The organism is Streptomyces sp. NBC_00286 (genome assembly GCF_036173125.1).
In the GTDB taxonomy this organism is placed as follows: Bacteria; Actinomycetota; Actinomycetes; order Streptomycetales; family Streptomycetaceae; genus Streptomyces.
This window is the reverse complement of sequence record NZ_CP108054.1, coordinates 7,230,488-7,345,830: the sequence shown is the minus strand read 5'-3', so window position 1 is coordinate 7,345,830 and position 115,343 is coordinate 7,230,488. Positions and strand designations below refer to the sequence as shown.

General features: G+C 68.9%; 89 protein-coding genes and 3 pseudogenes (1 of these 92 cut by a window edge). 51 read left to right on the top strand and 41 right to left on the bottom strand.

Annotated elements, in window-relative coordinates; translation table 11 throughout:
• Positions 1-112 carry the final stretch of a TerD family protein gene (locus OHT21_RS33285; RefSeq protein ID WP_328771965.1) on the top strand. Its footprint begins 719 nt before the window's first position, so the window shows 112 of its 831 coding nt (coding positions 720-831); its start codon lies off the left edge, out of view; it ends in the stop codon at positions 110-112.
• 43 nt (positions 113-155) lie between these two features.
• Here OHT21_RS33285 and OHT21_RS33280 read toward each other — a convergent pair whose 3' ends face one another.
• The 6 genes from OHT21_RS33280 to OHT21_RS33255 form a co-directional block, all read right to left on the bottom strand.
• The gene (locus tag OHT21_RS33280) at positions 156-896 is read right to left on the bottom strand and encodes a TerD family protein (protein ID WP_328771964.1); all 741 of its coding nucleotides are present in this window, start codon (positions 894-896) and stop codon (positions 156-158) included.
• Between the two features lie 126 nt (positions 897-1,022).
• On the bottom strand, positions 1,023-2,168 hold the full coding sequence (locus OHT21_RS33275) for a DUF475 domain-containing protein (RefSeq protein WP_328771963.1): 1,146 nt from the start codon (positions 2,166-2,168) through the stop codon (positions 1,023-1,025).
• A 49-nt stretch (positions 2,169-2,217) separates the two neighbouring features.
• Positions 2,218-2,793 carry a TerD family protein gene (locus tag OHT21_RS33270; RefSeq protein WP_328771962.1) on the bottom strand — a complete coding sequence of 192 codons (576 nt, stop codon included), beginning with the start codon at positions 2,791-2,793 and terminating at the stop codon, positions 2,218-2,220.
• A 125-nt stretch (positions 2,794-2,918) separates the two neighbouring features.
• Entirely contained in the window at positions 2,919-3,494 is a 576-nt protein-coding gene (locus tag OHT21_RS33265; RefSeq protein WP_033320773.1) for a TerD family protein, read from the bottom strand.
• Between the two features lie 113 nt (positions 3,495-3,607).
• Entirely contained in the window at positions 3,608-4,066 is a 459-nt protein-coding gene (locus OHT21_RS33260) for a peroxiredoxin (protein ID WP_328771961.1), read from the bottom strand.
• A 322-nt stretch (positions 4,067-4,388) separates the two neighbouring features.
• Positions 4,389-4,826 carry a DUF3052 domain-containing protein gene (locus tag OHT21_RS33255; RefSeq protein ID WP_328771960.1) on the bottom strand — a complete coding sequence of 146 codons (438 nt, stop codon included), beginning with the start codon at positions 4,824-4,826 and terminating at the stop codon, positions 4,389-4,391.
• Positions 4,827-5,305: 479 nt separating this feature from the next.
• On the opposite strand from OHT21_RS33255, the gene aceE reads away from it, so the two are divergent.
• Both aceE and OHT21_RS33245 read left to right on the top strand, forming a co-directional pair.
• Positions 5,306-8,053: a pyruvate dehydrogenase (acetyl-transferring), homodimeric type gene (gene aceE / locus OHT21_RS33250; protein ID WP_328771959.1), complete on the top strand. Its 2,748-nt coding sequence runs from the start codon at positions 5,306-5,308 to the stop codon at positions 8,051-8,053.
• A gap of 158 nt (positions 8,054-8,211) precedes the next feature.
• Positions 8,212-8,979, top strand: coding sequence for a potassium channel family protein (locus tag OHT21_RS33245; protein ID WP_328771958.1), 768 nt, complete (start codon positions 8,212-8,214; stop codon positions 8,977-8,979).
• Positions 8,980-9,100: 121 nt separating this feature from the next.
• On the opposite strand, the gene OHT21_RS33240 is transcribed toward OHT21_RS33245, so the two are convergent.
• Together OHT21_RS33240 and OHT21_RS33235 are read right to left on the bottom strand one after the other, a co-directional pair.
• The gene (locus tag OHT21_RS33240) at positions 9,101-9,409 is read right to left on the bottom strand and encodes a small hydrophobic protein (RefSeq protein WP_328771957.1); all 309 of its coding nucleotides are present in this window, start codon (positions 9,407-9,409) and stop codon (positions 9,101-9,103) included.
• A 280-nt stretch (positions 9,410-9,689) separates the two neighbouring features.
• Complete coding sequence (locus OHT21_RS33235) at positions 9,690-11,312, bottom strand: MFS transporter (protein ID WP_328771956.1); 1,623 nt, start codon at positions 11,310-11,312, stop codon at positions 9,690-9,692.
• A gap of 223 nt (positions 11,313-11,535) precedes the next feature.
• Between OHT21_RS33235 and OHT21_RS33230 the strand changes: the two genes are divergently transcribed.
• From OHT21_RS33230 to OHT21_RS33205, 6 genes are all read left to right on the top strand, one after another.
• The gene (locus OHT21_RS33230) at positions 11,536-12,201 is read left to right on the top strand and encodes a TetR family transcriptional regulator (RefSeq protein WP_328771955.1); all 666 of its coding nucleotides are present in this window, start codon (positions 11,536-11,538) and stop codon (positions 12,199-12,201) included.
• 159 nt (positions 12,202-12,360) lie between these two features.
• Complete coding sequence (locus OHT21_RS33225; RefSeq protein WP_328771954.1) at positions 12,361-13,581, top strand: alpha/beta hydrolase; 1,221 nt, start codon at positions 12,361-12,363, stop codon at positions 13,579-13,581.
• A gap of 67 nt (positions 13,582-13,648) precedes the next feature.
• Positions 13,649-14,512, top strand: coding sequence for a DUF4429 domain-containing protein (locus tag OHT21_RS33220; RefSeq protein WP_328771953.1), 864 nt, complete (start codon positions 13,649-13,651; stop codon positions 14,510-14,512).
• A gap of 58 nt (positions 14,513-14,570) precedes the next feature.
• Positions 14,571-14,783, top strand: a complete 213-nt coding sequence (locus OHT21_RS33215; protein ID WP_328771952.1) for a hypothetical protein — start codon at positions 14,571-14,573, stop codon at positions 14,781-14,783.
• Between the two features lie 95 nt (positions 14,784-14,878).
• The gene (locus tag OHT21_RS33210) at positions 14,879-16,363 is read left to right on the top strand and encodes a sensor histidine kinase (RefSeq protein ID WP_328771951.1); all 1,485 of its coding nucleotides are present in this window, start codon (positions 14,879-14,881) and stop codon (positions 16,361-16,363) included.
• Positions 16,360-17,070, top strand: a complete 711-nt coding sequence (locus tag OHT21_RS33205; protein WP_328771950.1) for a response regulator transcription factor — start codon at positions 16,360-16,362, stop codon at positions 17,068-17,070. The genes OHT21_RS33210 and OHT21_RS33205 overlap by 4 nt, the downstream gene beginning before the upstream one ends.
• A gap of 163 nt (positions 17,071-17,233) precedes the next feature.
• Here the strand turns inward: OHT21_RS33205 and OHT21_RS33200 are convergent, their stop codons facing one another.
• Positions 17,234-18,250, bottom strand: a complete 1,017-nt coding sequence (locus tag OHT21_RS33200) for an aldo/keto reductase (RefSeq protein WP_328771949.1) — start codon at positions 18,248-18,250, stop codon at positions 17,234-17,236.
• A complete protein-coding gene (locus OHT21_RS33195; RefSeq protein ID WP_328771948.1) occupies positions 18,247-18,723 on the bottom strand; it encodes a MerR family transcriptional regulator in 477 nt (158 codons plus the stop codon). The genes OHT21_RS33200 and OHT21_RS33195 overlap by 4 nt, the downstream gene beginning before the upstream one ends.
• Before the next feature lie 306 nt (positions 18,724-19,029).
• Here OHT21_RS33195 and OHT21_RS33190 point away from each other — a divergent pair, with 306 nt between their 5' ends.
• Together OHT21_RS33190 and OHT21_RS33185 are read left to right on the top strand one after the other, a co-directional pair.
• Positions 19,030-19,500, top strand: a complete 471-nt coding sequence (locus OHT21_RS33190) for a GNAT family N-acetyltransferase (protein ID WP_328771947.1) — start codon at positions 19,030-19,032, stop codon at positions 19,498-19,500.
• 19 nt (positions 19,501-19,519) lie between these two features.
• On the top strand, positions 19,520-20,335 hold the full coding sequence (locus OHT21_RS33185; RefSeq protein WP_328771946.1) for a serine hydrolase domain-containing protein: 816 nt from the start codon (positions 19,520-19,522) through the stop codon (positions 20,333-20,335).
• On the opposite strand, the gene OHT21_RS33180 is transcribed toward OHT21_RS33185, so the two are convergent.
• Together OHT21_RS33180 and OHT21_RS33175 are read right to left on the bottom strand one after the other, a co-directional pair.
• A complete protein-coding gene (locus OHT21_RS33180) occupies positions 20,307-22,574 on the bottom strand; it encodes an MMPL family transporter (protein WP_328771945.1) in 2,268 nt (755 codons plus the stop codon). The two genes, OHT21_RS33185 and OHT21_RS33180, sit on opposite strands and share 29 nt — an antisense overlap.
• 94 nt (positions 22,575-22,668) lie before the next feature.
• The gene (locus OHT21_RS33175; protein ID WP_328774313.1) at positions 22,669-23,322 is read right to left on the bottom strand and encodes a pirin family protein; all 654 of its coding nucleotides are present in this window, start codon (positions 23,320-23,322) and stop codon (positions 22,669-22,671) included.
• An 85-nt stretch (positions 23,323-23,407) separates the two neighbouring features.
• Between OHT21_RS33175 and fasR the strand changes: the two genes are divergently transcribed.
• From fasR to OHT21_RS33150, 5 genes are all read left to right on the top strand, one after another.
• A complete protein-coding gene (fasR, locus tag OHT21_RS33170) occupies positions 23,408-24,613 on the top strand; it encodes a fatty acid biosynthesis transcriptional regulator FasR (RefSeq protein WP_328771944.1) in 1,206 nt (401 codons plus the stop codon).
• An 89-nt stretch (positions 24,614-24,702) separates the two neighbouring features.
• Entirely contained in the window at positions 24,703-25,617 is a 915-nt protein-coding gene (locus OHT21_RS33165; RefSeq protein ID WP_328771943.1) for an ACP S-malonyltransferase, read from the top strand.
• A gap of 16 nt (positions 25,618-25,633) precedes the next feature.
• On the top strand, positions 25,634-26,665 hold the full coding sequence (locus tag OHT21_RS33160; RefSeq protein WP_328771942.1) for a ketoacyl-ACP synthase III: 1,032 nt from the start codon (positions 25,634-25,636) through the stop codon (positions 26,663-26,665).
• A 77-nt stretch (positions 26,666-26,742) separates the two neighbouring features.
• A complete protein-coding gene (locus OHT21_RS33155) occupies positions 26,743-26,991 on the top strand; it encodes an acyl carrier protein (protein ID WP_152775753.1) in 249 nt (82 codons plus the stop codon).
• 111 nt (positions 26,992-27,102) lie between these two features.
• Positions 27,103-28,374: a beta-ketoacyl-[acyl-carrier-protein] synthase family protein gene (locus tag OHT21_RS33150; protein WP_328771941.1), complete on the top strand. Its 1,272-nt coding sequence runs from the start codon at positions 27,103-27,105 to the stop codon at positions 28,372-28,374.
• A gap of 124 nt (positions 28,375-28,498) precedes the next feature.
• Here the strand turns inward: OHT21_RS33150 and OHT21_RS33145 are convergent, their stop codons facing one another.
• Positions 28,499-28,993, bottom strand: coding sequence for a DUF3145 domain-containing protein (locus OHT21_RS33145; protein ID WP_328771940.1), 495 nt, complete (start codon positions 28,991-28,993; stop codon positions 28,499-28,501).
• A gap of 199 nt (positions 28,994-29,192) precedes the next feature.
• Between OHT21_RS33145 and OHT21_RS33140 the strand changes: the two genes are divergently transcribed.
• Entirely contained in the window at positions 29,193-30,116 is a 924-nt protein-coding gene (locus OHT21_RS33140; RefSeq protein ID WP_328771939.1) for an SGNH/GDSL hydrolase family protein, read from the top strand.
• A gap of 42 nt (positions 30,117-30,158) precedes the next feature.
• Here OHT21_RS33140 and OHT21_RS33135 read toward each other — a convergent pair whose 3' ends face one another.
• A complete protein-coding gene (locus OHT21_RS33135; RefSeq protein ID WP_328771938.1) occupies positions 30,159-32,714 on the bottom strand; it encodes a glycoside hydrolase family 3 protein in 2,556 nt (851 codons plus the stop codon).
• Positions 32,715-32,821: 107 nt separating this feature from the next.
• Here OHT21_RS33135 and OHT21_RS33130 point away from each other — a divergent pair, with 107 nt between their 5' ends.
• Both OHT21_RS33130 and OHT21_RS33125 read left to right on the top strand, forming a co-directional pair.
• Entirely contained in the window at positions 32,822-33,409 is a 588-nt protein-coding gene (locus tag OHT21_RS33130; RefSeq protein ID WP_443050464.1) for a TetR/AcrR family transcriptional regulator, read from the top strand.
• A gap of 158 nt (positions 33,410-33,567) precedes the next feature.
• Positions 33,568-34,830 carry a pyroglutamyl peptidase gene (locus OHT21_RS33125; RefSeq protein ID WP_328771936.1) on the top strand — a complete coding sequence of 421 codons (1,263 nt, stop codon included), beginning with the start codon at positions 33,568-33,570 and terminating at the stop codon, positions 34,828-34,830.
• Positions 34,831-34,872: 42 nt separating this feature from the next.
• Here the strand turns inward: OHT21_RS33125 and OHT21_RS33120 are convergent, their stop codons facing one another.
• The 6 genes from OHT21_RS33120 to OHT21_RS33095 form a co-directional block, all read right to left on the bottom strand.
• Positions 34,873-35,706, bottom strand: coding sequence for an EI24 domain-containing protein (locus tag OHT21_RS33120; RefSeq protein ID WP_328771935.1), 834 nt, complete (start codon positions 35,704-35,706; stop codon positions 34,873-34,875).
• Positions 35,707-35,907: 201 nt separating this feature from the next.
• Entirely contained in the window at positions 35,908-36,444 is a 537-nt protein-coding gene (locus OHT21_RS33115) for a hypothetical protein (protein WP_328771934.1), read from the bottom strand.
• Between the two features lie 535 nt (positions 36,445-36,979).
• A complete protein-coding gene (locus tag OHT21_RS33110) occupies positions 36,980-37,150 on the bottom strand; it encodes a hypothetical protein (protein WP_328771933.1) in 171 nt (56 codons plus the stop codon).
• Between the two features lie 417 nt (positions 37,151-37,567).
• A complete protein-coding gene (locus tag OHT21_RS33105) occupies positions 37,568-40,993 on the bottom strand; it encodes an RHS repeat-associated core domain-containing protein (RefSeq protein ID WP_328771932.1) in 3,426 nt (1,141 codons plus the stop codon).
• Between the two features lie 644 nt (positions 40,994-41,637).
• A complete protein-coding gene (locus tag OHT21_RS33100) occupies positions 41,638-41,838 on the bottom strand; it encodes a hypothetical protein (RefSeq protein ID WP_328771931.1) in 201 nt (66 codons plus the stop codon).
• Positions 41,835-42,806 carry a helix-turn-helix domain-containing protein gene (locus OHT21_RS33095; protein ID WP_328771930.1) on the bottom strand — a complete coding sequence of 324 codons (972 nt, stop codon included), beginning with the start codon at positions 42,804-42,806 and terminating at the stop codon, positions 41,835-41,837. The genes OHT21_RS33100 and OHT21_RS33095 overlap by 4 nt, the downstream gene beginning before the upstream one ends.
• 152 nt (positions 42,807-42,958) lie before the next feature.
• Here OHT21_RS33095 and OHT21_RS33090 point away from each other — a divergent pair, with 152 nt between their 5' ends.
• Together OHT21_RS33090 and OHT21_RS33085 are read left to right on the top strand one after the other, a co-directional pair.
• On the top strand, positions 42,959-43,195 hold the full coding sequence (locus OHT21_RS33090) for a hypothetical protein (protein WP_328771929.1): 237 nt from the start codon (positions 42,959-42,961) through the stop codon (positions 43,193-43,195).
• The gene (locus OHT21_RS33085; RefSeq protein WP_328771928.1) at positions 43,192-43,407 is read left to right on the top strand and encodes a hypothetical protein; all 216 of its coding nucleotides are present in this window, start codon (positions 43,192-43,194) and stop codon (positions 43,405-43,407) included. Before OHT21_RS33090 ends, OHT21_RS33085 begins: the two co-directional genes overlap by 4 nt.
• A gap of 20 nt (positions 43,408-43,427) precedes the next feature.
• Here the strand turns inward: OHT21_RS33085 and OHT21_RS33080 are convergent, their stop codons facing one another.
• Entirely contained in the window at positions 43,428-44,291 is an 864-nt protein-coding gene (locus OHT21_RS33080; protein WP_328771927.1) for a hypothetical protein, read from the bottom strand.
• 208 nt (positions 44,292-44,499) lie between these two features.
• Here OHT21_RS33080 and OHT21_RS33075 point away from each other — a divergent pair, with 208 nt between their 5' ends.
• From OHT21_RS33075 to OHT21_RS33060, 4 genes are all read left to right on the top strand, one after another.
• A complete protein-coding gene (locus OHT21_RS33075) occupies positions 44,500-47,025 on the top strand; it encodes a M14 family zinc carboxypeptidase (RefSeq protein WP_328774312.1) in 2,526 nt (841 codons plus the stop codon).
• 49 nt (positions 47,026-47,074) lie between these two features.
• Positions 47,075-48,223: a serine hydrolase domain-containing protein gene (locus OHT21_RS33070; protein ID WP_328771926.1), complete on the top strand. Its 1,149-nt coding sequence runs from the start codon at positions 47,075-47,077 to the stop codon at positions 48,221-48,223.
• Positions 48,224-48,461: 238 nt separating this feature from the next.
• Complete coding sequence (locus tag OHT21_RS33065) at positions 48,462-53,651, top strand: family 43 glycosylhydrolase (RefSeq protein ID WP_328771925.1); 5,190 nt, start codon at positions 48,462-48,464, stop codon at positions 53,649-53,651.
• A gap of 204 nt (positions 53,652-53,855) precedes the next feature.
• Complete coding sequence (locus OHT21_RS33060) at positions 53,856-56,267, top strand: SpoIIE family protein phosphatase (protein WP_328771924.1); 2,412 nt, start codon at positions 53,856-53,858, stop codon at positions 56,265-56,267.
• 81 nt (positions 56,268-56,348) lie between these two features.
• On the opposite strand, the gene yjfF is transcribed toward OHT21_RS33060, so the two are convergent.
• The 6 genes from yjfF to OHT21_RS33030 form a co-directional block, all read right to left on the bottom strand.
• The gene (gene yjfF, locus OHT21_RS33055) at positions 56,349-57,377 is read right to left on the bottom strand and encodes a galactofuranose ABC transporter, permease protein YjfF (protein ID WP_328771923.1); all 1,029 of its coding nucleotides are present in this window, start codon (positions 57,375-57,377) and stop codon (positions 56,349-56,351) included.
• Entirely contained in the window at positions 57,377-58,489 is a 1,113-nt protein-coding gene (locus tag OHT21_RS33050) for an ABC transporter permease (RefSeq protein ID WP_328771922.1), read from the bottom strand. Before OHT21_RS33050 ends, yjfF begins: the two co-directional genes overlap by 1 nt.
• Positions 58,486-60,024 (bottom strand): sugar ABC transporter ATP-binding protein, encoded by a 1,539-nt coding sequence (locus tag OHT21_RS33045; protein WP_328771921.1) that lies wholly within the window; start codon positions 60,022-60,024, stop codon positions 58,486-58,488. The genes OHT21_RS33050 and OHT21_RS33045 overlap by 4 nt, the downstream gene beginning before the upstream one ends.
• Positions 60,025-60,128: 104 nt before the next feature.
• Positions 60,129-61,139, bottom strand: coding sequence for an ABC transporter substrate-binding protein (locus OHT21_RS33040; protein WP_328771920.1), 1,011 nt, complete (start codon positions 61,137-61,139; stop codon positions 60,129-60,131).
• Between the two features lie 137 nt (positions 61,140-61,276).
• A complete protein-coding gene (locus OHT21_RS33035) occupies positions 61,277-62,326 on the bottom strand; it encodes a LacI family DNA-binding transcriptional regulator (protein ID WP_328771919.1) in 1,050 nt (349 codons plus the stop codon).
• Between the two features lie 385 nt (positions 62,327-62,711).
• Positions 62,712-63,710, bottom strand: coding sequence for an NADP-dependent oxidoreductase (locus OHT21_RS33030; RefSeq protein WP_328771918.1), 999 nt, complete (start codon positions 63,708-63,710; stop codon positions 62,712-62,714).
• Positions 63,711-63,798: 88 nt separating this feature from the next.
• On the opposite strand from OHT21_RS33030, the gene OHT21_RS33025 reads away from it, so the two are divergent.
• The 3 genes from OHT21_RS33025 (at position 63,799) to katG (ending at position 67,175) form a co-directional block, all read left to right on the top strand.
• On the top strand, positions 63,799-64,242 hold the full coding sequence (locus OHT21_RS33025) for a MarR family winged helix-turn-helix transcriptional regulator (protein ID WP_328771917.1): 444 nt from the start codon (positions 63,799-63,801) through the stop codon (positions 64,240-64,242).
• 237 nt (positions 64,243-64,479) lie between these two features.
• Positions 64,480-64,917, top strand: a complete 438-nt coding sequence (locus tag OHT21_RS33020) for a Fur family transcriptional regulator (protein WP_328771916.1) — start codon at positions 64,480-64,482, stop codon at positions 64,915-64,917.
• A gap of 41 nt (positions 64,918-64,958) precedes the next feature.
• Positions 64,959-67,175 carry a catalase/peroxidase HPI gene (gene katG, locus OHT21_RS33015; protein ID WP_328771915.1) on the top strand — a complete coding sequence of 739 codons (2,217 nt, stop codon included), beginning with the start codon at positions 64,959-64,961 and terminating at the stop codon, positions 67,173-67,175.
• 114 nt (positions 67,176-67,289) lie between these two features.
• Here the strand turns inward: katG and OHT21_RS33010 are convergent, their stop codons facing one another.
• Entirely contained in the window at positions 67,290-68,006 is a 717-nt protein-coding gene (locus tag OHT21_RS33010) for an SCO2400 family protein (protein WP_328771914.1), read from the bottom strand.
• Positions 68,007-68,290: 284 nt separating this feature from the next.
• On the opposite strand from OHT21_RS33010, the gene OHT21_RS33005 reads away from it, so the two are divergent.
• The 8 genes and pseudogenes from OHT21_RS33005 to OHT21_RS32970 all read left to right on the top strand — a co-directional run bounded on the left by OHT21_RS33005 (position 68,291) and on the right by OHT21_RS32970 (position 78,650).
• Positions 68,291-69,448: a mandelate racemase/muconate lactonizing enzyme family protein gene (locus OHT21_RS33005; protein ID WP_328771913.1), complete on the top strand. Its 1,158-nt coding sequence runs from the start codon at positions 68,291-68,293 to the stop codon at positions 69,446-69,448.
• Positions 69,445-70,449, top strand: coding sequence for a zinc-dependent alcohol dehydrogenase (locus tag OHT21_RS33000; RefSeq protein WP_328771912.1), 1,005 nt, complete (start codon positions 69,445-69,447; stop codon positions 70,447-70,449). Before OHT21_RS33005 ends, OHT21_RS33000 begins: the two co-directional genes overlap by 4 nt.
• Positions 70,450-70,571: 122 nt before the next feature.
• A complete protein-coding gene (locus tag OHT21_RS32995; protein WP_328771911.1) occupies positions 70,572-71,540 on the top strand; it encodes a hypothetical protein in 969 nt (322 codons plus the stop codon).
• Between the two features lie 98 nt (positions 71,541-71,638).
• On the top strand, positions 71,639-72,751 hold the full coding sequence (gene chvE / locus OHT21_RS32990; RefSeq protein WP_328771910.1) for a multiple monosaccharide ABC transporter substrate-binding protein: 1,113 nt from the start codon (positions 71,639-71,641) through the stop codon (positions 72,749-72,751).
• A gap of 36 nt (positions 72,752-72,787) precedes the next feature.
• The gene (mmsA, locus tag OHT21_RS32985) at positions 72,788-74,338 is read left to right on the top strand and encodes a multiple monosaccharide ABC transporter ATP-binding protein (protein WP_328771909.1); all 1,551 of its coding nucleotides are present in this window, start codon (positions 72,788-72,790) and stop codon (positions 74,336-74,338) included.
• A complete protein-coding gene (gene mmsB, locus OHT21_RS32980; protein WP_328771908.1) occupies positions 74,335-75,573 on the top strand; it encodes a multiple monosaccharide ABC transporter permease in 1,239 nt (412 codons plus the stop codon). The genes mmsA and mmsB overlap by 4 nt, the downstream gene beginning before the upstream one ends.
• Positions 75,574-75,630: 57 nt before the next feature.
• Positions 75,631-76,698 (top strand): annotated as a pseudogene (locus OHT21_RS32975) (aldose epimerase family protein); the annotation flags it as partial.
• Between the two features lie 122 nt (positions 76,699-76,820).
• Entirely contained in the window at positions 76,821-78,650 is a 1,830-nt protein-coding gene (locus OHT21_RS32970) for a pyridoxal phosphate-dependent aminotransferase (RefSeq protein ID WP_328771906.1), read from the top strand.
• A gap of 427 nt (positions 78,651-79,077) precedes the next feature.
• On the opposite strand, the pseudogene OHT21_RS32965 reads toward OHT21_RS32970, so the two are convergent.
• The 3 genes and pseudogenes from OHT21_RS32965 to OHT21_RS32955 form a co-directional block, all read right to left on the bottom strand.
• Positions 79,078-79,477 (bottom strand): annotated as a pseudogene (locus tag OHT21_RS32965) (class I SAM-dependent methyltransferase); the annotation flags it as partial.
• Positions 79,478-79,845: 368 nt separating this feature from the next.
• Positions 79,846-80,817, bottom strand: coding sequence for a succinylglutamate desuccinylase/aspartoacylase family protein (locus OHT21_RS32960; protein WP_328771905.1), 972 nt, complete (start codon positions 80,815-80,817; stop codon positions 79,846-79,848).
• A gap of 211 nt (positions 80,818-81,028) precedes the next feature.
• A complete protein-coding gene (locus OHT21_RS32955) occupies positions 81,029-84,055 on the bottom strand; it encodes an aminotransferase class III-fold pyridoxal phosphate-dependent enzyme (protein WP_328771904.1) in 3,027 nt (1,008 codons plus the stop codon).
• A gap of 348 nt (positions 84,056-84,403) precedes the next feature.
• On the opposite strand from OHT21_RS32955, the gene OHT21_RS32950 reads away from it, so the two are divergent.
• The 3 genes from OHT21_RS32950 (at position 84,404) to OHT21_RS32940 (ending at position 88,168) form a co-directional block, all read left to right on the top strand.
• The gene (locus OHT21_RS32950) at positions 84,404-85,621 is read left to right on the top strand and encodes a PucR family transcriptional regulator (RefSeq protein ID WP_328771903.1); all 1,218 of its coding nucleotides are present in this window, start codon (positions 84,404-84,406) and stop codon (positions 85,619-85,621) included.
• Positions 85,622-86,159: 538 nt separating this feature from the next.
• On the top strand, positions 86,160-86,828 hold the full coding sequence (locus tag OHT21_RS32945) for a haloacid dehalogenase type II (RefSeq protein ID WP_328771902.1): 669 nt from the start codon (positions 86,160-86,162) through the stop codon (positions 86,826-86,828).
• A gap of 56 nt (positions 86,829-86,884) precedes the next feature.
• The gene (locus OHT21_RS32940; RefSeq protein ID WP_328771901.1) at positions 86,885-88,168 is read left to right on the top strand and encodes an NAD(P)/FAD-dependent oxidoreductase; all 1,284 of its coding nucleotides are present in this window, start codon (positions 86,885-86,887) and stop codon (positions 88,166-88,168) included.
• Positions 88,169-88,548: 380 nt separating this feature from the next.
• Here the strand turns inward: OHT21_RS32940 and OHT21_RS32935 are convergent, their stop codons facing one another.
• The 3 genes from OHT21_RS32935 to OHT21_RS32925 all read right to left on the bottom strand — a co-directional run bounded on the left by OHT21_RS32935 (position 88,549) and on the right by OHT21_RS32925 (position 91,688).
• On the bottom strand, positions 88,549-89,478 hold the full coding sequence (locus OHT21_RS32935) for an aminoglycoside phosphotransferase family protein (protein WP_328771900.1): 930 nt from the start codon (positions 89,476-89,478) through the stop codon (positions 88,549-88,551).
• Positions 89,479-89,672: 194 nt separating this feature from the next.
• Positions 89,673-90,443 carry a carbonic anhydrase gene (locus OHT21_RS32930; protein WP_443050463.1) on the bottom strand — a complete coding sequence of 257 codons (771 nt, stop codon included), beginning with the start codon at positions 90,441-90,443 and terminating at the stop codon, positions 89,673-89,675.
• A gap of 330 nt (positions 90,444-90,773) precedes the next feature.
• Positions 90,774-91,688 carry a sulfite exporter TauE/SafE family protein gene (locus tag OHT21_RS32925; protein WP_165345628.1) on the bottom strand — a complete coding sequence of 305 codons (915 nt, stop codon included), beginning with the start codon at positions 91,686-91,688 and terminating at the stop codon, positions 90,774-90,776.
• 526 nt (positions 91,689-92,214) lie between these two features.
• Here OHT21_RS32925 and OHT21_RS32920 point away from each other — a divergent pair.
• A complete protein-coding gene (locus OHT21_RS32920; protein WP_443050462.1) occupies positions 92,215-93,423 on the top strand; it encodes an MFS transporter in 1,209 nt (402 codons plus the stop codon).
• A 3-nt stretch (positions 93,424-93,426) separates the two neighbouring features.
• Here OHT21_RS32920 and OHT21_RS32915 read toward each other — a convergent pair whose 3' ends face one another.
• Positions 93,427-94,179: a TetR/AcrR family transcriptional regulator gene (locus OHT21_RS32915; protein ID WP_328771898.1), complete on the bottom strand. Its 753-nt coding sequence runs from the start codon at positions 94,177-94,179 to the stop codon at positions 93,427-93,429.
• A gap of 132 nt (positions 94,180-94,311) precedes the next feature.
• On the opposite strand from OHT21_RS32915, the gene OHT21_RS32910 reads away from it, so the two are divergent.
• Both OHT21_RS32910 and OHT21_RS32905 read left to right on the top strand, forming a co-directional pair.
• Positions 94,312-95,280, top strand: coding sequence for an ABC transporter ATP-binding protein (locus tag OHT21_RS32910; protein ID WP_328771897.1), 969 nt, complete (start codon positions 94,312-94,314; stop codon positions 95,278-95,280).
• Entirely contained in the window at positions 95,273-96,016 is a 744-nt protein-coding gene (locus OHT21_RS32905) for an ABC transporter permease (protein ID WP_328771896.1), read from the top strand. The genes OHT21_RS32910 and OHT21_RS32905 overlap by 8 nt, the downstream gene beginning before the upstream one ends.
• Positions 96,017-96,328: 312 nt before the next feature.
• On the opposite strand, the gene OHT21_RS32900 is transcribed toward OHT21_RS32905, so the two are convergent.
• Positions 96,329-97,000 carry a formylglycine-generating enzyme family protein gene (locus tag OHT21_RS32900; protein ID WP_328771895.1) on the bottom strand — a complete coding sequence of 224 codons (672 nt, stop codon included), beginning with the start codon at positions 96,998-97,000 and terminating at the stop codon, positions 96,329-96,331.
• Between the two features lie 78 nt (positions 97,001-97,078).
• Between OHT21_RS32900 and OHT21_RS32895 the strand changes: the two genes are divergently transcribed.
• The gene (locus OHT21_RS32895) at positions 97,079-97,441 is read left to right on the top strand and encodes a GNAT family N-acetyltransferase (RefSeq protein ID WP_328771894.1); all 363 of its coding nucleotides are present in this window, start codon (positions 97,079-97,081) and stop codon (positions 97,439-97,441) included.
• Between the two features lie 388 nt (positions 97,442-97,829).
• Positions 97,830-98,516, top strand: a complete 687-nt coding sequence (locus OHT21_RS32890; protein WP_328771893.1) for an alpha/beta fold hydrolase — start codon at positions 97,830-97,832, stop codon at positions 98,514-98,516.
• Between the two features lie 216 nt (positions 98,517-98,732).
• Here the strand turns inward: OHT21_RS32890 and arfA are convergent, their stop codons facing one another.
• The 5 genes from arfA to OHT21_RS32865 form a co-directional block, all read right to left on the bottom strand.
• The gene (gene arfA / locus OHT21_RS32885; protein ID WP_328771892.1) at positions 98,733-100,247 is read right to left on the bottom strand and encodes an arabinosylfuranosidase ArfA; all 1,515 of its coding nucleotides are present in this window, start codon (positions 100,245-100,247) and stop codon (positions 98,733-98,735) included.
• Between the two features lie 578 nt (positions 100,248-100,825).
• Positions 100,826-101,695 (bottom strand): SMP-30/gluconolactonase/LRE family protein, encoded by an 870-nt coding sequence (locus tag OHT21_RS32880; RefSeq protein ID WP_328771891.1) that lies wholly within the window; start codon positions 101,693-101,695, stop codon positions 100,826-100,828.
• On the bottom strand, positions 101,692-102,465 hold the full coding sequence (locus OHT21_RS32875) for an IclR family transcriptional regulator (protein WP_328771890.1): 774 nt from the start codon (positions 102,463-102,465) through the stop codon (positions 101,692-101,694). The genes OHT21_RS32880 and OHT21_RS32875 overlap by 4 nt, the downstream gene beginning before the upstream one ends.
• A 375-nt stretch (positions 102,466-102,840) precedes the next feature.
• On the bottom strand, positions 102,841-104,094 hold the full coding sequence (locus tag OHT21_RS32870) for a PucR family transcriptional regulator (RefSeq protein ID WP_328771889.1): 1,254 nt from the start codon (positions 104,092-104,094) through the stop codon (positions 102,841-102,843).
• 2 nt (positions 104,095-104,096) lie between these two features.
• Positions 104,097-104,249 carry a hypothetical protein gene (locus OHT21_RS32865; RefSeq protein WP_165341586.1) on the bottom strand — a complete coding sequence of 51 codons (153 nt, stop codon included), beginning with the start codon at positions 104,247-104,249 and terminating at the stop codon, positions 104,097-104,099.
• A gap of 266 nt (positions 104,250-104,515) precedes the next feature.
• Between OHT21_RS32865 and OHT21_RS32860 the strand changes: the two genes are divergently transcribed.
• The 7 genes and pseudogenes from OHT21_RS32860 to OHT21_RS32830 form a co-directional block, all read left to right on the top strand.
• Positions 104,516-105,493 carry a DUF3068 domain-containing protein gene (locus tag OHT21_RS32860; protein ID WP_328771888.1) on the top strand — a complete coding sequence of 326 codons (978 nt, stop codon included), beginning with the start codon at positions 104,516-104,518 and terminating at the stop codon, positions 105,491-105,493.
• Between the two features lie 225 nt (positions 105,494-105,718).
• Positions 105,719-106,870, top strand: a complete 1,152-nt coding sequence (locus OHT21_RS32855; RefSeq protein ID WP_328771887.1) for a glycosyltransferase family 4 protein — start codon at positions 105,719-105,721, stop codon at positions 106,868-106,870.
• A gap of 68 nt (positions 106,871-106,938) precedes the next feature.
• Positions 106,939-107,661, top strand: a complete 723-nt coding sequence (locus tag OHT21_RS32850; protein ID WP_328774310.1) for a class I SAM-dependent methyltransferase — start codon at positions 106,939-106,941, stop codon at positions 107,659-107,661.
• Positions 107,658-112,292 (top strand): alpha-(1->3)-arabinofuranosyltransferase, encoded by a 4,635-nt coding sequence (locus OHT21_RS32845; protein WP_328771886.1) that lies wholly within the window; start codon positions 107,658-107,660, stop codon positions 112,290-112,292. The genes OHT21_RS32850 and OHT21_RS32845 overlap by 4 nt, the downstream gene beginning before the upstream one ends.
• Positions 112,289-113,662, top strand: coding sequence for a condensation protein (locus OHT21_RS32840; protein ID WP_328771885.1), 1,374 nt, complete (start codon positions 112,289-112,291; stop codon positions 113,660-113,662). Before OHT21_RS32845 ends, OHT21_RS32840 begins: the two co-directional genes overlap by 4 nt.
• Positions 113,659-114,402, top strand: coding sequence for a class I SAM-dependent methyltransferase (locus OHT21_RS32835; RefSeq protein WP_328771884.1), 744 nt, complete (start codon positions 113,659-113,661; stop codon positions 114,400-114,402). Before OHT21_RS32840 ends, OHT21_RS32835 begins: the two co-directional genes overlap by 4 nt.
• 3 nt (positions 114,403-114,405) lie before the next feature.
• Positions 114,406-115,296: pseudogene (locus OHT21_RS32830) on the top strand (hypothetical protein); the annotation flags it as partial.
• Positions 115,297-115,343 lie beyond the last annotated feature (47 nt).

The following is a 115,343-nucleotide window of genomic DNA, read 5'->3' as shown; positions in this document are numbered from 1 at the left end:
GCCCGCCGCGGCGACGGCCCAGCCCGCGTACGGCTATCCGCACCCGGTCCCGGCCCTCCCCGACCCGGAGTTCAAACTGCCGCCGCAGGGACCGCAGTTCGTCGGGCGGTGAGCACCACTCCGCGGCCGGGGCACCCACTTCAGGCGTACGGGGCTCAACGGTCGGCCTTCGCCTTGTAGCCGCGCCCCCACTGCAGCCCCCAGCCGTACAGCCGGTCCAGCTCCGCCTGGAACCCGTACACGAACTTCACCTCGCGTCGCACGAGCAGCTCGTTCTTGACGTTCTCGATCATGACCACCGCGCAGGAACGGGCCTGTGGGTGGCGCTCGTCGAGGCCGACCTCGATCCGCGGGCCGTTGCTGGGATAGAGGGTCACGATGGCGTGCGTACGGTCGAAGGCCGGGGTCTGGTCGTAGATGTAGACGAAGACCAGGAGCCGCTTGATCTGCTCCCGGTGGTCGAGGTTGATGAAGATCGTCTCGCCCGAGCCCGAGCCGAAGCGGTCGTCACCGCTGAGTTTCACGTACGGCGGTCCGTTGAGCTCTCCGTAGAAGCTCCCCAGCGGCTGTACGACGCCCTTGGTGCCGTCCGTCAGCTCGTACAGGCAGCCCAGATCGAGGTCGACGTTGACCATGCTCTCGGTGTGCGCCTGCACCACTTCGGGCTTGAACGCCTGGAAGGGGTGGCGCAGCAGGCTGCCGCGCCGGCCGCCGCCTATGTCGGACGTGCGCATCCGCCAGGACAGGTTGATCCGCAGATTGCCGTTGGCCGCGCCCTGTTTGGTGAGCGAGACCGACTGGTTCCGCTTGGTGAGCGTGATGGCGTTGGTCGCCGCGCTCCCCGAATCGAACTGAGTCGATCGCCCGCCACGCCACAGACCGTCCCAGAAGCTCATTCCACCCCCACGGTTAGCTGTTCAGCTCGGCGAACACCAACGAATACAACAGATACGACGACGGGGCGGCCACAAGGACTTCCTCGTGGCCGCCCCGCCTCAGAGCGTTCCTCAACGGGAGGGGTGTCACACCCCGGACGAGACTTCTGGCTTGTCGCCCGAGGCGTCAGCTTTTCCCTCGGCGGCCGCCAGTTCGCGGTTGCGGCGGACCGAGGACCAGAAGGACCAGCCGATCAGGACGACGCCGATGAGACCGGTGATGATCTCGTTGATCTCGTACTGGATGGTGATCAGCAGGATCGTGGCGAGCGCGCCGATCGCGTAGTGCGCGCCGTGCTCCAGGTAGACGTAGTCGTCGAGCGTGCCCTCGCGGACGAGGTAGACGGTGAGGGACCGGACGTACATGGCGCCGATACCGAGGCCGAGGGCCATCAGCACGATGTCGTTGGTGATGGCGAAGGCGCCGATGACACCGTCGAAGGAGAACGAGGCGTCCAGAACCTCCAGGTAGAGGAACATGAAGAAGGCCGCCTTGCCGGCCAGCGCCACCGCGGAGACCGGCTTCCCGGCCTTCTTGGCCTCCTCCTCGGCCTCGTGCTCCTTCTCCTCCGTTTCCTCGATCCGGTGCTCGAAGAAGCCGGAGAGACCGCCCACCACCAGGTACGTGACAAGGCCCGCGACGCCGGAGAGCAGTACTGTCTCCGCCTTGTTGGCGGACCCGGAGTGCAGATGGGCGTTCTGGGCGAAGGTCAGCGCGACGCCCAGCAGGACGATCAGCGCGATGCAGGCCGAGAGCATGTCGACCTTGCCGAGCTTGGCCAGCGGACGCTCGATCTTGCCCAGCCACTTGATCTCACGGTCCTCGAAGACGAAGTCGAGGAAGATCATCAGGAGGAACATACCGCCGAAGGCCGCGATCGACGGGTGGGCGTCGGTCACCAACTCCTCGTAGCGGTCCGGGTTGTTCAACGCCAGGTCGACGGCCTCGATGGGGCCGAGGGAGGCACTGACCGCCACGATCACCACGGGGAAGACGAGCCGCATTCCGAAGACGGCGATCAGGATGCCGATGGTAAGGAAGATCTTCTGCCAGAAGGCATTCATCTTCTTCAGGATTCCGGCGTTGACCACCGCGTTGTCGAAGGACAGCGAGATCTCAAGGATGGACAGGATCAGGACGATCCCGAACGCGCCCCATCCTCCGAACAGCACCGCTGCGACCAGGCCGAGCGCGGTGACCGCGAACGACCAGCCGAAGGTTTTCAGAACCACTGGCTACCCAATCATCTGTGTACGGGTCTCCCCCGCGCCGCGCGCGGCTTTACGAAACATTGACTCCGAAGTCTAGAGCGATGCCCCGCAGCCCCGACGCGTACCCCTGTCCAACGGCTCGGAACTTCCATTCCGTGCCGTATCGGTAGACCTCGCCGAAGATCATCGCGGTCTCCGTGGAGGCGTCCTCGGAGAGGTCATAGCGGGCGAGCTCCTGGCCGTCGGCCTGGTTGACGACGCGGATGAACGCGTTGCTGACCTGGCCGAAGGTCTGGCCGCGGTTGTCGGCGTCATGAATCGACACCGGAAAGATGATCTTGTCGACGTTGGCCGGCACCTTGGAGAGGTCGATCAGGATCGACTCGTCGTCGCCGTCGCCCTCGCCGGTGAGGTTGTCGCCCGTGTGCTCGACCGAGCCGTCCGGGCTCTTGAGCTGGTTGTAGAAGATGAACCACTCGTCACCGAGCACCCGCCCGGAGTTGCACAGCAGTGCGCTGGCATCGAGGTCGAACGGGGCTCCGGTGGTGGAGCGCGCATCCCAGCCGAGCCCGATCAACACCTGTGTGAGGTTCGGTGCGGCCTTGGAGAGGGAGACATTGCCCCCCTTGGCGAGCGTGACGCCCATGTTTCTGTTCCTCCCCGGTCAAGCCTTCAGTTGTCGAGCGCGTCCGGCGCCGCACTAGTGGTGTGCGACGCCGGACGGAGGTGAAGCGGCAGGTCCTGTCCTCTGCGAACAGGAACCGAAAAGGCTCAGACGTTGACGCCGAAGTCCTGCGCGATGCCGCGCAGGCCCGAGGCGTAGCCCTGGCCGATGGCGCGGAACTTCCACTCCGCGCCGTGACGGTACAGCTCGCCGAAGACCATGGCGGTCTCCGTCGAGGCGTCCTCGGAGAGGTCGTACCGCGCGATCTCCGCGCCGCCCGCCTGGTTCACGACGCGGATGAACGCGTTGCGGACCTGGCCGAACGACTGCTGGCGGTTCTCGGCGTCGTAGATCGAGACCGGGAACACGATCTTCTCCACGTCCGCCGGAACGCCGGCGAGATTGACCTTGATCTGCTCGTCGTCGCCCTCACCCTCACCGGTGAGGTTGTCACCGGTGTGCTCGACCGAGCCGTCCTGGCTCTTCAGGTTGTTGAAGAACACGAAGTTGGCGTCGCTGCTGACCTTCCCCTCGGCGTTGGTCAGGATGGCGCTGGCGTCGAGGTCGAAGTCGGTGCCGGTGGTGGTGCGGACGTCCCACCCCAGACCGACGATGACCGCGGTAAGGCCCGGCGCCTCCTTCGAAAGCGATACGTTGCCGCCCTTGCTGAGGCTGACTCCCACGAGTCCTCCCATTGGTGTCCAGGGGCGGGGAGCCCCGTAGTGCGTTGGTATCGGATCAACGTGTCGATCCTAGTGAGGGGTTCCCTATTGACGCAGGCCCTGCGGGCGAAGAATCACAGAGTGTCCAGCGCTTTCACGTACTCGTTCAGGTCACGCGCGTCCGGAAGCCCGTTCACGACGGTCCAGCGGACGACTCCGTCCTTGTCGATGACGAAGGTGCCGCGCACCGCGCAGCCCTTGTCCTCGTCGAAGACGCCGTATGCCCGTGAGACCTCGCCGTGCGGCCAGAAGTCGGAGAGCAGCGGGTACTCCAGGGCCTCCTGCTCGCCGAAGACGCGCAGCGTGTGGATGGAGTCGTTGGAGACGGCGAGCAGCTGGGTCTCGCGGTCGGTGAACTTCGGCAGGTTGTCGCGGAGGGCGCAGAGTTCTCCGGTGCACACGCCGGTGAAGGCGAACGGATAGAAGAGCAGAACTACGTTCTTGGCTCCGCGGAAGTCGGAGAGCTTCACGGTGGCGCCGTGGTTGTCCTTGAGCGCAAAGTCCGGCGCCTTGTCGCCGACCTCGATCGCCATGGTCCTGCCATCCCTTCCTGGGGGGTAGTCGGGCATGCCCCACCCTACGATCACCGGGGGTTTCTTTCCCCAGCCCCGCCCCTTCCCGAAACCGGGGGCTGCGCCCCCAGGCCCCCCGCCTCCGGCGGGTGGGTGGGGCGCCTACCGGGCGGGGGGTGACACGCTGTGTCGCGGGTGCGGGTGCGTCGTGGCTGGTCGCGCAGTTCCCCGCGCCCCTTAAAAACCTGCGACTGCCCGCCTCCCCCACACACCCGCACCCAAAACGAGCCCGCAAAGCCCGGAGGGGCCCGCAAAAGCGAGCCCCTCCGGTACGACGAGAACGTCACCTCTTGGACTTGGCCGCCTTCGGCGTAGCCAGGCGGCTGCCGCTCCAGTCCTTGCCCACGCTGATGCTCTTGGTCTGGGACAGCCCCGCGGTCGTCGCGGCTTCGGCGATATCGCTCGGCTCCACATAGCCGTCACGGCCGGTCTTCGGCGTCAGCAGCAGAATGCCGCCGCCCTCTTCGACGTACGTGGTGGCATCCACCAGCGCATCCGTCAGGTCGCCGTCGTCGTCACGGAACCAGAGCACCACGGCGTCGGCGACGTCGTCGTACTCCTCGTCCACGAGCTCGCTGCCGATCACTTCCTCAATGGCCTCGCGGAGCTCCTGGTCGACGTCGTCGTCGAAGCCGATCTCCTGGACCACCTGCTCGGGCTGGAATCCCAGCCTGGCGGCCAGGCTCGTCCGCTCCTCCGCGTGGTCCGCGGTCGCGCTCACGGGTTGCCTCCTGATCATGTTTGGTAAAGGTTCAAGCCACGCGCGTGCGCGAAGCATTGGCCGTAGTCCACACGGGCGGGACGGATCGCGCAAGTACCCGGCCGTTGAGACCGCCGAAACGGTGACGATCCCGGCGGTGTCGCCGCAACTCCAGACAGCCAATCACGGCTCCAGGTGACACACACCACAGCGATCTGCCCGCTTTGTGAATTTCGGAACCCTTCGAGGGTACGGGACTCGAATGACTTTGCGGACCGCGTCACGGGTCGGGCGTATCGTTGCGATTTGCCGGGCCCGTCCCCGGGGAACCGTGTGAACGTCCTGGTTACCCCTCGGTAGAGGTGACGTTTCCGTTCCCGAGGTACACGATGGGGATCGGTGTGAACCCCGAGCGCAGCGGCGAGAACACCGAGCAACGACCCAGCAGAGCCGAGAAGAAGAACCGAGAAGAACGGCCTCCCTGAAAGCGAAGGAACAGCGTGGCTTCCGGACCCGATCGCAACCCGATCATCATTGGCGGCCTTCCGAGTCAGGTACCTGACTTCGATCCCGAAGAGACCCAGGAGTGGCTCGATTCCCTCGATGCCGCCGTCGACCAGCGCGGCCGGGAGCGAGCCCGGTATCTGATGTTGCGCCTGATCGAGCGGGCCCGCGAGAAGCGCGTGGCCGTGCCCGAGATGCGCAGCACGGATTACGTCAACACCATCGCCACCAAGGACGAGCCGTTCTTCCCGGGCAACGAGGAGATCGAGCGCAAGATCCTCAACGCGACCCGCTGGAACGCCGCGGTCATGGTCTCGCGGGCCCAGCGCCCAGGCATCGGCGTCGGCGGCCATATCGCCACCTTCGCCTCCTCCGCCTCCCTCTACGACGTGGGCTTCAACCACTTCTTCCGCGGCAAGGACGAGGGCGACGGCGGCGACCAGGTCTTCTTCCAGGGCCATGCCTCGCCGGGCATCTACGCACGCGCCTTCATGCTGGACCGCCTCTCCGAGGGGCAGCTCGACGGCTTCCGCCAGGAGAAGTCGAAGTACCCGGACGGACTGTCCAGCTACCCGCACCCCCGCTCGATGCCCGACTTCTGGGAGTTCCCGACCGTCTCCATGGGCCTCGGCCCGCTGGGCGCGATCTTCCAGGCGCGGATGAACCGCTACATGGAGGCCCGCGGCATCGCGGACACCTCCAAGTCCCATGTGTGGGCCTTCCTCGGCGACGGCGAGATGGACGAGCCGGAGTCGCTCGGCCAGCTGTCCATCGCCGCGCGCGAGGGCCTGGACAACCTGACCTTCGTCGTCAACTGCAACCTCCAGCGGCTCGACGGTCCCGTACGCGGCAACGGCAAGATCATCCAGGAGCTGGAGTCCCAGTTCCGGGGCGCCGGCTGGAATGTGATCAAGCTGGTCTGGGACCGCACCTGGGACCCGCTGCTCGCCCAGGACCGCGACGGTGTGCTGGTCAACAAGATGAACACCACGCCGGACGGCCAGTTCCAGACGTACGCCACCGAGACCGGCGCGTACATCCGCGACCACTTCTTCGGCGACGACCAGCGGCTGCGGACGATGGTCGAGAACATGACCGACGACCAGATCCTGCACCTCGGTCGCGGCGGCCACGACCACCGGAAGATCTACGCGGCGTTCTCGGCGGCCAAGGCGCACAAGGGCCAGCCCACGGTGATCCTCGCCAAGACGATCAAGGGCTGGACGCTCGGCCCGAACTTCGAGGGCCGTAACGCCACGCACCAGATGAAGAAGCTGACGGTCGCCGACCTCAAGGGCTTCCGCGACCGCCTGCACCTGCCGATCTCCGACAAGGAACTGGAGGAGGGCCCGCCGCCGTACTACCACCCGGGCCCGAACTCCGAGGAGATCCAGTACATGCACGACCGCCGCAAAGGCCTGGGCGGTTACGTCCCGACCCGCGTCGTGCGCTCGAAGCCGCTCGCGCTGCCCGAGGACAAGACGTACGCGAGTGTGAAGAAGGGGTCCGGTCAGCAGTCGATCGCCACGACCATGGCGTTCGTACGGCTGCTGAAGGACCTCATGCGGGACAAGGAGATCGGCAAGCGGTTCGTGCTGATCGCGCCCGACGAGTACCGCACCTTCGGCATGGACTCGTTCTTCCCGAGCGCGAAGATCTACAACCCGCTCGGCCAGCAGTACGAGGCGGTCGACCGTGATCTGCTGCTCGCGTACAAGGAGTCGCCGACCGGGCAGATGCTGCACGACGGCATCTCCGAGGCGGGCTGCACGGCGTCGCTGATCGCGGCCGGTTCGGCGTACGCGACGCACGGCGAGCCGCTCATCCCGGTGTACGTCTTCTACTCGATGTTCGGATTCCAGCGCACCGGTGACCAGTTCTGGCAGATGGCCGACCAGTTGGCGCGCGGTTTTGTACTGGGCGCGACCGCGGGCCGTACGACGCTGACCGGTGAGGGTCTGCAACACGCGGACGGACACTCGCAGTTGCTGGCCTCGACGAACCCGGGCTGTGTCGCGTACGACCCGGCGTACGGTTTCGAGATCGCGCACATCGTGAAGGACGGGCTTCGCCGGATGTACGGCTCCTCCGAGGAGCACCCGCACGGCGAGGACGTCTTCTACTACCTCACCGTCTACAACGAGCCGATCCAGCACCCGTCCGAACCGGAGAACGTGGACGTCGAGGGCATCCTCAAGGGCATCCACCGCTTCTCGGCAGGCACTTCGGGCTCCATTCCCGCGCAGATCATGGCGTCCGGTGTCGCCGTTCCGTGGGCCGTCGAGGCGCAGAAGATCCTCGCCGAGGAGTGGAACGTCAAGGCGGACGTCTGGTCGGCGACCTCCTGGAACGAGCTGCGACGCGAGGCCGTGGAAGTGGAGCAGCACAATCTCCTTCACCCCGAGGAAGAGCAGCGAGTTCCGTATGTGACGCGGAAGTTGTCGGACGCCGAGGGTCCGTTCGTGGCGGTCTCCGACTGGATGCGATCGGTTCCGGATCAGATCTCGCGCTGGGTACCCGGCACGTACCAGTCCCTGGGGGCGGACGGTTTCGGTTTCGCGGACACCCGCGGGGCGGCTCGCCGCTTCTTCCACATCGACGCGCAGTCGATCGTGGTCGCGGTCCTGACGGAGCTCGCCCGCGAGGGGAAGGTCGATCGCTCGGCCTTGAAGCAGGCCGTTGATCGGTATCAGTTGCTGGATGTTTCGGCGGCGGATCCGGGTGCCGCGGGAGGCGACGCGTAAGCGCTCCGCTTAAGAGGGCGGTTCCAAGGTCCGTTCCTTGACTGCAGGTCCGTTGTGGCTGGTCGCGCAGTTCCCCGCGCCCCTGAAGGGCGCTTCCGGAACCGCCAGCCACAACGGAGCCGTCATCTGCCCGCGGCCCCGCCCCTGATAATGCGGGTATGAACGAGGGATCGGCGCAGCTTCGTTGGGAGCGGCGTACTCAGCAGCCGTTGATGGGGATGGCGGTGGTGTTCGCCGCCGCCTACGCGGTGCCGATCGTCTGGCCCGACGCCAGTCGCGCCGTGATGGACGCATGTGCCGTCGTGGAGTGGGTGGTGTGGGGAGCCTTCTCCTTCGACTACCTGGTACGGCTCGTACTGGCCGACCGGCGCGGGGAGTTCGTACGTACGCACTGGCTCGACCTGTGCGCCGTACTGCTGCCGCTGATCCGGCCGCTGCAACTGCTCAGAGTCGTGGCCACCGTGTTGCTCGTCGGACAGCGGGCCAGGATGGCCACGCAGATCCGGCTCACGACGTACGTCGTGGGCGCCGTGGTGGCGCTGATGATGTTCGGCTCGCTCGCCGTGCTGTCCGTGGAACGGGAGTCGCCGGGCGGCAACATCAAGACGATGGGTGACGCGGTGTGGTGGTCGTTCACCACCATGACGACCGTCGGCTACGGCGACCACGCACCGACGACCGGGCTCGGCCGCATGATCGCCGTCGGGCTGATGCTCTCCGGGATCGCCCTGCTCGGTGTCGTCACCGCCAACATCGCGGCCTGGTTCATCGCCCGCTTCGAGTCGGACGACGTGGAGGAGCGCCGGCAGACGGCCGCGATCGAGGCTCTGTCAGAGGAAGTTCGGGCGCTGCGCGCCCAGGTAGCCGCGCTGTCCGAATCCCCGGGAACGCTTCCCGGGAAGGGACGTACGCACGACCACGTATAGGCCCGTGTCCAGGGCCGTACGCACGACCGTGAACAGGGCCGTTGCACAGCGCCCTACGCACGTGACCGCCCCGCGCCCCTGACGGAGCGCGGGGCTCCCCTCACGTCCCGCAGACCGCGGATCAGAACATTCCGGCCGCGGGAGTTCCTGCCCCGGCGAGCCAGACGATCGCCAGGATCGTGTCGATCGTGCCCAGCACTACGGCGATCACTGCCGGTACCGGGCGGGCGCCGCTCCAGCTGCGTCCCATGGCGAGCCAGCCGCAGGCGATCGCCACCGGGCCGAGAACGATGCCCAGTGCGAAGAAGCCGGCGACCGCGCAGATGGCTCCGATGATTCCGAGCGTCGCGCGATCCGGCCCACTCCGTGACCACGTCCGGCTACGTGAGCGGGGGTGCTTGCGCGTGGTGTGTCCGAAGCCCGCCATCATCAACTCCCTGGGGTTTTGCTGCCGGTTCGGGCTCGATGCGGCGGGTACCCCGGTTCGTCATCCCTAGACACGCTCTCTGGGACCGCGAGTTGAATCCGCGGCGCGCCATCCCCCTCCGGCGGCGCGCCGCGGCCTGGCCCGACTGCCGTGGCGTACGGATCAGTTGAACCACTCTGGCCCCCGGCAAGGGCCGTACGAAAGTCCTATGGACACCAGTCACCCTGATAGGCGAACCCCGTCGGGCGGACCCGACGGGGTGTCAGGCGGGATGGGCGGCCGATTAGATGTGCCCCGCCCCCGGCCCGGCGGCGTCCGCGTTGGCACCGCGCTTGGTGAGGAAGGCGACGAGGACCGCGACGGCTGCGACCCCGGCGGCGACCAGGCTGGCCAGGCTCATGCCGGAGATGAACGTGTCGTGGGCGACGTCCGTGATCTTCTCGGCGATCGGGGCCGGAGTGTCCGGCGGCACCGGCGCGGCGCCGACCTGGACCGCCTCGGAGGCCTGGTGGAGCTGGGCCTCGGAGAGCGGCGGAAGCTTGGCCTCCGCCCAGTTGCCCGCGAGGTCGTTGTCGACCTTGGAGGCCATCACAGCGCCGAGCACCGCCGTACCGAGGCTGCCGCCGATCTGCATCGCGGCCTGCTGGAGACCGCCGGCGACACCGGAGAGCTCCATCGGCGCGTTGCCCACGATGACTTCGGTCGCGCCGACCATGACGGGCGCGAGTCCGAGGCCGAGGAGGGCGAACCAGATCGACATGACGCCGCTGCCGGTGCCCTTCTCCAGCGTCGACATGCCGTACATGGCGATGGCCGTGCACGCCATGCCGCCCGCGAGCGGGATGCGCGGCCCCACCTTGGTGATCATGGCGCCCGCGAGGGGCGAGCCCACGATCATCATGCCGGTGAGCGGCAGCAGGTGCAGGCCGGCGTCGATGGGGCTCATGCCGTGCACGTTCTGCAAGTAGAAGGTGACGAAGAAGAGGCCGCCCATGAAGGCGATGGCCATCAGGATCATCAGGACCACACCCGCCGACAGCGGTATGGAACGGAACAGGCCCAGCGGAATCAGCGGTTCCTTGACCCTGGTCTCCCAGAGGGCGAACAGGGCGAAGCCGAGCACGGAGATGCCCAGGAACGTCCAGGTCATACCGTCGCCCCAGCCCCACTCGGGGGCCTTGATGAGCGCCCAGACCAGGCAGAACATGGCGCCGGACAGCAGCCCGATGCCGAGCAGGTCGAAGGAGCGCGGCGCGTTCTCGGCGCGGTGGTCGGTAAGGATCCATACGCCGAGGACGACGGCCAGGATGCCGACGGGGACGTTGATGAAGAAGACGGACTGCCAGTTGACGTGCTCCACCAGCACGCCGCCGAGGATAGGGCCGCCTGCGGTGGAGGCGCCGATCACCATGCCCCAGATGCCGATGGCCATGTTCAGCTTCTCGGCGGGGAAGGTGGCCCGCAGCAGTCCGAGCGCGGCCGGCATCAGCAGCGCGCCGAACAGGCCTTGGAAGACGCGGAACGTGATCACCATGCCGATGGAGCTGGACAGGCCGATCACGCCCGAGGCCGCCGCGAAGCCCACGACGCCTATGAGGAAGGTCTGCCGGTGCCCGAACCGGTCGCCGAGCTTGCCCGCCGTGATCAGCGTGACGGCGAGTGCCAGGAAGTACGAGTTGGTGATCCACTGGACGTCGGCGAAAGTGGCGCCCAGGTCCGTGGCGATGGCCGGGTTGGCGATGGCCACGATGGTGCCGTCGAGGGCCACCATCATGACGCCCACGGCCACGGTGATGAGGGTCAACCAGGGGTGGCCGCGAAGCCCCCGGTCCGTTGTCCGGTCCGACGGGACGACTGGCGTCTTGTCCCCCGAGCCCGTCTTGTCGACAGTGGTCTGACTAGTCATGCGTTCGAGGCTAATGGCAGCCACTGACACTTGACGAACCGATTCACAAGTCGGTAACTGTCACGTCACGCACGGATAGGGTGAGCGGGACAAAAAGGCTGGGACGGGCCTTGGGCGCGGCCTGAGTAAGGCTTGGGAGCGAACAAGGCTTGGCGCGAACAGTCCAGACAGTCCGGACAGTCCGGACAGTTGTGCATTTCAGGCAGCTCGGAAGGGAGGGCCTATGGATACGCTGCCCCGCCCCGGGTTGCGCGAGCGCAAGAAGCAGCGGACCCGGGACGCGCTCGTACGGGCCGCTCTGGAGCTGTTCACGAGCAAGGGCTACGAGGGGACGACAGTCGACGAGATCGCCGAAGCCGTCGATGTGTCACAGCGCACGTTCTTCCGTTATTTCGCGGGCAAGGAGGAGGCCGCGTTCGCCGTACTGGAGATGACGGAGGCGCATTTCCTCGACCTGGTGCGCGAACGGCCGCCCCCCGAGAGCCCGTTGGAGGCGCTACGCCGTGCCGTCCTGGAGAACTGGGACACCCTGCACGAGACGATCGAGAGCGTCATCCCGGTCGAACTCCACATGCGCACCTTCCAGCTGATCGAGTCGACACCCGCCCTGCTCGCCGCCCATCTGCGCCGCACCGCGGCGCTGGAGGAGAAGCTCGCGCATCTGATCGCCGAGCGTGAGGGCCTGGACGTGGACGCCGATCCGCGGCCGCGGGTGGCGGTGGCCGTGTTCAGTGGCGTGATGCGGGTGACCGGGCAGCGATGGAGCACGGGTGACGACATCAGCGTCGAGGCGATTCGCGCGCTGACCACCGCTTATCTCGACCAGGTGGGACCCGCGTTGGCCAAGGACTGGAACGTACAAGGCAAAACGGACGGCGACAGGGCGTGACGATTCAACTCCCATACGGGGCGTGACGCTTCAATCACCTACACAGCGTGAGGCTTTAACTCCCACTGAGCCCGGATTGCCCCAATTACCCACTGAGAAACGTGATCCCCCTCACTCGGTTAACGCGAGACACTCTTGTTCTCTTAGTGTGTCCTCCCAGTGACTTCCTTCGACTCCCCTCCCCAACTCAACGTCTGGCGCGCTCTCCTCGCTCTGGCCGTCGTCTTCGTCATGCTGGCGACCACCGGCTGGACCGTCGTACGCAACCACAGAGCCGCCCCGACGCCGCTCGAAGCCTCCCTCTCCGCCTGGGAGCGCGGCAGCATCGGCGGACGCTCGCTGCCGGATCCGGATGCCGCTCCGGCCCGTCTCACCCGCTTCTTCGCGTCGCTCGACGTCCAGCAGCGGCACCGGCTCGCCGCCCGCTATCCGCTCGCGGTCGGCAATATGAACGGGGCGCCGGTGAAACTCCGCTACCGCGCCAACCGCATCGCGATCGACGAGGCACGCAAGACCGAGCGAGAACGCATGCACGACGAACGGCTCTCGCCCGCCGGTCAGCACGAGGCGGGCCGCCGTATGCATCGTTACGAGGACCTGCTGGCCGAGGGCCGTCAGCTACTTGCCTTCGACCCGCTGGGCGCGGGCCGGATCGCCGAGGTCTTCGGTGACCTGGGCAAGGCGCAGCGCGTCTCGGTCGTCGTGCCGGGCGTCGACACCGACGTACTGAACTTCCAGCGCACCGACCGCGAGTTCGCCGCGCCCGTCGGCATGGCGAGGTCCCTGTACCTGGAGGAGCGCGCGGCGAGCCCGAGTACGCGTACGGCCGTGATCGCCTGGGCCGACTACACGGCGCCCAGCGGGCTCGGTATGGACGCGGCCACGGGCGTACGCGCCGAGGAGGGCGCCGTGCGGCTCAACACGCTCGTACGGACGCTGCCCGGCCGCTCGCCCATCGCGCTGTACTGCCACAGTTACGGCTCCGTGGTCTGCGGTGTCGCTGCGCACGCGCTGCCGTCCCGGGTCTCCGACATAGCGGTCGCGGGCAGCCCCGGGATGCGGGTGGCGAACGCCGCGCAGCTGGGCACCTCGGCGCGGGTGTGGGCCACGCGGGACTCCGACGACTGGATCCAGGACGTGCCGTACATGGCGGTCGGCTGGCTCGGTCACGGGGCCGATCCGGTGTCCTCGGGATTCGGGGCGCGGGTGCTGTCCGCGTGGGGCGCGAAGGGCCACGCGGGCTATTTCGAGCCGGGTACGGAGAGCCTGCGCAACTTCGCCGAGATCGGCGTTGGCGCGTACCGGGCGGTGAGCTGCGCACACGAGGATGACGTGTGCCAGAAGGGTTTGTCCGACATGGCTGAAGCCGGACGCGCGTAGAGGGCGAAGAAACAGCGGTTCGCACGGGGAGGGGACGAGGAAGCGCATGGCGCATACGATGGCCCGCATGGGTGACGTACTGGCCGGATTTCATGCCGCCTGGGAGTTCGACTCCGACTCCGTGCTCATCCGCTTCGAACGGGGGATCCGTACGCCGAAGCTCTTCCAGGCGCTCGGTGAGCGCCGTATCCCGATCGAGGCGATCGCAGCGGTGACGCTGACCCCGGGCAAGCGCGGGACGGTCGTCTTGCGTGCCGAGCCGAGACCGGGCGCGGACCCCCTGATGGAGGCGGCGGCGGGACAGCTGAAGGAAGCGTGCGATCCCTACCGTCTGGTGCTGCCCGGCGACCGCGAGACGCTCGCCGAGTACTACGCCGACGAGCTGCGGGCTCAGCTCATTCCCGACGACGCGGCCGAGGCAGAGCGGTATCTGGTGGAACCGCCCGAGACGCCGCTGCAGTTCAAGGCGTACGACGGGAAGGCGTCCTTCGACGGCAAGTCGGTGTCCTTCCGCTGGTTCTGGACGGGCGCCTCGTCCGCCAAGTGGAAGGCGGGCGATCAGAGTTTCGCGGTCTCGGAGCTGAGCGGCGTCGAGTGGCGGTCGCCCGAGGTCTTCGAGGGCCATCTGCGGCTGTTGCACCGCGACCCGGCCTACACCCAGCCCGCGCAGGCCGACCAGGATCCGGCGGCGGTCGTCTTCGGCCTCGGTTACGGGCCTGTGCACGAGTCGCTGCCGTTCGCGGCCTCGGTCCTCGCGGCCGTACGCGCCGCCGGTCCTCCGGCGAAGAGTGACGGCGCCCCGGCTGCACGGCACCGTGATCCCGCGGACATCGCGGAGCGGATCCGGCATCTGGGGGAGCTGCACCAGGCGGGGCTGGTGACGGACGAGGAATTCACGTCTAAGAAGGCGGAGTTGCTGGCGGAGTTGTGACGGTCGTCGTGCGGTGACCTGTTGTGCCGCGAGTTGGCGTGCAGTGGCCGGACGTTCTGTGACCGGCCGTTCTGTGACCGGCCGGTCCGCGATCGGCCGGTCCGCGATCGGCCGGTCCGCGATCGGCCGGTCCGCGATCGGCCGGTCCGCGATCGGCCGGTCCGCGATCGGCCGGTCCGCGATCGGCCGGTCCGCGATCGGCCGGTCCGCGATCGGCCGGTCCGCGATCGGGCGGTCCGCGATCGGGCGGTCCGCGATCGGGCGTGCGTGACTCGTCGTCATACCGCTCGTACCTGGGTATGACGTGCGGATGGGCTCTCAGGTAGGACGCGGTGGTGGGATCTTCGCGCCTACGCTGATCAGGCCATGAGCAATGCAGCGACTCCTCCCCGTCAGGAGCCCCGCGCACCGGCCGAAGAGCGGTCCGGGCACGGGGTGCGGCACCGTGCGCTCGCCGCGCTGCGTGAGGCCGCGACGGCCTTCGTGCCGCCGAGCGGTGCGGCCGAGCCCCTCTTCGCCCACGCGCCCAAGCGGTGGATGCGGCGGCTGCCGTATGTGATCGTGCTGGGCTTCGCCGCCGTCCTGGTGCCGGTCACGGCCCAGGTGCTGGGGACCGACTACGGGGTGAACGACGGTTTCTCCGGGGCGCTCGGCTTCGCCCAGGCCGCACCTCTGCTGCTGGCCGTTAGCCGACCGCTGGCCGCGTGGTGGATCGTCTTCGTGGCAGATGTCATCGGGGCGATCGTGCTGTTGGGCCACGACGACGGCCAGCCCTCTCCCTTCACCGCCATGGTCATCGTGGGCTATGTGGTGCTGTGCCTGGCGCTCTCCCTGCGCGAGCCGCGCCGCACCGTGATCGGCGTCTGGGGGGCCACCGTGGCCGCGAGCCTCGTGCTGGGCGCGCCCCACGCCCCTGAGAGCCAGGACACCAGCGTGCTGATGATCGTCCTCAGCGGTGCCGCACTGCTGCTGGGCACCCTGATACGCGAGCGCGGCGAGACCCGGCGGCGGCTCGTCGAGCAGGAGACCATCAGCGAGACCGAGCGCGCCCGGCGCACGCTTCTGGAGGAACGGGCCCGTATCGCAAGGGAGTTGCACGACGTGGTGGCCCATCACATGACGGTGATATCGGTCCAGGCGGACTCCGCTCCGTACCGGCTCAGTGGCGTCTCCGACGACATACGCAGGGAGTTCGAGTCGATAGCCGTCGGGGCCCGTGACTCGCTGGGCGAGATGCGGCGGCTCCTCGAGGTGCTGCGCAGTGAGGACGCGCGGGACGAACGGGCGCCGCAGCCGGGCCTGGACAAGCTGCGCCAGCTCGTCGAGGCCACCAGACGCGGAGGTGTCCCGGTCGAACTGTCGCTTCCGAAGCCGGTTCTCGAAAAGGACGAGGAGGGGTGGCCGAAGGTGTCACCGGCCGTGGACCTGTCCGCGTACCGCATCGTGCAGGAGGCCCTGTCCAACGTGGTGCGGCACGCCCCCGGCGCCCCCACCCAGGTGTCGCTGTCCACCGACGGCCGGCATCTGACGGTGCTCGTCGTCAACGGGCCCGCGGAGAAGCCGGTTTCGGGCCTGGAGTCGAGCGGCACCGGGCACGGTTTGGTCGGCATGGGCGAGCGCGTACGGCTGGTCGGCGGCACGCTGGATGTCGGACCGCTGCCAGGTGGTGGGTTCCGGGTGGCGGCGCGGTTGCCGGTGGCCGAGCCCTCGTCGTCCGCGGAGGAGCCGGCATCGTCTGCGGTTGAGCCCGCATGGTTTACGGCCGATCCCGCATCGTCCGCGGAGAGACCCGTGGCGCCCATGGCGACCGCGGATCCTGCGGATCCCGCAAAGGAGCCGGGCGCTTCATGACCATCCGCGTGATCATCGTCGACGACCAGGCCATGGTTCGCGCCGGTTTCGCGGCCCTGTTGGCGGCGCAGAGCGATATCGACGTGGTGGGCGAGGCGGCGGACGGCAGAAAGGGTGTCGAGCTGGCCCGTGGCACGCGGCCCGACGTCGTGCTCATGGACGTACGGATGCCGGAGATGGACGGACTGGCCGCGGCGCGCATACTGCTGGACCCACAGGAGGAAGACAAGGACCACGAGACCTACGACGACGGGGCCGCCGTCAGCCGGCCGAAGGTGCTGATGCTCACCACCTTCGACGCGGACGACTACGTGTACGAGGCGTTGCGTGCCGGAGCCTCCGGGTTCCTGCTCAAGGACGCGCCGCCCGCGGACCTGATCGCGGCGGTGCGGGTGGTGGCCGCGGGGGACGCGTTGCTCGCCCCGAAGGTGACGCGCCGTCTGATCGCGGACTTCGCGCAGCAGCGGCCCGCGCAGCGCAGAAGACCCGCCGTTCAGCTGGACGGCCTGACACCGCGTGAGACGGAGGTCGTTGAGCTGGTCGCCCGCGGGTTGTCCAACCAGGAGATAGCGAACCATCTGGTGCTGGCCGAGCAGACGGTGAAGACCCACATAGGCCGCGTACTGGCGAAGCTGGACCTGCGCGATCGCGCGCAGGCGGTGATCTTCGCGTACGAGTCGGGGCTGGTCACGCCCGGCGACCGGTGAGCCGCCGGGCCGGACGGCTCCGCGCTGCTCCCGGCGGGGAGGCGGTCGCGGGGATGTGACACTTGCCCGCGCGACTGTCACATTTCCGCGACCGACCACCTGACCGGGGAGGTATCGCCAGCACCTCATGGACGCCGGGCGGGAACCGACCCCGCAGCGGGACCTACTCTCGGCCCGCCGACGTGAACGTCATGTCGGCGTACCGGTTTCCGGCCACCTTGGAGGCGATCGGCTCCAGGAGGGCCAGGTCCTCCTCGTCGAGGACGATGCGGGTGGCGGCCACGTTCTCCTCGATGCGGCTGCGCTTGCGGGTGCCGGGGATGGGGACGACCGGCAGGTTGTGTGTCGTCGCCTGCTGCTGGACCCACGCCAGCGCGATCTGTCCGAGCGAGGCGCTGTGGGAGTCGGCGACCGCGCGTATCGGCTCGAGGAGGTCCACGTTCGCGGCCGCGTTCTCGCCCGTGAAGCGGGGCTGCATACGGCGGAAGTCGTCGGCGGTCAGGTCCCTCTCGGCGTTGGCGAAGGAACCTGTGAGGAAGCCGCGGCCGAGCGGCGAGTACGGCACCAGGGCAACGCCCAGTTCGCGCGCGGCCGGTACGACACCGACCTCGATGTCGCGGCTGAACAGCGACCACTCCGACTGCACGGCCGCGATCGGATGCACGGCCTGGGCCGCACGCAGTTCGCCGCCGGTGACCTCGCTCAGCCCGAGGTGCTTGACCTTGCCCTCGCGGACCAGCTCGGCCATGGTGCCGACGGTTTCCTCGATGGGGACGTTCGGGTCGCGGCGGTGCATGTAGTAGAGGTCGATCACGTCGACGTCCAGGCGCTTCAGGCTCGCCTCCACGGCCTGGCGGATGTACGGCGCGTCATTGCGGATGATGCGCTTCGTCGGCTCGTCCGGCGGGATCGACAGGGCGAACTTCGTCGCGATGACGACCTCGTCGCGGTAGGCCTTGAAGAACGGGGAGAGGAACTTCTCGTTCTCGCCCTGGCCGTAGGCATCGGCGGTGTCGTAGAACGTGACGCCGAGTTCCAGCGCCCGCTCCAGGGTGGCCCGTGCCTCGTCGGCGTCCGTGGGGCCGTACGCGAAGCTCATCCCCATGCAGCCGAGGCCCTGTACGCCGACCTCGGGGCCGCCCGTGCCGAGTTCCACCTTCGCGATCTTGCTGTCCGTCATCGGGACCTCTCCGACGCCAGGGCCTGCCCGGCGTCCGCGTAGAAATTGATCTTCCGGTCGAGCACGGCGAGCGTGTCCTGGAGTTCGGCGATCCGAGCCAGTACGTCCTCCCGCGTCGTCTGCAGCAGCTCGAAGCGCTCGCCGTAGGTGTGGTCGCCTTCGCGCACCAGTTCCGCGTACCGCACCATGTCCGCGACCGGCATGCCGGTCAGACGCAGCTTGCCGACGAGGTCGAGCCAGTCGAGGTCGCGGTTGCTGTAGCGGCGTTGCCCGGTGTGGGAGCGGTCGACGTGTGGCATCAGTCCGATGCGCTCGTACCAGCGCAGGGTGTGCGCCGTGAGGCCGGTGAAGGCGACGACCTCGCTGATCGTGTAGTGGTCCTGTCCGTCCGGACGCCGGTTCGCGGTGCTGAACGGGGCGGTGCAGCTGTCGGTCTTGGTCCTACTGGTGCTCGTGGTCTCCGTCACCGTCATGGCCTCAACGCTAGGACGTTGGAGTGCACTCCAAGCAAGCGGATTCCGGCGAAATCCACGGGACTGTCCGCGGCCGAGGCCGCTAAGCGGCCTCGGTAAAGTCCGGGGCGCGTACCGCGCCCGTAAGGGGCGCGGGGCTGTGACATGTGCGGCTCCGCCGCGATGGGGGTCCCCCCGCTCATGGGGGTCCCCCCGCTCGAGCGGAGTCGAGAGTGGGGGAGCAGCCGAGAGTGGGGGAGCGACCAGCCCCCACCGGACCCGCTGGCTCATTGCCGTTCCTCCGGCGAAGCGCCTAGCGTGCGGCGCATGAGTCTCGTACGCCGTGCCACCCCCGAGGACGCGGAGGAAGTGCTCCGGCTGCGTCAGGTGATGATCGACTCGGTCCATGCGACCGATTCCTCCACGGAGTGGCAGGCCGAGTCCCTGCCGACGCTGCGCGCCCGGCTCGCGGACGCCGAGGGCGAGTTCGCCGCCTTTGTGGTCGACCACCCTTCGCGGCTCGGCGCGCTGGCGGCGCTCGCGGTCGGGACGATCGAGTACCGGATCGGTCGGGCGGGGAACCCGCACGGGGCCGTCGGGTACGTGTTCAGCGTCGCCACCGACCCGGACGCGCGGCGCCGCGGTTACGCCCGCGCCTGTATGGAGACCCTCCTGGACTGGTTCCGAGAGAAGGGCGCCGCCCAGGTCGATCTGAACGCTTCCGCCGAAGCCGAGCCGCTGTACGCGTCGCTGGGCTTCGTACGCAAGCCGGACCCCTCGATGCGGCTGACGTTCTGAGCCGCATAACCTCGTACGCATGTCCCTCAAGAGCCTGGCGTTGATCGAGAACTGGCCGGTGCCCACCGCCGCCGCGGCCGTCGTGCGTGCGGACGGTGCGGTCCTCGGGTCGTACGGCCCGACCGGGCACCGTTTCCCGTTGGCCTCGGTCAGCAAGCCGCTCGCCGCGTACGCCGTGCTGGTCGCGTACGAGGAGGGGGCGATCGAGCTGGACGAACCGGCGGGTCCGCCTGGCTCCACGGTTCGCCATCTCCTCGCGCACACCTCCGGACTGGCCTTCGACGAGCACCGGGTGACGTCGGCGCCCGGGGAGCGGCGGCTGTACTCCAACGCCGGGTTCGAGGTGCTCGGGGACCATGTCGCGAAGGCGACGGACTTCGCGTTCGCGGATTATGCGCGGCAGGCGGTGCTGGAGCCGTTGGGCATGGCGTCGACTGCGCTCGACGGCTCGCCCGCCAAGGACGGTGTCTCTACCGTCGACGATCTCGTTCGCTTCGCGGCCGAGGTGCAGGCGCCGCGGCTGCTCGACCCGCGGACGGTCGCCTCGGCGATGACGGTCCAGTACGCCGGTACGAAGGGTGTCCTTCCGGGGTACGGCCACCAGAACCCCAACGACTGGGGGCTGGGCTTCGAAATCCGGGACTCCAAGTCGCCCCACTGGACGGGGAGTTCGTCCTCCCCGCGAACCTTCGGCCACTTTGGCCAGTCCGGTACGTTCCTTTGGATCGACCCGGACGCGGGGGTCGCCTGCGCGGCTCTCACGGACCGGGCGTTCGGGCCGTGGGCGATCGAGGCCTGGACGCCGTTCACGGACGCGGTACTGGCCGAGCTGTAGCGCGGTCGGCCGCGGGGGTCTCGCCCTCTCCCTCCGTGTCGATGTGCGGCAGGACCTTGTCCAGCCACCGGGGCGTCCACCACGCGTGCCGGCCCAGCAGGGTCAGTACCGCGGGCACCATGAGCAGGCGGACCACCGTGGCGTCGATGAGCACGCTGACGGCGAGGCCCAGGCCGAGCATCTTGACCACGATGTTGTCGCTGACGATAAAGGCCGCGAAGACGCTCGCCATGATCAGTGCCGCGCAGGTGATCACGCGCGCGGTGATCTCCAGCGCATGGGCAACCGAGGCCTTGGCATCCCCCGTGCGCAGCCAGGCCTCGTGCACGCGGGACAGCAGGAAGATCTCGTAATCCATGCTCAGTCCGAAGATGATGGCGAACATCATCATCGGCACATAACTCTCGATGGGCACCTTGCCGTTGACGCCCATCGCGGGCCCGCCCCAGCCCCACTGGAAGACGGCGACGACGACGCCGTACGAGGCCGCGATCGACAGGACGTTGAGGACGGCCGCCTTGAGGGCCACGAGCAGGCCGCGGAAGACCGCGAGGACGATCAGGAATGCCAGGGCGACCACCACGCCGATGATCAGCGGCAGCCGGCTCGCGACGATGTCGCGGAAGTCGACCTGCGCGGCCGTCGTCCCGGTGACATAGCCCTTGGCGTCGGTGCCGGAGACCGCCGCGGGCAGGGTGTCGTCGACGAGCCGGTTCACGAGGTCCGTGGTGTCCGCGTTCTGCGGGGACTCGGCCGAGTAGACGGTGCCGAGCAGGACGTCTCCGTCCTTCGTCGGCGTCAGCGGCGTGACGAAGGAGGTTCCGGACACGCCGTTCAAAGTCTGCTGGGCGTGCGAGGCGAGATCCGAGCGCTGTGAGTCCGGTACGGAGGTTTGGTCGATGACGACGGTGAGGGGCCCGTTGGAGCCGGGGCCGAACGCGTCGGTCATCAGGTCGTAGGCCCGCCGGTCGGTGAAGGACGTGGGGTCGGCGCCGTCGCCGATGTGGCCGAGCTGGATGGCGAACACGGGGATGGCCAGCACCGCGATGGTGGCGAGGCCCGCCGCCAGGAACCGCAGGGGTCTGCGCTCCACGCGCTGGGCGTAGCGGTGCCAGGTGCCATGGGCCTCGGTACCGTCCTCGGCACCGGATTCGGCACCGGATTCGGCGACCGGGCGGCGCACCGTGTAGCGGTCGATGCGGCGGCCGATCAGGCCGAGCAGGGCCGGGACCAGGGTGAGTGCGCCGAGGACGGCCGAGACCACCGTGACCGCCGCGGCGACGCCGAGTTTGCCGATGAAGCTCACGCCGGACACCCACAGCCCCATAAGGGCGACGATCACCGTCGTACCGGACACGAGCACCGCACGTCCGCTGGTGGCGTTGGCGTGGCCGGCGGCGCGCACCGGGTCGGCGCCGTCCATGAGGTTCTGCCGGTGACGGGTGATCAGGAAGAGCGCGTAGTCGATGCCGACGCCGAGGCCGATCATCGTGGCGAGGGTGGGTGACACCGTGGCGAACGTGAACGCGATGGCGAGCAGCCCGAGGCAGGCGAGTCCGCCGACCACGCCGATCAGCGCGGTGATCAAGGGCAGTCCGGCGGCGATCACACTGCCGAAGCCGATGAGCAGGACGACGACGGCGACCGCGAAGCCGATCAGCTCGCTCACCCGGTCGTCGGCGTCGGGTCGCGCCAGCTCGCCCAGCGATCCGCCGTACTCGACCTCGGCGCCGGCGTCCCTGAGCGGCTCGACGGCGTCGTCGACTCCGTCGAGGTAGCCGTCGCCGAGGAGGGACGGCTGCTCGTCGAAGCGGATGGTGACGTAGGCGGTCCTCCCGTCGGAGGACACCGGGCCGACCTTTGAGGAGGTGGCGTCGAGTGGGTTCTGCACGGACAGGACGTGCGGCAGTTTCTGCAGGTCGGCGATGGTGGTCGACATCTGCGAGCCGAGCGAGGTCAGGGCCTTGTCGTCGTGCAGGACGATCTGGCTGCTGTAGCCGCCGGCCTGCGGATCGTGCTCCTTCAGGACGTCCAGGCCTTCCTCGGACTGCACGTCGGACAGGGCGAAGTCGTCGGAGTACGTCCCGCCGTGGAGGTGGTTCAGCGCCTGCAGCCCGCCGAGGGCCACCAGCCAGGCGACGATCACGATCACGAAGTGGCGGGCGCACCACTCCCCCAGACGTCGCAGACCCCCTCTCGGTGGTTTGCCCCGCCCCCCTGTGCCTTCGCGGTTGGCCATGGCCCCGGTTTCTGCCGAGCGAGTGTCCGACCCGTCCATTGGACGCCTCTTGGATCACTCCCGCATCTCGGGCCCCACGCCTGTCCAACAGCCGCTAGCCGGCCATCTCCCAGATCAGCAGCTCCGCCGCGCTCACGCCCACCGCTTCCAGGTCTTTCGCATCAGTGAGCCGCGCCGAGTCGCCCGGGCCCAACTCCGTGCCGTCGAGCAGTACTTCGCCCCGTACAGCATGGACGTAGACGTACGCCCCGTCCGGCACAGCCGTCCGCTCCCCTGCCCCGAGCCGCCGCACATGCAGCATCGCCCCCGCCTCCGGCACCGCGTACGGCGTGGAGTCCGCGATTCCGTGGACGATCTCGTACGCGGGATCGCCGCCCGGCGACAACGGAGCGAGCCACATCTGGACGAAGACCAGCGGCTCAGACCCGTCGTTGCGTTCGACGTGCCGTACGCCTCCCGCCGAGCTGAGCCGCTGCACGTCCCCGGGCCGGACCACCGACTCGTGGCCCGCCGAATCCCGGTGCGTCAGTTCTCCCGAGACGACCCAGGTCACGATCTCCGTGTGGCTGTGCGGGTGTTCGTCGAAGCCCGCGCCGGGGGCGAGCCGTTCCTCGTTGCAGGCGATGATCGCGGCGAAGCGGAGGTTGTCGGGGTCGTAGAAGGGGCCGAAGGAGAAGGCGTGCAGGGACTCGATCCCGGCCGCCGGGTCGCCTCCGCGGTAGCGCTCGCCGGAGCGCCGTACGTCCATCACGCAGCCCACCGTAGACCCGCGGCGGCCCGTCTTCTGAGACCCGCCGCCGCACACTCCCGTCCGGATAAGGCAGTCTTGTCCCGTGCCCGAACCCGAATCCCACGCCACCAAAGCCGCTGCGCACGCCGCTCACGCGCACTCCGCGACCCTGAAGCGGCTGGAGAAGTCGTCCGGCAGTCTCGCCGCGCAGGCCATCGCGCGCATGGACGAGACGCTGCCGTGGTACCGGGCGATGCCTCCGGAGAACCGGTCGTGGATCGGGCTCGTCGCCCAGGCCGGTATCGCCGCCTTCACCGAGTGGTTCCGGCATCCGGACGCCCCGCAGGCCATCTCCACCGACGTCTTCGGCACCGCCCCCCGCGAGCTGACCAGGGCGATCACGCTGCGCCAGACCGTGGAGATGGTGCGTACGACCATCGAGGTCATGGAGTCCGCGATCGAGGAGGTCGCGGCCCCCGGCGACGAGTCCCTCCTGCGCGAGGCCCTCCTCGTGTACGCCCGCGAGATCGCCTTCGCCACCGCCCAGGTGTACGCACAGGCCGCCGAGGCACGCGGTGCCTGGGACGCCCGGCTGGAGTCGCTGGTAGTCAACGCCGTCCTGTCCGGCGAGGCCGACGAGGGTGCCGTCAGCCGGGCGGCGGCGCTCGGCTGGAACTCGCCCGAGCATGTGTGCGTGGTGCTGGGCACGGCCCCCGACGGTGACAGCGAGCTGACCGTGGAGGCGATCCGGCGGGCCGCCCGGCACGCCAAGCTCCAGGTCCTCACCGGAGTCCTCGGCGACCGGCTCGTCGTCATCGCCGGTGGCAGTGACGATCCGCTGGGAGTCGCCAAGTCGCTGATCGGGCCGTATGCGGCGGGACCGGTCGTGGCGGGGCCCGTCGTGCCCGATCTGCTCGCCGCGACCCGGTCCGCGCAGGCCGCCGCCGCCGGACTCAAGGCGTGTTTTGCCTGGCAGGACGCCCCGCGGCCGGTGCTGGCCGACGATCTGCTGCCGGAGCGCGCGATCGCCGGCGACCCCGCGGCGCGCGAGCAGTTGGTGGAGGAGATCTACAGACCGCTGGAGGAGGCCGGGTCCGCTCTCCTGGAGACTCTGAGCGTGTATCTGGAGCAGGCGAGCAGTCTGGAGGGCGCCGCGCGGATGCTCTTCGTTCACCCGAACACCGTGCGCTACCGGCTTCGACGTGTGACTGACGTCACCGGTTGGTCACCCTCCGATGTACGATCCGCCTTCACACTCCGCATCGCCCTGATCCTGGGGCGTCTGGCCGATGGAGATCCCCAGCTCTAGGCTTTTGTCGGGGCCCCACAAAACCCCCTGCTGTTCTTCGTCCCTGTCCCCACGGGCGGCGTCGGCCGTCCACAAGAGAGAGTGTGAGAGTGCTCGTACTCGTCGCTCCCGGCCAGGGCGCCCAGACGCCCGGCTTCCTGACCCCCTGGCTCGAACTCCCCGGCGCCGCCGACCGTCTCGGCGCGTGGTCGGACGCCATCGGCCTCGACCTCGCCCACTACGGCACGCAGGCCGACGCGGACGCGATCCGTGACACGGCGGTGGCGCAGCCGCTCCTCGTCGCGGCCGGACTCCTGTCGGCGTCCGCGCTCGGCGAGGTGGCACCGAGTGCCGTCGCGGGCCACAGCGTCGGCGAGATCACGGCCGCCGCCTTCGCGGGCGTACTGGACGACGCAGCCGCCCTGGGACTCGTACGCAAGCGTGGTCTTGCCATGGCCGAGGCCGCCGCGATCACCGAGACCGGCATGTCGGCGCTGCTCGGCGGTGACCCCGAGACGACGATCCCGCATCTGGAGAAGCTCGGCCTCACCCCGGCGAATGTGAACGGCGCGGGTCAGATCGTCGCCGCCGGCACCATGGAGGAGCTGGCCGCTCTCGAGGCCGACAAGCCCGAGGGCGTACGACGCGTCGTGGCCCTCAAGGTCGCGGGCGCCTTCCACACGCACCACATGGCCCCCGCGGTCGCGAGCCTGGAGCAGGCCGCGGCGGAACTGACCCCGGCCGACCCGAAGATCACGTACGTCTCGAACAAGGACGGCCAGGCTGTCGCCACCGGCGCCGAGGTGCTGTCCCGCCTGGTCGGCCAGGTCGCCAACCCCGTTCGCTGGGACCTGTGCATGGAGACCTTCAAGGAGCTGGGCGTGACCGCGCTGGTCGAGGTGTGCCCGGGCGGCACGCTGACCGGTCTCGCCAAGCGCGCCCTGCCCGGTGTGAAGACGCTGGCGCTCAAGACCCCTGACGACCTCGACGCTGCTCGCGAGCTCATCGCCGAGCACGCTGCCTGAGAAGGAGCCCGAGAGCATGTCGAAGATCAGGCCCAGCAAGGGCGCCCCGTACGCCCGGATCATGGGCGTGGGCGGCTACCGTCCCACCCGGGTCGTGCCGAACGAGGTGATCCTCGAGACGATCGACTCCTCCGACGAGTGGATCCGCTCGCGCTCCGGCATCGAGACCCGTCACTGGGCCTCCGCCGAGGAGACCGTCGCCGCGATGTCCATCGAGGCCTCCGGCAAGGCGATCGCCGACTCCGGGATCACGGCCGAGCAGATCGGCGCGGTGGTCGTCTCGACCGTCTCGCACTTCAGCCAGACCCCGGCCGTCGCCACCGAGATCGCCGACAAGCTCGGCACGAACAAGGCCGCCGCCTTCGACATCTCGGCGGGCTGCGCGGGCTTCGGCTACGGCCTCACGCTCGCCAAGGGCATGGTCGTCGAGGGCTCGGCGGAGTACGTACTCGTCATCGGCGTCGAGCGGCTTTCCGACCTCACCGACCTGGAGGACCGGGCAACGGCCTTCCTGTTCGGTGACGGTGCGGGTGCGGTCGTCGTCGGCCCATCGCAGGAGCCGCACATCGGCCCGACGGTCTGGGGCTCCGAGGGCGACAAGTCCGACACGATCAAGCAGACCGTGCCGTGGGACAAGTACCGGATCGGCGACGTGTCCCAACTGCCCCTGGACTCCAAGGGCGAGATCAAGTTCCCTGCGATCACGCAGGAGGGCCAGGCGGTGTTCCGCTGGGCCGTGTTCGAGATGGCGAAGGTCGCTCAGCAGGCGCTGGACGCGGCCGGAATCACCGCGAACGACCTGGACGTCTTCATTCCCCACCAGGCCAACGAGCGGATCATCGACTCGATGGTGAAGACACTCAAACTGCCGGAGCATGTCACGGTCGCGCGTGATGTGCGCACCACCGGCAACACCTCGGCCGCCTCGATCCCGCTCGCTATGGAGCGGCTCCTGGCGACCGGCGAGGCGAAGAGCGGCGACACCGCGCTCGTCATCGGCTTCGGGGCGGGTCTCGTGTACGCCGCGACGGTCGTTACCCTCCCCTAGGCACCCCGTGCCAGGTCCGTCTCGGACCCGGTCGGGAACCGCCACACCCTCTGGATATCTACGAAGGAGCGCCTCACATGGCCGCCACTCAGGAAGAGATCGTCGCCGGTCTCGCCGACATCGTGAACGAGATCGCCGGGATCCCGGTTGAGGACGTCCAGTTGGACAAGTCCTTCACCGACGACCTGGACGTCGACTCGCTGTCCATGGTCGAGGTCGTCGTCGCCGCCGAAGAGCGCTTCGACGTCAAGATCCCGGACGACGACGTCAAGAACCTCAAGACGGTCGGCGACGCCACCGAGTACATCCTCAAGCACCAGGGCTGAGCAGGCCGCTGAGCCCAGGGCGCTGGGGGTCCTTTCACCAAGGGCCCCCGAAGGCCCCGCCACCCGGCGGTGGCGCCGCTGATCCTCGTAAACGTTGGAGAAAGAATTCCCGTGAGCCCGACCAATCGCACCGTGGTCGTCACCGGTATCGGCGCAACCACACCGCTGGGTGGCGACGCAGCCTCGACCTGGGAGGGTCTGGTCGCCGGTCGTTCCGGTGTCAAGCCCCTGGAGCAGGAGTGGGCCGCCGAGCAGGCGGTCCGTATCGCGGCCCCGGTCGCCGTGGAGCCGACCGAGGTCATCCCCCGGCCGCAGGCCCGCCGCCTCGACCGCTCGGCGCAGTTCGCGCTGATCGCGGCCAAGGAGGCCTGGGCGGACGCCGGTTACACCGACAAGGCCGGCGAGGGCGCTGACGTCGACCCGAACCGCCTCGGCGCGGTCATCGCCTCCGGCATCGGAGGCGTCACCACGCTCCTCGACCAGTACGACGTACTGAAGGAGAAGGGCGTACGCCGCGTCTCCCCGCACACCGTTCCGATGCTGATGCCGAACGGCCCGTCCGCCAACGTGGGTCTCCTCGTGGGTGCCCGCGCCGGCGTGCACACCCCGGTGTCCGCCTGCGCTTCGGGCGCCGAGGCCATCGGCTACGCGATCGAGATGATCCGCACCGGCCGCGCCGACGTGGTCGTCGCCGGTGGCACGGAGGCGGCGATCCACCCGCTGCCCATCGCCGCGTTCGGCAACATGATGGCGATGTCCAAGAACAACGACGACCCGCAGGGTGCCTCGCGCCCCTACGACATGGCGCGCGACGGCTTCGTCCTCGGTGAAGGCGCGGGCGTCATCGTCCTCGAGTCGGCCGAGCACGCCGCCAAGCGCGGTGCCCGCGTCTACGCGGAGGCGGTGGGCCAGGGCATCTCGGCCGACGGCCACGACATCGTGCAGCCGGAGCCCGAGGGCCTCGGCATCTCGCACGCCCTGCAGAACCTGCTCGACAACACGGACCTCAACCCGGCCGAGATCGTGCATGTGAACGCGCACGCCACCTCGACCCCGGCCGGCGACGTCGCCGAACTGAAGGCGCTGCGCAAGGTCTTCGGTGACGACACCGACCACTTCGCGGTCTCCGGCACCAAGTCGATGACGGGTCACCTCCTCGGTGGCGCGGGCGGCGTGGAGTCGGTGGCGACGGTGCTCGCCCTGTACCACCGGGTGGCCCCGCCGACCATCAACATCGAGAACCTCGACCCGGAGGCCGAGGCCAACGCCGATGTCGTCCGCGGCGAGGCTCGCAAGCTCCCCGTCGAGGGCCGCATCGCCGCGCTGAACGACTCGTTCGGCTTCGGCGGACACAACGTGGTGCTGGCGTTCCGAACCGTCTAGTACTTCTGTCCGGCTGTTTCCGGCCGCCGGAGATCGATTTCCGGTCGTACGTCGTGTGATGTGCGTCTACGTGACGAAGGGCCCCACCGTCTGGTGGGGCCCTTCGCGCGTGTTCGAGTCGGCGTCAGACGACCTGGTGGAGCCAGCGAACCGGCGCCCCTTCGCCCGCGTACCGGAAGGGCTCCAGCTCGTCGTCCCAGGGTTTGCCGAGGAGCTTGGTGAGTTCGGACTCCAGTTCCGTCTCGCCGCTCTGGGCGCGGACGAGGGCCGCGCGCAGCCGGTCCTCGGGGATCAGGATGTCGCCGTGGATACCGGTGACGGCGTGGAAGATGCCCAGGTCAGGGGTGCAGCTATAGCGCTCGCCCTCCGCGGCGGCGGATGGCTCGGCGGTGACTTCGAAGCGCAGCATCTGCCAGCCGCGCAGTGCCGAGGCCAGTTTGGAGGCGGTGCCGGACTCGCCCTGCCAGGAGAACTCGGATCTCCAGGTGCCCGGCGCCGCGGGCTGCCGGATCCAGTCGAGGTTGACGCGTGTGCCGAGCACGCCCGCGACTGCCCATTCGACGTGCGGGCACAGCGCGCGCGGCGCGGAGTGCACGTAGAGAACTCCACGTGTCGTCACTGGGACCTCCGGGCAGAGCATTGCATCTTGTAACTTGGCGGAACCTCGGTGGCGGGGCAGCCACGTGGCGAGGCTACCGTGCGAGGGCGCAAGGAGGGTGACGTACCGTCGGTCCCAGCGCCCCGAAAACACTGAGGTTCACTCGGGGGGACGCCCGTATTACGGGTTACCGTTGCACGATTAGCGAGGAGATCCGGGGATGCGGAAACGTGGTTACCGATCACGTGCAGTTGCCGCCGCAGCGGCGGCGGCGCTTCTCGGCATCGTGGGGACAGCCGGCTGCGACGCGGTCGGCGGCAACGCGGCAGCCCCCACCAGCACCTCGCGGTCGAAGCCGGAGCCCCCTGCCTGGAACCTTGCCCCGAAGTCGATCGCCGCGGTCGGCGACTCCATCACGCGCGCCTTCGACGCCTGCGAGGTGCTGACCGACTGCCCCGCGGTCTCGTGGGCGACCGGCACCGACGCGAAGGTCAACAGCCTCGCGGTGCGGCTGCTCGGGAAGACCGGGGCCGCCGAGCGGAGCTGGAACTACGCGAAGACCGGCGCCCAGATGGCCGACGTGGACGACCAACTGGCTCAGGCGGCGACGAAGAAGCCGGACCTGGTGACGGTGCTGGCCGGCGCCAATGACGCCTGCCAGCCGACGGTGGACGCGATGACTTCGGTGAAGGACTTCCGCGCCCAGTTCGTGGACGCGATGACCACGCTGCGTGAGACGTCGCCGAAGACCCAGGTGTTCGTGGCGAGCGTGCCCGATCTGAAGCGGCTGTGGTCGATCGGCCGGACCAGCGAGCTCAGCAAGCGGATGTGGAAGCTGGGCATCTGCTCCTCGATGCTGGCGGACCCGGATGACCTGGGCACGGCGGCGACCTCGCGGCGCGACAAGGTGCAGGACCGGGTCAAGGAGTACAACGCCGTTCTGAAAGACGTGTGCGAGAAGGACGAGCGGTGCCGCTTCGACGGCGGAGCCGTCTACAAGTACCGGTTCGAGACTCCACAGTTGAGCACCTGGGACTGGTTCCACCCGAGTACGAGCGGCCAGAAGCTGCTGGCGGAGATGGCGTATCGCGTGGTGACGGCGCCGAAGCCGGACGAGTTGAAGCTGCCGACCGGCTCCGGCTGACGGACGAGGCGCGCGCAGGGGCCCGTAAGGGCCCCGCTGCCGTCACACGTCGATCGTCGTCGTGACCCGTAGGTCCGCGATCGACCGGCCCGCCTCCACCTCGTACGAACCCTTCACGAACGCCCACGCGTCAGCGGTCTCCTCCCAGATCTCGAAGGCGCGGCGCGGAAGTTCGACGCTGACCTCGACGGTCTCACCGGGCGCGGCCTCGACACCCGCGAAACCGGCGAGCCACCGCACCGGCCGCTCGGAGTCGGTCTCCGTCGGCGCGAGATAGACCTGGACGACCTCGCGGCCCGTGCGCGTACCGGAGTTGGTGACGCGAACCGTGACGGTGCTGCCCTCGACCTTGACCGACTCGTACGTCCAGTCGGTGTAGCCGAGGCCATGACCGAAGGCGTACGAGGGAGTCCTGCCCTCCTTCTGCCAGGCGCGGTAGCCGATGAACACGCCCTCGCTGTACGGGAGTTCGCCGTCGACCGGGGTGACCTGGGTGACCGGGGCGTCCGTCAGGGAGCCCCAGGTGGTGGGGAGTCGGCCGCCCGGTTCGTACGCGCCGGTCAGCACGTCGGCCAGTGCGGCGCCGCCTTCCTGGCCGGGGAACCAGTCGAGGAGGACGGCGGCGACCTCGTCGCGCCAGGGAAGTTCCACCGGGGAGCCGGAGTTGACGACGACCACGGTGTTCGGGTTGGCGGCGGCGACCGCGCGGACGAGGTCGTCCTGGCGGCCGGGGAGGCGCAGGTCCTTCCGGTCGAAGCCCTCGGACTCGACGAGTTCGGTGGTGGCGACCACGACAACGGCGGTGTCGGCGGCGCGGGCGGCTTCGACCGCCTCGGCGATCAGTTCGTCGGGGTCTCGCTGCGGCTCCCGGTGGGCGAGCGTGAAGGTGACGACCGGCATCGGGATGCCTTCGGGGAGGGCGAGGACGTAGGTGAGGGTGACGTCGACGGGCTCGCCCGCGATCAGTTCTGCCTGCGCGCGGGGCGTCGGGGCCCGGAGGAACGACTCGAAGCGGTCGTCCGACTCCGGGCGCTGGACGTCGTCGAAGTACGTGGTGCCGTCGATGGTGAGCGTGAACGCCCCCAGGCCCTTGATGCCGAAGGTGTGCGCGCCGCTCTCGCGCGGGGTGAAGGTGCCGGTCAGCTCGACGGTGTGGAGGGCGGCGTGGGTGACGCCGTCGGGGAGGTCCGAACCCATCCACTGGATATGACCGTTGGGCGCGGAGCCGGTGCCGATGACGTTGCCGTCGGCGTCCCGGCAGACGGCGCGCAGCTCGAACCCCTGGTCGGCCGGAGTGAGTTCCTGATTCGGGTCGGCGCCGACCGCGTACGTGAGGGTGCCCTCGGGCAGGGCGGCGGTGAGTCCGTCGAGCGGGGAGACGATCCGGGCGGGGAAGACGGTGGCGGAGCCGCCGCCGAGGACGCGGGCGTCGCGGGCGGCGGCGCCGATCAGGGCGACTCGGTGTCCTTCGGGGAGGGGAAGGGCGCCTTCATTGCGTACGAGCACGAAGGAGCGGCGGGCGATCTCGCGGGCCAGGGCCTCGCCGTCGACGGGTCCGGGCAGCTCGGTTACGGCGGGCTCGGCGCCCTCAAGGATGCCGGTGCGGGCGGCGAGGCGCAGCACGTTCCGTACCGCCGCGTCGATGGTGGCCTCCTCGACCCGCCCGTCCCGTACGGCCTGCGCGAGCGCGTCGCCGTACACGGTCTGCGGGCCGGGCATCGCGATGTCGAGGCCGCTCTCGATGGCGGGGACGGTGGACCGGGCGGCCGTCCAGTCGGAGACGTTGATGCCGTCGAAGCCCCATTCGCCGCGCAGGACTTCGTCGACGAGCCGGCGGTGTTCGGTCATCGTCGTGCCGTTGACCGAGTTGTAGGCGGTCATGATGCCCCAGGGTCGGGCGCCTGCGACGATCACTTCGAAGGGGGCCAAGTAGAGCTCGCGCAGGGCGCGTTCGGAGACCAGGTTGTTCACCGTGAAGCGTTCGGTCTCGGCGTCGTTCGCGACGAAGTGCTTGACGGTGGTGCCGACGCCGCCCGCCTGCACACCGCGGACGTACTCGGTGCCGATCCGCCCCGTCAGATACGGGTCCTCGCTGTACGCCTCGAAGTGGCGCCCGCCGAGCGGCGAGCGGTGCAGGTTGACGGTGGGCGCGAGCAGGACGTGCACGCCCTTGCGGCGGGCCTCCTGGGCGAGCAACACGCCTGCCCTGCGGGCGAGTCCGGGGTCCCAGGTGGCGGCGAGGGCGGTCGGGGACGGCAGCGCGACGGACGGGTCGTCGGCGGTCCAGCGCACGCCTCGTACGCCGATCGGGCCGTCGGACATGACCAGGGACTCGAGGCCGATCTCGGGCAACGCGGGCAGGGACCACATGTCCTGACCGGCGAGCAACCGCGCCTTCGCGTCGAGGTCGAGCCTGCCGAGCGCGGCTTCGACCACGGCCTCGCGTGCCTGGTCGGCCGGGCGGGTGGGCTCGTCGGCCGGCGGGTTGCCTTGGTGCGCCTGGGCGTTGCCCTGGTTCGGCTGGGCGTTGCCCTGGTTCGCCTGGGAACTGCCGTGATGCGACCCGGAGTTGCCCTGATTACCCTGCGTTCCCGCCATGCCGGTGCCTCCTCATTGACGACGTCCGTGCCGTCCGTCCATCGTGCACGTGTTACCTGTAGATAGGTAGGTTCCGTAATCTGGCCGTTATGTGAATCTTCATGTGCATGATTTACGGTGGAGATATGTCGACGACCAGGGCCATCAGGGGTGCCGAGCGGCGCGCGGAGATCCTCCGGGCTGCCCTGGAGGTGATCGCCGAGCGTGGCTACCGGGGGGCGAGTCTCGGTGCGGTCGCGGAGCGGGTGGGACTCACCCAGCAGGGCCTGCTGCACTACTTCCCGACGAAGGAGGCCATGCTCGTCGCCGTCCTGGAGGAGCGCGACCAGTGGGACGCGCTGCCGGACTCCCACTGGCGGCTCGACCTGCTCGCCTCGCTCGTCGACTACAACTCGATGCGGGCGGGCATCGTGCAGACCTTCTCGGCCCTGCTCGGCGAAAGCGTCACGGAAGAGCATCCGGCCCGCGAGTTCTTCACCGGACGGTACGAGAATGTGCGCGCAAACATGGCGGGGATTCTGCGCTCCGAATACGGCGAGCGGCTGCCGAGCGGACTCACTCCGGAGCGGGCGGCCCCGCTGCTCGTCGCGGTGATGGACGGGCTTCAGTACCAGTGGCTGCTGGCTCCGGAGAAGGTGGACATGGCGGGTGCGTTCCGGGACTTCCTCACGTTGCTTGGCGAGAAGGGGAGTTAAGGGATTTGAGGGCCTGACGGCTTCCGGGGGATGACGGCTTCCGGGGGCTGATGGTTTCGGCGCTGTTTCGGCGACCGTGGCCCCGTGGCGTACGCCCCATCCGTCACGCGATACTTCCGCCACCCGGCGTTTCGCGTGACGGAAGGACTTGAACTCCCTTGAGTTATATACGTGTTCGGCTTGGCGCCCTCGGACTGGCGGCCGTTCTCGCGGGCCTCGCGACTCCGCCTGCCTTGGCTGTCGAGGAACCCAAGGCCGCGCCCACCGTGGAGGAACTGCGACTCGACCGAGCGGCGCCCCAGGAGATCCTGCGGCGTTCCGGATTCGACGCGGTGGCACCGGAGTTGGCGCGGGCGCTGGGGAAGGTGCGGTCGTATGCGGAGGCCGAGCGGGTGGTCGTACGGCAGGGTTCGCGGCTGTGGAGGCGGGCCGTGGACCGGGCGCAGGGGCGGGGTCCGGCGGGTGGCGATCTTTCGCGGGACGACGACCGGCCGCTGTACTGGGCGCGGCTCGGGATGACGCGGGAAGTACGCCAGTGGGAGCCGGAGTTCGGCCTTTCCGAGGCCCAACGCGCTGGGTTGCTGGCCTCGCTTGAGCGGACCTCGCGTGGTCAGGACACCATCCGCTATCCGCACGGCAGCAAGGGCGGTAAGGGTGTCAAGCGGATCCTGGTGACCGGCTTCGACCCGTTCACGCTGGACCGGGACGTGCGGATCTCCAACCCGTCGGGAGCTACGGCCCTCGCCCTCGACGGCACGGTGATCAAGACGGCCGACGGTCCGGCCCGTATCGAGACGGCGCTCTTCCCGGTCCGCTGGCAGGACTTCACCGAGGGAACGGTGGAGCGGACGCTGCGTCCGTACCTCCCCCGGGTCGACCTGTTCACCACGGTCAGCCAGGGCCGGGTGGGCCGTTTCGACGTCGAGCGCACCAATGGCGCCTGGCGGGGCGGTTTCCCGGACAACGAGAACCTGTCGCGCACGGAGACCATCCCGGTGAACGACCCGGCCTCGCAGCCGCAGTGGACGTCAACGACCTTGCCGTACAAGGAGATTGTGGCCGCGAGCACGGGGCGCTTCCCCGTGTACGACAACACGGAGGTGACCGAGATTCCGGCGGGCGGTACGGATCCGGTCGTACGTCCCGGGGGTCCGACGCCGGGCTCGACGGCGCGGGCCGGAGGCGGCGGGGACTACCTCTCCAACGAGATCGCGTACCGGGCGACGCTGTTGCGCGACCACCTCGGCCTGCGCGGCTCGCTGCCCGGCGGGCATGTGCACACGCCGGTGCTGCAGTTCGGCACGGGCAACACGGATCCGGCGACGGGTACGGTCACGGATCCGCAGTTCGTCCAGAACCGGCTGGACATCATCGGGCAGATCCGCGAGATCGTGAGGGTGGCGGCGGAGGGGTCCAGGTAATTCAGGACGCGTCCTGGCAGGTCGGTTCGGTGCCCTGGTAGGTCACCAGGTGACGGAGCCGCCCCGGACCTGACCTGGCTCCTGGCCCTGGCTCTCGCCCTCGTCTTCTCCTTCTCCTTCTCCGTCTTCCGTCTGCTCGCCCAGCAGGTCGCGGGCCATCAGTGTGGCGCCCGCGACCGCGCCGGGCATCAGGAACACGGCGACGAACGGTACGACGAAGGCGAGGGCGAGGGGGGTGCCGAAGCCCCACACCAGGGCCTTGCGGGCGCGCAACAGGCGGAGGCGGTCGCGGAGTTCGACGCGACGGCGCTGCATCGCGACGCTCGTCAGCTCCTCGGTCAGGAAGAACCCGGTGACGAAGAACCCGATCACCGGCACGACGGTCTGCCCGACGAACGGGATGAACCCGAGCGCGAAGAGCAACACGCCCCATGCCGCCGCCCGGACGACGATCCGGAGACTGTCCCGCCCCGAGATCACCAACTCCCGCCACAACGAGAGCCCCGACTCGGGCGCCGTCCCGTCCGGCGAGACGTCCCGGTCCACGGACTCGGAGAGCTTCTCGTAGAAGGGCTGCCCGATGAGCAGGGTCACGGCGGTGAAGGTGACGACGGAGAGGAGGAGCGCGAGCGCGAAAAGGACTGCCGTCAGGAACCCTCGGAAGAGGCCCAGCCAGGGGCTCGCCCAGTCATCGGCGAACGGGGTGGCCCAGGCCACGAAGTCCGTACCCCACACGGCCAGGCCGACGAGCGCGGCCGCATACAGCACAAGCGTGATGAGCCCCGGGATCAGCCCGAACCCGAACTGCTTCCCATGCCGGGCAACCCAACGCTGCCCCTGCCCCAAGTAGCCGAACCCCACGCGCAGATCATGCATGGGGGCACCTTATCGGGGTCTTCGTTCCCGGCTACCCGGAGGCGGGGCTCCTGCCGCCGGGTACGCCTCGGTCAGGGGCCGTGCGGCTGGCCCGCGTACGTCGGCACGGTGGAGACATGCACCCACCGGCTGCCGCATTCCGCAGTACTCCGGCGGCGAGACACACGCCGCGGGGCGCGAGCTCGGAACTGCCCTGTCGCGTCATGCGCCGAGTGCGGACACGAAGTGTGCTGTCGCCGTCCTGCGTCGTTCCGCTACACCGAACGCCGTTCCTGTGCCTTGACTCGTGACGGTCAGGAGCCGTCCGTCCACTCGCAGCTCGGCAGAACTCTCGCTCCGGTCGGCCACCAACAAGACACCGGTCGGGATATCGAGAAGCTTGTTGTACGTGAACACCAGGACCCTGCGTTCGGTGAGGACGACGAAGCAGCCACGGACCGTGCGCCATGGTGCCGCGGTGTGAGGACGACGGGCCGGGAACACCACGACCGGGGACTCGCCCTCGTCAAGGAGCTCCTGTACCCGGCTGCTCTCCTTCCACGACTGTCCGCTGTGGTAGATGAGGGAGCATGTGCCTAACAAGAGGGCGAAGAAGACGGGGTCCGATCTGAGCCCGAGGGTTTTGTTCAGGACAACCATCAGTACAGGCATGATGGCCCACAGCCAGACGATCAGGATGAGACGGGCACGCATTCCGCGCCTCGCCGCCCGTTTGACGCGTATGTCCATGTCACCCACGGGTACTCCTTTGGGAACCTGGGGGCCGGTGCGCGGTGATCGATGCGCACCGGCCCCCAGGGATGGTCAACGGCGTCCGACGCTCGCCCAACTGGCGAACATAGCGATTCCGAACTCATCTTTCTTTTCACGTACTTCTCTGGCAGGAACGCACGGACGGCGATGGCCAGAGCTGCGGTGGAGAACACCACCTGTCCGACCACGCTGGGGACGGTGAGCCTCGACCGTGCCGAGTGCGTCGGTGAGGTAGTAATTACGTCTCCCCTCCTGTGCGGAAGGAGTTGAAGCCTCCGGACGGTTCGCGGATGAAGTTCATGTCCACGGTCGCTCTTGGCCATTTCCCGAGCCGTCGGAGCTGTCTGAGCCGTCTGGTCAGCCGGCGAGCCTCAGCTCCCGCGTGATCAGCACCCGTTGGACCTCGCTGGTTGGTGAGCGTTGGGGCCCGCGCCCCTCCCCTCCCCCCGGGGGGTCCCTCAGCTGCCCGTGGTGGCGAGCTTTGTCGCGAAGCCCAGGAACAGGGCGCCTGCGCCGCTTGTCAGGCCAGCCGAGATGCGGCGTCGGGGCGGCACTGAGTCGAGAGGTAAGTGCTGCTGACGATGAGCAGAGCTACGTAACTGACGCTGATCGCCTGGTAGATCAGGGCGAACAACAGGGCCGGTTGCGGGTAGGACGGGTCCACGAACTGGACGAAACGATAAGGCACCACAGGGTCAGGGAGCGGTTGTACCGCTCCCTGACCCTGGGGTGCCACGTACATTGCTCACCGGAGGGTTGCTAACCGCCCTTGTACCCCATGGAGTTCAGGGGTCTCCGAACAGCTTCTGCTGGCGCTTTCTTTCCAGGAGGCAGGAGCCGCCAAAGACCGCGCCCATGAGGCCCCCCCCTAGGAGAGAGAACAGAATACTGTGGATGACTCCATTCCCCGCACCAAGGTATACGAGAAGCCAGACGGCAAACATGACCACCCCTACGAGCACCCCAATGAGCGTGGGATGCCTCGCAGAGAATCTTTGACTTCTGGTGGGCGGGTGGCTAAAGCGTTTCTCGAAGCGCCAGTAGGCATCAGCGATCCGAGCCATCAGGCCTCTTGAGTTCGGAGATCTCATCAGACCGTTCTACTCCCTCAGAGGGGAAGGTTCCGGTCGGCCCTCCACCGGTTTACCGTAGGGCCGAGCTTCCCCGCGAAGCTACCGGCAAGCCCCCATGCCATTGGCTGCCAGGTCGCCGACCAATACCCGCCTACGGTCTGGTTCTTCCCCGAGGCATGGTGGGCTACCGCGCCAGCCACACCCGATCCAATGATGACGCAAGCGGCTGTTGCGGTCATGCCGCTGGCGAAGCTGCACCCGGCTGCGACACCAATTCCGATGATAGCGCCGCTGTGCTTCTTCCAGGTGTTCTTTGCCCATTTGGGTATGCCCCATGTGCCGTTGGGGTCCATGAGGTTGGCGGGGTCCCCGGAGGCGTAGAGGTACGGGTTGGCTTCGAGGCCCGCAGGGTCGGGCTGGGTGAAGCGGCCGACGTTCGGGTCGTAGTAGCGGGCCTCGTTGTGGTAGAGGCCGGTCGGGTCCTGGTAGCCACCCGCGTAACGGTAGGGCTGGGATACCCGTTCGGTGGCGCTGGTGATGCCGTTCGGGCTGTAGTAGTACCAGTTCACCTTCTCGCCCTGGGAGTCGACCACCGCTTCGACGGTGCCGAGTCCGTCGGTGAGGTAGTAGTACGTCCCCTCACTACCGGGCTTGTTGGTGCGGAAGGAGTGGAGGTTCCCCGACGGCTCGCGGGTGAAGTTCATGTCCACCCCGCCGCTGGTCTGTGCCGACATTCCGACCGGGCCGTTGTGGAAGAGTATTCCGCCGAACTGGGTACGTTCGGACTGGTCGGTTGAGGCGTAGCGGCCCTTGTAGTCCTGGCCGCCCTGGGTGATGTCGGTGAGCTGGGAGAGGTCGTTCCACGTACTGGTGCGCGCGGTTTCTCCTGTGGGGCGGGCGGCGGTCTCGTTGCCCGTCTTGTCGTACGACCAGCCGCTGGTGTCACCGTTTACGGCGGTGAGTTGGGAGGCGTCGTTGTAGGTGTAGGCACTGCCTCCGGGGCAGGTGTCCTCGGCCCGGGCCTTCCGGGCGGCCGGGAGGTTGCCGTTCTGGGAGGTGAGGTTGCCTGCCTTGTCGTAGCAGTACAACCAGCTGTTGTTGAGCGTCGAGCCTTCGGTTTCCTTGGCGTACTTGAGGCGTCCGGCGGAGTCGTAGTCGTAGGTCCGCTTCAGGCCGTCCACCGCGTCGGTGCGGGTGCGGATCTGCGTGCCGTCCACGGTTTCGCCGCCGCTGGTGTAGGCGTAGCTGTAGGCGAGGTCGATCATGGTGCCCTCCGCCTCGGAGGTCGCCGTGATCCGTGTCGCCCGGTTGGACTTGTCCCGCGTGATCGTCTCCGTGATGCCCGCGGGGAGGCTGGTCTTGGTGCGGGCGTCGTTGGCGTTGTAGTCGTACGTCGTTTTCTTGCCCTGCGGGTCGGTGAGGGACAGCAGGTTGTGGGTTTTGCTGTACGTGTACTCCACGGTGCCCGATGGGTCGGTGTAGGACTCGACGTTGCCCTCGGGGGTGTATTCGAGGACGGTCTGGGAGCCGTCCTGCAGGGTACGGATCGTTTCCCGGTTGAGGGGGTCGAAGTCGTACTTGGTGATGCCGGTGGCGTCCGAGCGCTGCTTGAGGTTGCCGTCGCCGTCCCATGCGTAGGTGACGGTCAAGTTCGTACTGGACACCTTGGTGATCCGGTCACGGTTGTCGTACACGTACACCGTCTTGGTGCCCCGGCCGTCGGTGACGGTCTCCGGCCGGCCCGCGCTGTCGTACGTGTACGTGGTCTCGCCCAGCGGACCGGGCGGGGTGACCTTGGTCAGATTGCCCTTGGCGTCGTAGTGGAACTTGGTCGCTTTGCCGTTGGCGTCCTTCACCTCGCATCGCTGGCCCTCGAAGCCGCCGCAGTTGGGGTCGGCGGGGTTGTAGGTGAAGGTGCGGGTGCCGCCGTCCGCTCCGGCCACGGTCTCTTTGGTGGTGTTGCCCGCGGAGTCGTAGCTGTAGCTGACCTCCACCCCGTCCGCGCTCTTGATCTTCCCGGGGACGTCCGCCCCGGCGATCGTCCGGTAGCCGGTCAGCGAGGCGGTGGCGCCGGTGGGCAGTTTCAGGCTGCTGGGGTTGGAGCGGGTGTCCCAGCCGTAGGCAATGACGTTGGCCGGGTCGGAGCCGGCGCCCATGGCGTCCGTCGCCGTCTCCAGGTTCAGGTTGGCGTCGTAGGTGCGTTCCCGGTTCCGGCCGAGAGCGTCGGTGACCTTGGTGACCGAACCGTCCGCGGTGTGGGTGTACTTTGTTTGGTTCCCGGCCGGGTCGGTGACCGTGGTGACCCCGGCCTTGCCCGGCGCGTCGGCGGTGTAGGCGTAGGTGTACGTGGGGCCGGTCTCGCCGGAGTCGTTGAAGCCGGTGGCGCGCTTCATGGAGGTGACGCGGTTGTTGCTGTCGTAGGTGAAGACCGTGACCCGGCCCTCCGGGGTGGTGATCTTCGTCAGGCGGCGGTCGGCGTCGTAGCCGAAGGAGGTGGCCTTGCCCTCGGCGTCGGTGGTCTTGGCCAGGTCCCCGGCCGGATTCAAGTCGTAGACCACGGTGCGGCCGGTGTTGTCCTTGGCCTGCCACTGCGACGCGTCGGTCTTGACCATGTCGATACTGCGGCCGGAGCGGGACTCGGTGAGCTTGAAGCCCTTGTGCTCGGTGCCCTCGTCGTGCTGGTCGATGAGGATGTGGCCGCCGTTGCGGTCACTCACCTTCACCAGCGTGCCGGAGGCGCTGTAGGTGTCCTTCATGCCCGAGCCGCGCTCGGTCACCGTGTACTCGCCGCCGGACGTCTTCTCCAGATCCAGACGGTAACCCTTCGGGGTCGCGTACGTACCGTCCGCCTTCTTCGTGAAGGACACCGATCCGCCGGTGGCGTCGTACAGCACCACCCGATCGCCCTCGATCTGCAGATACCGCTCGTAGTTGGCCCACCAGCGCTGCGAAACCTTCCCCCACGGGGCGTCGAGCGAGTTGTACGTCCTCGTCAGTTGCAGCGACTTGTCGACCCCGGCGACCTGGAAGTCCGTCGCGGCGAGCATCAGGTTGCCGTTGGAGTAGTTCACCCGCGCCACGAGCGAGTCCGTGACCCGCACATCGGAGATCTGATGGAACGGGACCTGCCCCCGGCCCTCGGGCACGACCGCCTCGATCGCCGCCCTGGCGCTGCGCGGCACCTCGCCGGTGCGAGCGCGGTCCTCCTGCGCTGCCCGCCACCGCGTCAGCTGCTCCGGCACCTTCTCCTTGACCGTCTTCGGCGCCTTGGTCGTGCCGACCTTCACCGGTGGCATCTTCGCTTTTTCGCCGTCCTTGCCCCACACGGAGACCGGCCTGTCGGGTTCGTCCGGCGCGGCGATCGCCGGCATCGCCGAAACGGTGAGCGCGAGGACAGCCGATGAGGCGATCACGATGCGTCTGGTACGTCTGCGCGGCGTGCTCTTGGTGCGTGAGTACATGTTGCCGTGACTCCCTACCTGGATCGGAGAAGGGTGCGGTACATGTGCGGGGCAGAAGGGGAGCGGCCGGACCCATCACAAAGGGGGCCGCGTGGTGTCACGGCGTCCGCAGGGGGTGGCGGACGCAATCGAGAGGCGCACACGGGGACTTGCCGGTCGCCCGCCCTTCTACCGGATCAACACCGCCCGCGGGATATGAGGCACGAGTCGGTGTGGTGTCCCGTGGCATGCGCACCAGCACACCGTCCCCCCTTGTCTCCCGCGCCCACGGCATGTGCCGTGGGTGTGGACCTGCGGACGCGACGGCCACGTTAGGCACACTCGTTCGGGCGCGGCCAGGGGATCTCGCCCCGCCAACTGGCCCTGGCTGAAACCCTGTTACGAAGTGGAAGGAGTGGCGGGTGCGACGAATGAGATGGGCGGCCTGCAACCCTCCTGTGTTGCATCTGTGAAAGGGAAGTGTGAAGGGGGCATTCCACCGTGAAGTAGAGGGGCTGATTCCGCCCCCATCACTTCGTCTCCGCACTCGTCGCTTCCCGCCTCAAGACCCTGCTGGACACCACCGCCCGTACCGCACGACCGACGTCGAAAAGTGAGTGTTTCGTGGAATCGGCGGATCCTGGAACGGATCCCTGCGCTGACGGTCAGAACGGCACGCCAGCTCGCTTGGCAAGGCGGGTCAGCCTCGGGTTGCTGCGGCGGTGCAGTGAGGTCAGCACTCGCATCAGTTCCTGGCTCGTTGGGTGGACGCGGGCCATCTCGGGGGCGACGTCCCATGCTTCTTCGAGCGACTCGAGGGCGGAGTCACGGTCACCGAGGGCCAGTTGAGATCGGCCGACGTTCATGTACAAGGGGCCAATCCGGGTGGGGGCAGCGACGTGCCGCCCCGGAAGAGGTCATCGGCGGTGCCCAGGGCGGTGCGGTGCTGGTCCATGTCCGAGTACGTCGAGATCACATGGGTGGCCGTCTGGTCCGGCCCGAAGTGGATACCGTGCTCGTCGAGGTCCTCGCCGTACCCCTCGGCCGTCCGCCAGGCCGCTCCGATGTGCTGATCGGCGGTGGCCTTGTCCTTGAGCCGCCCGGCCAGCGTCAGCCCGCGCAGGTGCAGGATGCCCAGACCGAATGCACGGTCACGCCCACGCAGCGTCGTCTCCGCCTCGACGACCGCCCGGTCAATGATGCCCAAACCACCTGCGAAATCACCGGAGTTGAGGAAGGTCCCCGCCTCGTCGCGAGCAGCCACCGTGGCGGAGATCGGGTTTGCTCGCTCGGCGGCCACCCGCTGCTTCATGACGGCCAACTCTGCGAGATGCATCCAGCGGTGCCGGGCGGCCAGCCAGTAGACGACGCTGTAAGTATCCGCGACACGCGTCCAGGCATCCGGCGACTGCGTGGCGTGGGCGAAGTTGGTCACCCTGGTCAGCGCCCCTGGCACTTTCCGCAGCACGGCCGACAGCTCTGTCTTGTAGCGGTGCTCGTTCAGCGCGGCCAGCTCGCGGGGCAGGTCCTCGGGGTGGGGCGGAGGAGCATCCGCGATGTCGAATCGCCGGATGGCGTAGTTCAAGGCGGTAAGGCTGGTCTCGTCCGTCTTGGCGACCGGTGCCGTACCGAGCAGTTCGTCGAGAGTCAGCCCCATGGCCTGTGCCAGCGCTGCGGCGATGCCCTGCGTCAGCGCGCGGTCGCCTACCTCGATCTTGCTGAGCAGGGAGACCGATACGCCTGCTCGCCGGGCAAGCGCCACCTGGCTGAGGCCACGTTCCTTGCGGCAGACGGCCACGTTCGTACCGGGTCCGGGAATCTTGGTCGCGCTCATACTGTGCGTCTTTCCCGCTCGACTTCCGTTCCGTACATCGTCTCACCGACGACAGCCATGCACCCGGCGTTGTGCAAGGGGTGTGCAAGTCCGCTTCACCCGGCGGCAGTTGTCTTGCGTGAGAGACGTATGTGCAGGTGAGACGAGGGATCATGGCACAGACAGACAAGCCACCGACGATGCTGAGCCACGGCGAGCTGCCTTACCCGGCGGGCACGCTCGTGATGGACACGATCTCGGAGCGCAAAGGCGAACTCGTCGGCGTAATCGAGGAGCGCGTCAAGCAGACCGGACGGGTCGTCAGCCAGATGGCACACATGCGGCCGAGAGGTGGTGGCATCGAGTGGGACGCCCCTTTGGAACGCATCCAGCCCGTCGAGAACGCGTGAGTGTTCCCACCAAGCGGGCGGCCCTCATCACCCCGGGCGACGTGATCGGCTACGAGGGCAAGTGGCGCACGGTCAAGGAGGCGACGACCGACATGGGCCCGATGGGCGGTTTGGCCGTGGTCGTGGCGTGGGCGGAGGGCGGTACAGCTCGGTTCCCGGCCGGAGATGAGCTGTTCCTCGGGGAACCACCCCCACACGACGCCTCAAACTGACCGCGCCTCCGTCGGTGCAACTACACCGGCTGCACCGCCACCACCACCCCCGAGTCCGCCGCAGGCGACACCGCCGCAGACACCCGGATCGCCGCCGCCCGGGCCACCCGACCCGCCCGCGAGGCGGACGCCAGGAGCAGGGGCTGGACGTGTTCCAGGCCTGAGACCAGGAGCTCTTCGCCGGCGACCAGGAGCGGGCGGCCCGCCTTGAGAGCGGCGGCTGCGGCCTCCGCGAGGTCGGCCACGGGCGGGAGGGTTGCGCGTGCGATGCCCGCGCCTGCGGCGGCGGTTCGTTCTGCCAGGGCGAGCTGCAAGGGGAGTAGCGGAGCCAGCGCTGCCGTCAACGCGTCGGCTATGCGGCGGAGTTCGGGGGACGAATCCTGTAGGACATCCGCTGCGGCTCGTAGCAGAGGGGTCAGGGCGAGGAGTGTGCCCGCTGCCAGGCCGGCCGCTGCGGGGAGCAGGGGGGACGTTGCCTCCACCAGTTCGCCCAGTGCCTCTGCCGTCTCCTCCAGCGCCGGGCCGACCGCGTCGAGGACCGGGAGCAGGCTGTCGCCGAGTGCCGTGAGTAGTGCCTGGGCGGGTTCGCTGACGGGGTGAGTGGCTAGCGGTGCTCCGCTCGTGCCTAGCCGCGTCAGGGTGTCCACGATGCGGTAGAAGGCTTCCTGGGCCTGGGGGGACGCGCTCGCCTCGGCCAGTTCGGCCGTGGTTTCGCGTAGTACGCGCAACGCCTCCGCTCCCGAACCGTCCCGCGGGTCGAAGGTGTTGATGGCGATACGGGTGATGTTGCCCGCGGTGTCCAGAAGTTGGCCGGTGATGTCGGTGGTGTTCCGTGCGATACGTGCCACGTCATCCCTGCTGGGGAGCGACGGAATCGTTGCCATGGACTACTCCTCGCCTCACGCCCTGCGCGCCGGCGTCTGGCCCCCGTCGCGCCGACGCCCACCCACAGCATGCCCGCTCGCCCACGCCAACGCCCTCTTGTTGCGGGTGAATTGAACCGGTACACCTCCCGGTACCGATTAACAGGAGGTACGCGTGCGTCTGCCGAGACCCGCCCTGATCGCCACCGCCACAGCCACCGCGGCGGCAATGCTCCTGCTCAGCCCACACGGCGCCGTAGCCGACCCGGTGCCCCAGCCCCCGACCCGCGAGAGCGAGACCGAAGCCGCCACCGGATCAGCATCCAGAGCGGCCGAGAGCACCGCCGACCGCGCTCTCACCTCCCCCGCCCCGGACCTCGCCACCGACTCCCGCGGTTATCCCCGCGAGCAGACCCTCACCCCGGACCCGCAGAACCCCGCGGACAAGTCCCTCAAGCTCGGCCTCACCCCGTACCACGCCATCGCCCCGAAGCTGAACGCCCTGCAACGGCTCGGCGACCGCGTCAGCGTGGAGATCGCGGGCCGTTCGGCGAGCGGTCGCCGGCTGTACCTGGTCACCGTCACCGCCCCGGAGTCGGCGAAGCAGGCCCGCGCTCAGGAACGTATGCGCGAACTCATCGAGAACGCTCCCCAGGCCGCCGCCAAGGATCCCGCCCTCAAAGCCGCGTACAAAACACCCGTCTTAGTGAATAACAACATCCACGGCAACGAATGGGAGGGCACCGACGCCGCCCTCAAGCTCATCGAACGGCTCGCGAAGGCCAAGGACAAGGACACCACCGGCCTCCTCGCCCGCAACCGCCTCTACTTCAACATCACCGCCAACCCCGACGGCCGCGTCGCCGGCACCCGCGCCAACGCCAACGGCTTCGACATGAACCGGGACTTCATCACCGCCTCGCAGCCCGAAGTCCGGGCGATGCGGCAGATCGAGATCGACAAGCAGCCGGCCGTCATGCTTGACCTGCACGGCTACGTCAACGGCACCCTCATCGAGCCGACCACTCCCCCACACGGCGAGAATTACGAGTACGACCTCTTCCTCAAGAACACCTACGCCAACGCCCTCGGCATGGAGTCCGCCGTCAACGGCCTCGGCTACACACCCGAGAAGGACGGCGTGAACCCCGCCCAGATCCCCTTCCGCGACCAGGAGGAGGGCTGGGACGACTGGCCGCCGATCTTCACCCCGCAGTACGCGGCCTTCCACGGCACGGTCGCCGCGCACACGGTCGAGATCCCCCTCAGGGTGAACAACGACGCGTACGACGAGCTGCCGGTCGCCGAGCTGCGCCGCCGCGCGGCGATCAACGTGGACGTGGCGGGCGCGGCGATGGACGCGACCCTCAACTTCGCCCAGAAGCATCGCACTTCACTCATCGCCGACCAGATCGAGGTCTTCCGGCGGGGAGCGACCGGTGCCGCGCAGACGCCTGTCTCGCCGGAGACGGTGCCGGGTGTTCCGGGCATCGGTCCGGAGGACGTCTACACGACCGACTTCCCGCGTGCGTACGTCATTCCGTCCGGTCGCGGTCTGGGGGTCCCCCCGCTCGAGCGAAGCCGTGAGTGGGGGAAGTCCGCCACCGCAGCGGCCCGTCTCGTCGACCATCTGCTCGCCAACGACGTCCAAGTCCGGCGGGCCACAAAGGACTTCAGGCTTGGCGGCAAGTCGTATACGCGGGGCTCGTACGTCATCGACATGCACCAGCCCAAGCGCGGTCTCGCCAATGTGATGCTGGCGGACGGGCGGGACATCAGCGACAAGGTGTCGACGATGTACGACATCTCCGGTTGGAGCCTGGGCCTCCTGTGGGGCGCGACGGTCACGGACGTACGGAGCGGGGGCAGATTCCATGTCCCGTCCCGCACCGTCCACGAGGCCGCTCGCGTCGGATACGTGCCTCCATACGGCAACCTCCGTCTGCGCCTGGACGACGCCCGCGAGATCGCGGCCCTCAACTCCCTTCTGGCGGACGGAGTTTCAGTACACCATTCGGCCGATGGCGGCAGCGCGATCATCCCCGCGTCGGCCCGGACGAAGGCGGCAGCGCTCGCCAAGAAGTACGACGTCGCCTTCGACGCGACGAAGGCCGGCGGCGGCACTCCGCTCCACCGCGTACGCGTCGCCGCGGCCGTCACCCCGGGTGAGCTCTTCGCCCTCCGCGAGATGAACTTCGACGTCACCCCGGTGTCCACGGCGATTCTCAACGCGGGCTTTGACTGGTCGAAGGCGGACGTCCTGTTCGCGTCGGCCGGGCTCGACCATGAGGAGCTCAACGCCGAGGCTCGTACCGCCTTGAACCGCTTCCTCGCCCGTGAGGGCCTCGTCGGCCGCGGGGCCACCGGAGCCGCGCTCAACGCCGCCGCGGACCTGCTCGCCGTGAAGCCGGTCGAGGGCAACGCGGACGCCAACGGCGTTGTACGCGTGGCCAATTCACGCGGCGGCGTCACACACGGCGCTCCGGAGCACAGCTTCGTCTACACCCCCATGTGGTTCACGGACCTGGGTTCCGGAGTCCGTGTGGAGCAGTCGTACTCGACCGGGAATCCCCTGGTGTCCGGTCACTGGCGACCGTTGGATAACGGCACCGGCGGACCCGCGCAGGCAGCGGGCCAGGCCTCGGTCGTCAGCGGGCCGCACGCCGTACTGTTCGGCACGGAGCCACTCTTCCGCGCGCATCCGAAGGGGGAGTTCGCGCAGGTGGCGCGGGCCTTGTTGACGGTGTCCCGTTGAAAACCTGAGGCACGACAGGCAGTCAGGCACGACGACTCGAGGAGAAGGCATGACCCCGGAGATCCACGGCACCGTCGCCGACGGCTACGAGGCGGTACGCGAGGAGTTCGCGGCCTTCGTGACCGCCGAACGGCCGGACTACGCGGGCCAGTTGAGCGCGTACGTCCACGGGCGGCGGGTCGTCGATCTCTGGGCCGGAGCGGAGACGGACGGCGAGACGCTGTTCGGCGTCTTCTCGTCCACGAAGGGGGCGGCCCATCTGGTGGTCGCCCTCCTCGTGCAGGAGGGAACGCTGGAGCTGGACCGTGAAGTGGCGTACTACTGGCCCCAGTTCGCGGTCGAGGGCAAGTCGGCGATCACCTTGCGCGAGTTGCTCGCGCATCGCTCCGGCGTGGTCGGCTCCGACGCGGGCTTCACGGACGACGAGCTCGCCGACGACCGCGCGGTCGCCGAACGGCTCGCGGGCCAGCACCCGTTCTGGCGGCCGGGCACCACCTTCGGCTATCACGCGCTCGTGATCGGCGCCCTGACGGGCGAGGTCGTACGGAGGACCACGGGCCGTACGCTCCAGGAGGTGTACGAGGAGCGGATCCGTGCCCCGTACGGGCTGGACTTCTTCCTGGGGCTGCCCGAGGCGGAAGAGCCCCGCTTCCGTTCCGTACAGCCGATGGCGCCGACGGCCGCCGAGCAGGCCGTACTGGACGCGGCGCCCCGCGGCCCGCACACGCTCACGTCGATCGCGTTCAACGAGCAGGTGCCGGAGCCCGGAACGCTGGAGGGCTTCGCCAACTCCCGTACCGTGCGCGCCAAGGGCCAGGCGTCGGCGGGCGGCGTGGCCTCCGCGCGCGGGCTCGCCGGTATGTACGCGGCGGCGATCAGCCGGGTGGGCGGCCGGGCGCCGCTGCTGAAGCCGGACACGATCGCGGAGGTCGGGCAGGTCCACTCGATCGGCTTCGACCTGGTGATGCGCGCCCACAAGGCGTACGGGCTCGGCTTCCAGGCCACGGCGGAGAACTGGTACCCGTTCCTCGGCGCCGGAGCCTTCGGCCACAGCGGAGCGGGCGGCAGCCAGGCCTTCGCCGACCCGCGCAGCGGTCTGGCCTACGGCTACACGCGGCGCCGGATGTCGTTTCCGGGCGGGGCGGCACCGGAGAACGAGCGGCTGGTACGGGCGGTGCACACGGCCGCGCTTGCCTGAGCGGAATCGGTAGCGGAATCGGTAGCGGAATCGGCAGTGGAGCGGTGACTTGGGAACAATCTGTCCGACCAGTCGGACATTGTTCGGAAACTCTTGACGGTCCCCCATACCCCGGCTGACACTCTCGCAACGCGACGTCACACAGACGAAACAGCGGGGTCTCGGGGGTCAGGGCCCGCCGCCACGCGCCTCACTGCGTTCCTTCAGCGATGAACGACGTCTCAACGAGGAGACTGAAATGCCGCAGACCGACCGGCCTCGCAGACGCGCGAGACGCCTGGTGGGCCATCTCGCCGGGCTGACCACCGCGTCACTGTTCCTGGGTCTCGCCGGGCCCGTCTCCCCCGTACAGGCGGCGGAGATCACCGATGGCCTGGCCCTCTGGTACAAGCTCGACGCCGGCTCGGGAAGCGTGGCGACCGATGCCTCGGGGAACGGGCGGGACGGCACCGTCAGCGGCACCGCCGACTGGTCCGGCAGCGGCGAGGGACTCGCCTTCAATGGCTCCGACACCTACATCAAGGTGCCGGACAACATTATGAGCGGCATGGAGTCGATCAGCGTCTCGATGGACGTGAAGATCGATGCCACGCAGGCCACCCCGTACTTCCTCTACGGCTTCGGCAACACCAGCGGCACCGCCGGCAACGGCTATCTCTTCACCACCGGCGACGGCTTTCGGACCTCCATAGCCACCGGCAACTGGTCGACGGAGCAGACGACCCGGCCGTCCGGGTCCGGCAACTTGACCCGCTCCGTGTGGAAACACGTCACGTACACGCAGACCGGCAACACGGGTGTGCTGTATGAGGACGGTGTGGAGGTGGCTCGCAATACGTCGGTCAGCATCACCCCGGGCGCCATAGGCTCCGGCGACACGACCGCCAACTACATCGGCAAGTCCGTGTATCCGGGCGACAAGCTCTTCAAGGGCCAGATCCGCGACTTCCGCGTATACAACCGGGCACTCGGCGGCTCCGAGGTCGAGGAACTCTCGCTCCCCGTCGCGACCCAGGGCGTCGCCGACGACAAGGCCGCGCTCAGTCTCGGTGACACCGACGCCGTCGTCTCCGACCTGAAGCTGCCCGCGACGGGCACCGCCGGCGGGTCGAAGATCAGCTGGGCCACGGACAACGCCGACGTGGTCTCCGCCGACGGCAAGGTCACCCGCCCCCCGGCCGGTGAGCCGGACGGCCGCGCCACGCTCACGGCGACCCTGAAGAAGGGACCCGTGACCGACACCAAGAGCTTCGAGATCACGGTCCCCGCCGCCGCCGACGACGCCACGGCCACCCAGCAGGCCGCCGAAGCGCTGACCGTTCACAACCTCGACGACGTACGCGGCAATCTCACCCTCCCCGCGACCGGCGACTACGGCACGAAGGTCGCCTGGTCCTCCGCGAAGCCGGACGTCATCGACGCCGACGGCCTGGTGAAGCGCCCCGCGAACGGCGACGGCGACACCACCGTGGAGCTGACCGCGACCGTCACCAAGGGCGACGCGAAGGCGACTCGGACCTTCATCGCCAAGGTGCCGGAGCTGCCGAAGAAGGAAGCCCTCAAGGGCTATATGTTCAGCTACTTCACCGGCGAGGGCACCTCGGACGGCGAGCAGCTCTACGCCGCCCTCAGCAAGGGCAACGACCCGCTGAACTGGCGGGAGTTGAACGAGGGCAAGCCCGTCCTGACCTCCACGCTCGGTGAGAAGGGTCTGCGCGACCCGTTCATCATCCGCTCGCCGGAGGGCGACAAGTTCTACCAGATCGCCACCGACCTGCGGATCTACGGCAACGGCAACTGGGACGCCGCCCAGCGCACCGGCAGCAAGTCCATCATGGTCTGGGAGTCCACCGACCTGGTGAACTGGACGAACCAGCGCCTGGTCAAGGTGTCCCCGGACTCGGCGGGCAACACCTGGGCCCCGGAGGCGTATTACGACGAGAAGCTCGGCGAGTACGTCGTCTTCTGGGCGTCGAAGCTGTACGACAACGAGGCGCACACCGGCGACACGTACAACCGCATGATGTACGCCACCACCCGCGACTTCCACACCTTCAGCGAGCCCAAGGTCTGGATCGACCGCGGCTACTCGGTCATCGACTCCACGATGATCGAGCACGACGGCACGTACCACCGTCTGTCCAAGGACGAGCGGAACAACACCTCCTCCACCCCGAACAGCAAGTTCATCTTCCACGAGAAGAGCGACTCGATCCTCGACACCTCGTACGACTTCGTCGCCGAGGGCATCGGCAAGGGGGAGATGAGCGCCGCCGAGGGACCGCTGGTCTTCAAGTCCAACACCGAGGAGAAGTGGTACGCGTTCCTCGACGAGTTCGGCGGCCGCGGCTACATCCCGTTCGAGACGACGGACCTCGCCTCCGGCGACTGGACCCCGTCGACGGGATACGACCTGCCGTCAAAGCCCCGCCACGGCACGGTACTTCCGGTCACGCAGGCCGAGTACGACCGGCTGCTGAAGGCCTATCAGTCGGACGAGCTCGTCAAGTCGGTCGAGGACGTGAAGGTGACGACGGGCATCGGTGAGGCACCGGTCCTGCCGGGCACCGTGATCGCCGAGTACGCGGACGGCGCCAAGCGGCCCGTCGCCGTCACCTGGGACGACGTCCCGGCTTCGGCGTACGCGCAGGCCGGCACCTTCACGGTGGAGGGCAGCCTGCCCGACGGCGCCGGGCTCAAGGCCAAGGCCGAGGTCACGGTCTCTTCGGAGGGCGCCGACGTGCCCGCCGATCTGCTGCTCCGCTACGACTTCGACGAGACCGGCGGCAACATCGCCCGTGACTCCAGCGGGCACGGCTACCACGGCACGTACGTCCGTACGCCCGACTTCGGAACGGGGGTCAAGGACGGCTCCTTCAAGATGTCAGGCGGTGCCGGCTCCTCCACGACCTCCCCGTACGTCAGCATCCCGAACGGCGTTCTGAAGGGCGCTGACAGCGTCACCGTCTCCACCCACGTGAAGTGGAAGGGCGGGGACAACTTCCAGTGGCTCTTCGGCCTGGGCCCGGACAGCGACAAGTACCTCTTCGCCACCCCGTCCAACGGTGCCGGCAAGGTCTTCTCCGCGATCACCAAGGCCACTTGGTCGGGCGAGACGCAGATGATCGGCGGCTCGAAGCTCACCCCGGACAAATGGAAGCACGTCACCGTCACGGTGAACGGCGCGACCGAGACGGCGGTCCTCTACGTCGACGGCGCCGAGGCGGCCCGGGCGAGCGGGGTCACCATCAAGCCGTCCGAGATGTACGACGCGTCGAAGGGCTACTCCGGCTACATCGGCCGGTCCATGTACGCCCCCGACCCGTACTTCGGCGGCGAGGTCGACGACTTCCGGATCTACAACCGGGCGCTGTCGCCCGCCGAGATCCTGGAGCTCAGCGGGAACACCACGGGTATCGCCTCGGCGACCCACCCCGCGCTGAAGACCGACGCGATCATCGACGACGCGGACAGCAGGATCACGCTCCCACTGACCGCGGGCAGTGATGTGACCGCCCTGGCACCGGAGTTCGGCCTCGCCAACGGCGCGACGATCAGCCCCGCGTCCGGCACCCTGCGCGACTTCACCGAGCCGGTGACGTACGAGGTGACCGGCTCGGACGGCGAGAAGCGCACCTGGACGGTCCGGGCCCTGGAGATGAAGAGCCCGGTCGTGCCGGGGCTGAACGCCGACCCGAACATCGTCAGGTTCGGCGACACCTTCTACATCTATCCGACGACCGACGGCTTCCCGGGCTGGAGCGGCACGCAGTTCAAGGCGTACTCCTCCAAGGACCTGGTCAACTGGGAGGACCACGGCGTCATCCTCGACCTGGGGCCGGACGTCAGCTGGGCCGACAGCCGGGCCTGGGCCCCGACGATGGGCGAGAAGGACGGGAAGTACTACTTCTACTACTCGGCCGACACGAACATCGGCGTCGCGGTCTCCGATTCGCCCACCGGCCCGTTCAAGGACCCCCTGGGCAAGCCGCTGGTCCCGCGTGGCGCCTACCCGGGCCAGATGATCGACCCGGCGGTCTTCACGGACGACGACGGCCAGTCGTATCTGTACTGGGGCAACGGCAGGGCGTATGTCGTGCCGCTGAATGACGACATGGTCTCCTTCGACGCCTCGAAGGTCACCGACATCACCCCGAGCGGCTACAACGAGGGCACCTTCGTCATCAAGCGCAAGGGCACCTACTACTTCATGTGGTCGGAGAACGACACGCGGGACGAGGACTACCGCGTCGCCTACGCCACCGGGTCCTCCCCGACCGGTCCCTGGACCAAGCGGGGCGTGATCCTGGAGAAGGACCTCTCGCTCGGTATCAAGGGACCCGGCCACCACTCGGTGGTGAAGGTGCCGAACTCCGACGACTGGTACATCGCCTACCACCGTTTCGCCATCCCGGGCGGTGACGGCACCCACCGTGAAACCACCCTCGACAAGCTGGAGTTCGACTCCGACGGCCTGATCAAGAAGGTCGTCCCGACCCTGGAGAGCATCGACCCGGTCACCGTCGTCCGCGCCGGCCCGGACGCCTCCGGCACCGAGGGCAGCGCGATCTCCCTCACCGGCACCATCTCCGGAGCCGGTGACCCGAAGTGGACGGTGAAGGATGGAGCGCCCTGCACCTTCTCCGACCCCGACGCCATCCTCACCGCGATCACCTGCGACGACGACGGCACGTACGAGGTCACGCTGGCCGGTGGCCGCAGCAGCGACACGCTCACCGTGACCGTGGACAACGCGGCCCCGGTGATCACGGCCGGTACGGGCCCGTCGTCGCCGGTGTCGGTGGGCAAGAGCGCGGTCGTCACGGCCGACTTCACCGATGTCGGCTCCGGCGACACCCAGACCTGCCGGGTCGACTGGAAGGACGGCACCGAGCCCACCGCCGGCAAGGTCACCGCCGCCGGCTGCGAGGCCGCGCACACCTACACCAAGGCGGGCATCTACCGTCCGGAGATCACCGTCAAGGACGACGACGGCGGCTCGGACAGCAGGACGCTGGCCGAACTGGTCGTGTACGACCGGGCGGCCGGTCCTGTGGCGGGTGCGGGCATCATCGGCTCCCCGGTCGGCGCCTACCCCGCCAAGCCTTCCCTGAAGGGTCCGGCGGCCTTCTCCTTCGGCGCCAAGTACAAGAGGGGCGCCACCGTTCCGAGCGGCAACGCCACCTTCGACTACGCGGCCGCCAAGCTGAAGTTCCGGTCCACTTCCTCCGACTGGCTGGTGGTCACGGATTCCGAAGCGCAGTACCAGGGCTCCGGCACGGTCAACGGCAGCGGCGGCTACGGCTTCCGTATCACCGTCACCGACTCCCCTGACACGTACCGCATCAAGATCTGGAAGAAGTCCACCGGCGACGTCGTCTACGACAACCGCACCGGCAGCAAGGCCTTCGGCATCATCTTCAGCTGACGGACCGGCTCGCCACGATGGAGCGGCGTCCGGGGCATGTGCCCCGGGCGCCGCTTCGTGTGTGACGGGGGCCGCAAACTCGGCAGTACGGCTGCCGCGATCGCAGCCCGCGCTTTAGTCTTCAAATAGAAATCATGTTCACTGAGGGCTCTTGCGTTTCACAGCTCAAGATCTCGGGCCGGGAGAAACGAGGCTCGTATAAGGATGAGCCGGCACAAGGACACAGCGGGACAAGGACCGAAGGACCCATTCGACGACGCCGGATCGGCACAGGCGGTCATCGACAGCACCGGCGCCGTCGTCGAATGGGGCGAGGGCGCCGAGCGGCTGCTCGGGCATGCAGCGCCGGACGTCGTGGGCCGGCCCGCGGAGCGGTTGCTGGCCCCGGACAGCAAGGTCGTCCTTCCGGAGGCGACAGCCGACCGTTGGAGCGGATGCGTCACCCTGCGCCATCGCGACGGCCATGAGGTGTCCGTGTGGCTGCTCGCCCATCGCAGTCGGCCGGAATCCGGCGAGCGCGGCGAGTGGCGGGTGATCTGCCCGCTGGAGGACAGCGGTCCGCTGCCGTCCGACGACCCTTTGTCGGCAGCGCTGTTGGAGCAGTCCCCGTGTCCCATGGCGATCTACGACGACCGGTTACGGCTGCACAGGATCAACGAGGCGATGGAACGCGTCATCGGCCTGCCAGAGGAACGCATCCGCGGCCTGCGGCTCACGGAGATCGGCGGCAAGCGGCAGAGCGAGGAACTCGAGCGGCATCTGCGCCGGGCCTTCCGCACTGGTCAACAGCAGGACGTGGACATCTACTTACGCACGGGCGGGGAGCAGCACGCACACCCGTGGTCGGCGAAGTTCGCGCCGCTGACCGACGCCGACGGTGTGGTGCGCGGGGTCTGTCTGACCGCGCACGACATCACGGAGCAGGATCTGGCCCGCCAGCGGCTGCAGTTGGTCAACGAGGCGAGCATCCGCATCGGCACCACGCTCGACGTCACGCGCACCGCCCAGGAACTGGCCGATGTGTGCGTCCCCGGTCTCGCCGACTTCGTGAGCGTCGACCTCATGGATCCGCCGGACGACAGCGGCGACTCCCCGGCGAGCATCCCCTCCGCCCCCGTGGTCCTGCGCCGCGCCGCCCATCGGTCCATCACGCCGGGCTGTCCCGAGGCCGTCATCGAGCCGGGCGAGGTCGACACGTACCCGGCCTCGTCTCCGCAGGCCGACTCGCTGCTGGCCGGCCGGACGACCGTGCGGTCCGACCCGGTCGCCGCCCTCCACGACTGGCTCGCCGGGGACTCGATGCGCACCGAGCGGGTCAAGGAGTACGGCGTGCACTCGGCGATGTCGGTGCCGATCCGGGCCCGCGGCGCGACCCTCGGCGTCGCCGTGTTCGTGCGGTACCGCAGCCCCGAACCCTTCACCCCCGAAGACGTACTGCTGGCCGAGGAGATCACGGCCAGAGCGGCCGTCTGCGTCGACAACGCCCGCCGTTTCTCCCGCGAGCGCGAGACCGCGCTGGTCCTGCAGCGCAGCCTGCTGCCGCAGACGCTGCCCCGAACTGCCGCGCTGCAGACGGCTTCGCGCTATCTTCCGGCGGCGCGTGCGGGGGTGGGCGGGGACTGGTTCGACGTCATTCCGCTGTCCGGGCTGCGCGTCGGCATGGTCGTCGGTGATGTCGTCGGCCACGGGATCCAGGCCTCCGCCACCATGGGGCGGCTGCGCACGGCCGTACGTACGCTCGCCGACGTCGATCTGCCGCCGGACGAGCTGCTGACGCACCTGGACGACCTCGTCGTACGGCTCTCCGCGGAGGCCGGGAACGGACACGCCACCGGCGAGGTCGGCGCCACCTGCCTCTACGCGGTGTACGACCCCGTCTCGCGCCGCTGCTCGTTCGCCAGGGCCGGCCATCCGCCACCCGTCATGGCCGTGCCGGGCGGTACCCCCCGGCAGATCGACGTGCCCGCGGGCCCGCCGCTGGGCGTGGGCGGACTGCCCTTCGAGAGCATGGAACTCGAGCTGCCCGAAGGAACCGTGCTCGCCCTGTGCACCGACGGCCTGATCGAGAACCGGGTCCAGGACATCGACGGGAGTTACGAGCTCCTGTGCGAGGTGCTGGCGCGATCCGCCGGTTCGCTGGACGAGACGTGCCAGGAGCTCGTACGGACTCTGCTGCCCCCTGACGGTGCGGCCGATGACGTGGCGCTCCTGCTGGCCCGTACCCAGGGCCTCGCCGCCTCTCAGGTCGCGACCTGGGACGTTCCCCCTGCCGCGGCCCTGGTGGCACGTGCAAGGAAGTACGCGACCGAGCAGCTGGGCGTCTGGGGACTGGACGAGGCGGCGTTCGCGGCCGAACTCGTGGTGAGTGAACTGGTCACGAACGCCATCCGGCACGGCAGTCCGCCCGTACGGCTGCGACTGATCCACGATGACGACGACGCCACGCTGATCTGCGAGGTGTCGGACGGCAGCGCCACGGCCCCGCATCTGCGCCGGGCCAAGACGTACGACGAGGGCGGGCGCGGACTGCTGCTCGTCGCCCAGCTCACCGAGCGCTGGGGCAGCCGCCCCACGGACGAGGGCAAGACCATCTGGGCGGAGCTGTCGGTGAGTTGACGAACGCGACAGCAAGGGAGACCCCTCGGTCGGGGTAACTCCCTTGCTGTCGCGGTGTGTTGACCGGAGCCTGCGTCCGGGTCAGGTTTTCTTACGTGCCGTCATCGCCCGCTGGATGAGGATGAACGCGCACAGCAGCACACCCGTGGCGATCTTCGTCCACCAGGAGCTGAGCGTGCCCTCGAACTGGATGATGCTCTTGATCAGGCCCAGGACGAGGACGCCGAAGAGGGTGCCGATCACATAGCCGGAGCCGCCCGTGAGCAGCGTGCCGCCGATGACGACCGCGGCGATCGCGTCCAGCTCCATACCGGTGGCGTGCAGGGGGTCACCGGACTGGATGTACAGGGTGAACAGCAGCCCGGCGAGCGCCGAGCAGAAGCCGCTGATCGTGTAGACGGCGATCTTCGTGCCGCCCTGCGGAAGGCCCATCAGCAGCGCCGACTGCTCGTTGCCGCCGACCGCGTACACCCGGCGTCCGAAGCGCGTGTAGTGCAGGACGTAGAAGGCCACGGCGAGGACGACCAGCGCGACGATCGCGCCGATCGAGAGGAACGCCCCTCCCAGCGACACCTGCGCCCCGGCCATGCTGCTCACCGAGGAGTCGCCGATGGAGATCGACTCCTTGCTGATGACCAGGCACAGGCCCCGGAAGAGGAAGAGTCCGGCCAGGGTCACGATGAAGGGCTGGATCTCGAAGTTGTGGATCACATAGCCCATCAGGAAGCCACCGAAGGCGCCCACGGCCAGCGCCATGGGGATGACGACCAGGATCGGCAGGCCCTGACGCTCCACCAGCCATGCTGTGAACATGGTGGTGAAGCCGATCACCGAGCCCACGGACAGGTCGATGCCACCGGACAGGATGACGAAGGTGACCCCGACGGCGGCGACCAGCAGATAGCCGTTGTCGATGAACAGGTTCATGAAGACCTGCGGTTCGCCGAACCCGTAGTTCTGGTACCGGCTGAGGCCCGCCACGTACATCGCGAGGAAGAGCCCGGCCGTCACCAGGACGGGCAGCCGCCGGTCGCCGAGCAGAGTCGCGGCCCTGGACGGCGATGGCGTACGGCTCTCGGAGGCCGTGGGGGTCTTCGTGGTCGTGCTCATCACGACACCTCCATCTTGGGAGCGGCCTCGGGCGCCGGGGCGGTGTCCGCCGGGGCCGCGGCGGGCTGACCGGTGCCGCCCTTCGCGCCGGGCTTGGTGCCGAGCTTGCCGCGGAAGACCTTGGCGCGGAACTTCGGGGACTGCAGCAGGCAGACGACGATGACGACGGCGGCCTTGAAGACCAGGTTGGTCTGGGTGGGCACGCCGATGGTGTAGATCGTGGTGGTCAGGGTCTGGATGACGAGGGCGCCGACCACCGTGCCGCCGATGGAGAACCGGCCGCCCAGCAGTGAGGTGCCGCCGATCACCACGGCGAGGATCGCGTCGAGTTCGATCCACAGGCCGGCGTTGTTGCCGTCCGCGGCCGAGGTGTTGGAGCTGATCATCAGGCCCGCGATGCCCGCGCACACCGCGCAGAACACGTACACCATGATCTTGATGCGGCGGGACCTGATGCCCACCAGACGGCTGGCCTCCGCGTTGCCGCCGACCGACTCCACGAGCAGGCCGAGCGCCGTACGGCGGGTCAGCATCACGGTGACGGCGACGACGACCGCCACCACGAAGATGGAGAACGGCAGGGTCAGCCAGTAGCCGCCGCCGATCATCTTGAACGGCTCGCTGTTGACGGTGATGATCTGCCCGTCGGTGATCAGCTGGGCCACGCCACGTCCGGCGACCATGATGATCAGCGTGGCGATGATCGGTTGGATACCCATCCGGGCGACCAGGAAGCCGTTCCACAGTCCGCAGATCACCGCGGCCATCAGGCCGATGCCCATGGCCAGGAACACCCCGGACAGGGCGCTCTGATCGGACTGATCACTGATGTACGAACAGGTCAGGGCCCCGGTGATGGCGACCACGGCGCCGACGGAGAGGTCGATTCCGCCAGTGGCGATGACCAGGGTCATGCCGACCGCCACCAGGATCAGGGGCGAGCCGAACAGCACGATGGAGACGAGGCTGCCGTGGAGGTGGCCGTTCGTCATCCGGATGGAGAAGAAGTCAGGGGTGAAGGGAACGTTGACGAGCAGCAGGACGACCAGGACCGCGACAGGCCAGAACAGGTGGTGGTGGGTCAGTGCTCGCCATCGGGGAGTGGTGGTCACTGGTGTTCTCCGCTCGCGATGGTCTCGAGGATCTTGCTGGTGGTGATCTCGGGCCCGTTGGTGAGCCGCGCCACCAGCCGGCGGTCGCGCAGCACTCCGATGGTGTGGCTGAGCCGGAGTACCTCCTCCAGCTCGGCCGCGATGTACAGCACGGCCATGCCCTCCTCGGACAGCGAGACCACCAGCTTCTGGATCTCCGCCTTCGCGCCGACGTCGATACCGCGCGTCGGCTCGTCCAGGATCAGCATCTTCGGCTGGGTGATCAGCCAGCGGGCGAGCAGCACCTTCTGCTGGTTGCCGCCGCTGAGCTGGCCGACCCGTGCCTCCGGGTTGGCGGGGCGGATGTCCAGCGCCTTGATGTACTTGGCGACCAGTTCGTCGCGCTGGGAGACCGGGATGGGCCGGGTCCAGCCGCGGGCCGCCTGGAGGGCCAGGATGATGTTCTCCCGCACCGTCAGATCCGGTACGAGGCCCTCGGTCTTGCGGTTCTCCGAGCAGAACGCGACGCCGGCGCCGATCGCGTCGTTCGGCGCGCTCATCGAGACCTGCTTGCCGCCGATGGTCAGCTTGCCGCTGTCCGGCTGGTCGGCGCCGAAGAGCAGCCGGGCGAGTTCGGTACGGCCCGAGCCGAGCAGGCCGGCGAGGCCGACGACCTCGCCCTTCTTGATCTCCAGGTCGAAGGGGGCGATGCCGCCCGTCCTGCCGAGGTTGTCCGCCTTGACCAGCGTCTCGCCGACGTCGGAGTGCAGCTGGTGCTCGTGGAGCCCCTCCAGCTGGTCCAGGGCCTTGCCGATCATGAGCTCGATCAGTCCGACCTGGTCGAGCTCGCTCACCATGTGCTCGCCGACGAGACCGCCGTTGCGCAGGACGGTCATCCGGTCGCAGATCTCGTAGATCTGGTCGAGGAAGTGCGAGACGAACAGGATCGCGACGCCCTCGTCCCTCAACTGCCGCATCAGGCGGAACAGTTCGAGGACCTCGTCGCGGTCCAGGCTCGAGGTCGGCTCGTCCAGGACCAGCACCTTGGTGCCGGATCCCGAACCGTCGCTGTCGCCGGTGCCCACGGACCGTACGATCGCCACCAACTGCTGGACGGCCAGCGGGTACGAGGACAGGGGCGCGGTCACGTCGATGTCGAGGCCGAGCCGGTCGACCAGTTCCGCCGCTTCCTTGCGCATGCGGTTCCACTGGATGCGGCCGAAGCGGGTGGGTTCACGTCCGATGAAGATGTTCTCCGCCACCGACAGGTTGGGGCAGAGGTTCACCTCCTGGTAGACCGTGCTGATCCCGGCCTGCTGCGCCTGCAGCGGGCTGTCGATCTGCACGGGCCGCCCGTCGAGGGTGATGGTGCCGTCGTCCAGCGCGTAGACGCCGGTCAGCACCTTGATGAGGGTGGACTTCCCGGCTCCGTTCTCGCCCATCAGGGCGTGGATCTCGCCGGGGAAGAGCCGGAAGTCGACACCGGACAGAGCCCGTACCCCCGGAAATTCTTTGACTATGCCCGTCATCTCCAGGACGGGCCGCGGCTCTGCCATGGCAGCGCTCCTCGTTGAATTCATGGAATTCGTTTCGGCCCGCAGGGAGCCCCGGGACCAGGGGTCTGGTCGGCCGTGGGCTCCCTGCCGGTGGGTGCGATCGGTCAGTACTTGCGGCTCGGGAGGACTTCCTTGGCCTGGTCCTGCATGAAGTCGCTCTCCTCGGTCTTGATCCAGCGCTCGACCGTCTCGCCGTCCTTGACCTTCTGCACGACCTCCATCAGCTGAGGGCCGAGCAGCGGGTTGCACTCGACGATGGCGTTGATCTTGCCCTCGGACATGGCGACGAAGCCGTCCTTCACGCCGTCGACCGTGACGATCAGGATGTCCTTGCCGGGCTTCTTGCCGGCCGCCTCGATGGCCTGGATGGCGCCGATGCCCATGTCGTCGTTGTGCGCGAACAGCACGTCGATGTCCGGGTTGGACTGCAGGAAGGCCGCCATGACCTGCTTGCCGCCGGCGCGGGTGAAGTCACCGGTCTGGCTGACGACGATCTTCCAGTCGTCCTTGTGGTCGGCGTCCATGACCTCCTTGAAGCCCTTGGCACGCTCGATCGCGGGGGCGGCACCGGTGGTGCCCTCCAGCTGTGCGATCTTCACAGCACCCTTGTGGCCGGCCTTCTCGAGGACCTTCTCCAGGATCCTGGCCGCGCGCCGGCCCTCGTCCGTGAAGTCCGAGCCGACGAGGGTGACGTACAGGGACTCGTCGGAGGTCTCGACGGAGCGGTCGGTGAGGACGACCGGGATCTTCTTGGCCTTGGCCTCCTTGAGCACCGCGTCCCAGCCGGTGACGACCACCGGCGAGAAGGCTATGACGTCCACCTTCTGGGCGATGAAGCTGCGGATCGCGGAGATCTGGTTCTCCTGCTTCTGCTGCGCGTCGGAGAACTTGAGGTTGTAGCCCGCCTCCTTGGCCGACGCCTTCACCGAGTCGGTGTTGGCGCTGCGCCAGCCGCTCTCCGAGCCGACCTGGGAGAAGCCGAGGGTGAGCTTCTTGCCGCCGCTGCCGCCGGAGGAGGAGGTGGAGGAGCCCTCGTCCTCCTTGGCGCAGGCCGCCAGGCCGCCCGCAGCCGCCACGCCGACCGCCGCGGTGAGGAAGTTCCTTCTGTTGAGCATCTGTCTTCTCCTTTGAAGAGCCGGCCCGGGTATGGACCCGCTGGTACTCGATGGGACCGGCCGCACAACGTCCAGCCTGTCGATCATTGTTCGAAATACCGGCCGCGTAGGTGCGTATGCGACCGATGGGTGTCGCGTCAGTTCAGCACGCCCTCCGGCTGAGGGGCGTACGGAAACGTACTGGCGCGAACGACGAGTTGCGGTTCGATGGCGATCCGGGGTGCCCCGGACAGGGCCCGGCCCTCGACGAGATCGAGGAGCAGGGCGATGCTCCGCTTCCCGACCGTCGAGAAGTCCTGCCGGACGGTGGTGAGCGGCGGAGCGAAGAACTCCGACTCCGGGATGTCGTCGAAGCCGACCACCGCCACATCCTTGGGAGTCCGCACCCCCGCCTCACGCAGGGCCCGCAACACCCCCAGCGCCATCTGGTCGTTGGCGACGAAGACGGCGGTGAGCCCGCGGCCCACCCAGCCGGCCAGCTCCTGACCGGCGCGGTAGCCCGACAGCGGACTCCAGTCCCCGTGCAGCAGCGTGGGCGGCTCGATACCGGACTCCTCGAGGGTCGCCCGCCAGCCGACGACCCGGTCGGCCGCCTCCTGCCAGTCCTCGGGTCCGGACAGGTGCCAGACCGTGCGGTGGCCGGCGGCCAGCAGATGACTGGTGGCCAGTCGCGCTCCCAGGTGCTGGTCCACGCTGACGCTGGGAATGTCCCCTTCCGGCTGCCCGCCTCCCACCACAACCACCGGGAAGGGACTGGAGAGTTCGGCCAGAGCCTCCACCGCCGATCGCTGGGGAGCGATGGCGATGACCCCCTCCACTCCGCCCTCGCTGAGGTGGTCCAGGGCCTCGGACAGCGTCTCCACGGTCAGCTTGCGCAGACTCACCGTCGAAACGAGATACCCCTCGGCACGTGCGGCCTCCTCGAGCGCGAACAGCGTACTGGCCGGCCCGAAGAGGGTGGTGTTGGAAGCGACCACACCGAGGGTGCGGGTGCGCCGGGTGGCCAGGGCACGTGCGGAGGAGTTGCGGCGGTAGCCCAGCTCCTTGATCGCGTGCAGCACCTTGGTCCGTGTCTCGTCCCGCACATTGGGGTGGTCCCCCAGCACGCGGGACACGGTCTGGTGCGAGACCCCTGCGAGTTGTGCGACATCCGCCATCGTGGGCGGTCGAAGCTGTGCGTGTGCCACGGCCGCGCCTCCTTGGATGCCGTTGAACACCGGTGGCCGGCGATGGTCGCCGACTGGTGAATGCGGACGTCATTGTGAGCGCTAACAATCCATGACGGTCAAGAGGGCTGCAAGGAGAAGGCGTCACGGTTGAATAACGTGGCGTTGCGCTCCGCTGGGTTGGGCGGCTTTGAAGCTGCGGGCCGGTGGAGGCTGGTCGCGCAGTTCCCCGCGCCCCTGGGAGGCCTGCGGCCTCCTCAGGCCGCGGTGCCCCGCACGGGACTTCATCGAGGCGATTCAAACGCCTTACGCCAACCGAAGAAGGCCGCACCCATGGTGATGAGTGCGGCCTATCCCCTGCGCCCCTGAGGCACTGTCAGCTGCTGGGCTGAGGGTCCGTCAACTGTCAGAGCTTGACGATCATTTTGCCGGTGTTGTCGCCTCGCAGGACGCCGAGGAACGCCTCCAGGTTGTTGTCGATGCCCTCGACAACCGTCTCGCGGTACTTCAGTTCGCCGGAGCGGATCCAGGGGCCGACCTCCTGGACGAACTCGGGCTGCAGGTCGTAGTGGTCGCCGACCAGAACACCCTCGACGCGGAGCCGGTTCTGCAGGATCTTGACCATGTTGCGCGGGCCGGGAGTCGGCTCCGTCGCGTTGTACTGCGAGATCATGCCGCAGATCACGGCCCTGCCGCGCAGGTTGAGCGCGCCGATCGCGGCCTCGAGGTGCTCGCCGCCGACGTTGTCGAAGTAGACGTCGATGCCGTCCGGGGCGGCCTCCTTGAGCTGCTCCCAGACCGGGCCGTTCTTGTAGTTGAACGCCGCGTCGAACCCGTACTCCTCGACCAGCAGCTTGACCTTCTCGTCGGAGCCGGCGGAACCGATGACCCGCGAGGCCCCCTTGAGCTTGGCGATCTGCCCGACCTGGCTGCCGACGGCACCGGCCGCGCCCGAGACGAAGACCGCGTCGCCCTCCTTGAAGGCGCCGACGCGCAGCAGACCCGCGTAGGCGGTCAGACCCGTCATGCCGAGCACACCGAGGTACGTGCTCAGCGGCGCCGCTTCGGGGTCGACCTTGACCGCCTGCTTGGCGTCCACGACGGCGTACTCCCGCCAGCCGAAGAAGTGCAGGACGTGGTCACCGACCGCGATGCCCTCGGCGTTCGAGGCGATGACCTCGCCGACGGCACCGCCCTGCATGGGCTCGCCGAGTTCGTAGGGCGCGACGTACGACTTCGCCTCGCTCATACGGCCGCGCATGTACGGGTCCACGCTGAGGTACTGGTTGCGTACCAGCACCTGGCCCGGGCCCGGCTGCTCGACCTCGGTCTCGACGAGGGCGAAGTTCTCGGGCTTGGGCCAGCCGACGGGGCGGCTGAGGAGGTGCCATTCGCGGTTGATCATGGGGAGCCTTTCAATTTACTTCAGTACCTGAAACAAGCATGCGGCCGAATATTTCATGTTGTCAAGTAATGCGGGTACGCTGGAGCGCATGGCCGCCCCGCAGAAGACCCGCCGTCCCGATGCCCTGACCTTGGAGGTCGTCGACCTCATCGGCACGGTGGTGGCTCGCTACCACGAGGAGTACGACGACGCTGCCGCTGAGCATGCGCTGACCGGGGCGCAGGCTCGGTTGCTGAGCCTGCTCTCGTTGGAGCCTTTGCCCATGCGACGACTGGCCCAGAAGCTCAAGTGTGAGCCTTCGAATGTGACAGGGATAGTGGATCGGCTGGAGTCGCGCGGGCTGGTCGAGCGGCGGCCCGATCCTGGCGACCGCCGGGTGAAGCTGGCGGCGGTCACCGATGAAGGGCGACGGGTCGCCCGGGGGCTTCGTGAGTCGCTGCACTTTGCGCGGGAGCCGTTGGCGGAGTTGTCTCGGGATGAGCGACTGGCTTTGCGGGACTTGCTTCTGCGGATGCTGGGCGGCGCATCCTGAGCTTTGGGCGCCTACGGGGTGGGGGGTTCTTGTTCGCTGGCGGGCGCGGGTCCATCGTGGCTTGTCGCGCCCACGCGGCGGAGCCGCAAATCGATACAGCCCCGCGCCCCTTTGGGGCCCGCTGCCCGAACCGTTGCGCACCTGAGAGCGCCGTCCGACACAGCGCCCGACACTTCCCAAAATTAGAATCGTTCTTTTTCTTGAATCGTTCGTGTTAGGCGATGTAGGTTGGGCGCCATGACCGCCTCCCAGACCCCGAGCACCGCCGATGAGCTGCGCGGTGTCGGTCTGCGGGTGACGGCCGGCCGTGTCGCGTTGCTGGAGACCGTTCGCCGTGGTGATCACCTCGGTGTCGAGGCGATCGCCTCCGGGGTGCGCGATCGGCTGGGCCAGGTCTCCCTGCAGGCCGTGTACGAGGGGCTGCACGCGCTCGTCGCGGCGGGCCTCGTACGCCGTATCGAACTGCCCGGCAGCCCGGCCCGGTTCGAGGGGCGTGTCGGGGACAACCATCACCACCTCGTGTGCCGGTCGTGCGGTGTCCTCGCCGACGTCGACTGCGCGGTGGGCCATGCCCCCTGCCTCACCGCATCCGACGACCGGGGCTTCTCGGTCGACGAGGCCGAGGTCATCTACTGGGGCGTGTGCCCCGACTGTTCCACCCCCCGCGGTACCTGATGAGCACCGTGATCCACTAGTAGTTCGGAAGGATTCCCCCAATGGCCGAGAACCCCGACGCAATCGTCACCGATCCCAAGGCGGAGGGCGCGGGCGGCTGCCCGGTCGCGCACGGGCGTGCCCTGCACCCGACGCAGGGTGGCGGCAACCGCCAGTGGTGGCCGGAGCGGCTCAACCTGAAGATCCTTGCCAAGAACCCCGCCGTGGCCAACCCGCTGGGCGAGGAGTTCGACTACGCCGAGGCGTTCAAGAACCTCGACCTGGCCGCGGTGAAACAGGACATCGCCGAGGTGCTCACCAGCTCGCAGGACTGGTGGCCCGCCGACTTCGGCAACTACGGCCCGCTGATGATCCGTATGGCCTGGCACAGCGCCGGCACCTACCGCATCAGCGACGGCCGTGGCGGCGCCGGCGCCGGTCAGCAGCGTTTCGCCCCGCTCAACAGCTGGCCGGACAACGGCAACCTGGACAAGGCGCGCCGTCTGCTCTGGCCGGTCAAGAAGAAGTACGGCCAGAACATCTCCTGGGCCGACCTCATGATCCTCACCGGCAATGTCGCCCTGGAGCAGATGGGCTTCGAGACCTTCGGCTTCGCCGGCGGCCGTGAGGACGTATGGGAGCCCGAGGAGGACGTGTACTGGGGCCCCGAGACCACCTGGCTCGACGACCAGCGCTACAGCGGTGACCGCGAGCTGGAGAACCCCCTCGGCGCCGTCCAGATGGGCCTCATCTACGTCAACCCGGAGGGCCCGAACGGCAACCCGGACCCGATCGCCGCGGCCCGCGACATCCGTGAGACGTTCCGCCGCATGGCGATGAACGACGAGGAGACGGTCGCCCTGATCGCGGGCGGTCACACCTTCGGCAAGACCCACGGTGCGGGCCCGGCGGACGCCGTCGGCAACGACCCCGAGGCCGCCTCCATGGAGGAGATGGGCCTGGGCTGGAAGAGCACCCACGGCACCGGCAAGGGCGGCGACGCCATCACCTCCGGCCTGGAGGTCACGTGGACGGAAACGCCCACGCAGTGGAGCAACAACTTCTTCAAGAACCTCTTCGAGTACGAGTACGAGCTCACCCAGAGCCCGGCCGGCGCGAACCAGTGGGTGGCGAAGAACGCCGAGGCGATCATCCCCGACGCGCACGACCCGTCGAAGACGAAGCTCCCGACGATGCTCACCACCGACCTGTCGCTGCGCTTCGACCCGATCTACGAGCCGATCTCGCGCCGCTTCTACGAGAACCCCGACCAGTTCGCGGACGCCTTCGCCCGCGCCTGGTACAAGCTGACCCACCGCGACATGGGCCCGAAGTCCCTGTACCTCGGCCCGGAGGTCCCCGAGGAGACCCTGCTCTGGCAGGACCCGCTGCCGCAGGCCGAGGGTGAGGCCATCGACGCCGCGGACATCGCGTCCCTCAAGGCCAAGCTCCTCGACTCGGGTCTGACCGTCTCGCAGCTGGTCAGCACCGCGTGGGCGTCGGCCTCGACGTTCCGCGGCAGCGACAAGCGCGGCGGCGCCAACGGTGCGCGCATCCGCCTGGAGCCGCAGCGCAGCTGGGAGGCCAACGACCCCGACCAGCTCGCGACGGTCCTGCGCACCCTCGAGGGCATCCAGCAGGAGTTCAACTCCGGCGCCAAGAAGGTCTCCCTGGCCGACCTGATCGTGCTCGGCGGCTCTGCTGCCGTGGAGAAGGCCGCCAAGGACGCCGGTCACGACATCGAGGTGCCCTTCACCCCGGGTCGTGTCGACGCGACGGAGGAGCACACCGACGCGGAGTCCTTCGCCGCGCTGGAGCCCAACGCCGACGGCTTCCGCAACTACCAGGGCAAGGCCAACCGCCTGCCGGCCGAGTACCTGCTGCTCGACCGGGCCAACCTGCTCACGCTGAGCGCCCCCGAGATGACGGTCCTCGTCGGTGGCCTGCGCGTCCTGGGCGCCAACCACCAGCAGTCGCAGCTCGGCGTGCTCACCGAGACGCCCGGCAAGCTGACGAACGACTTCTTCGCGAACCTGCTCGACCTGGGTACGACGTGGAAGTCGACGTCCGCCGACCAGACCACGTTCGAGGGGCGCGACGCCGCCACGGGCGAGGTCAAGTGGACGGGCACCCGCGCCGACCTCGTCTTCGGCTCGAACTCCGAGCTGCGTGCGCTCGCCGAGGTCTACGCGAGCGACGACGCGAAGGCGAAGTTCGTACAGGACTTCGTCGAGGCGTGGGTCAAGGTCATGAACCTGGACCGATTCGACCTCGTCTGATCGCTCCGGTCGCTCGGATCCCTCCGAGTACGACCTGGGTGACGTGAGTACGACGTCCGGGCCGGCCCCAGCGGGCCGGCCCGGACGTCGTCAGTTCTGTTGCCAGAAGCGGAGTTACGAGCAGAAGAACAGGAACCGCGTGCACGTCTCCGTGGGCGTCGGCTCCGGGGCCGGACGCTTCGACGTCGGGCGGGGATCCGGGGTGTCGGGGTCCTCAGGGGGCGGGCGCGGGGGGTCCTCGGGATCCTCGGACGTCGGCGTGGGAGAGGGCTTCTTGCTCTCGTCCTCGTCCTTGCCCTTGTCTCCCGGCTTCTTCGATTTCGAGGGCGAAGGAGAGGCCGAGGCCTCCGGCGACCGGGACTCCGTCACGGCGGAGCCCGCCGCCCCGCCTTTCGACGAGCCCGTCTTCCCGTCCTCCGACCCCCGCGAACCGGAGCCCTCGTCGTCCGTCGCGGTGTTCGGCTCCGCCGAGGGTGCCTCCTTGCCCAGCTCCGCCAGGCTCAGCCCGCCCGCGGCGAGCAGCAGCCCCGCCCCGATCAGCAGCGCCCGCTGCCGACGACGCCGGTGCACCGCCGCCCGCCTGTCCCGCCGGGTCTCCCGCGCCCCGCGATGGGAGCGGCCACGGGACCGGCGTCCACCGGCGGCCGAGGAGTCCTCGGGGTCGTCGGAGTCGCCGTGTCCGTCGTCGCCCGCCCGCGCACCCGCGCCCTCTCGCGCGTGTGCGGCGTTCAGCGACGCGGCGTACGCCCGGCAGGCTTCGGCCGGTGTGCCGCAGCCCGGACAGGCGAGGGCGCCGTTGAGGTGCCGTTGGCACGGGTGGCAGTAGTCCATGACGCCGGAAGACTAGATTCCGGACAGGTAACGTTCCTAGGGGCAGCTGTGAATGTTGTGTAGGGAGTGGCCTGTTCAGGCATACGAAAGCGCTGTCCAGGCATGCCGGGGCGCGGACAGCCCGGATCATTCCCCGCCATCCCACCGCCTTGGCGTCAAAACCGTTACGTGTTCGACCGCTCGACCCATTGACACTCCGACTGCCGAATCCTTACTGTCGCGACAGCATTTCGAACGAGTGACGAAATCTCGAACAGGGCCGACGAGTACAGGGAGCAGCTGCAGTGCGCATCACTGGAATCAGCACGCACGTGGTAGGGACGCCGTGGCGGAACCTGACCTATGTCCAGGTGCACACCGATGAGGGACTCACCGGTGTCGGTGAGACCCGCATGCTGGGTCATACCGACGCGCTGCTCGGCTATCTGCGGGAGGCAGAGGCCAACCACATTCTCGGCTCCGACCCGTTCGCTGTCGAGGACCTCGTCAAGCGCATGAAGTACGGCGACTACGGCCGCGCCGGCGAGATCGTGATGTCCGGTATCGCGGTGATCGAGATGGCCTGCTGGGACATCAAGGGCAAGGCCCTCGGCGTCCCCGTCTGGCAGCTGCTCGGCGGCAAGGTCACCGACAAGGTCAAGGCGTACGCCAACGGCTGGTACACCACGGAGCGCACTCCGGAGGCGTACCACAAGGCCGCCCAGCAGGTCATGGAGCGCGGCTACAAGGCCCTCAAGATCGACCCCTTCGGGACCGGTCACTTCGAGCTCGACCACGAGGCGACCCTGTACTCCGTCTCCCTCATCGAGGCCGTACGGGACGCCATCGGCCCCGAGGCAGAGCTGATGCTGGAGATGCACGGCCGCTTCTCCCCCGCCACCGCCGTACGGCTCGCCAAGGAGCTCGCGCCCTTCAAGCCGGCCTGGCTGGAGGAGCCGGTTCCGCCGGAGAACCTGAAGGCGCTGGAGAAGGTGGCGGCGAAGGTGGACATGCCGGTCGCCACCGGTGAGCGCATCCACGACCGCATCGAGTTCCGCGAGCTCTTCGAGAGCCAGGCCGTGGACATCATCCAGCCCGACGTCGGCCACATCGGCGGCATCTGGGAGACGCGCAAGCTGGCCGCGACCGCCGAGACGCACTACATGCTCGTCGCCCCGCACAACGTGGGCGGCCCGGTCCTCACCGCCGCCTCCCTCCAGGTCGGCTTCACCGCCCCGAACTTCAAGATCCTCGAGCACTTCAACGACTTCGCGGACGCGGACATCAAGAAGGTCGTCAAGGGCGCGCCCCAGGTCGTGGACGGGTACTTCCACCTCTCCGACGCGCCCGGTCTCGGCGTCGAGTTGGACACGGACGCGGCGGCCGAGTTCCCGCAGCAGCAGGCGCGCTTCGACCTGTGGGCGGACGGCTGGGAGCAGCGCAAGCCCAAGGGGTCCAAGTGAGCGTTGCTGTCGTCATCGAGGCTCCGGGCGAGCACCGGCTCGTCCCGCACGAGCCCACGGCTCCGGCCGCCGGGGAGGCCCTCGTACGGGTCCATGCGAGCGGCATCTGCGGCAGTGACCGTGAGGTGTACGAGGGCAACCGGCCCGAGGGGTACGTCCGTTACCCGCTCACGCCCGGCCATGAGTGGTCCGGCACGGTCGAGGCGGTCGGCTCCGGGGTCCCGGAGTCCCTCATCGGCCGCAAGGTGGTCGGCGAGGGGTTCCGCAACTGCCAGGTCTGCGACCGCTGCCACGCGGGCGAGACGACGCTGTGCTCCGCCGGGTACGAGGAGACGGGCTTCACGCAGCCCGGGGCGATGGCGGGCACACTGACGCTTCCGGCACGGCTGCTGCACGTCCTGTCCGACGACGCGGACCTGACCGCCGCCGCTCTGCTGGAGCCGGCCGCCTGCATCGCCGCCGCCGCGCTGAAGGCGAACGCCCGGCCGGGCGAGAGAGTGGCCGTCGTCGGCACCGGGACGCTGGGGATGTTCGCCGTGCAGTTCCTGAAGGCCGGCTCCCCGGGCGAGCTGCTCGTGGTCGGCACCCGCCCGGACCGCGCGGTGCTCTCCAAGGACTTCGGCGCCACGGAGTTCCGTACGAAGGACGAGGAACTCCCCGACGACTTCGACGTCGTCATCGAGACCGCCGGGTCCGCGGACGCGGCGCGCACCGCCGCCTCGCTGCTCCGACGCGGCGGCCGGCTCGTCCTGACCGGTATCCCGGCTCCGGGTGCCGACGGACTCGACCCCACCGATCTCGTCGTACGGCAGCTGGAAGTGCACACCGTGTTCGGTGCGGCCCCGGACGCCTGGGCGCACACGGTGCGGGTGTTCGGCGCCGGTCTGCTCAATCCGCTGCCCCTGGTCACCCACGAGCTGCCGCTGGAGGACTTCGCGAAGGCCATCGAGCTGGTCGGCTCCGGCGACCCGAAGGTCGGCAAGGTACTGATCAAGCCATAGTTCCCGTGGCGCCCGCACCGCCCCACGAGCCGCACGCCGGTACGGAGACCCTGACGCTCCGTACCGGCGTGCTCCCAATCCCCACGAACCATGTCCGAAACATCGAACGCGAAGGACAGCTTGTGACCGACGCTTCCGCCACGGCAGCCCGACGACCCGGCGAGCCGGCGCTCTCCGCTCTCGGCCTGGGCGCGCCCGCCCCCGATCCTGCCGACGCCTCACCGCACACCTTCCCCGGTGGCGGCCGCTGGCGCACCGAGGTCCCCTCCTGCGAGGGGCCCGAGGCGCTGGCCGTGGTCCTCAAGGAGTCCTCGCGCCTCGATGTGCCGATCCACCGGATCAGCCAGGGCAGCGGCATCTGGATGCTGAACGACGCCGAGATCACCGAGATGGTCGAGGCCACCGCCGAACGCGACATCGAGCTCTGCCTGTTCACGGGCCCGCGCGGCACCTGGGACATCGGCGGCTCGACCCGTACCGACTCCCGCGGCGGGGGCCTGCGCGCCCGCGGCCATGACGCGGTGGCCGGATGTCTCGAAGACGCCGTCCGCGCAACGGAGTTGGGCGTAAAGTGCCTCCTCGTGGCTGATGAGGGCGTGCTGTGGACGCTGCACCGCGCGCGTGCGGCCGGGATCATCCCCGCCGACACGACGCTGAAGGTCTCCGCGCTGATCGGCCCGGTCAACCCGGCCGCGTACGCCGTGTACGAGCAGCTCGGCGGAGACTCCATCAACGTGCCCAGCGATCTGACCCTGGACCACCTCACGGAGATCCGCCGGGTCAGCGCGGCCCCCATGGACATGTACATCGAGGCCCCGGACGATCTCGGCGGCTATGTCCGGATGTACGAGGTCGCCGAGCTGATCCGGCGCGGCGCCCCGCTCTACCTGAAGTTCGGCCTGTCCAAGGCCCCCGGAATCTACCCGTACGGGGCCCATATGCGGGACCTGACGCTGAGCACGGCCAAGGAGCGGGTGCGGCGCGGCCGGCTCGCTCTCGACCTGCTGGAGCGGCACGGAGCGGACGGCGATATGGCACCTCTGGGCTCGCGGCTGCCCGGCGACCTGAAACGATTCGGCATTCCCTCATAACGTTCCGGACAAACCCTCTTCACAAAAGACCACGCAGCCGCACACAATCCGACAGCCTCGCCAGTTCGGCGCACCCTCACACATCAAGGAAGATGATCATGCGCAACCGTAGAAGTGCACTCGCCGTCATAGCCGCGGCGTCCTCCCTTGCCCTGACGCTCTCCGCCTGCGGGCAGAGCGGCGAGGGCGGCAGCGAGGAGAACAAGGGGGACGCCAAGGGCTCCACCGTCGGCATCGCGATGCCGACCAAGTCCTCGGAGCGCTGGATCGCCGATGGTGCCAACGTCGAGAAGCACCTGAAGGACGCGGGCTACAAGACCAAGCTCGTCTACGGTGAGGACGACCCGGACCAGCAGGTCTCCCAGATCGAGAACCTGATCACCCAGGGCGTCAGCGCGCTGATCATCGCGGCGATCGACAACAAGTCGCTCGACAACGTTCTCCAGCAGGCCAAGGACGCCGACATCCCGGTGATCTCGTACGACCGACTCATCCTCAACAGCCCGAACGTGGACTACTACGCCTCGTTCGACAACGAGAAGGTCGGCCAGCTGCAGGGCCAGTACATCGCCGACAAGCTCGGTCTGGCGGACGGCTCCGAGAAGGGCCCGTTCAACATCGAGCTCTTCGCCGGCTCGAACGACGACAACAACACCAAGTACTTCTTCCAGGGCGCGATGAGCGTCCTGCAGCCGTACATCGACAAGAAGCAGCTGGTGGTCAGGTCGGGCCAGACCAAGCTGAACCAGGTCACCACCCTGCGCTGGGACGGCGGCACCGCCCAGAAGCGCATGGACGACCTGCTGACCGCCGCGTACAAGAAGGAGCGCGTCGACGCGGTCCTCTCGCCGTACGACGGCATCTCCATCGGCATCCTGTCGGCGCTGAAGTCGGACGACTACGGCTCCGCGAACAAGCCGCTGCCGATCGTCACGGGCCAGGACGCCGAGGTCGCCTCGCTGAAGTCGATCAAGGCCGACGAGCAGACGCAGACGGTCTTCAAGGACACCCGCGAGCTCGCCAAGGTGGCGGGCAACATGGTCGACTCCCTGCTCAACGACAAGAAGCCGAAGACCAACGACACCGAGACGTACCAGAACGGCGCGAAGGTCGTTCCCGCGTTCCTCCTGGAGCCGGTGAGCGTCGACAAGACCAACTACCAGAAGGTCGTCGTCGACTCCGGCTACGTCAAGGCCAGCGACGTCAACTGATCGCCGCACCAGCACCAAGGATTGGAAGGCACGACCATGGCGGGACCCGTCCTGGAAATGCGCTCGATCGTCAAGACCTTTCCCGGCGTCAAAGCGCTGTCGGACGTCACACTGACCGTCCAGCAGGGCGAGGTCCATGCCATCTGCGGGGAGAACGGCGCCGGTAAGTCGACCTTGATGAAGGTCCTCTCCGGCGTCCACCCGCACGGAAGTTACGAAGGGGACATCCTCTTCGAAGGTGAGATCTGCACCTTCAAGGACATCAGGGCGAGCGAGCAGCACGGCATTGTGATCATTCACCAGGAGCTTGCCCTGGTGCCGTATCTCTCCCTCGCGGAGAACATCTTCCTCGGCAACGAGCACGCCACCCGCGGGATCATCAGCTGGAGCGAGACGCTGAAGCACGCCACCGAGCTGCTGCGGCGGGTCGGTCTCAGCGACCACCCCGACACCCGCGTCGCCGACATCGGCGTGGGCAAGCAGCAGCTCGTGGAGATCGCCAAGGCCCTCTCGAAGAAGGTGAAGCTGCTCATCCTCGATGAGCCGACCGCGGCCCTGAACGACGAGGACAGCGGCAAACTCCTGGATCTCATCCTGGAGTTGAAGAAGCAGGGCATCACCTCGATCATCATCTCCCACAAGCTCAACGAGATCCGCAAGGTCGCGGACTCGGTGACGATCCTGCGCGACGGCCGCTCCATCGAGACGCTCGATGTGAAGGCCAAGGAGACCACCGAGGACCGGATCATCAGCGGGATGGTCGGCCGCGACCTCGAGCACCGCTTCCCGGAACGCACCCCGCACGAGCCGGAGGTGGGCGCGGCTCCGGCCCTGGAGATCCGCAACTGGACCGTGCACCACCCGATCGACCAGCAGCGCAAGGTTGTCGACGATGTGTCGATCCAGGTGCGGCGCGGGGAGATCGTCGGCATCGCGGGCCTGATGGGCGCCGGGCGCACCGAGCTCGCGATGAGCGTCTTCGGGCGTACGTACGGCCGGTACCACGGCGGCAAGGTCTTCAAGGACGGCAAGGAGATCCGTACGAAGCACGTGCCCGAGGCGGTCAAGCACGGCATCGCGTACGTCACCGAGGACCGTAAGCACTACGGGCTCAACCTCATCGACACCATCGGCCGCAATATCTCCCTCAGCGCGCTGGGGAAGGTCTCCAAGCGCGGTGTGGTCGACGAGCACGCGGAGCGCCAGGTCGCCGAGGACTTCCGCAAGTCCATGAACATCAAGGCGCCGACCGTGTTCGAGCAGGTGGGCCGGCTCTCGGGCGGTAACCAGCAGAAGGTCGTCCTCAGCAAGTGGATCTTCGCCGGGCCCGATGTGCTGATCCTGGACGAGCCGACCCGCGGTATCGACGTGGGCGCCAAGTTCGAGATCTACACCGTGATCGATCAACTGGCCGCGCAGGGCAAGGCGGTCGTCTTCATCTCCTCCGAGCTGCCGGAACTGCTCGGTATGTGTGACCGCATCTACACGATGGCCGCGGGGCGGCTGACCGGCGAATTCTCGCGTGCGGAGGCCACGCAGGAAGTGCTGATGCGCCAGATGACGAAGGACAAAGAGGTAACCCGATGAGCACCGATCTGACCGCCAAGAGCCCGGCCCCCGCGCCGGGCAAGGACGCCGCCGGTGGCGGCGGCCTGCTCCAGCTGATGCTGGACGGCATGCGCCGCAACATGCGGCAGTACGGCATGCTGATCGCCCTCGGTCTGATCGTGGCCCTGTTCGCGGTGTGGACCGACGGCGACCTGCTTCTGCCGCGGAACGTCTCCAACCTGGTGCTGCAGAACAGCTACATCCTCATCCTCGCGATGGGCATGATGCTGGTCATCATCGCGGGCCATATCGACCTGTCGGTCGGCTCGCTCACCGCGTTCGTCGGCTCGATAGCCGCGGTGCTGATGGTCAAGAACGACTTGCCGTGGCCACTCGCGGTGGTGCTGTGTCTGCTGCTGGGCGCCGCCGCCGGTGCGATGCAGGGCTTCTTCATCGCGTATCTGGGCATTCCATCGTTCATCGTCACCCTCGCGGGCATGCTGCTCTTCCGCGGTCTGACGGAGATCTTCCTGGAGGGTCAGACCCTCGGCCCGTTCCCGCAGGGGCTGCAGAAGGTCGCCAACGGCTTCCTGCCCGAGGTCGGCCCGAACACGAACTACCACAACCTCACCCTGCTGCTCGGCTTCGCCCTGATCGCCTTCGTGATCTACCAGGAGGTGCGGGACCGCAAGCGGTCGCAGGAGTTCTCGCTCGAAGTGCCGCCCTTCAAGCTGTTCGTGCTCAAGATCGTGGCGCTGGTCTCCGCTCTGCTCACGGTGACGCTGCTGCTCGCCAGCTACAAGGGCGCCCCGGTGGTCCTGCTGATCCTCGGTGTGCTGGTCGTCGGCTTCGGCTACGTCATGCGCAACGCGATCGTCGGCCGTCACATCTACGCGATCGGCGGCAACCTCCCGGCGGCCAAGCTGTCGGGTGTGAAGGACAAGAAGGTCACCTTCCTGGTCTTCCTGAACATGGGCATGATGGCGGCCCTGGCGGGTCTGGTCTTCGCCGCCCGCTTCAACGCGGCCTCGCCCAAGGCCGGCCTCAACTTCGAACTCGAGGCGATCGCCGCCTCGTTCATCGGCGGCGCGTCGATGAGCGGCGGCGTCGGCACGGTCCTCGGCGCCATCATCGGCGGCCTGGTCCTGGGTGTGCTGAACAACGGTATGAACCTCGTCGGTGTCGGTACCGACTGGCAGCAGGTCATCAAGGGCATGGTGCTGCTGGCGGCGGTCGGCTTCGACGTGTGGAACAAGCGCAAGGTCGGCTCGTAAGAAATCCATAGGGCGTACGGGGGTCCGAAAGGGCCCCCGTACCCATGTCCGCCCACGGCCACAGGAGGCAGAAAGCCCGTGAAGGAGCTCTTCGGCAAGCTCGCCGACGGCACGGAGATCTACCGCTGGTCGCTGGAGAACGGCGGCACCCGCCTGAAGGTCCTCTCCTACGGCGGCATCGTGCAGTCCCTGGAGATCCCCGACAGCCGCGGCCGGTACGCGAACGTGTCCCTCGGCTTCGACACCATCGAGGACTACGTCGCCTCCAGCCCGTACTTCGGCGCGCTGATCGGCCGGTACGGAAACCGCATCGACCAGGGCAGGTTCACCCTGGACGGCAAGGCGTACCAGCTGGACGTCAACGACGGCGCGAACAGCCTGCACGGCGGCGCCGAGGGCTTCGACAAGCGGGTGTGGGACATCGAGCCCTTCACCGAGGGCTCCGACGTCGGCCTGTACCTGCACTACACGTCCGCCGACGGCGAGATGGGCTTCCCCGGAACGCTGAAGACAAAGGTCTCGTACACCCTGACCGCGCAGGGCGACTGGCGTATCGACTACGAGGCCACCACCGACCAGGCGACGGTCGTCAACCTCACCAACCATGTGTACTGGAACCTCGCGGGCGAGAGCAGCGGCTCGGTCTACGACCACGAGCTGGAGATCGCCGCCGCCCGCTACACCCCGGTCGGCGAGGGCCTCATCCCCACCGGTGAGCTGGCCCCCGTCGCGGGCACCCCCTTCGACTTCCGCGTCAAGAAGACCATCGGCCAGGACCTCCGCGAGGCGCACCAGCAACTGCTGTACGCCCAGGGCTTCGACCACAACTGGGTGCTCGACAAGGGCATCACGGCGAAGCCGGAGCACATCGCGACGCTCCGCGACCCGGCCTCCGGCCGCACCCTGACGGTCTCGACGACCGAGCCGGGCCTGCAGTTCTACTCCGGGAACTTCGTCGACGGGACGCTCGTCGGCAGCGGCGGCTCCGTCTACCGCCAGGGCGACGCGCTGTGCCTGGAGACCCAGCACTTCCCGGACTCCCCGAACCAGCCGGGGTTCCCGTCCACGACGCTCCGGCCAGGCGAGACGTACCGCTCCACGACTCTCCACTCGTTCGGCCGCTGAAACATGGTGGGGAGAACAAATCTCCCCAGCTTTCCCATGAGTTGAACACCGAGGCATCCACGTCCGTAAAGGAGAGCGGCCCGCATATGTCCGCGCGGGCCACCCCCACGGACGGAGGGTCCATGGCCGACAACGTCACCTCGCTGTTCCGCACCGGCGCGCACAGCCCGTCAATGGCAGCGCTGGCACGAGAGAGCGGCGGGGAGTCGGGTCCGCTGGACTTCTGCATCCCCTGCAATCCGTACTTCCCCACACCGGCGATGTTCGAGGAGCTGACGCACCGGCTCCGCGACATCATCACGTTCTACCCGAGCAGTGCCGACACCATCACCGGTGAGCTGTGCAATCTGCTCCAACTGCCCCCGCAGTGCGTGGCGATGGGCAACGGGTCGACCGAACTGATCACCTGGATCGACCACTTGCTGGTGCGCGAGTCCCTGGCCATCCCCGTCCCCACCTTCGGCCGCTGGACCGACCAGCCGATGGAGACCGGCAAGCGCGTCGACATGTTCCCGCTCCAGGAGAGCAACGGCTTCGCCCTCGATCCGGCGCAGTACATCCAGTTCATCCGCTCCCGGGGCAGCAGAGTCGCGGTCATCTGCAACCCGAACAACCCCGACGGCGGCTTCCTGCCCCGCCAGACGATCCTCGCCTTCTGCGACGCCCTCGCCGATCTGGACCTGATCGTCATCGACGAGTCGTTCCTGGAGTTCGCCGACGCGGAGGCCGAGCCGAGTGTCGTCGAGGACGCGGTGATGCGCCCCAACGTGGTCGTGCTGCGCAGCCTCGGCAAGAACTTCGGCCTGCACGGCATCCGCTTCGGCTATATGGTCGCGAACCCCTCCCTGGCCGGCCGGATCCGCTCCATGCTGCCCAAGTGGAACCTCAACTCCTTCGCGGAGACCGTGGTGTTCATGCTCAGAGACCATGGCGCCGAGTACATGGAGAGCCTGCACCAGGTCCGCCGTGACCGCCTCGACATGTCCCGCCAGCTCTCCCAACTGCCCGGCCTGACGGTGTATCCGTCCCAGGGCAACTTCCTCTTCGTGCGCCTCCCCGTGGGCGCCGAGGGCACCGTGGTCCGGGATCAGCTGCTCACCGAGCACCGGATCCTGGTCCGCGAGTGCGGCAACAAGATCGGCTCGTCCAGTCGCTTCCTGCGACTCGTGGTCCGGCCTCAGGTGGATGTGCGTCGCCTGGTGTCCGGCCTGGAGTCGGTGCTCTACGGGTCCAGGAGGGGAGCCGCCGTGCCCGAGCTGAACAACAACTACAGCTCAGGTACGGCGGCCGTGGATCGCCTGGTCAGCTCCACGAACGGGTCGGGCATGCAGGGGCTGGCCGCGGCGGCCCAGGGGCAGGGCCAGCAACAGCAGCAGCCGCAGTTGGCGCCGGTCGCTCAGGCTCAACAGCCTCAGCAGCAAAGGCAGTTGGCGCCGGTCGCTCAGTGGCCGCAGCAGCAACAGCAACCGCAGCAGGCGCCCGTGGCGCAAGGGCGGCAGCAGCAGGGGCTGCTTACCGCTGTGGGCGCCATGGGTCAGGGTCAGGGTCAGGGGCAAGGGCAGGCACAGGGACAGGGACAGCAAGGTATGGGCCAGCAGCCTCAGCAGCAGCCCATGACCGCCATGGCTCAGGCCCAGCAGCAGGCCGGCCTGAGCCCGGTGGGCGCGGGCCAGCAGCAGCCGGGCCTGAGCCCGGTGGGCGCGGGCCAGCAGCAGCCGGGGCTGAGCCCGGTAGGCGGTGGCCAGCAGCAGCCAGGGCTGAGCCCGGTGGCCGCGAACGGTCAGCCGCAGCAGGAACCGTGGCTGACGCCCGTGGGCCAGCAGCAGCCTGGGCTGACTCCGGTCGCCCAGCCCGGTCCGCAGCCGATGCCACAGCCCACGCGCTGGCCGGCCGCCGCCGCATCCCGGGGCACGCCTTGGCCGGAAGCCCCCGCGAACAACCGGGTCGGCTGACCGACGAGCCGGACCGGTTGCCCGGAGGCCTCGCTCTTCCCGCGACGAGGCCTTCGCCGGCCGGGAGGATCGGGCGAGTCGCCCAGGACCTTCGCCAGCAGGTCCCATATCCTCCCGGCCGCGGTGGCGCTCCGCTGGGTTGAGCGGTTTTGAAGCTGCGGGTTCGTTGTGGCTTGTCGCTCCCCCACTCTCGGCTGCGCTCGAGCGGGGGGACCCCCATCGCGGCGGAGCCGCATATGTCACAGCCCCGCGCCCCTATCGGGGCCTGCGGCCCCTCAAGCGGGCGCGGTACTGCACCGGACGCGACCAAGGCCGCCCTGTCCGGCAGTAGCTGCCACTGCTGGCAGCACGGTCAGTACGCAACGGGCCATCCGCTGCTCCAGTTCAGGAGGTTGACGCCGAGCTTGGGAGTCCCGTTGTCCTGGCCGTCGTACGCCCGGCCGCAGCGCGTCGTAGACCCCTCGCAGGGTCTCCTGCCAGGCCTGCGGGTCGACGATGGCCTGGGCTGCATTCCCCGTCATGGTCGCGAGGTCAACTTGCAGCGGCGGAAGGGCTGTTGCATCGCCATGGATCCAGCGCACCCGGTCGGCGCCTGGCTTGGCCCAGGCCACATCGAGGGACGCGCCGGCAGGATCCACACCGACCACCTCGACCCCGCGATCGGCCAGCAGAAGCGCGAACACGCCCGTCCCACAACCGACATCCAGCACCCGACGCGCTCCGAACTCCTCCACCACACCCACGTACGCATCGAGATCGCTGCGATCGGAATCGAGCGCGTCGTAGATCGCGGCGAGCCGCGGATGCCCGAACAACTCGTCAGCCATACCGCCGAACGTATCCGGAGGCGACACTCAGCGGCTGCTCATTTTCGCCCGAGCTGCTGCGTGAGCAACTCCGCCAAGCCGTCGGCGAATTCAGTGAGCCGGTGCAATTGTGGTCCGCTGCGGGCGACACGGAATCTGTGGCGGCGGCCGTGGAGCGCGGCCTTGGCGGCATGGAACTGGGCCCATTCCAGCGATCGCGTACCGCGGTTCGGAGGCGTCGGGCGATGCGCTCGCACTGCCACGGGGATTCGCCAACAGCATCCTCTACTCGCGGCGCAGAGGGGCCGGTTCGCCGGGGAGGCCACGATCTCCGCGCGCAGTTCCCGGGCTGCAGCGGCGATGCGCTTGCGGCTGCTCATCAGGGCCCGTCAGTGGTGCGGGGTGGCGATGGCGGCGAGCTCCGTACCGGGGCGGACGGAGAGTCCGTTCATGCCGTAGATGATCTTTCCGGTGGCGGTGGCGGTGACCTTGTGCTCGGTGCCGTCGATCGGGTCGATGATGCGGCCGATGGTCTGTCCCTCGGTCACCTCGTCACCGGTGACCGCGTCCGGGTACCACAGACCGGTGACCTGGGATGCGGCATCGCCCGCCCAGATCCAGTCGCGCGGCTGCACGGTCGTCGGCTTGACGTGCTCCGACGCCTCGATGACACCGAGGTGGTGCAGGAGCCGGTACAGGCCGTCGAGCAGCCTGCGCACGGTGGCGGGGTCCCGGTCGCCGAGCTTTCCGGTCTCGACGAGGATCGCGGGGACACCCTGCCGGTTCGCCGCGGCGTGGCTGTTGCCGCCGTCCGGGCTGGTGCCGAAGATGACCCGCTCGTATCCGACCGCGTGGGCCATTCCCCTGTTCTTCGCATCCAGCTCGGCGTCGCCGGTCAGGCGGTAACCGACGAAGTCGAGCAGATGCTGGTCGATGCCGCCGCTGTGCAGGTCCACGTAAGCGTCGGCGCCGTCAATCAGGTGCTCGAACAGCCAGGCCGCCATCCGGTCGGTGGGGCCGCCGTCCTTGTCGCCGGGGAAGACGCGATTGATGTTGACGCCGTCCAGCGGGGAGATGTTGAGCCTGCCCCCGTAAACGGCCGACGGATTGGCCACGGGGCAGATCACCAGCTGGCCGGCGACGTCGTCCGGTTCCAGCAGCCCGGCCAGGCGGGTGGCGGCGTCGACGCCGATGAACTCGCCGCCGTGGACGCCACCGGTGACCACGACCCTGGGGCCCGGACGGGAGCCGTTGACGAGGATCAGGGGAACCTCCGCCGTCGTGGGGCCGAGGTCGGCGGACAGAACCCCGCGGGTCTTCTGGCCGGGCTCGGCACGCAGCGGGCCGATGGTCAGGGTCATGTGTTTCCTCTTTCTGGCTCAGGCCGCGGTGGGCCGTTTGTGGTGATGAAGTCGATCGGCTGGGTGGTGCGGCCCGCCAAGCGAGGTCCGCGGCGATGCCGCCCATGGCGGGCGAGAGCTTGAAGTCGTGGCCGGAGAAGCCGGCCAGCAGGGCACTTCTCGCGTTTCGCGGGCCACTCCCGTTCATTGCCTCAGTGGACGGTTGCCCGTCTCAGGACTGAACGGCCGAGCGCAGCTCGGGCAGGGACAGGACCTCGTCCAGCACGTCGACGTAGAGATCCACGTGCTCGCGGCGGAAGGTCAGGGGCGGTTTGATCTTCAGTACGTTGTCGTGCACGCCATTGGGGAAGACGATGACGCCTCGCTCCTTCATGAGCTCGGTGACCATGAAGGCCTGCTCGGTGGCCGGCATTTTGGTGGTGCGGTTGCGGACCAGTTCGACGCCGAGGTAGAGCCCTTCTGCCCGTACATCACCGATGAGCGGTTGGCGCTGCTGGAGCTCGCGCAGCGACTGGGCGAAGTACCCGCCCACGCTCACGGCGTTCTCCCTCAGCCCATCCTGCTCGACGATGTCGAGCACGGCCTCGCCGATCGCGCAGGAGACCGGGTTGCCGCCGAAGGTGTTGAAGTACTTCATGCCCGTGTCGAACGCGTCGGCGATCTCCCGAGTCGTGACCACCGCCGCAAGGGGATGCCCGTTCCCGAGCGGCTTGCCCATCGTGACGATGTCCGGGACCACCCCCTGGAGCTCGAAACCCCACCAGGGCCCGAGTCGTCCGACGCCGACCTGGACCTCGTCGGAGATGCACAGGGCGCCAGCTCGCCTGGCAGCGGTGAACACGCCATCGAGGTAGCCGTCGGGGAACACGATGTTCCCGCCCGATCCCATCAGGGACTCGGCGATGAAGGCGGCTGGGGGTCGGCCGTCGGCCGTGATCCGCTCGATGACAGCCGCGGCGTCGCGCGCGTACTTGGCTCCGGCGTCCGGGTCGTTGTACCCGTAGGTGCTGCGGTAGCGGTCCGGGATGACGACTTCGTGGGTGGTCGTGGGTGCACCGGCGCCGCCGGGGCCCTTGTAACGGTTCGGGCTGATCCCGGTCACCACGCCGGTGTTTCCGTGGTACGCGCCGTCGATGTTGACGATGTGCTGACGACCTGTCACCTGGCGCGTGATCCGCAGCGCCAGGTCGTTCGCCTCGCTGCCCGTGCACACGAGGAAGACGACCTCGAGCGGGTCGGGCAGCGTGGCTACCAGCTTCTGCACGTAACTGGCGATCTGCGGGTAGACGAAACGGCTGTTGGTGTTGAGCTTGCGCAGCTGGCGGGTGGCGGCGGCCGTCACCCGTGGCTCGGCATGGCCGACGTGGGTGACGTTGTTCAGCGAGTCCAAGTAGGCCAGGCCATCCTCGTCGTGGAACCACACCCCTCGCCCACGCACAAGGTTCATCGGGTTGCGGTAGTAGTTGCGCTGGGAGCGAGCGATGTGGCGACGGCGCACTGAGACGACGTCGTCGATGGTGGGGACCGCGGCGGGGGATTCGGTGAGCCCGAAGAGCCGGGCGGGGTCGGGTGACAGGTGGCTCCACACCTGCCGTGCGGAGGGCGGCACGGTACGAGGCGGCGGCCACATGGCCATCCGTGCGGTGCGGTGGACCTGCACCTGGACGCGGGGCCCGAGCGGGTCCGTCTCATCGCTCGCGCCGACGCGTCCCAACGGCGCCCCGGCCGGGACTCTCGCCGCAACGGGCGGCGAGTCGTCGAGTCCCCACCAGCAGGTCCAGAACTCCAGCCCCTCGACCGCATGTCGCAGCACCAACGGCATACCGGGGCCACCGCGGGCCTCGACGACGCCGGACAGCGGGCCGGCAACCTCCTCGGCGTCGGCCACGATCAGCAAGCCGCCGACCTGGACCGTCGCGGGCTCGTCGGCTCCCGGGCGGCGTCGGCCCCCCAGGAGCAGCGATGCGCTGAGGTGGGGCGCGTAGCCCCTCCGCCGCCGTCCGTCGAGGACGTCGTCGATGCTCGCACGCACCGCACTCGCTTCGTGCCAGTCGACTTCGTCGTAGAAATCACTTGCCGGTCGCAGGTCGAGCAGTTGCGGGGGCGGTGCCTGCGGGGCGCCGTCTCGGGCCGCCTCTGCCAGAACCTCTTCCAGACCCCGCTGCTCCCGCGTCCGGGGAAGCCCACACGCGACCCTGAACGTCGCCTCGGCGACGTCGGGGCAGACCTCGGCCACCTGCGCGATCGCCGGCCAGGTGTGTTGCACGCGGGTCCGCCCGTACGGCGTGCCGCTCTCGGCGACCCGGCGCGTCCACGTCACGGCGTTCATGCACAGCCGGGCGGCCGCCAACGGATAGACAGCCGCCAGTTCCTCAGCCGTGAGGGGGAGCACCGAGTGGAAGCCGGCCACGACTTCGGCCGCCGCAGCGAGCGGGTCGGCCTTGCGGACCATGGCGTAGCCCGCCGCGATCGCCACCTCTGCCGCGCGCACACTGTAGAGCGAGTCGCCCAGGTCGACGATGCCCGAGATCCGCAGCACCCCGTCCTCGTCGGCGTCGGCCAGAACGTTGGCGTCGTTGAGATCCTGGTGTACGACGCTCCGCGGCAGTCGGTCCCATGCCGGCAGGAGATCGTCGTACCAGCCCATGATCGTGCGCACCGACTCCCGCCGGTCCGCGTCCTGTACAGCGTGCAGCGATGCCTCGACGATCTCGGCGGCCCGGCGCATGTCCCAGTCGTGCGGTTCCAAGCCCACCGGTGGCTCCACGCTGGAGAGTCCGAGGCTCAGCCGCCCGGCGGCTTCTCCCAGCTGACGCAGAAGCGCCGCGGGGTGGTCGTCGAGATCCGCCAGGACCCGGCCCTCCATCCAGCTCATCACGCGGACCACGTGCGTTCGGCCCTCGTGGACGACGTCGGCAAGGCACTTCCCCTCGCGCGTCGGGACCAGTCGTGGCACCGGAAGGTCGGGAACGGTGGAGGCCAGATGCTGGAGGAGCGAGTTCTGCCAGAGGACGTCGGCCGAGTCCGGCTCGGCGCGGGTGACCCGTACGAAGTAGCGCATGCCGTCATCGCCGGTGATCCGGACGTTCTGGTCGACCTCCCCTCCCAGGGGGTGCTGGACATATCCCTCGAGTCCGAAGGACTGCCGCAGCACGTGATCGAGGAGCGAGCCCGGCAGTTGGCCGGTGTGACCGGGGATGGTCGTTCCGTCCTGGCCGGTGGTGGTCGCTGAGGTCATCGGTGCGTTCTCTCTCTCGTCGTCAGGTCGCTCATCACGCACCGTGGGCCTGCGTCACGACGCGGACGCGCTCCAGCACCTGGTCGGCGATCAGGTCCGAGGTGGGTCGTCCGTCAAAGGCGGAGCGCTCATCGAGACCGGTCATCAGCTCACGCGGCGGCGGTCATGACGTCCCAGGTGAGCTCCGGTCAAGGTGACGGACTGGGAATCAGGTGATGCGTCAGTCAAACACCGCGGAGAATCCGGCAACAAGGGACGCGAGGCCGCGACATCGACCCTGTATTTTGTGCCTGTGCACAATTACTGTCAGGGAGCCCCACCGGCAGGTCAGCGGGAGAGGCGCTCCTCGTGAGCGGCCCGGGACGCCGTCAGGGTGGGGCCCGCCACGACGCCGTGCAGGCGATCGCGCGCCGGCTCCTCGAGGAACGACTCGACGAACTGACCTCTCGTGCTCTCGAACAGCTGGAAGCCGAGGAGGCCGCCTACGCGTCGGCGGACTGGGACCCGGTCCAGAAACGGGAGGGGATGCGACGAACCCTCGAACTCGCCCTGACCCGGCTGGCCGGCGGTCCCGTGCCCCAAACGGTCTCGCGCGCCAGCGAGGACGTGGGGCGCGAGCGAGCGGAGCAGGCGTTTCCCCTGACCGCTCTGATGCACTCCTTCCAGCTGGACCTCAGGACCCTGTGGGAGGCCGTGCTCGCGGAGGGGCGAGCACGTGGCATCAGCGCCGATCCCGACTTCCTCGACGGGTTGATCCGCGTCTGGGAGGCGACGGACGCCAACAGCGTCGAGGTCGTCGACGCCTACCGCCGCACCGAGCGCGACCTGGCGAGCCGTCGTACGGAGGTGCGCAACCGCGCCTTCAGCCGCCTCGTCCTGGAAGGGGAGCAGGATCCCTCCACGGTCGCCGAGGCCTCGACGTTGCTGGGCTTCGCCGAGCACGTCGCCCTGACCGTGGTCGTGGTCGAATCCGTTCCCACCGGGGACCCGGCTCTGTCCCAGGTCGACGATGCGCTGCGTCGGGGCGGCCTGCTGCGTCACTTCGGATGGATGGGCGACGAGCTCCTCGGCATCATCCGTCACGGACAGTGCGATGAAGAGGCCATGCTTGCCATGCTCCGGCCGTTCGCCCCGTGGCGCTGCGGCGTCGCGGAAGTCCCCGGGCTGGCACTGACGGCGCGGGGCATCCGGTTCGCACGAGCCGCGATCCGCAGCTCCGCGCAGCCCGGAGTACGGCACGTGGAGGGCCACTGGATCGGGGCGATCATGTCGGCGCAGGAGGAGCTCACCGGTGCGATGGCCACCGGCGTGCTGCGCCCACTCCTCGCGCTCCGCGACCGCGACAGCATCGTCGAGACCCTGCGCTGGTACCTCGACCTGGGCTCGGTCTCCGAGGTGGCCGCACGCACCTACCGTCACCGGAACACGGTGGGCAATCGCCTGCAGGCCGCGGAAGAGGCGACCGGGCTGAAGCTGTCCCGACCGAACGACGCCGCCCGGCTGGTTCTCGCCCTGGCTTGGCTGGAGACGGACGCGGGCGCCCGCTTCCGGGCGACGGTGTCCTGATCCACCGATTGCTGGACGGGGTGGGGCAACCGGCCGGAGGCCGCGACCGAGAGAGCTGGAGCCAAAGCGTGGCGGTCAGAGGCCACATGCCCTTCATGGGGACGGCAGTCTTGGCGGCCGGCGGCCGACAGCCCGGTCATGCCGCGGGCAGCAGCGCGAAGCGGCCGCGGTTCGCGCCGGAGCCGCTCGCGGTGCCTCTCAGAAGCTCATTCGGTTCGGGCAGGAACTGCCACGGGTCCCCGACAGGAAATTGTGCACAGGCACAAAATACGCGGTCGATCTCGCGGCCTCACGTCCCTTGTTGCCGGATTCTCCACGGTGCTTCACTGACGCATCACCTCGAGCCGGAGAGAGGCTCATCGCACTCGGAGCAGTAATAGTGCTGCCGCCGACTACCTGATCAGCATTCGCCGTCCCCGGCCCTGTCCGGGGCTCGTCCTCCAGCGGCGGCCCCTCGGGCCCCCTCAGTCCCCATGCCCCCATGCCCCGACTCCCGGTGAACGGGGTGTCCAATATGCCCGGAAAGAGGTTGAACATCATGCGTCAGATCGTCACCTTCGATGCCTACGGCACCCTGGTCGACTTCCAGCTCGGCCCCACCACCCTGAAGCTCCTGGCCGACCGGCTGGACCTGGACGGCCTGAACGTCGACGAGTTCCTCGACGACTTCCGCGTCATGCGGTTCCAGGCCGTCCTGGAGGCCTACCGCCCCTTCCGCGAGGCGCTGCCCTCCAGCCTGGAGATGGCCATGCGTCTGCACGGCCTGGAGTACCGGAAGTCCGACGGCGAGGCCCTGGTCGCGGCCGTGCCCACCTTCGGCCCCCACCCCGAGGTCCCGGCCGCCCTGCGGGCGCTGAAGTCCCGGTACGAGATCGCCATCATCTCCAACACGGACGACGACCTCATCGCCCAGAACCTGGCCAACATCGGCGTCGAGTTCGACCACGTCATCACCGCCCAGCAGGCCGGCGCCTACAAGCCCGACCGCCAGGCCTTCGAGTACGCCTTCCAGACCATGGGCGTCGAGCCGTCCCAGGTCATCCACGTCGCCCAGGGCTGGGAGTACGACCTCATCCCCACCCGCGACCTCGGCCTCGCTCGCCGCGTGTGGATCAACCGCTACGACCGCCACAGCGGCAGCGCCGACTACCAGCCCTACGACGAGCTGACCGACCTGTCCGGCCTGCCGGCCCTGCTCGGCTGCTGAGGCCGGGACCCAGAGAGACACCCCTGGATGACCAGGAAGACCCGAGGACGTACGTCATGAAGCAGATCCCCTACTGGCTCGACACAGCCCCTGCCTTCCCCGACCGGACCGGCAAGCCCCTGCCCGAGCAGGCGGACCTGGTGGTCATCGGCGGCGGCCTCACCGGCCTGTCCACCGCCTACCACGCGGCACGCAAGGGCGCCCACGTCGTCCTCATGGAGAAGGACAAGGTCGGCTCCGGCGCCTCCGGGCGCAACGGCAGCATGTGCACCCAGGGCATCACCATCGGAGTCGGTGAGGCCCGCAAGCGCTACGGGCAGCCGCGGGCCAGGGAACTGTACGACGCCTTCCGCGAGGCGGTGGACGTGGTGGAGGAGCTGACGGTCAAGGAGCAGATCGACTGCGACTTCCACCGCGTAGGGCGTCTGGGAGTCGCGTTCAAGCCGCAGCACTTGGAGAGCATGCGGGCCACGCAGCGCGACCTGGCCGACAACTTCGGCCACGACACCACGCTGCTGAGCAAGAGCGATCTGCGTGCCGAGCTGGGCTCCGACTACTACCACGGAGCCCTGCTCGACCCGCTCAGCGCGCACCTTCACGTCGGCAAGTACGTCCATGGCCTGGCCGAGGCCGCCGAACGCGCCGGGGCTCAGATCCACGAACGCAACGCCGCCACCGCGCTGCACCGCATCCCCGAGGGCGGTTTCCTCGTCGAGACCCTGCACGGCACCATCCGCGCCAAGCAGGTCATGGCGGCCACCGACGCCTACACCGACAAGGCCATGCCCTGGTTCCGCAAGCGGCTGATCAACGTCGGCAGCTTCGTCATCGTCACCGAGCCACTGGGCGAGGAACGGGCCCGGCAGCTCATCCCCAACAACCGCGTGGTCGTGTCGTCCAAGAACATCGGCCACTACGTCCGAATCACCCCGGACAACCGCCTCGCCTTCGGCGGCCGGGCCCGCTTCGCCCCCTCCGACCCCGCCTCGGACGTCAAGAGCGGTGACGTCCTGAAGCGGGAGATGACCGAGATCTTCCCGCAGATGGCCGGGGTGAAGATCGACTACGTGTGGGGCGGCATGGTCGGCTTCTCCTACGACCGCGTTCCGCACGCGGGCGAGGCCAACGGCCTCTACTACTCCATGGGTTACTGCGGCCACGGCGTCCAGATGGCCACCTACATGGGCCGCGCCATGGCCGAGGTCATGGACGGCCACCCGGAGGCCAACCCCATGCGCGGTTTCGGCTTCCCCAAGGTTCCGGTGCCGTTCTACAACGGCACCGCCTGGTTCCTGCCCTTCGCCGGGGCGTACTACAAGGCCAAGGACCGGCTGCGCTGACCGACAGCGATTCATCGGATGGGCCAGTGGCGGTGTCCGCCCGCCACTGGCCCATGCCATGTCGCTTCCGGCACTCGAAAAGCGCGGTCGCGGATCTCGCCACCGGGCTCGACGGCTGCCGTCCAGACCGAGGCGGGGTGTGAAAGCGCGAGGCCAAGGGCGCACATCGAGGCCACGGCGGCTCGTCCGCTGCTCCGCGGGCGCCCGCACTGTACGGGAGGCGCTGGGGCGAGCGAGCTGCGCGGCCATCCAGGTGCGGGGTCGACGAGCGCCCCGAGGTCCCGGCGGTGAGGAGCGTCATCGAGGCGGCCCATCGGGCGATCCGTCGCTCGGGCTACCTGTACTTCATCGGGGACTGACCGTGTGCCGGTGCGCGGTCATCAGGCCTCCGTGAGCAACTCCGCCAGTCCATCGGCGAATTCGGTGATCCGGACCAGTTGTGGTCCACTGCGGGCGACACGGAATCCGTGGCGGCGGCCGTGGAAGGCGGCCTCGACCGCGTGGAACTGGGCCCAGCGTCGGGCGCGTTCGCGATCGACCTCCGCGGACTCGGCGAACACGTCCAGCGCGCGGCGGACCGCCTTGTGCAGGTCGGGCACCTGGAGGAGCCGTAGGGCGAGCGCCTTGAGCAGCGTGCCGCCGTCGTAGGCGGGATCGCCCGCGTAGCCCTTGGGGTCAACGGCCAGCCAGGGCTCGCGGTCGGCGCGCAGGATGTTGCGGGCGTGCAGGTCGCCGTGGATGACGGTGTCCGGCTGGGTTCGGCCCAGTTCGCGGACCGTCGCCAGGGCGGCGTCCAGGACATGGCGCGGCAGGGTGTGCGGCAACTCCTCTGCGTCCCGGCGCAGTTGCTCGTCCCAGGCGTCAACCTGCTCGCGCAGGCGGGGCAGCCCGGATGGTGCGGGGACGGCCAGGCGGCGGCTGAGCCGGCCGGCCACCGTCACCACCTCGTCGTCGTCCTCGACCTCGGCCAGAGTCGACGTCCTGGCCCGCTCCAGCAGCATCGCGAACCGCTCGTCGTCGCGCTCGTACAGCCGGACGGCCCCGCGCCCACCCCACACCGCGAAGGCGTCCGGTTCATGGACGTTGCCGGGGTGCGGAAACGACACCTTCAGGACAGCGGGCCCCTCGGCCCGCCGTCGCACCGGGACGATGACGCCGACACCCCCGTGCATGACCTCGCCGTCGGGCACGCACTCCCAGCGCCGCAGCAACTCGCCCACGATACGGGGCAGTTCGGCAAGCCATGCCGCTCCAGCCTCTCCCTCACGGTCGACCGTGCTTCGCGCGAACGTCTCTGGTATCCGAATCACCCGGGCACCGTAGTACGCCCCAGCAGCCACGCCTCACTGCCCCGCAAGGTCATCGGATGGCTGGGGATGCTGCCCCACCTGCCCACTGCCCACCTGCCCACCTGTCGATCACCCGCGTCCGACCGGGCGCGGCGAACCCCCGGCACCGGCCAAGCTCGTCAGCTTCCGGCCGGTACCGGGGGCCCGCCGTGCGCTCAGCAGATCCGGTGGACCAGCTGACTGGTCAGTTCGTAACGCGCGCCGACTATGGCCAGCTTGCCCGCGTCCACCCTGGCGGCGAGTTCGGGCTCCGCCGCCAGCCGCGAGCGGACGAGTTCGACGTTGGCGTCCACCGTCGCGTCGACGCGGGCGTCGCCTTCCTGGCTGTGATCGATGGCCGGGCTGATCTGGTCGGCCAGGTACTGCATGTGGGCGGGCAGTTCCTCGCCCGACTCGTCCGCCTGGATCGCCGCCTTCACGGCGCCGCACGACTGGTGCCCGAGCACCATGATCAGCGGTATGTCCAGTTCGAGCACCCCGAAGGCGACGCTGCCGAGCACGGCCTCGTCCAGAACCTCACCCCCCGACCGCACCGTCATCAGATCGCCGAGACCCTGATCGAAGGCCAGCTCCGGCGGTACGCGGGAGTCGATGCATCCGAGCACGACAGCGAAGGGGTGCTGACCCGACGTCAGCGACTGCCTGACGGCCGGACTCTCGTCGGGATGCCGCTGACGGTTGGTGCGCCAGCGGTGGTTGCCCGCCGCGAGTTCCCGCAATGCTTCCTGCGGCGTGGTCGGCCGGGAGCGCATGCTGCGGACCGGGGTTGCGGCGGCAGCAGTAGGGGTGCCGAGGGCGAGACCGGCACCGAGGACGGCGGTGCCGGTCAGCGCGGCGCGGATCAGCGAACGCCGTGCGGGAGCGCTCCCGTCGGCGAGAGTCGGCGTGTGGCCGACAGCTGTGTGGGGTATGAGTTCAGACTTCACAGGGAGGAACGTACGTCTGGATTTCGACCCCGGGCGTCCACCTGGCTGGATCTTGACCGCCGTGATCCAACCTTGGGTGTTTCCATCCCAGACCGTTGCCGGGCTTTCCCAGAGCATTGCCAGGCTTTTGAGAAACCCAGGCAACCGATTTCAGCCAACGCCTGCGGGACCGTCCGCGAGCCCCAGAACACCCCGGCCGTGCGCGATGCCCCGCCACGCGCTTCGCGCCCCATGACATATGTCATCCGCGGACGTGCCAACGCCACGCGTTCACATGCGGGTTCGGCACTACTGGCGGGCCCGGCACGGTCGCAGTCTGGACGTGTGGGTTCAGGCCGCCGTGACGGGTCGCCGCTCCTCGACGGACTCGGTCTCCGCAGCCTGCTCCTTGCGGTAGGCGCGGATCGAGTACGTCAGGGCGGCGGCCCACAGCGCGTACAGGAGTACGTAGACGGGGGTGGTCAGCGAGCTGGACGCGCCGACCCAGTCGCTCTTCAGCAACGTACGGACATTCGTCACGATGATGACGCCACCGACCGCGGACCCCAGAACGCGCGGCGGAACCAGCCGCACCAGCCAGGCCGCGATCGGCGCCGCGATCAGCCCGCCGAGGAGAAACGCCGCGACCCAGCCCCAGTTGAGTCCCTGCGAGCCGAGCGAGAAGAGGAAGCCCAGGCTCGCCGCCACCGCGACCAGGAACTCGCTCGTGTCGATGGAGCCGATCACCTTGCGCGGCTCCATACGTCCGCTGGCCAGCAGCGCTGGCGTACCCACCGGCCCCCAGCCGCCCCCGCCGGTCGCGTCCAGGAACCCGGCGACCACGCCGAGCGGCGACAGGAACCTCTTGCGCAGCGGCTTGCCGAGGTTGCCCTTGGGCATGCCGCGGAACGTGAACCGGGACATCACGTACAGCCCGAGCCCGAGCAGGATGAGCGACATCACCGGCTCGGCGACCTCGGTGGACAGCTTGGACAGCACGGTCGCGCCGAGGAAGGCACCCACCGCCCCCGGCACCCCGATCTTGGCGACGACCTTCCAGTCCACGTTCCCGAACCGCCAGTGCGCGGCGCCGGACATCAGCGTCGTACCGATCTCCGCGAGGTGAACCGTGGCCGAGGCCGCGGCCGGGTTGGTGCCCATCGCGAGCAGCAGGGTGGTCGAGGTCACGCCGTAGGCCATGCCCAGGCTGCCGTCCACGAGTTGGGCGCCGAGGCCCGCGAGGGCGAGCAGTACCAGGGTGCGCATACGAGTCCGTCCCGCCTTTCCTAGCTTTCCTACCGGTTGAGTAGGGATCGACCGGGCCGACAGTAGTGGCTCAAGCTGAGAAGAGGTTAAAAACGATGTGAAGACACCTTGGAGTCGGGCCACTTCCGACAACGGGCGCCCCGCCTCTTCAGCGGATCTGCCCTCATCCGCGCACCTCGGACAACTCCCTGTGCGAGCCCGCCCCTTGCGAACGAATCGTCGTTGCGGAGGGCTGGGGCCGGAGATGAGAATGCCTGGAGGTGCCGGGTGGTCATCCCGGCGAAGTGTCGGAGGCGCTGCATTGTGAACGCCGCATCTGAGCGGTGCGCCTTGTTCTGCGCGCCAGACGCCGACCACTTCGCTTCGCCCACCGGCTGACTGCTTCGTTCGCGGTGGGCGCTTCCCCTCATGGGAGACCACCGCAGTGTCCGAAGATTCCGTAGATTCCTTGCCCGGTGATCGCCGTCCTCTGGCAACGGTCCTTGCCGCCAACGTCGTTTCAATCACCGGGAGTTGCCTCACCTACATGGGCGTGCCGTGGTTCGTGCTGCAGAGCACGGGCAGTGCCGCCAAGGCCGGCATCGTCGCGTTCTGCACGATGCTGCCCGTAGTCCTCGCTGCTCTTGTCGGTGGTCCGGTCATCGACCGGATCGGGCGGCGGCGGGTGGCCGTCGTCTCGGACCTGGTCTGCGGAGTGGCCGTTGCGGCGATCCCGCTACTGCAGTTCGCCGACGTCCTGCAGTTCTGGATGCTGTGCGCGTTGATGGCGGTCACAGGGCTGTTCCGTGCGCCGGGGGAAACTGCCCGCGGCGTGCTGTTGCCCACGCTCGCCGAACGCGCCCGGATGCCGCTGACCAGGGCTGCCGGGTTGTACGACGGTGCGTCACGCTGTGCGGCGCTGACTGGATCGGCTCTCGGAGGTGTGCTCATCGCCGTACTCGGGGCCGAGAACGTCCTGTTGGTGGATGCCGCGACCTTCGCCGTGTCCGCGCCGCTGTTCGCGTTCGGGGTGCGCGGCCTGCCCGAGGCGCAGGCCCGGCCGCGAGTCGAGCCGATGTCGGTGCGTACCTACCGTCGTGAGCTGGGGCAGGGCTATCGCTTCGTGGCGGCCACGCCGTTGCTGCTGAGCCTGTGCCTCATGACGCTGGTGACCAGGGGCCTCGACCAGGGGTGGAGTGCTGTGCTCCTCCCCGTACATGCCCGTGAGGAGCTGGGTGGTTCCGTCGATCTCGGTCTGCTGGAGGCTTCGTTCGGGATCTGCGCACTCACGGGGGCGCTGGTCTACGGGGCGGTGGGCAGCCGCTTTCGGCGGTGGCCGGTGTTCACGGTCGCCTTTCTCATCGTGGGCCTGCCGCGCTTCGTGGTGGCCGCCTTCACCGACTCTTTCGCGCCGCTGGCAGTGATGATGGCGGTTGAGGGGCTTGCCTGCGGTGTGCTCAACCCCATCATGGCCACCGTGATGTACGAGACGGTGCCGGAGGAACTACGCAGCCGCGTACTCAGCGCGACAACAGCCTCGTTCCAGCTGGTCACTCCGCTGGGCGGGCTGGCTGCGGGCTTCCTCGTGGATTCGGCCGGCCTGTCGTCCGCGCTGCTGGCGGTTGGCGGTGTGTATCTGCTCGCCACGCTGTGTCCGGTGGTCTTCCCGGCCTGGAGGCAGATGGACAGTGCCGGTTCTCCTCACGACAGGCCGGAGGACTCGCTGCCGCGGGGCTCGGGATCGAAGCGGGTGTAGTCCCTAACCGCGCCGCGCGATCAGCGCCGCCACCCCGTCGAGCACGACCTCGAGTCCGAACTCGAAGTCCGCGTCCGGCTCGTCCGTCTGGTCCAGGGCATCGGATTCGAGGACGCGCGTGACGGCCGGGTGGCGTTCGGGGTCGGTAAGAGTGGCGAGGGTGCGCTGGTAGCGGCGCAAGACCTCGTCGGGGGTGTGGCCGCTCGTCGTGTACGCGGCATCCAGGTCGGACATCAGCGTCGCCTCGTTGCGCACGTAGCCGCTGACCAGCATGATCACGCCGAGTTTCGTGCCCTCGTCGAGCCCGGTGCCGTCGAGGGCCGCGAGGCCGTACTCCATCCACGCCACCGACTTCGGGCTCGCGGGCGGCCCGGAGATCGGGATCCGCAGGAGCCACAGGTTCTCGTAGAAGAACGCGCGCTGCGCCCGCGCCCACCGGGTCAGTCCCGCGCGCCACCCGGCCCCGTCGGGCAGCGGTTCGGGGGGCGCGGGCGTGACCGCCTCCTGCATCAGGATGTAGAGCTCGTCCTTGGCGCCGACGTACCGGTAGAGCGACATCGGCGAGACGCCGAGCTCCTTGGCGACACGCCCCATCGACACCGCCCCGATGCCCTCGGTGGACGCCACGCCCACCGCCGCGGCCACGATGCGGTCCAGGCTGAGCCCCGGCTTCGGCCCTTTCGAGGGGCGGGCCCTGAAACCCCAGGCCGTCGCGAGGCTCGCGGGCAGGCCGGTGTCCTCGTCCGCCGCCGCCATCCGCGTCGCCTCCCTCTGCGCACCCGGGACCGTTCCTCGGGCCTCCGGCTTGACGCACATCCTAGTTCTGCGTAACCCTTACACAGTATTGCGTAAGGATTACGCAGTAAGTAGCCATGGAGAGGCGAGGCCATGCCCGACGCACCCGCCATCGAGGCCACCGGCCTCCGCAAGACCTACGGAAGGGTCGAGGTCCTGCGCGGTCTCGACCTGACGGTGCCGCGCGGCACCGTGCATGCCCTGCTCGGTCCGAACGGCGCGGGCAAGACCACCACCGTGCGCATCCTGGCCACGCTCACCGAGGCCGACGCGGGCACCGCCAGGGTCGCCGGGCGCGACCTGCGCACCGAGCGGGCCCGGGCCCGCCGCGCGCTCAGCCTCACCGGCCAGTTCGCGGCGGTCGACGAGATGCAGACCGGCGCGGAGAACCTGCGGATGATGGCCCGGCTCGCCCGCACCCACGGCGGCGCCCGCACCTCCCGCGCCGCCGCACGCACCCGGGCCGCCGAACTCCTCGACCGCTTCGACCTCGCCAACGCCGCCGACCGCCTGGTCAAGACGTACTCGGGAGGCATGCGGCGGCGCCTGGACCTGGCCGCGTCCCTGGTGGGCGAACCCGAAGTGATCTTCCTGGACGAGCCGACGACGGGCCTCGACCCGCGCAGCCGCCAGGAGCTGTGGAGCGTGGTGCGCGAGCTGTCGGCGCGGGGCACGACGGTCTTCCTGACCACCCAGTACCTGGAGGAGGCCGACCGGTTGGCGGACCGTATCGCCGTGATGCACGGCGGCGAGCTGATCGCCGAGGGCACCTCCGAGGAGCTGAAGCGGCGCGTCGCGGGCCACCGCCTCGACGTCGTCCTGACCGACCCGGCCGCCTATCTGCGCCTGGCGTCACAGGCGATGTACAGCGAGCCCGAGACCCGCACCCTGGGCTTCCCCACTGACGGCGGCGCGCCCCAGGTGCGGGCGCTGCTCGACACGTTGGACCCCGACGGCACGGCCATCGAACGGTTCTCGCTGCACACGGCCACCCTCGACGACGTCTTCCTGACCCTCACGAAGCCGACACAGCCCGCACACCAGGAGCCCAGCCATGTCTGACGCACTCATCATGACCGGCCGCTCCGTCCGGCTCAGCCGCCGCAACGTCGACGCCCTGATCACAGCCATGGCGCTCCCGGTGATGTTGCTCCTGATCTTCGTGTACTTCTTCGGCGGAGCCATCAACACCGGTACGAAGTACGTCACTTACGTGGTCCCAGGCGTCCTCCTGCTGTGCGCCGGCTTCGGCTCGGCCAACACCGCCGTGGCCGTCACCGAGGACCTCAAGGGCGGCATCATCGACCGCTTCCGGTCCCTCGACATCGGCGGCACCCCCATCCTGGCGGGCCACGTCCTCGCCTCCACGGCCCGGAACCTGATCGCCACCGCCCTGGTCTTCGCGCTCGCCTTCGCGATCGGCTTCCGCCCCTCGGCCGGCCCGGGCGGCTGGCTCGCCGCCATCGGCCTCTTGGTCGCCTACATCGCGGCGCTCTCCTGGCTGTCCGCCGCGGTGGGCCTGCTCGTCAAGTCCCCGGAGGCAGCCGGGGGTTTCACCTTCTTCGTGAGCTTCCTGCCCTACCCGAGCAGCGCCTTCGTGCGGATCGACGACATGCCGTCGTGGCTCCAGGGCTTCGCCACCCACCAGCCCGTCACCCAGGTCATCGAGGCGGTACGCGGACTGCTGCTCGGGCAGCCGGTGGGCTCGACGGGGTGGGTGGCGCTCGCCTGGTGCACGGGCATCCTCGCCGCCTCGGCGGCCGCTTCGGGAGCGCTGTTCAAGTGGCGTACGGCTTAGGCGTGTTGCCGGGATCGCCGACCTGGCGTCCTCAACGGCAACGGACGATGGCAATGTCCTCGCATATCCGGCGGCTCACAGCCGCCTGCGTACGGTCGAACGGACTCAGTTCAGTGGCGAAGCGACTGGGTTGACTGTCAAAGGACAGACATGTCGTGTCGCAGTGAAGGTTGAGCATTCTTGTCCCGTTTCCATCGATCTGGTCCATGCCTCAAGCGAACGAGTCCGATTCGCTCGATGTCTCAGATGATCGAGTCCCCCAGGCCGTTCGATCGGCGGACATTGCGTCTGAGGACGGACGCGAACCGGTCGTCACACGAGGGAACGCGCGATGCGGAAACCTACATCGTCGACCTGGAAGGTCGGGTGGCTGCGGCGCCGCGCGGAGGCCCGGCAACTCCAGTGCTCATCGAACCAACCACCGCCACGGAGCACCCGGTAGGTGCCGTAGACCTCGGCATCGTAGATGTCCCAGCACCAGTTCCAGACATTGCCGAGCATGTCGTAAAGCCCCCATGAGTTGGGGCGTTTGCCGCCCACGTCGTGGATGCGTTCGTGCGAGTTACCGCGGTACCAGGCGATCTCGTCGAGCTCCCCGTAACATGGCCCGGCCGTACCGGCACGGCAGGCGTGCTCCCATTCGGCTTCGGTCGGCAGCCGATACCCGTCGGCGGACGCGTCCCACTCGATACCTTCGTCGTCGGCGCGGAAGTGGTACGCGGACGTGAACCCGTCGCACTGGGACAGGGAGTTGCAGAACCTCGCCGCATCCCACCAGGAGACGCACTCGACAGGCAGCCGGTCCCCGTGGGCGGTGCTCGACCGCTGACCTGTGATCTGTGCGTACAACGCCTGGGTGACCGGGACTGCCGCGAGCTCGTAGGGCGCAAGCTCAACCGACCAACTGCACTGCGTCCGCCGGTCCGACAGCGTCACCTGCCCCGGCGGGATGGCGATCATCTCGTTCCCCGTAATCACGTCCATGATCAGGAGATCCTAACGAGACCAGCCAGAGCGAAACGGCAGAGGGCGGCGTCGGGCTGGTACGCCACCGATGAGCATGTGGATGCGATGCTCGCCGTCTACGGCAGCAACGCATCCACGGAGCATCTGTCGTTTGAACCGCGTACCCGCGAACAGGTCGCCGAGATCATGTCCCGGTCGATCGACTCCGCCACCGCGACCCCTCGCGCCGAGTACCAACTCGCCGTCACCGAACGGAAAACCGGCGAGCTGATCGGATCCGGCCGCCTGGCCACCGACCCACATCAGCAGCGCGGCGCCACTATGGGCTTCGCTCTGCACCCCGATGCCTGGGGAGTCGGCTACGGGCTCGAGACCGTGCGCCTCCTCCTCGACCTCGGGTTCGAGGATCTGGGCCTTCACCGCATCTGGGGAGCACGTTCCCCGCTCAACGAGGCATAGGCGAAGACCATGGCAGCTGCGGGCATGGTCGAGGAGGGGACCATCCGTGAGCACATCTTCAAAGCTGGCCGATGGCGTGACTCCGTCGTCCACGCGATGCTCGACCGCGAATGGGCCGCTGCCTCCCAAAGGCTCACGCCTTGATGCAGTACCAGCGTGGGGACAGGCAAAGGAGCCCAGGTGTAGGGCGGGTAGCTGTCATGGGAATGTGACAGTGACGGGGTCGAGTGTCACATTTCCGCGATCACCCCCGTACTCCAGAGGCCTTGCCGCGCGGGGCGAGGCGTGAGCGCAGCAGGGGCGCTGGAGCCGTCGGGCAAACCGGCAGCGGCCTGTTCGGATCTCGTTCTACGGTGAGGGCCATGAAGCTGTGGAAGGGGAACTGACCGTGGACATCCTGCTCGTTGGCGGCCTGTGGCTGGACGGATCCGTGTGGGGCCGCGTCGCGTCCGCACTGGAGGCGCTCGGCCATCGCCCGGTGCCGCTCACTCTCCCGGGTCAGGGGGACGGCCTCGTGTCCGCCACGCTCGACGACCAGGTGGCGGCGGTGCTCGCCGCCGTGGACTCGGCGCCCGGCAAGCCCATGGTGGTGGGGCATTCAGCCGCATGCACGCTGGCCTGGCTGGCCGCCGACCGTCGGCCGGAGGGGCTGGCCAAGATCTGCCTCATCGGCGGCTTCCCGTCCGCCGACGGTCAGCCGTACGCCGATTTCTTCGAGGTGAGGGACGGCGTCATGCCCTTCCCGGGCTGGGGCCCTTTCGAGGGGCCGGATGCCGCCGACCTCGACGAGGAGGCCAGGCGAAAGTTCGCGGCTGCCGCGCCCCCCGTGCCCGCAGGCGTCACCAAGGGCGTGGTGCGGCTTACGGACGAGCGGCGGTTCGACGTCCCGGTCGTGGTCGTGTGCCCGGAGTTCACGCCCGCCCAGGCGCAGGAGTGGATCAACGCCGGCGACGCCCCGGAACTCGCCCAGGCACAGCACGTCGACTTCGTCGACATCGACTCGGGCCACTGGCCCATGGTCACCAAGCCCACCGAGCTGGCCCGAATCCTGGCCGAGGCGGCCGACAGGCCCTGATGAGCGGCCCCACGCGACCGCCGCCGCAGGAGCTGAGTCGCATGGCGTGAGCAATTTTCCGCGTCGTGTTCGCGCAGCGCTCGTTTGAGCCCCTGAAGGACATGCTGCCGCTTTGTGTTCACGCTTTTTGCGGGGTAGGGATCATGGGCCCGTGAGGCGTGGCCCTCCCTCACGCCTCCGCACGACGAATCTCTGCCTGTGGACGTACTGGACGTACTAACGGAGCCGGATCACGTTCCAGGACAAGGGCTCCAGGACGGCGTTCAGCGTGCCGTCCTGGAGGGTGGTGCCGTCGACGGGGTGCGGGGTGACGCGGTCCGGGTTGTCGAGGGTGTTGCGGGCGTCGGGGTCGGCGTCCGCGAGGGCCGTGTGCTCGAGCATGGAGGTCAACTCCAGGCCGTTCAGGGCGACTTCGAGCGGTAGCGGCTCGGTACGGCTGCGGTTGACCGCGAACACCGTTACCGAGCCGTCCTCCGCCCGTACCGCCGTGGCGTGGAGCAGGTCCGTTTCGCCGTACTTCTTCGTCTCGTACGTCGGTGAGTCGACCCGTACGTCGAGGACCTGGCCGCGCCCGTACCGGGACGCCTGCGCGAACGGGAAGAACGTCGTCTGGCGCCAGGCCGGGCCACCCGGCTCGGTCATGATCGGGGCGATGACGTTGACGAGCTGGGCGAGGCAGGCCACGGTCACGCGGTCCGCGTGACGGAGCAGCGCGATGAGGAGCGAGCCGAAGACGACGGCGTCGGTGACGCTGTAGTTGTCCTCCAGGAGGCGGGGGGCCTCGGGCCAGTCGTCCTGCTCGAACGTCTTCGCGTGCTCCTCCCACTTGGGCAGGTACCAGACGTTCCACTCGTCGAAGGAGAGGTTGATCCGCTTCTTCGACTTGAGCTTCGCGCCCACGTGGTCGGCGGTCGCGACGACGTTGTCTATGAAGGACTCCATGTCGACGGCGGAGGCGAGGAAGGAGTCGATGTCACCGTCCTCCGGCCAGTAGTAGGCGTGGAGAGAGATGTAGTCGACCAGGTCGTACGTCTCCGCCAGCACCGTCGCCTCCCACTCGGCGAACGTCGGCATGCTCTGGCTGGAGGAGCCGCAGGCGACCAGTTCGACGGTCGGGTCGAGCTGGCGCATCGCGCGGGCCGTCTCGGCGGCTATCCGGCCGTACTCCTCCGCCGTCTTGTGGCCCGTCTGCCAGGGACCGTCCATCTCGTTGCCGAGGCACCAGAGTTTGATGCCGAAGGGGTCCTTGTCGCCGTGGGCTATGCGCTTCTCCGCGAGTGCGGTGCCGGAGGTGTGGTTGGCGTACTCCTGGAGTTCCAGGGTTTCGGCGACGCCTCGGGTGCCGAGGTTGACGGCCATCATGGGCTCGGCCTGGGGGCCTACCTTGCGGAGGAAGGCGATGTACTCGGAGAGGCCGAAGCGGTTGGTCTCGGTCGAGTGCCAGGCGAGGTCGAGGCGGCGGGGGCGGTCCTCGGCGGGGCCCACCGAGTCCTCCCACTTGTAGCCGGATACGAAGTTGCCGCCGGGGTAGCGGATGGCGGTGACGCCGAGTTCGCGGACCAGGTCCAGGACGTCGATGCGGAGGCCTCCGGCGTCGGCCGAGGGGTGGTCGGGCTCGAAGATGCCCGTGTAGACGCAGCGGCCGAGGTGCTCGACGAAGGATCCGAAGAGACGGGGGTTGACCTCGCCGATCTTGAAGGCGGGGTCGAGGGTGAAGCGGGCGGTGTGCATGGTCTCCTCTCGGGGAGGGTTGTCCTTGTTCGCGGGCAGGTGCGGGTGTCGGTGGCTGGTCGCTCCCCACTCTCGGCTGCGCCGCAGTCCCGCGCCCCGGGGCGCCTGCCAGCCCGCGGCTCCATCTGCTGGACAGGGGAAGCCTAGGCGCTCCGCAGGGCGGGGTCGGATTGCGGCTGCCGGTCCGTCGTGGCTGGTCGCGCCCCGCGGCGGAGCCGCAAATGTCACAGCCCCGCGCCCCTACGGGGCGCAAGGTCGGCTGCCAGCCCGCGGCTGCATCTGCTGTACGGGAAAGCGCCCGGCGCTCCGCAGGGCGAGGCTGGATTGCGGCAGCCGGTCCGTCGTGGCTGGTCGCGCCCCGCAGCGGAGCCGCAAATGTCACAGCCCCGCGCCCCTTACGGGGCGCAAGGTCGGCTGCCAGCCCGCGGCTGCATCTGCTGTACGGGAAAGCGCCCGGCGCTCCGCAGGGCGAGGCTGGATTGCGGCAGCCGGTCCGTCGTGGCTGGTCGCGCCCCGCAGCGGAGCCGCAAATGTCACAGCCCCGCGCCCCTACGGGGCGCTACCCGGCGCCCGAGTCGCTATCCCGCGAACGCCGGCTGCGTCAGCCCCTTCCCCGCGCCCGGTACCACCAGTACCGAGCCGGACATCGGGTGCGGGGCCTCCAAGCCCGTACGGGCCGTAGTGATGTACAGGTCCGTCAGGTCCGGGCCTGCGAAGGCGCAAGCCGTGGGGCGGGGGGTGGGGAGCTCGATCACTCGGTCCAGGTCCCCGGAAGGGGTGTAGCGGCGGACTGCGGCGCCGTCCCAGAGGGCTACCCAGATGCAGCCCTCGGCGTCGACGGTTAGGCCGTCGGGGAAGCCTGCGCCGTCCTCGATGGCCGCCAACTGACGCCTGTTGAGCGGGCGTTGGTCGTCGCCGACGTCGAAGACGTCGATGCGGCGCGTCGGTGAGTCGATGTAGTACATCAGGGTGCCGTCGGGGCTCCAGCCCGTGCCGTTGCTGACGGCTACGTCGTCGAGGACGACTTCCACCGTGCCGTCGGCGGTGATGCGGGAGAGGGTGCCGCCGCCCGGCGCCTCGTCGTAGCGCATCGTGCCCGCCCACAGCGAACCGTCGGGGGCGACGGCGGCGTCGTTGGCGCGGCGGCCGGGGACGACCTCTCGGTGCAGCCACCGGAAGCCGTCCGGGCCCTCGGCACCATCGGGGCCATCGGGGCCGATGAGCGCCACGCCGTCGCGGAGGTTGAGTACCAGGCCTCCGCCCACACGCGGCTTCGCGGCGCCCACGTGCTGCTCGGTCGTCAGGACCGTACGGCGGCCGGTGTCCGGCTCGTACGTATGGACCCGGGAGCTGAGGATGTCGACCCAGATCAGCCGCTGGGCTGCGGCGTCCCAGGTCGGGCCCTCGCCCAGGGTGGCGTATTCACGTATGGCCACTTCTACGGTCATGCCACGCTCCGGTGCCCGAGCCGCTCCGACAGTTCCGCGGCGCCCTTCATGGCGAGCTGCTCCAGCTCGCCGCGGCGGTCGTCGCTCCAGCGGATCATCGGTACGGAGATGGAGAGCGCGGCGACAACCTGGCCCGTACGGTCGCGTACGGGCGCGGCCACGCAGCTGACGTCGGGGTTCGACTCGCGGCTCTCCACGGCGACGCCCCGGCGGCGGATCTCGGCGAGGGCCTCGCGCAGAACGGCCGGGTCGGTGATGCTGTTCGGTGTCATCCCGATGAGTTCGGCGTCCTCGGGGACCCGCGAGGTCAGCTCGGAGTCGGGGAGCGAGGCGAGCAGCATCTTGCCCACGGAGGTGCAGTGCGCGGGGAGGCGGCGTCCGGCGGCGGACACCATGCGCACGGCGTGCGTGGAGTCGACCTTGGCGATGTAGATGACGTCGGTGCCCTCCAGGATGGCCACGTGCACCGTCTCGTCGCAGGTCTCCGCGACGGTACGGGCGACCTGCTGGCCCTCGGCGGCGAGGTCCAGTTGCTCGGCGTACCGGCTGCCGAGCTGATACGGGCGCACACCGAGGCGGTAGCGTCCGGGCTGACCCGGTACTTGCACGATGTACTGCCGAGCGGCGAGCGTGGTCACCAGCTCGTGCACGGTGGTGCGCGGCAGCTGGAGCTTGCGCACGATGTCGGGGGCCGAAAGCGTTCCGTCCCCGTCGAGAAAGAGCTCGAGAATGTCGAGAGCCCGGGTCACGGCTGGCACGAGACGTCCCACGACCGGCCCCTCCCTAGTGTTCGATATTTCAACAGACGATCGGCATGACGAACACAGGCTACGCATAGTGGCTTTCGCCAGGCAATATGCAGGCAGTCACGACCGCCTGATCAGGGAAAACGCGGGGGACTGTGCTCCCTGGGCCCAGGGAAGCGCCCCTTTAGGGGCGCGGGACTGTGTCAATGTGCGGCTCCGCCGCGATGGGGATCCCCCCGCTCTGGGGGTCCCCCAGGCCCTTAAGGCACTGGGGGAGAAGTCGAGAGTGGGGGAGCGACAAGCCACGATGCGCCCGCAGCCGACGAGTTAGGCGCAGCCCCCAACGCTTAGTCGCCCCGCGACAAAAGCCCCGGGCGCAGCCCACCACCGAGCACAAGCTCACCGCCGAGCCCGAGGATCCCCCAGCTCCCCCCGAAGCCGCTGCGCCCGCAACACAAGCTCCAGCTCAAACCGCCGATCCGGGTCATCGATCTCGTCCCCCCACAACTCCCGAATCTGCCGAAGGCGATACCGCACGGTCTGCGGATGCACCCCCAACCGAGCCGCCACCTCCGGCGCCCCGCCCCGCGTCTCCAGCCACGCCAGTAGCGTCTCCGCCAGCCGACGCCCATGGGTGGGCCCGCAATGGCCGAGCGGCGCCAGGGACCGCCGCGCCAGGTCGTCGATCAGTTCCTCGGGCTGGAGGAGGACCAGGGCCTCGGTGTGTTCCGTGCAGTAGAGGACGTCCCCGGAGGGGAGCAGCCCGCGCTCCATCAGCCGTACCGCCGCCTCAGCCCAGCGCAGCGACTTCGCCGCGTCGGCCAGTGGGACCGGCGGGCCGATCGCGCCCGCCCAGCCGGTCATCGCGCGTCGGAGCAGTTCGGGGCGCCCGGCGGCGTCCGGGTCGGGAACGACCATGCGGGGCTGTTCGCACTCCATGTCCAGCAGTACGCCCTGCCCGACGGCGGGGGCGACGGCCTCCCGGGCGGGCCGCAGCAGTACACCCACCGAGACCTTGCCGGGAATCGGCCAGCCGATGCGCGCGGCCCGTTCGACAAACGCCTCGGTCGGGTCGCCCCGGTGGTGTTCGGTGAGCAGCAGTTCCATGAGCCCGCGCTGGAGGCGGAGCCGTTCGCCGGCCTGCCGGGCGGCGGCCTCGGCGTAGCCGCGTACGGACTGGTCGACGAGGCCGTCCAGGTACTCGTAGCCGGCGTCGACGAGCTCGTACATCGCGGGCGGCGGGATCTCCACGCGCTGCCCGATCTCGGCGAAACGGCGCCAGGCGAGGCGTACTCCCATGCGGTAGATCGCCTGGAGCGAGTCGAGACTGCGGCCGTTGAGGCCCTCGCCGCGGCCGAACTCCTGGAAGACCTCGGGGTGGACGCGCGGGCGGCCCTCGGCGGCCTCCAGGTGCTGGATGAAGACCTCGATGGCCCGGCGGATGCCGATCAGCGCCATGGGTTCGCCGGAGTCGTCGAGGACGACGGGCAGGTGGGGGTACTCGCGGCGGATCTCCCGAAGGATCTCCTCGGCGAGGTCGGGCGCCTCGGCCAAGGCGATGGCCGCGAACTGCCGGACCTTGAGGCGTGGTACGTCACGCCATGCCGAGCGCACGGTGACGGTTCCGGTGGTTGCCGGGGTGCGGAGCGCCATGGTCAGCGCTCCTGGCCGGCCGTCTCATACGTGATCAGGGGGGTGTTGGGCTGCTCTGGAGTCGCGTTCAGCAGCGCGACGATGCCGACGGCGGCGCCGACGGCGAGTACGGCGGCGGCGGTGACCGTCAGCAGGGCGGCAAGAAGTCTGGGCACGAAAGTTCAGCCCTCTCAGTCGAAAGGTGGTCCCACCGGGTTGAATGGCGGTCCCACCCCGGCCAACCGCAGCAGAAATCTGTGCGGCTGCCTGCCCATTCAATCGCCCCAGCCGGCCCCTTCCGGCAGGGGACAGTCTCGACAATGCATTGACACTTCGTCAAGGGTGCGCCTACGGTTCCCGCCCCATACCGCTTGTGCACCCTCCCACCACTGTGTCCGCACATCTCTGTGCCTGGTCACCACAAGCCCTCTGGAGTGCCCGGATGCGCCGCACTGCCTCACCGTTGTCGCTGGTCCTGCTGGGTTTGGGCGTGTTTTTGCTCGTCCTGGCCCCCCTGCTCGCCTGGTATGTCGAGCCACGTGCTAAGCAGAACCCGATCGACATCGATTCCAAGACCATACTCACCGGCACGGGAAGCTATTTCGACACGGACGAGATCGAAACCGTTCACAACAAAAAGATCACGATCACCCGGCAGGTCCGCGGCGATGTCGCCGACAGCGAGAAGAGCGGACGGGCGATCTGGGACGTGTCCACGACCCTCGACACCGAGAAGTCGCTGCCGGCGGCCGACCCGCACGACGCGCTGCTCTGGACGACGGAGCGCTGGGTGACCAACCGGAAGACGAACGCCCCGGTCCACTGCTGCCAGGAAAAGCCGTACATCGAGGGCGAGGCGTATCTGAAGTTCCCCTTCGACGTGCAGAAGCGCGATTACCGCTGGTGGGACAGCACCCTGGGCTCGACGATCACCTTGAACTACCAGGGCAAGAAGAAGATTCAGGGCTACGAGGGCATGCGGTTCACCGCGAAGGTGGCGCCCGCCAAGAACGGCACCCGGATGGTGCCGGGCACCCTCGTGGACCAGCCCGAGCGCAGCCAGGTGCTCGCCGAGGAGTGGTACGCCAACCACGGCGTCGAGCTGGTCGTCGACGAGGCCACGGGCCGGATCCTCTACGCCGCGACCGGGATCCGTCAGACGCTGCGGGCGCCGGGTTCCGACGAGGATGCGGCGGTTCTGCTGGACGCCAAGCGCCTCGCCTTCACCACGGACACACAGAAGGAGCAAGTGAAACTCGCCAAGGCCGACAGTCGCCAACTGCGCCTGGTGGGGCAGACGTTGCCCATCGGGGCGGCAGGAGCGGGCGCACTGCTCGCACTTGTGGGGGTCATTTTGGTGGTGCGCGGGCGTCCAAATCCTGAAACGTCCGAGTCGTCCCAGCAGTCGCTCACAATGTGATGAGACGTCAGCGGAATAAAGCCCCGAATTTGTCACCTGGGTGAGTAGCAGCATCGAACCACTGGGCGAAAACTATCCACCCCCACCCAAGCACAGCCTGCCCACACCATCGCCACAGTCGGTCCCACAACCACCACACATCCGCCCCGCGTGACCTTGTCGGAAACCCCGCACCCGCCGAATCCCCCACGCTGGTTCCGCACCCCGAGACGAGTTGGAGCACACATGCCCCAGCACGTGCCTTCGTCGCTGCGCGCTGCTTTCCCCCGCACCGCGCAGCGACCGCCGGCGCGCTCCCCACAGCCGCGCCGGATCGTCTTCCTCGCCCGCCGTGATTTCGGCAACGCGGCGGCGGGCGGCTCCGAACTCCTCGTCGACAAGCTCGCCGAGGGCCTGACCCAGCTCGGCCACCAGGTCACCCTGCTGTGCGGGGGACCGGCCGCGTACCGCGACTACCGAGTCGTGTCGGCCGGGGGCGACCTCGGCCACTATCTGAAGGTCCGTTCCGCTTTCCAGCGCCAGGTCGGCGACTGCGATCTGCTGGTCGAGGTCTGCAACGGGATGCCATACCTGGCGCCGTTGTGGCATCGCGGCCCGACCCTGTGCCTGGTCAACCACGTCCACACCGATCTGTGGAAGATGCGGTTCGGTGGTCCGCTGGCGCCCGCCGCCCGGCTCGGGCGAAGACTCGAGCACTGGGCGCTCGCGGGTGCCCAGCGCAACAATCTGCTGGTCGCCGTCTCCCCGTCGACGGCACACGCGCTGCGCGACATCGGCGTCGAGCGTGAGCGCATACGGGTCGTCCACAACGGCGTCGAGGAGCCGGGCCCGCGGGCTGAGCGCTCCCCGGAGCCGCTGTTCCTCGCGATGGGACGGCTCGTCGAGTACAAGCGCATCGATCTGCTGCTGCGGCTGTGGGAGCGGGTCCGCCCGGTCACCGGCGGCCGTCTGGTGATCGTCGGCGATGGTCCCGAGCGGCAGCGTCTGGAGCAACTCGCGGGCTCTGGCGTGGAGTTCAGAGGCCATGTCTCCGAAGCCGAGAAGCACGAGCTGCTCTGCGCCTCCTGGATGCTGCTGCACCCCTCCGCCGTCGAAGGCTGGGGTCTGGTGGTGACCGAGGCCGCCGCCCGGGAGACTCCGGCCATCGCCTTCGACGTACCCGGTCTGCGGGACTCCATCGTGGACGGCGAGACCGGTCTGCTGGCCCGCGGCGAGTCGTCGTTCGCGGCGGCCTGGTGCACCCTCGCCCTGTCCGCCGAGCGCCGCACCCTGATGGGCAAGGCGGCGCGGGAGCGTGCCGCCCAGTACCGCTGGCACCAGACGGTCCGACAGTTCCGCGCGGTCGCGGCAGAGGCGGTGAGGAGCTACCAGCCATGAGCACTTCCACGGGTTCCGGCAGAGGCACGGGCAAAGGCAGACGTACGGGCAGGGGTACGGGGACGGGTCTGAAGGACCCCTCGCTGCGCCGCTCCGTCGCTCTCTTCCGTGCCTTCCTCAACGAGCAGGACGACCCTGACGCCTGCTACTCACTGCTCGCCCGTGACGCCGTCGACCAAGTGGAGTCGTACGACGGTCCGGTGAACGACCGGACCGTCGTGGACGTCGGCGGTGGTGGCGGCTGGTTCACCGAGGAGTTCCGGCGGCGCGGCGCGCACGCCTACCTCTTCGAGCCGGACGTACAAGAACTCGGCGAGAAGCCGCCCGAGGGCGCGGTCGTCGCGGACGGCTATCTGCTGCCGCTCGCGGACGGCGTCGCCGACGTCTGCTTCTCCTCCAATGTCCTCGAGCATGTGGCCGACCCGCAGACCTTCATCAGTGAGATGGTCCGCGTCACCAAGCCCGGCGGACTCATCTACGTGTCGTTCACCAACTGGCTGTCCCCCTGGGGCGGCCATGAGTGGGCGCCCTGGCACTACTTCGGTGCCGAGCGGGCCCGCGCCCGCTACGAGCGGCGTACCGGCAAGGACGCCAAACACACCCTCGGCGAGAACCTCTTCGCCGTGCATATCGGAACCACCCTCAGGCAGGTGCGCGAGAGAGACGACGTCACGGTCGTCTCGGCGCGCTCCCGCTACTGGCCGTTCCTCGCGGAAACCGTCGCGAAGGCGCCGGGGCTGCGCGAGTTCGCCACCTGGAATCTCCTCCTCATCCTCCGGCGGTATCAATGACCAGTACGGTCCAGTCGGCTCCTCCCCCGGCGCCGACACGTCCCCTCCCTCCTGTGCCGGACCCCCCTGAGGGGCCGCGGTCACGAAGGTGGCTGCTGGGGTTCTGGGCCGTGGTGTTCGTGTTGTTCCTGGCCGTGGACCCGGGGCGGCAGACCTTCGAGACCAAGCTCGGAGTCACGGTCGATCCCTGGCAGTTCATGGCCGACTTGGGTCAGCTCTGGCACGATCGCGGCGGCTTCGGCGGAATCGCGGACCAGTACATCGGTTACGCCTTCCCGATGCTGCCGTACTACGCGCTGACCGATCTGCTGGGCATACCGGTGTGGCTCGCCGAGCGCCTGTGGCTGTCGCTCGTCGTGAGCGTCGCCTTCTGGGGTGCGCTGCGGCTGGCCGAGCGGCTCGGCATCGGCAGCCGCCCCTCTCGGCTGCTCGGCGCGGTGGTGTACGCGCTGTGGCCGGTGTTCACGATCGTCGTCGGCTCGACCTCGGCGGCTGCGCTGCCGGGCGCGATGCTGCCGTGGGTGCTGTTGCCGCTGACCAACGAGCGCTACAGCGCGCGCATCGCCGCCCTGCGCTCAGCGCTGCTCATCCCCTTCATGGGCGGTGTCAACGCGGCGACAACTCTGGCCGCCCTGCTGCCCGTTGGCCTGTATCTCCTGTCGCGCCCGCGCGGTCCGCGGCAGCGCAAGCTGATCGCCTGGTGGGTGCCGGGGGTGATCCTGGCGACGGCCTGGTGGGTCATTCCGCTGCTGCTGCTCGGCATCTACGGCGAGAACTTCCTTCCGTACATCGAGAGTTCGCAGACCACGACGGCCACCATGTCGGCCACGGAGATGCTGCGCGGCGCCGGTAACTGGGTCGCCTATCTGTACTTCGGCGAGGCCTGGCTGCCCGCCGGCTGGACCGTCGCCTCCTCGGTCCTCGTCATCGTCTGCTCGGCCCTCGCGGCCGGTCTCGGTCTCGCCGGGCTCGCCCGCCGCGATCTGCCCGAGCGGCGCTGGCTGGTCCTGGTCGTGCTGTCAGTCGCGCTCATCACCCTCGCCGGGTACGCCGGTTCGTTCGGCGCACCCTTCCACGAGATCTTCCAGGGCTGGCTGGACGGCGCCCTGGCGCCCTTCCGCAACATCTACAAGTTCCAGGTGGGCCTCGCCCTCGCGCTGGCCTTCGGGCTGATGCACCTGGTCGGCGTCGCCTCCGAGACGCGGGGCGCCCGTCCCGTACGCGGCCGGCGGTACGTCACGCTGATCGCGGCGGTCCTCGTGCTGCCCGGTCTCGCCCTGCCCTACCTCAACGGGTCGATCCTGCAGCCGGGTTCGTTCCAGGAGCTCCCCAAGTACTGGCAGGCCACGGCCGACTGGCTGGAGAAGCACTCCCCCGACTCCCGCGCCCTCGTCGTCCCCGCCACCGCGCACGGCATCTACACCTGGGGCTCCCCCATCGACCAGCCCCTCGACGTGCTCGCCGAATCCCGGTGGGCCCAGCGGGACTACGTACCGTTCGGCACCGCGGGCAACCGGCGCGCCATGGACGCCGTCGAGCAGGCACTGCTGACCGGCGGCGAAGTCCCAGGACTGGCCGACTACTTGAGCCGCTCCGGGCTCCACTACGTCGTCGTACGCAACGACCTCGACCCGGACCAGATGGGCCACGTACCGAGCACAACCGTCAAGCGCACCCTGGAGGAGTCGGGCTACCGCCGGGTGACCGGCCTCGGCCCGGTGATGACGGGCGGGACGATCCCGGAGGACACCCCGGTGCAGGTCGAGGGCCTGTATCCGCGGCACCGCGCCGTCGAGATCTACGAGCCGGCCGATGAGGATGTGCCGCGGCCCGGCCAGGCCGGGCTGAAGGCGGTCGCCGACACGGCCGTCGTCTCCGGCGGGCCCGAGGCACTGCTGCCGGTGTCCGCCGATCCCGCGATGCGGGGCCGGGCCGCGGTGCTGACCGGTGACAACCACCCCGGGCTCGGCACTCCTCCGCTCCAGGTGACGGGTGACGGGATGCGTCGCGCGGACACACGGTTCGGTCTTGTCAACGCCAACACCTCGTACACGTACACCCGCGACGAACGCAATCACTCCGGCAGCTTCCAGGACGCCGGTGAGAAGCCGCACCAGATCCTGCCGACGGAGGGCATCGAGCACCAGACGGTGGCCGAACTGCGCGGCGCCAAATCGGTGACCGCGTCGTCGAGCGGCAACTGGCTGTTCTATCTGCCGCAGTACGACCCGGTGAACGCCTTCGACGGCAACCCCAACACCGCGTGGGCCGAAGGCGCCTCCGGCTCGGCGGACGGCGAGTGGCTGCGGATCGGCTTCACGGAGAAGACCGACATCCCCTCCTCGATCCGGGTCACGCCGCTGCCGCAGGACAGCGTCCGCTCGGCGCCGACACGGGTGAAGGTCGAGACCGAACGCGGCTCGAAGACGAGCTTCCTCCAGGCCAACGGCATGCGGCAGCGCATCAAGGCGCCTGAGGGCGAGACGGACTGGCTGCGGATCACGATCGTCGACTCGGTGGCCCGGCATGCCGGTCTCACCGGGGCCGGGTTCTCCGAGATCAGCATCCCCGACGTCCAGGTGACCCGCATGCTGCGGCTCCCGAAGGACGCGGAGCGCTCCGAGGCCGCCACCGAGGTCGTCTCGCTGCACCGGGCGTACGACCCGGGCGGCTTCTCCCCGACGGGCACGGAAGCGGGCCTGCACCGCCGCTGGAACTCCGAGGCGTCGGGCTCGTACGAGGTGAAGGCGAGCGCGGTCCCGGTTCCGGGTGCCGAACTCGACGAGCTGCTCTACCGGGTGGCGCCCGAGCAGCAGAACCAGATCATCGCGACCGCCGACTCCACGGCCGGACTCGGTGTCGGTCTGTCGCCGCGCAATCTCACCGACGGCGATCTGACCACCGCCTGGATCGCCGGGGACAACCCCACGATCCATCTGCGCTGGCCGGACAAGCAGGCCATCGACGAGATCGTGCTGCCGCCCGCGGGCGGCCTGTCCACCCGGGCCACCAAGGTGGACATCAGCTCGCCGGACGGCGCGGCGATCGCCGGTGTCGACGAGAACGGCAACGTCCGCTTCCCCGAGATCACCACCAACGAGCTGAGCATCACGATCACCGACACGGCTCAGATGAAGGTCCACAACCCGGTCGTCGACGACGATCTGCAACTGCCGGTCGGCCTCACCGAGGCGTACGTCCCGGCACTCGACGAGTACCGCACCGAGCAGCCCGACGAGGACCGCACCTTCGACCTGCCGTGCGGCCAGGGCCCGGACCTCGCCGTGGACGACGAGCTGTACCAGACCAGCGCGAAGGGCACCGTCCAGGACCTCACGGAGCGGCGCCCCATCGAGATCACGCTCTGCCAGCGGGGCCGCGCGGACACCTCGCTCTCCCTCGACTCGGGCGCGCACCGCGTCGAGGCGGGCGACGCCGGCCCGCTGGCCGTCACGAACGTCACGCTGACCCGCGGCACGGTCACGGCACCCGCCGCGGCCGAGCGTGAGCTGGAGATACGTGACTGGCTGGGCGACCGCCGCGAGGTGAGCGCCGGCTCGGGCGCGGCCTCGTACCTGACGACGTACGAGAACTTCAACGAAGGCTGGAAGGCCACGCTGAACGGCGACGAACTGGACCCGGTCCGGCTCGACGGCTGGCAGCAGGGCTGGCGGATCCCGGCGGGCGAGGGCGGCACCATCAAGCTCTCGTACGAGCCCTCCACGACGTACGAGGCCGGGCTGATCGGCGGCGGCGTCGGGGTACTCGCACTCGCGGGCCTCGTCCTGTTCCGCCGCCGCTCGCCCAACACCGACCAGCCCTCGCCGCTGCCGCCCGCCCCCGGGATGATCCTGGGCACCGTGGCGCTCACGCTGGTGGCCGCCGTGATCGCCGGGTTCTTCGCCCTGCTGGTGCCGGTGCTCGCGCTCATCGCATGGAAGCGGCACACGCTGCTGGTGCCGATCGCGTTCCTCGCCCTCGCGGGCGCCGGGATCGCCGCCGCCACGGGCGCGGGGACGCCGGCCTCGGCGGACGAGGGGTCCTTCGGACAGGCGGCCCAACTCCTTGCGCTGATCGGGCTGTTCGCGGGCCTGGTGTCGGTACGGGGCGACGAGCTGGCGCCTCAGGGGGCTGTGCCTCCGGGGACGCAGTCCGGAGGTCCCGGTGGCTTCGGTGTTCTTCCGCCTGTGCCGCCGCCCGGGCCTGCGCCCGCGCTCGGCCCGGAGGCGCCGACGGCAGCGCTGCCGCATCGGCAGCGCGGGGAGACGTACGGGCCGGACGCATCCGGGACGGCGTCTCCGTCGGGGGCGCCCGAGGCCGGGTCTCCGTCGGGGGCGCCCGAAGCCGGGTCTCCGTCGGGGGCGGGTGCCGATCCGGGTGCGCCGGGAGGAGTGCTGCCGCCGCCCCGGACGTCTGAGGAGTCGCAGGAGCCGGGTCCCGAGACACCGCCGAAGTACGAGGCCGGGCCCACCGTTTCCGCGCGGGGTCCCGAGTCCGACCGGCGGATCCCCGATCCGCCGACCGTCCGCTTCCCGCTCCGTAAGCCGAAGTTGAAGGCGACGCGTCCCGAGGAGACGGAAGCGGCGGAACCGCGGGACAAGGAAGAGACGGGGGAAGGCGAACCCAAATGACCACCCTGGACCACCCGGCGCGCAACGGCACGGACGGACCCGTACGGCCACCCGCCCGGATCCCGTTCCCCGTCGTGGACGAGGTCGCCCGGCACTGCCTCCAGGAGGAGGAGCCGGAGACCGTCCACATCGAGGTCCACCTGCCGGGCCACCTCGACTCGGCCCGCCTGAAGACGGCTTTCACCGAGGCCCTGCACCGCCACCCCCGCATCCTGATGCGGGAGGCGGCGGGGCCTTGGTACCGCCGCCGCTATGAATGGGAACTCACCGAAGATCCGGACGTCACCGATGTGGTGACGTTCCCGGCTCCGGACCGCGACGCCCTGAAGCACGCCCGCGACAGGGCGCTCGCCGCCGCCCCACCCCTGTCGGCGTCCCCGCCGATCAGGCTGGAGGTGGTCCGGGACCCGGAGGACGACGGCACCGTTCTCTTCCTCACCATCAACCACACCGCCCTTGACGGCCCCGCCTGCCTGAGGGTCCTGGCCACGGCGGCCGAGGTCTACGGCGGGCGCGACAACGCGCCCGCCGCGCCCCCCAACCGCACAGCGGGCAACGTCCCCACGGAAGTTGACGCCCCTTCCAGCTGGACCCCGCCCGCCCGGGTCGCCCACGGCACCCCCGAGCCCTCCCCCGGCAACGGCATGCTCGTGTCCGAGCTGAACGTGCCGCACCGCCCCAAGGGCTCCCCCTACACCGTGAACGACCAGCTCATGGTGGCCACCGCGATGATGCTCGCCCACTGGAACCGGGAGCACGGCGCCCGCCCCCGGCCGATGCGCATCACGATGCCGGTGGACGACCGGCCGCGCGGCACGGACATGCCCATAGGCAACGGCACCCGGCTCGTCGAAGTCCCCTTCTCACCCGAGGAGCTGGACGCCTCCGACCTGTCCGGCCTGTTGCGTCGTACGGCCGACCGCACGCGCGCTCTCAAGGCGCAGCCCCGACCCCAACTCGGCCACGGAGCCGCCCTGTTGACCGCCCCCTGGGCCCCCGTGCCCTGGCGGGCCGCCCTCACCAGAGGGCTGCGCAAAGCCGCCGCGCCCTGGACCTCGACGACCCTGCTGAGCAACATCGGCCGCGTCCCGTACCCCCTCGACTTCGGCGAGGGAGCGGGCCGCGCGACCGCGGTGTGGTTCTCCGCGCCCGCGCGCATGCCCCGCGGCCTGACCGTCACGACGGCCGCCACGGCGGGCAAGCTGCACCTGGCGCTGCGCTGGTCCCGCACCCTCCTCAGCCACGGCGACGGCTGCCACCTCCGCGACCTGTTCGAGCACTACCTGCACGCGACGGAACACGCGGAAGAGTCCAAAGCGGCACCCAAGAGGGACAAACCCACGAAGTCCGCGAGGGGGAACGGCGCATGACCACCGCCCCGCCCACCCGCGAACGACCGCACGGACTACGGGACTTCTACGAGGACCCGGACGTCACCGTCGCCTCCGGCACCCCCCGCAGCCTCCGCCAGGCCCGGATGCTCGCCGAAGCCCTCGGCCCGGCCACCTCCGGCGCACAGACCGTCATCGACATCGGCTGCGGCGACGGCAGCGCCGCCGCGACCGCCGCCCCGCTCCTCGCGGGCCACCGCATCATCGGCGTCGACTGGTCCCATGACGCCCTGAAGCGCGCGCACACCCACATCCCGTACGTGGTTCGCGGCGAACTCACCGACGGCGGGCTGCCGTTCAAGTCCGGCTGCGCCGACGCCGTCCTGTTCAGCGAGGTCGTCGAACACCTCGTGGACCCCGACGCGGCCCTCGACGAGATCCACCGGATCCTGCGCCCCGGAGGTCATCTCATGCTCTCCACCCCGAACCTGGCCGCCTGGTACAACCGGGCCCTGCTCCTCGCCGGAGTCCAGCCCGTCTTCTCCGAGGTGAGCCTGCGCGCCATCCACGGCCGCCCAGGGCAGGAGGTCGTAGGTCATCTGCGGCTCTACACCGCCCGCGCGCTACGGGAGTTCGTGGCCGCGTCCGGCTTCGAGGTCGTACGACTGCGGGGGGCGCCCTTCCACGGCGTACCGCGCCCGATGCGTCCACTGGACCGGCTGGCCTGCCGGGCTCCATCCATGTCCTCGATCCTGCTCCTTCACGCTCGGAGGACGTAGCCCATGTGGTGGGGGGTAGCCGCGGCACTGCTGGCCAACGTTCTGTACAGCACCGGTTTCGTCCTGGAGAAACGGGCGCTGGCGGCCATGCCCTCGGTGAGCGTCCGCGAACCGGCGCGGCTGCTGCGGCTCGTCCTCGGCAGCCCGCTGTGGATCGGCGGCTCCCTCGCCCTGGCCAGCGGCTTCGGCGCCCAGCTCGTCGTCTACCGCACCCTGCCGATCGCCGCCGCCCAGGGCATCTTCGTCTCCGGCCTGGTCATCCTCGTCCTGCTCTCCTCGAAGCTGCTCGGCGAGGAGACCTCCGGCCGCGAGCGGTACGCACTCGGCGCCATCCTCGCCGCCCTGCTGATGGTCGTCCTGTCGCTGAACGAACAGTCCGACACGGTCAGCCGCAGCGCCCCCGTCTCGACGATCCTGCTGGTCTGCCTGCCGACGCTGGCGATGGGTGTGTGGCTGTACGGCTCGGCCGAGCACCGCGCGCGGCGCCGGCACCGGATGCCGACCACGGGCGTCGAATACGGCGTGGCGGTGGGCCTGTTGTACGGGGTCAGCTCGCTGGCCATCAAGGGCGTGTCGAGCTACCTGACGACGAGTGGCCTCGGCGGCGCGGTACTCGACCTGCTGATCTCCCCGTATCCGTACATCCTGATGTTCACCGGCGCGTTCGGCCTGATCATGTCGCAGGCGGCGCTGCAACGCTGCCGGGCCTCGCTGATCGTGCCGGTCTGTACGACGGTGACCTGCCTGTTCACGGCGATCCTCGGCACGCTCGCGTTCGGCGAGGCGCTCCCCGAGGACCCGGTACGGCTCGCCCTGCGCCTCGGCGGCACGGCGCTGGCGGTCTCCGTACTCCTCGCGATGCCCAAACACGACCCGCCGGCGAAGCCGAAGCCCGGGCCGGCGAAGCCGGAGCCCCGGTCGTCGGAGCCCGGACCGCCGCC

Bases quoted from the DNA above. Each gene is read 5' to 3' on its own strand.
- OHT21_RS33280 (WP_328771964.1), bottom strand. From the start codon at position 896: ATGAGCTTCTGGGACGGTCTGTGGCGTGGCGGGCGATCGACTCAGTTC.
- OHT21_RS33270 (WP_328771962.1), bottom strand. From the start codon at position 2,793: ATGGGCGTCACGCTCGCCAAGGGGGGCAATGTCTCCCTCTCCAAGGCC.
- OHT21_RS33260 (WP_328771961.1), bottom strand. From the start codon at position 4,066: ATGGCGATCGAGGTCGGCGACAAGGCGCCGGACTTTGCGCTCAAGGAC.
- OHT21_RS33245 (WP_328771958.1), top strand. From the start codon at position 8,212: ATGAACGAGGGATCGGCGCAGCTTCGTTGGGAGCGGCGTACTCAGCAG.
- OHT21_RS33240 (WP_328771957.1), bottom strand. From the start codon at position 9,409: ATGATGGCGGGCTTCGGACACACCACGCGCAAGCACCCCCGCTCACGT.
- OHT21_RS33235 (WP_328771956.1), bottom strand. From the start codon at position 11,312: ATGACTAGTCAGACCACTGTCGACAAGACGGGCTCGGGGGACAAGACG.
- OHT21_RS33230 (WP_328771955.1), top strand. From the start codon at position 11,536: ATGGATACGCTGCCCCGCCCCGGGTTGCGCGAGCGCAAGAAGCAGCGG.
- OHT21_RS33220 (WP_328771953.1), top strand. From the start codon at position 13,649: ATGGGTGACGTACTGGCCGGATTTCATGCCGCCTGGGAGTTCGACTCC.
- OHT21_RS33210 (WP_328771951.1), top strand. From the start codon at position 14,879: ATGAGCAATGCAGCGACTCCTCCCCGTCAGGAGCCCCGCGCACCGGCC.
- OHT21_RS33205 (WP_328771950.1), top strand. From the start codon at position 16,360: ATGACCATCCGCGTGATCATCGTCGACGACCAGGCCATGGTTCGCGCC.
- OHT21_RS33200 (WP_328771949.1), bottom strand. From the start codon at position 18,250: ATGACGGACAGCAAGATCGCGAAGGTGGAACTCGGCACGGGCGGCCCC.
- OHT21_RS33195 (WP_328771948.1), bottom strand. From the start codon at position 18,723: ATGACGGTGACGGAGACCACGAGCACCAGTAGGACCAAGACCGACAGC.
- OHT21_RS33190 (WP_328771947.1), top strand. From the start codon at position 19,030: ATGAGTCTCGTACGCCGTGCCACCCCCGAGGACGCGGAGGAAGTGCTC.
- OHT21_RS33185 (WP_328771946.1), top strand. From the start codon at position 19,520: ATGTCCCTCAAGAGCCTGGCGTTGATCGAGAACTGGCCGGTGCCCACC.
- OHT21_RS33180 (WP_328771945.1), bottom strand. From the start codon at position 22,574: ATGGCCAACCGCGAAGGCACAGGGGGGCGGGGCAAACCACCGAGAGGG.
- OHT21_RS33175 (WP_328774313.1), bottom strand. From the start codon at position 23,322: ATGGACGTACGGCGCTCCGGCGAGCGCTACCGCGGAGGCGACCCGGCG.
- OHT21_RS33160 (WP_328771942.1), top strand. From the start codon at position 25,634: ATGTCGAAGATCAGGCCCAGCAAGGGCGCCCCGTACGCCCGGATCATG.
- OHT21_RS33155 (WP_152775753.1), top strand. From the start codon at position 26,743: ATGGCCGCCACTCAGGAAGAGATCGTCGCCGGTCTCGCCGACATCGTG.
- OHT21_RS33140 (WP_328771939.1), top strand. From the start codon at position 29,193: ATGCGGAAACGTGGTTACCGATCACGTGCAGTTGCCGCCGCAGCGGCG.
- OHT21_RS33135 (WP_328771938.1), bottom strand. From the start codon at position 32,714: ATGGCGGGAACGCAGGGTAATCAGGGCAACTCCGGGTCGCATCACGGC.
- OHT21_RS33130 (WP_443050464.1), top strand. From the start codon at position 32,822: ATGATTTACGGTGGAGATATGTCGACGACCAGGGCCATCAGGGGTGCC.
- OHT21_RS33120 (WP_328771935.1), bottom strand. From the start codon at position 35,706: ATGCATGATCTGCGCGTGGGGTTCGGCTACTTGGGGCAGGGGCAGCGT.
- OHT21_RS33105 (WP_328771932.1), bottom strand. From the start codon at position 40,993: ATGTACTCACGCACCAAGAGCACGCCGCGCAGACGTACCAGACGCATC.
- OHT21_RS33100 (WP_328771931.1), bottom strand. From the start codon at position 41,838: ATGAACGTCGGCCGATCTCAACTGGCCCTCGGTGACCGTGACTCCGCC.
- OHT21_RS33095 (WP_328771930.1), bottom strand. From the start codon at position 42,806: ATGAGCGCGACCAAGATTCCCGGACCCGGTACGAACGTGGCCGTCTGC.
- OHT21_RS33090 (WP_328771929.1), top strand. From the start codon at position 42,959: ATGGCACAGACAGACAAGCCACCGACGATGCTGAGCCACGGCGAGCTG.
- OHT21_RS33080 (WP_328771927.1), bottom strand. From the start codon at position 44,291: ATGGCAACGATTCCGTCGCTCCCCAGCAGGGATGACGTGGCACGTATC.
- OHT21_RS33075 (WP_328774312.1), top strand. From the start codon at position 44,500: ATGCTCCTGCTCAGCCCACACGGCGCCGTAGCCGACCCGGTGCCCCAG.
- OHT21_RS33070 (WP_328771926.1), top strand. From the start codon at position 47,075: ATGACCCCGGAGATCCACGGCACCGTCGCCGACGGCTACGAGGCGGTA.
- OHT21_RS33065 (WP_328771925.1), top strand. From the start codon at position 48,462: ATGCCGCAGACCGACCGGCCTCGCAGACGCGCGAGACGCCTGGTGGGC.
- OHT21_RS33060 (WP_328771924.1), top strand. From the start codon at position 53,856: ATGAGCCGGCACAAGGACACAGCGGGACAAGGACCGAAGGACCCATTC.
- yjfF (WP_328771923.1), bottom strand. From the start codon at position 57,377: ATGAGCACGACCACGAAGACCCCCACGGCCTCCGAGAGCCGTACGCCA.
- OHT21_RS33045 (WP_328771921.1), bottom strand. From the start codon at position 60,024: ATGGCAGAGCCGCGGCCCGTCCTGGAGATGACGGGCATAGTCAAAGAA.
- OHT21_RS33040 (WP_328771920.1), bottom strand. From the start codon at position 61,139: ATGCTCAACAGAAGGAACTTCCTCACCGCGGCGGTCGGCGTGGCGGCT.
- OHT21_RS33030 (WP_328771918.1), bottom strand. From the start codon at position 63,710: ATGATCAACCGCGAATGGCACCTCCTCAGCCGCCCCGTCGGCTGGCCC.
- OHT21_RS33025 (WP_328771917.1), top strand. From the start codon at position 63,799: ATGGCCGCCCCGCAGAAGACCCGCCGTCCCGATGCCCTGACCTTGGAG.
- OHT21_RS33020 (WP_328771916.1), top strand. From the start codon at position 64,480: ATGACCGCCTCCCAGACCCCGAGCACCGCCGATGAGCTGCGCGGTGTC.
- katG (WP_328771915.1), top strand. From the start codon at position 64,959: ATGGCCGAGAACCCCGACGCAATCGTCACCGATCCCAAGGCGGAGGGC.
- OHT21_RS33010 (WP_328771914.1), bottom strand. From the start codon at position 68,006: ATGGACTACTGCCACCCGTGCCAACGGCACCTCAACGGCGCCCTCGCC.
- chvE (WP_328771910.1), top strand. From the start codon at position 71,639: ATGCGCAACCGTAGAAGTGCACTCGCCGTCATAGCCGCGGCGTCCTCC.
- mmsA (WP_328771909.1), top strand. From the start codon at position 72,788: ATGGCGGGACCCGTCCTGGAAATGCGCTCGATCGTCAAGACCTTTCCC.
- mmsB (WP_328771908.1), top strand. From the start codon at position 74,335: ATGAGCACCGATCTGACCGCCAAGAGCCCGGCCCCCGCGCCGGGCAAG.
- OHT21_RS32970 (WP_328771906.1), top strand. From the start codon at position 76,821: ATGGCCGACAACGTCACCTCGCTGTTCCGCACCGGCGCGCACAGCCCG.
- OHT21_RS32960 (WP_328771905.1), bottom strand. From the start codon at position 80,817: ATGACCCTGACCATCGGCCCGCTGCGTGCCGAGCCCGGCCAGAAGACC.
- OHT21_RS32955 (WP_328771904.1), bottom strand. From the start codon at position 84,055: ATGACCTCAGCGACCACCACCGGCCAGGACGGAACGACCATCCCCGGT.
- OHT21_RS32945 (WP_328771902.1), top strand. From the start codon at position 86,160: ATGCGTCAGATCGTCACCTTCGATGCCTACGGCACCCTGGTCGACTTC.
- OHT21_RS32940 (WP_328771901.1), top strand. From the start codon at position 86,885: ATGAAGCAGATCCCCTACTGGCTCGACACAGCCCCTGCCTTCCCCGAC.
- OHT21_RS32925 (WP_165345628.1), bottom strand. From the start codon at position 91,688: ATGCGCACCCTGGTACTGCTCGCCCTCGCGGGCCTCGGCGCCCAACTC.
- OHT21_RS32920 (WP_443050462.1), top strand. From the start codon at position 92,215: ATGGGCGTGCCGTGGTTCGTGCTGCAGAGCACGGGCAGTGCCGCCAAG.
- OHT21_RS32915 (WP_328771898.1), bottom strand. From the start codon at position 94,179: ATGGCGGCGGCGGACGAGGACACCGGCCTGCCCGCGAGCCTCGCGACG.
- OHT21_RS32910 (WP_328771897.1), top strand. From the start codon at position 94,312: ATGCCCGACGCACCCGCCATCGAGGCCACCGGCCTCCGCAAGACCTAC.
- OHT21_RS32905 (WP_328771896.1), top strand. From the start codon at position 95,273: ATGTCTGACGCACTCATCATGACCGGCCGCTCCGTCCGGCTCAGCCGC.
- OHT21_RS32900 (WP_328771895.1), bottom strand. From the start codon at position 97,000: ATGGACGTGATTACGGGGAACGAGATGATCGCCATCCCGCCGGGGCAG.
- arfA (WP_328771892.1), bottom strand. From the start codon at position 100,247: ATGCACACCGCCCGCTTCACCCTCGACCCCGCCTTCAAGATCGGCGAG.
- OHT21_RS32880 (WP_328771891.1), bottom strand. From the start codon at position 101,695: ATGACCGTAGAAGTGGCCATACGTGAATACGCCACCCTGGGCGAGGGC.
- OHT21_RS32870 (WP_328771889.1), bottom strand. From the start codon at position 104,094: ATGGCGCTCCGCACCCCGGCAACCACCGGAACCGTCACCGTGCGCTCG.
- OHT21_RS32860 (WP_328771888.1), top strand. From the start codon at position 104,516: ATGCGCCGCACTGCCTCACCGTTGTCGCTGGTCCTGCTGGGTTTGGGC.
- OHT21_RS32855 (WP_328771887.1), top strand. From the start codon at position 105,719: ATGCCCCAGCACGTGCCTTCGTCGCTGCGCGCTGCTTTCCCCCGCACC.
- OHT21_RS32845 (WP_328771886.1), top strand. From the start codon at position 107,658: ATGACCAGTACGGTCCAGTCGGCTCCTCCCCCGGCGCCGACACGTCCC.
- OHT21_RS32840 (WP_328771885.1), top strand. From the start codon at position 112,289: ATGACCACCCTGGACCACCCGGCGCGCAACGGCACGGACGGACCCGTA.
- OHT21_RS32835 (WP_328771884.1), top strand. From the start codon at position 113,659: ATGACCACCGCCCCGCCCACCCGCGAACGACCGCACGGACTACGGGAC.